Origin of the sequence: Amaricoccus sp. W119 (assembly GCF_047275745.1) — a bacterium.
In the GTDB taxonomy this organism is placed as follows: Bacteria; Pseudomonadota; Alphaproteobacteria; order Rhodobacterales; family Rhodobacteraceae; genus Amaricoccus.
Genome location: NZ_JBKQWU010000005.1, coordinates 1 through 110,379, shown reverse-complemented (window position 1 = coordinate 110,379; position 110,379 = coordinate 1). Strand labels below are relative to the sequence as shown.

Below are 110,379 nucleotides of genomic sequence, written 5' to 3'. Positions count from 1 at the left end.
ACCGCCGAGAATGCGGAGCAGCGTCGTCTTGCCGGAACCGGAGGGGCCGAGCAGCGAGACCAGCGCGCCCGAGGGGATCGACAGGCTGACGGGAAGCAGCGCGGTCGTGGCGCCGAATTCCTTGGCCAGTTCCTCGATTTCGATGTTCATGGGAACTCCTTTGGACCTGGGACTCAGTGGCGGTGGCTGGCGGCGAGCTGGTCCGCGAACCGCCATTCGAGGATCGATTTGGCCGTCAGGGTGACGAGGCCGAGCGTGGCGAGCAAGGCGGCCATGGTGAAGGCCGCGACGGTCATGTATTCGTTGTAGGACATCTCGATCATCAGGGGCATGGTGATGCTCTCGCCGCGCACCTTGCCGGAGATCACCGCGACGGCGCCGAATTCCCCCATTGCCCGCGCGTTGCAGAGCAGCACGCCATAGAGCAGCGCCCATTTGATGTTCGGCAGCGTCACCGTCCGGAACGCGCGCCAGCCCGAGGCGCCGAGGGTGAGGGCGGCTTCCTCCTCCGCGCGGCCCTGCTCCTGCATCACCGGGATGAGCTCGCGGGCGACGAAGGGGAAGGTCACGAACATCGTGGCGAGGATGATGCCCGGCACGGCGAAGACGACCTGCATCCCATGCGCGACCAGCCAGCCGCCGAACGCTGTGCCCGAGCCGAAGAGCAGCACGAAGCAGAGGCCGGCCACGACCGGGGAGACCGAGAACGGCAGGTCGATGAGCGTGATGAGGAAGGCTTTGCCGCGGAAATCGAACTTCGCGATCATCCAGGCGGCGGCGACGCCGAAGACGGCGTTCATCGGCACCGCCACGACCGCGGTCAGAAGCGTGAGATAGATCGCATGGCGCGCATCCGCGTTCTGGAGCGAGGCGATCGCCTCGGCGAAACCGTCGCCGAGCGCCTGCCGGAACACCTCGTAGAGCGGCAGGAACAGCAGCAGCGTCAGCATCCCGAGCACGCCGAGAACGAGTGCGACGCGGAACCATACGGGTTCGGTCGTCACCTCGCGGCTCCGGAGAGCGCGGCCGGTGGAGTTCGGGGACGCGCTGGCGAGGGCGGTGTCCGCGGGCATGGTGCCGGTCTCCTTGTTGTATCTGGTGGCTGTCAGGGGGTCAGGAGCGCGGCGGGCCGGCGCAGCCGCGCGGCGATCCGCACGAGCCTGGGCCGGAGCGGACGCGCCGCCTGGACCGCCGCGACACCGCCGAGCGTTACCGTTCCGGTCGCGGCATAGGCGCCGGCCGCGACGACGAGCCCGCCTCCGGCGAGCAGCGCGCCGCCGCCGCCGAGGATCGCGCCGCCGAGGCCGGAGGCCATCGCCGCGACGGCGATCTGCGACCCCTGGGCGCCGTGATGGGTTGAGGCGCGGTCATGTGTTGAGGAGTGATCAGGCATTGCCAAACCTCGCTCGGCTCAGAACCTGGATGAGATTGATGACGAGCAGCATGAAGAAGGAGATGCAGAGCATCGCGAGCGCGATGGCGATCGCACCGTCATAGTCGAATTCCTCGAGCCGGATCACGATCAGGAGCGGCGCGATCTCGGTCTGGTAGGGGAGATTGCCGGCGATGAAGATCACCGACCCGTATTCGCCGACCGCTCGCGCGAGGCCGAGCGCGAAGCCCGTCAGCAGCGCGGGCGTCAGCATCGGCAGGATCACGCGGCGGAAGGTGCGGAGGNCCCCCCCCCCCCCCCCCCCCCCCCCCCCCCCCCCCCCCCCCCCCCCCCCCCCCCCCCCCCCCCCCGAAGCCCGTCAGCAGCGCGGGCGTCAGCATCGGCAGGATCACGCGGCGGAAGGTGCGGAGGCGATAGGCGCCGAGCGTCGCCGAGGCCTCCTCGACCTCGCGGTCGATCTCCTCGATCACAGGCTGGACCGTGCGCACGACGAAGGGAAGGCTGACGAAGACGAGCGCGATCCAGATGCCGAGCCCGGTATAGGCCACCCTTATCCCGAGATCCTGCAGGAACCCGCCGAGCATCCCGTTCGGCGCGTAAAGCGTCGTGAGCGAGATGCCCGCGACCGCCGTCGGCAGCGCGAAGGGCAGGTCGACGGCCGCGTCGACGAGCCTGCGGCCGGGGAAGTCGTAGCGCACGAGCACCCAGGCGATCGCGAGACCGAGCACGAGGTTGAAGAGCGCCGCGAGGAAGGCGAGCCGGAAGGAGAGCCAGAGCGCGGAGAGGACGCGCTCCGTGCCGACGGTGGCGAGAATGTCCGCGAGCCCGATATCCGCCCCCCGCGCGATCAGGGCCGCGATCGGGATCAGCACGATCAGCGAGAGCATGGCGAAGGTGATCCCCGCCGACAGGCCGAAGCCCGGCATCGGCGAGGGGGAGCGAAGAGTGAGGCCGCGCATTCGGGTTCCTTACCTCGGCTTGTAGATCTGGTCGAAGGTACCGCCGTCGCCGAAGTGCTCCGGCTGCACCTTGCTCCAGCCACCGAAATCCTCGATCGAGACGAGGTCAACCTCGGGGAAGCGCTCGATGTCCGCCGCCTCGGCTTCCGAGGTGTCCCAGGCGCGGAAATAGTGCTTCAGCGCGATGGCCTGGGCCTCGGGGCTGTAGAGCCAGGAGAGATATTCCTCCGCCGCCTTGCCCTGTTCCTCGGAATGGATGTTGCCGGGGACGAGCGCGACCGAGGGCTCCGCGCGGATCGAGACCGAGGGCACGACGATGTCGAACTGATCCTCGCCGATCTCGTTCAGCGCGAGGAAGGCCTCGTTCTCCCAGGCGAGAAGCACGTCGCCGATCCCGCGCTGGGCGAAGGTCGTCGTCGCGCCGCGCGCGCCGGTGTCGAGCACGGGCACATGGGCGAAGAGCTCGCCCAGGTATTCGCGGATCTTCGTCTCGTCCTTGTCGAAGGCCCGGTCGGCATAGGCCCAGGCCGCGAGATAGTTCCAGCGCGCGCCGCCCGAGGTCTTCGGGTTCGGAGTGATGACTTCGACGCCGTCCTTCACGAGATCGTCCCAGTCATTGAGTTCCTTCGGATTGCCCTCTCGCACCAGGAAGACGATGGTCGAGGTATAGGGCGCCGAGTTGTGCGGCAGTTTCTCCTGCCAGTCCACGGGAATCTTGCCCGACTTCTCGGCGATCGCGCTGATGTCGGAGGCGAGCGCGAGCGTCACCACCTGCGCGTCGAGCCCGTCGATCACCGCGCGGGCCTGCGATCCCGAACCGCCGTGCGAGGCGGAGATCTCGATGGGCGCGTTGCCCGCTTCCTCCCAGTGCTTCTGGAAGGCGGCGTTGTACTCGCGATAAAGTTCCCGGGTCGGATCATAGGACACGTTGAGCAGCGACTGGGCATTCGCGGCGGCGGCGCCGACCAGCGCCGCGCCGGCCAGAAGCGTCGCGGTCAGCCCGGCGGCCCAGCGGGAGCGCGGTCGGCGGGTCGCGCCGTCCGCGCTCCGCGCTCCGGCCCTCCGTACATCGGCCCCCCGTACATCGGTCCACCGGGTGGACGCGTCGGTCGGATGCGCGAGGTGCAGCGTTCCATAGACATCGAAAAGCGCGACATAGGCTTCCGTCCCGGTCCATGCCGCGGGCTGCGAAGCGACGCGGTCGGCCGCGGGGTAAGAGCTGTGCATTCCTGCCTCCAGATCAATTCCCGGCAATCACGACAGGTTTCATCGTGATAATCAAGAATTAAAATCCAAGGCCCCGGGGGAAACCCGTGTCTCGTTAGATTTCAGGGGATTATGTCGAGTTCCGGAGTCGATTCCAGCAGCGAATCATCGCGCATCAGATCGGTCAAGGTCAGGGATTCGACCATCAGCAGATAGGCGGAATAGAGGTCGCCGAATACCTTGCGGATCCGGCAGGTCGCCTCGTCCTCGCAATCCTCGCAGCGTTGATAGGCCCGGCGCGAGAGGCAGGGCAGCGGCGCGATCGGCCCGTCGATCATGCGCAGAACCTCGCTGACCGAGATGCTCTCGGGCGCCTTGATCAGCATGTAGCCGCCGTCGCGGCCGCGGCGGCTGCCGATCACTCCAGCGTTACGGATGTCGATGAGGATGTGTTCGAGGAAGCGTTTCGGCGTGTTCGATCGGTTGGCGATTTCCTCGATCCGCAGCGATGATCCGCCCCGCGCCTGTTCCTCGGCGAGGGTGATGAGCGCCTTGATCGCGTATTTCGTCTTTTGCGAAATCATCGCAAGCACTTAGTCGATGCGGGATCGTCAATCAAGACGCGATGCGGGCGCGCGCCTCGGGTCGCGCCCCGGGGGGTAGTCACGAGGATGATCACGAGGATGATCACGCGGGCGATGACGGCGGTGGTGACGGGGCCAATCATGGGGCGACCTTTGTCTTGATCACGCGGAATCATCTTCAATCATGCGGAAACCACCCCATATTGTCGCCGGGGTGGATCGAATTGGCCATGTGCATGTCCGTGACGTAAGTTCGCGCGACATGAAGCCGGAGTCAGCGAGAGGCGATCAACGCCCGGCCGGACACGGGGACTAGGAGAGGCGAATGAGCAGCGACCTTGTGGCGAACGAGGCGGGGGCCGGTTCCGCGCCGAGGGGTCCGGCCGCCGCGCCGAAGCGGATCCTCACGAGCACGGAGGCCGGCGCGTTGACGGATGATGAGAAAACGGGCTTCGGCGGCGCGATGCGCACCGCCGCGGACGCGGTCGCGGGGCCGGTCGAACGCGCGGGCCGGACCTTGCGCGAGGCGGTGCGGCTCCTGCGCGAGGCGCGTCCGCCACTCTGGTCCGGTCTCGTCGGCGACGCGCCGTCGGATCTGGAGCCGGAGATCGCCGAGGGCGCGCGGTTCGAGAAGCGCGAGTTCAGTTCCGACGCGGGCGGGCGCGACTACCGGCTCTATGTGCCGAGCCCGGCCGCCGGGACGCCGCGCGCGCTGATCCTGATGCTGCACGGCTGCAAGCAGAATTCCGAGGATTTCGCCATCGGGACCGGCATGAACGACCAGGCGGAGGCCGAGGGGCTGGTCCTCGTCTATCCCCGCCAGCCATCGGCGCGGAACGCCTCCTCCTGCTGGAACTGGTTCCGCGCGTCGGATCAGGGGCGCGACGAGGGCGAGCCAGCGATCCTCGCCGGGATGACCCGCGCGGTGGCCGAGGAATTCGGCATTCCGCCGGAGCGGATCTTCGTCGCGGGGCTCTCCGCGGGGGGCTCGATGGCGGCGATCCTGGCGGAGACCTATCCCGATCTCTTCGCCGCCGCCGGCATCCATTCCGGCGTTCCGACCGGTGTCGCGAAGGATCTGTCCTCCGCGCTGGCCGCCATGCGTGGGAAGGCGTCGCCGGAGGCGGTTCCGGACGAGTCTTCCGATGGGTCCCCGGGCGGTTCCGCGGCCGAATCTCTGGCCGGAGCTTCGGGGCCGACCGGGCGGCGGATCGTCTTTCACGGGATCGAGGATGACGTCGTGCATTCCGCGAATGCCGGACGCCTGCTGCCCGCGGCGATCCGCGCCGCGCCGCGTCAGGTCGGCCGCACCGAGGGCGGCCGCGTCTATCACCGGCTCGCGCTCGAGAGTGGCGACGGGCGGCCGGAGTCCGAACTCTGGCTGATCGAGGGCGCCGGCCACGCCTGGTCCGGCGGGCGGAGCCCGGGGTCCTTCACCGATCCGGCGGGACCGGATGCCTCGGCGGAAATGGTCCGATTCTTCCTCGGACGGCCGTGAAGCAGGCTGAATTGCTGACCATCCGACGCGGGGTGATACGAGACTCGGCGCGGGCGGGGTACGCGATCGAGCCGCCCGCGTTTGAACTCTCGCGCGGGGAGGCCCGAGCCATGCGGCGAGGGGGGGCTCTCAGCCCTGCGTGCCGGTCGCGCGCGTGGCGAGCAGATCGGCCCGCGCGGCGCCGAGCCCCGCGATCACCAGGTCGGTCGGATCATGGCGCCTCGGCGACAGCCCGCAGCTCGCAAGTGCGCGCGCATAGCTGGTCGCGAGCTCGCTCTCGCCCACGAGCACGATGTCACGGCCGAGCCAGTAGGGCTTCGACCCGCTGATCTCGATCCCGACGAGCAACCCGGAGAGACGTGCCCGCGACTCGCCCGGGGAGAGATCCATGAGAAGCGCCTCGGCGCGGATGCCGAAGAGCTTGCGCGCGACCTGTTCCGGCATCGCGAGCGATTCCTCGACCGCCATGTCGAAGGCTGCGTCCGACCAGCCGCCCTCGTCCATCGTGTAATGCAGGACCGAGGAGGCCGACAGCAGCCCGAACAGTTCGCCGGTCATGAAGGTCGCGAAGCTCACGACCTCGCCGGCGCTGATATGCACCCATTTCGTATGCGTGCCGGGCAGGCAGACCACGCCATCGAACTTCGACTCGCGCGCGATGAGGCCCGCCATCAGCGTTTCCTCGCCGCGCATCACGTCGGGGGGCTTGTCCTGACGCATGCCGGGCAGGACGTGGACGCGGATGCCGTCATCGGCCACCGGCGCCTCGACGAGCGGCAGGCCGCCTCTCGGCGGGGCCGGGACGGTGGCGTAGGGCGTCTCGACCCAGCCCTGGCGCGCGCCGGCCATGCCGCAGACGAAAACATCGGTGACGCGCGTCAGATCGAGCCAGCCGAGCACGGTGTCGAGCAGCGCGGGCTCGAACCGGTCGGGTGTGAGCGTCGAGGTTCCCGCCTCGGATTCCGCCTCGGCCAGCACCTGGTTCTCAGGCCCGACCGCCCAGGCGCGCATATGCGTCGGTCCCCAGAAGACGGCGATCCAGTCCGCGGCCGTCCATTCGCTCGAAGGTGTCATGCGGCGACGCGGCTCCTGAACGCTGCGGTACAAGCGGCGAACGCGTACCACGAGGCTCGGCCGGAGGGCAACAAATGTCCTGACGATGACTCGCGGCGGACCGGTCAGCCTTTCCCGGATGGAGCGCGCCGGGCGTCATCCGCCCCTCGGGATCGGGCGTACTGCGCCGGGCAGCGTCGCCAGCCTCCGCCGGGGCGCTATCGCGGCAGCGGCACGGTTACCGAATTCGGGCTGCCGACCACGCGGAAGGCCCGCACGTCGCGGAGCGTCACGTTTTGGACGAAGAGCGCGGCGGTCAGCCTGCGGGTCTGGGGCGCCCCGGTCGCCTGCGGCGTCGTCGGCGACAGGGCGGTGAAGCGGACCGTCAGCGTCCCGCTCGCATCCGGCTCCGGCCCCGCCTCGCCGACGTCGAGCACCGCGGCGTAGTAGCCTTGGGTCGGTGTGATCGATTCCGCGCGCAGGATCACCCCGTGCAGCGCGCGTTCCGCGACCGCGGAACTTACGGGCACAGCGACCGGATCGTAGGCGCCCTCCGGAGCGTCGTCGCCGAGGGTGTAGGTGCCGGTCTGCGAGCCCTCCCGCCCGAGGAAGGACGGCATCTCGAAGGAGCAGCCGGAAAGCGCCGCGAGCGCGAGAAGACAGATTGGACCGCGCCGCATCGAAGCTCCGTCGGTAGAAAACCCGGTCAAAGGGATAGACGCCGCCGCCGGGGTTTGGAAGGGCAAATGCGGGGATGCCCATGCCAACGCCCGGCTGGCACTGGAACTCGGCGCGGTGGGCACGTAAATCTGGAGAGCGCATGCACGAAGGACCCCGTACGCCGTGGCCACCGACCGTTTCGAAGAGATCGCCGCCGACTTCTCCTTTCTCGACGAATGGGAGGACCGCTACCGCTATGTGATCGATCTCGGCAAGGCGATGCCACCGCTCGACGACGCGCTGCGCGTACCCGCGACCAGGGTCGAGGGCTGCGCCAGCCAGGTCTGGATCGCGCCACGCTTCGAGGGGGAGGGGCCGGGCGCCCGGTTCGACTTCCAGGGCGATTCCGATGCGATGATCGTTCACGGGCTGATCGCGGTGCTGCACGCGCTTTACGCCGGTCTGACGCCCCCCCAGATGCTCGAGGTCAACGCGCAGGCGGAGCTCGGGCGGCTCGGGCTCGATTCCCATCTCTCCTCGCAGCGGTCGAACGGGCTCCGTGCCATGGTGGCGCGAATCCGGGAGATCGCCGAGACGGCGGCGGCCTGACCGATGACGGGAGCGTTCCGCCAGCTTCTCGAAACCCGCGACTGGCTCCTCGCGGACGGGGCGGTCGGGACGAATCTCTTCCGGATGGGACTCGAGGCCGGTGAGGCGCCGGAGCTCTGGAACGTGACCGAACCCGGCCGGGTCCGCGCGCTGCACGAGGGCTGGGTCGGGGCGGGGTGCGATATCTTCCTCACCAACAGTTTCGGCGCCAATGCCAGCCGGCTCGCCCGGCACGACGCCGAGGGGAGGGTGTCCGAGCTCAACCGCACCGCCGCCGGGATCGCGCGCGAGGTTGCCGACGCCGCCGGCCGGCCGGTCGCCGTCGGCGGCTCGATCGGCCCGACCGGCGAGGTCGTGGGCCCCGGCGGCCCGCTCGATCCCTCGGCGGCTCAGGCGATGTTCGAGGAACAGGCGCGCGGGCTCCGGGAGGGTGGGGCGGATCTGCTCTGGATCGAGACCTTCTCGGCGCCGGCGGAATTCGAGGCGGCGGTTCGCGCGGCGGTCTCGGTCGGCCTGCCCTGGTGCGGCACGATGAGCTTCGACACCAACGAACGCACCATGGGCGGGCTCGATGTCGCGGGCTTCGCGGCGCTGGTCGCGGCACTGCCCGCGCCGCCCCTCGCCTTCGGCGCCAATTGCGGTGTCGGCGCCTCCGACCTGGTGCGGAGCCTCGTCGGTCTCGCCGGGGCGGCGCCGGGGGCCGCGCTCATCGCCAAGGCGAACGCCGGTGTGCCGAAATTCGTGTCCGGCCGCATCGTCTACGACGGCACGCCGGAACTCATGGCGCGCTACGCGGTGCTGGCCCGTGACGCCGGCGCCCGCGTGATCGGCGGATGCTGCGGCTCGACACCCGCGCATCTCGGCGCGATGCGCGTGGCACTCGAGAAACGGCCCAGGGGGCCGCGGCCCGATCTCGCGACGATCACCGGGGCGCTCGGGCCGCTGTCGCCGGCTGATACCGACCCCGGCGTCGGTTCTTGAGCCGGATCAATCCTCGGCTCGCGTGAGGATCGATCCTCCACCGCCGCTCAGAACAGCGACAACTGTTCCGGGCCGTCACGGGGCACCCGGAACAGATCCCGGCGCAGCGGAGGCCACGGCCGGTCGAGCCCGAGACGGCGGCTCGCCACCTTGAAGCGCCGGGCGATCAGCGCCGCGACCGGCCCTTCGCCCGTCATCCGCCGACCCCATTCGGGATCGTAGTCCCGGCCGCCGTGGATCTGTCGGACGAGGCCCATCACCTTGCGCGCGCGGTCCGGGAAGGCCTCCTCCAGCCAGTCGCGGAAGATCGGCCCGACTTCGCGCGGCAGCCGCAGTACGATATAGCCGGCCGAGCGCGCCCCGGCATCCTTCGCGGCGGCGAGCAGCCGTTCCATCTCCATGTCGTTGAGCCCGGGGATCACCGGCCCGAGCGAGACCCAGACCGGGCAACCGGCGGCGGCGAGCGTCCGGATCGCGCCGAGGCGCGTCGCGGGCGCGGCGGCCCGGGGTTCCATCGCGCGGGCGAGCGCGGGATCGAGCGTGGTCAGCGAGACCCCCGCCGTCGCGAGCCCCGCCGCGCCCATCTCGCCCAGGATGTCGGCGTCGCGGGTGATGAGCGCGCCCTTGGTCAGGATCGTGACCGGATGGTTGAAGTCGCGCAGCACGGTGAGGATCGCGCGGGTGATGCCGAGCTTCTTCTCCACCGGCTGATACGGATCGGTATTGGTGCCGATCGCGATCGGCGCGCAGCTGTAGCCCTTGCGCGACAGCTCGCGCGCAAGCTGTTCGGCGGCGTTCGGTTTCGCGGTCAACCGGGTCTCGAAATCGAGCCCGGGAGAGAGGCCGAGAAAGGCGTGGCTCGGTCTCGCGAAGCAATAGACGCAGCCATGTTCGCATCCGCGGTAGGGATTGATCGACCGGTCGAAGGCGAGATCGGGCGATGTGTTGCGCGTCAGGATCGAGCGCGCCCGCTCCATCGCGATCTCGGTCCGGATCGGTGGCAACGGGTCTTCCGCGATGTCCCAGCCGTCGTCGAATCGGACATGGGCGTAGCGCTCGAATCGGCCGTCGCGATTGCTCGCCGCGCCGCGTGCGCGGCGCTGGCCCTTTTCGATTCTGTCCGATTCGTCCCCGATCATGCACGATACTATGGAACAAAATAAGAACATTGAACAGTGTGTACGAAAATGTCCCGCAGGCGATCTCATTCGGAGGGCGAAGACAATTTAGTAACAATCTGAAATACAACTTGTTCGCATGGCCGCCGCGCCCGCCGGGCGAAAGGGTCGCGGTCCGGGGGCGGTTGACAGGCGTAATGCGCTTCGGGCTAATCGAAACACGAACAATGCGCGCGTCAAGCGCCGAGAGAAAAAGATGGCCAAGCCAATGGCTTCCGTCAAAAATCTTCCATAAATCCCGAGGCCGGGCAGGCGTCTCGGGGGTGTCTCCGGCTGTCCGGTGCGTCCCCATGAAATCAATATCAGGCTCCGGTCTCCGCGCGCGGCGGCCGGGCACAGAGAGGGACCATGGTCAGAGTTCTGATCTCCACCGATCTCGGCGGATACGACAACGACGACGCGCAATCGATGATTCATGCGCTGCTCTATGCCAACGACGTGGACTATCGCGGTTTCGTCATGACGCGCACGCTGGATGGCGGCTCGGTGGGGGGCAGGAGGACCAGCGGCGCGACGATGTTGCGCGAGATGCTGGACGCCTACGAGGATGACCTTCCCAACCTGCGCCAGCATGATTCGAGCTATCCCTCGGCCGCGTCGCTGCGCTCGAAGATCTTCGAGGGAAGCTATGACGGCGGTTGGCCGGGCACGCTGTCACGCGGCGCGCAGCACATCGTCTCGCAGGCGCGAGCGGCATCCGAGGGCGATCCGCTCTACATTCTCGCCTGGGGTCCGATCCACGATGTCGCGGCCGCGCTGCTCTCGGCGCCGGATATCGTGCCGAAGGTCCGGCTCTACTCGCTGGCCGCGTATGGACAGGATTCGGCCAACCCGGCCGCCTATAACGCGCTGGTGAACGCGGTCCGCAACAATCCCGACTACGACGATCTGTGGTGGATCAACGCCGAGTCGACGATGCGCGGCATCTATGTCGATCAGAACGGCGACCGGCATCGCGGGATCGCGAACAACCTGCCCTGGGTGCAGGAGAACATCGCCGGCCATGGCGAGCTGGGCAAGCTGTTTCGCGAGAAATACACCTACGATCTCTCGACGAGCCGGAGCGGAGCGTCCTCGCCGGACGGGTTGAAGATGGGCGACACCCCGTCGCTGCTTTACCTGCTCGACAATGCCAACAACAACGCGCCCACGACCGCCAACAGCTGGGGCGGCCGCTTCCGTGACTGGGACATCGGCGACAACACCTATACCGACCGGACGGAAGCCTCGCTCCGGATGGGCAACTGGGACGGTGCCCGCACGGTCTACAACAACCGGCCCGAGATCTACGACGACTTCGCCGAGCGCATGGACTGGGCGGCGGGCAATGGCGGCGGCGGCAACGGTGGCGGTGGTAACGGCGGCGGCACCGGTGGCGGCGATGACGGCGGCACTGGCGGCGGTACCGGCGGCGGAAACGGGAACCTCCCCGGCATCGGCACCGGCCGGACCGAGGCCGAGTCGCTCAGCCTGGACGGCTACCGCGTCGCCCCCTCCCGCCAGGGCTCGTCGCAGCTCGTGGAGACATATGCGAGCTCCGGCGGCGACGGCACGGCGGAGGGGACCTTCACCGGCGCGACCGGCAACTATCAGGTCTCGGTCCGCTACTTCGACGAGAACGACGGGCGGTCCACCTTCAATCTCTATGTGGACGGCCAGCGCGCCGCCTCCTGGCAGGCGGACGACAACGACAACGCCTTCCACACCGAGACCCGGACCGTCCGCATCGAGCGCGGCGACACGATCACGGTCGAGGGCAACCAGCACTCCGGCGAATGGGCGCGTTGGGATAACCTGACCATTCAGAGCGGGACGGGCCAGAGCGGTTCGGGCCAGAGCGGGACGGGCTCATCGAGCGGCGGAACCTCGGGCGGCGGAAGTTCGAGCGGCGGAAGCGGTTCGGGCGCGACCATCGGCATCGGCCGGACGCAGGCGGAGTCGCTGGATCTCGACGGCTACCGCGCCGTCACGCGCGGCTCCGTGGAGCTCGTGGAAACCTATCGCAGCGGCGGCGGCCAGGGGACGGCGGAAGGAACCTTCACCGGACCCACGGGCACCTACGCGGTCTCCGTGCGCTATTTCGACGAGAATGACGGCAACTCGACCTTCCGGCTCTTCGTGGATGACGAGCTTGTCTCGTCCTGGACCGCCTCGGGCAATCAGGACAGCTATGCGACCGCGACGGACACGGTGCGGATCGAGCAAGGAGACACGATCAGGATCGAAGGCAACCAGCATTCCGGCGAATGGGCCCGTTGGGACCACCTGACCGTGCAGAGTACGTCGGCGATGGCGGCCGCGGACACGTTCGACCTGATCTGACGGAGCCGGCGCGCGGGGCCAGCGGCCTCGCGCGCCAAGGCATCAGAGATAGTCGCCCCGGCTCAGACCGTATTTGGTCATCTTCTCATTGAGCGTGCGGCGGGGCAGGGCGAGTTCCGCCATCACCGCGCTGACCGAGCCGGTATTGCGCCTCAGCGCGTGATCGATCAGCATCTTCTCGAAAGCGTCGACATGTTCCTTCAGCGGCTTCTCGCCGTCGAGGGCGATCATCGGCGCCTGGAACCCGTCGTCGATCAGGAGCGCGGAGATGTTGTTGTCGCCGCGCCGCGCCTGCAGGACCGCGCGTTCCGCGAGGTTGATCAACTGGCGCACATTGCCGGGCCAGGGGGCCTGGACGAGATTGGCCGCGTCCCCGGCGTTCAGCGTCGGCGGCTCGCAGCCGTATTCCTCGGCGAACTGCACCGTGAAATGCGAGAACAGCGTCAGGATATCCTCGCCCCGCGAGCGTAGCGGTGGCGCTTCGAGAACGAGACCCGCGAGGCGGAAATAGAGATCGTCGCGCATGAGCTCGGCCGGCGGGGCACCCGCGCCGAGCCGGCTGGAGATCGCGACCACGCGGATGTTGTGGACCCGGCTCGCCGCGCTGCTCGGATCGGTCGCGCTCAGCGTCTCGATCAGCCGGGCCTGGGCATGGGGCGGCAGCGCCTCGATATCCTCGAGGCAGAGCGTGCCGCCCTCGGCCTGGTCGATCATCGGCTTCTCCGGCCGGTCGGGGGCGCCAAAGAGCATCGGCTCGACGGCCTCGGCGGGCACGCTGGCGCAGTTGAGCGTGATGAGCGGCTTGGTCGCGCGGGCGCCGCAGGCATGCAGCGCCATGGCAATGAGGCTCTTGCCCGTCCCGGTCTCGCCGACGACAAGCACATGGCCATCCGCCTGGCCGACGTCGAGGATCTGCTCGCGGAGCTTCTCCATCGCCGGACTCGCGCCCATGAGACGGCGCGTGAGCACGTTGCCGTCCGCGAGTTCGCGCCGGAGCGCCCGGGTCGCGAGCGTCTTCGCCCTGGCCTGCGACGCCTTGCGGACGAGTTCCGCGAGCCGTTCCGGATCGAAAGGCTTCTCCACGAAGTCGAAGGCGCCGATGCGCATCGCCTCGACCGCCATCGGCACGTCGCCGTGCCCGGTCATCAGGATGACCGGCAGGCCGGGATCGACCGACTGCAGCCGGCGCAGCAGTGCCATTCCGTCCATGCCCGGCATCTTGATGTCACTGACGACGATGCCCGGGAAATCGGGTCCGAGGTCCTTCAGCGCCAGCTCGGCGGTTTCGAAGGTGACCGGCTCGAATTCGGAGAGCTGCATCCATTGCGCGACCGACTCGCGGAGATCCGCCTCGTCATCCACGATCGCGACCGTCGTCGTCTTATCCGTCATTTCTCTACTCCGCGGCCTGGTTCTGCGCCCGGTCCCTCGGCAGGAGGAGTTCGAAGACAGCGCCGCCATCGGGAGCATTACGCGCGACGAGCCGTCCGCCGAGTTCATTGGCGAACCCGGCGGAGATGGCCAGACCAAGGCCGAGCCCCTCGCCGGGCTTCTTCGTTGTGTAGAAGGGCTCGAACAACTTGCCCGGGTCCTTCAGCCCGTCTCCGTTGTCCTCGACCGAGAGCAGGATCATTTCGCCCTGGACAAGGAAGACCTTGACCCTCTTGTCGTCGCGTCCCTTCACCGCGTCCAGAGCATTGCGCAGCAGGTTCACGATGATCTGTTCGATGCGGAGCGGGTCCGCGCGGACCATCACCGGCTCCGACGGTAGGGTCGTGGTGATGTTGACCGACATCTTGCCGAGCTGCGGCGCCATCATCGCGAGCGCGGCGCGGACGCTGGCGCGCAGATCGACCGGTTCGAGATCGTCCGAATCGCTCTTGCGCGCGTAGGATTTCAACTGCCGGGTAATCCCGCCCATCCGCTCGATCAGATCGTCGATGCGCTGGAAGGAGGTCAGCGCCTCGTCGGCGCGCTTGCGGGTCAGGAGCAGCCGGGCGCCCGCGAGATAGGTCTTCATCGCGGCGAGCGGCTGGTTCAGCTCGTGGCTGACGGCGGCCGACATCTGCCCCAGCGCGGCGAGTTTCGATGCCTGCTCAAGGCTTTGCTCGGCATCCTTGAGGTTTCTTTCCACCCTCTGGCGCGCCGCGATCTCCGCCGACAGGCGGCGGTTCAGCATCCTGAGATCATCGGACTCCCGCTTCACCCGAAGGTTCTCCGCGCGCGCCCGGCGGGACAGAAGATAGAAGGCGAGCGCGAGCAGAAGCGCCAGCACCATGATGATGAGCGCGAGGACGGAGTTCACCCGCGCCCGCACGCCCTCGATCCCGGCGAAATAGGTCAGGCGCCAGTTCCGGAAGCCGACAGGCACCTCGGCGCCGATATAGGGCGTGCCGGTGATGTAGACATAGTCCGGCGCGCCGAAACTCGCGCGCGCCTCGCGCAACGCCTGCGTCAGGCGCGAGGGGTGCGAGGCGGAGGCAAGCAGGTTCTCGAGCGCGTTCTTGCGCCAGTCCGGCTCGGAGGCGAGCAGGACGTTGCCCTCCGAATTCGTCACCGCCACCCTGACCCGCGAGCGCCGCCAGCCTTCCTCAAGCGCGCCGAGATCGACGGTCACGACGATGACGCCGAGCAGGCGGCCCTCGTCCTCCACCTTGCGGGCATAGTGGAAGCTGTAGGCGCCGTCGTCGTTCTCGATGATCGAGAAGATCGTGCCGGTATCGGCGGCGGCGAGCGTGAAATAGGCCTTGTCGCCATCGTATTGTTCGAGCGGCTGCCGGTCGCTCGCGGCGACGATGCGGCCGGTGGCGTCGAGCAGGAAGATCGAGCCGGCGCCGATCTCCTCGCGGAAATCCCGCAGCCGTGCCTCGGCCTCGCCAAATTCGTCGCTCCGCAGCGCCACCTGCAGGATCGGGTCGCGCGCGAGCAGAAGCGGCACGACCGAATGGCGCTGCATCGCGCTCTGGATCGAGCCGGCGTAGAGCGTGGCCCGCAGCGTCGCATCCGTCTCCTGGGGCACGGAGAAGCTGCGCGTCAGGTAGATCTGGCTGACCCAGATCACGAGGCCCATGACGAGGACAGAAATCATGAGCCCGGCGCGCATCCAGATGCGACCCGGATAGGCTGCCTTGCTCTCCCCCCTACTGCCCTGGTTCATGCTTCATCTAAACCCTGGCCGGCTTTCGCCTCAAGCGCGCACCGCTTCCCCGGTTAACGCCTCCGTGATACCGGCGAACATCCGCGCGCCATCCGTGCCGCCATGCGCCGGATCGACGGCGCGCTCGGGATGCGGCATCAGCCCGAGCACGCGGCGGTTCTCCGACAGGATACCGGCGATATCCGCGGCCGAGCCGTTCGGATTCTCCGCGTAACGCAGCGCGATCCGGTCCTGATCGGCGAGCGACGCGAGCGTGTCGGCATCGGCGAAGTAATTGCCGTCGTGATGCGCGATCGGAACCTCGATCCGCTCGCCCTTGCCATAGGCGGCGGTGAAGGCGCTGTCCGTCGTCGCGACTTCGAGACCGACCGGCGCGCAGATGAACCGCACGCCCGCGTTCCGCATCAGCGCGCCGGGCAGGAGCCCGGTCTCGATCAGCACCTGGAACCCGTTGCAGACGCCGATCGCATGACCGCCGCCGTGCACGAAATCGACCACGGCGCGCATGATCGGCGCCCGCGCGGCGATCGCGCCGCAGCGCAGATAGTCGCCGAAGGAGAAGCCGCCCGGGATGCCGACGAAATCGAGTCCCGCCGGCAGGTCGGTCTCCTTGTGCCAGACCATCGTGACATCGGCCCCGGCGCTTCTCAGCGCCACCGCGAGGTCACGGTCGCAGTTCGATCCGGGAAAGACGACGACGCCGGCCTTGAGGCTCATGCGATCTCCACCGCGTAGTTCTCGATCACCGTGTTGGCGAGCAGCTTCTCGCACATCTCGCGCACGCGCGCCTCGGCGGCGGCGCGGTCGGTCTCGGCGACTTCGAGCTCGATCACCTTGCCGATCCGGACCTCGCCCACGCCCGCGAAGCCGAGCGCGCCCAGCGAATGCCGGACCGCCTCGCCCTGGGGATCGAGCACGCCGGTCTTCAGCGTCACATGCACGCGAGCTTTCATGCGGGGGCCTTCATCGGTTCGAGCGTTTCAGTTGGGGCATCCAGGCCCAGGCGTTTCAGTTCACGAGCTTGGGGCCGGAATGCGTCCGGCTCTGCGACTTCGGCATGACGCCGAGGCGCCGGGCAACCTCGGTATAGGCGTCCGCGAGATCGCCGAGGTCGTGGCGGAACACGTCCTTGTCGAGCTTGCGGCCGGTCTCGATGTCCCAGAGCCGGCAGCTGTCGGGCGAGATCTCGTCGGCGACGATCAGGCGCTGGAAATCGCCGTCGTAGATCCGGCCGATCTCGATCTTGAAATCGACGAGGCGGATGCCGACACCGAGAAACATGCCCGAGAGGAAGTCGTTCACGCGGAGCGACAGCGCGATCATGTCGTCGATGTCCTGCTGGCTCGCCCAGTTGAAGGCGACGATATGCTCCTCGGTCACCAACGGATCGTGGAGCGCGTCGTCCTTGTAGTAGAATTCGATCACCGGGCGCGGCAGCTGCTGCCCCTCGGGAATGCCGAGGCGCTTCGAGAGCGATCCCGCGGCATAGTTGCGCACCACCACCTCGAGCGGGATCATCTCGACCATGCGGATCAGCTGCTCGCGCATGTTGATCCGGCGGATGAAATGGGTCGGCACGCCGATGGCGTTCAGACCGTTCATGAAATGCTCGGAGAGGCGGTTGTTCAGGACGCCCTTGCCCTCGATCGTCGCCTTCTTCGTGGCGTCGAAGGCGGTGGCGTCGTCCTTGAAGTACTGGATGAGCGTGTCGGGCTCGGGTCCTTCGTAGAGAATCTTCGCCTTGCCCTCGTAAATCATCCTGCGGCGGGCCATGAAAGTCTCCGAAAATACCAATGGGAAAGGGGGGCCGGACGCCCGCCTTTCCCGTCACCGCTCTCTATACCTTGCCCCGAAAAGGAGCAAGCGCGATTGCGGCGCGGTTGTATGGGCGCGTCTCGGATCACTTGTCGGATCGCGGCCGGAATGGTTATCTGCGCGCGACGCAGCAGCCCCCGGGAGGAGGACGTCTATGGACAACTTCAAGGAACGCGAAAGAGCCTTCGAGAACAAGTTCGCCCATGACGAGGAGATGGTGTTCAAGGCCTTCGCGCGGCGCAACCGGCTGGCCGGGCTCTGGGCGGCGGACCTGCTCGGCAAGAGCGGCGACGATGCGCAGGCCTATGCGATGGAGGTCATCCATGTCGATGTCGGAGAGGGCGGGCACGAGGATGTCTACCGCAAGCTCGCCGCCGATCTCGGCGACAAGGCCGACGAGCGGACGATCCGTGCCAAGCTCGACGAGCTCCTGACCCGGGCGAAGGCGCAGCTGATCGAGGAGTGACGGGTGGCGGCGGGCGCGTCGTCCGGCGCCGTCGCTGGTGACGGGTGATCCGGGCCGGTCAGTCGAGGTGGCGCCGGAGCACGTCCCAGCGGCGCGCCTTCTCGGCGAAGGGCATGGTATGCGCCGGGCTCGACGAGGGCAGGTCGATGAGATCCGGCGCCCCGCCCCCCATCCATGAGCCGGCGAGCCGCGCCCGGCCGTGGCGCGCCGCCGTCGCGCCGTTGAAGGCGATGGCGCGAAGGCGCGGCAGGGTCATGACGAGGCCCGCGAGATCGGCCAGTTCGGGATCGCGGATCGCCTGGTCGAGACTGCCCCGCCGCGTGGCCGAACCCACGACATCCCACAGCCCGATACCCGCCGCCTGCGCCGCCCGGAGACGGTCCGGATAGGGCAGGTCGGCCAGATCGACCCCGATCAGCCCTCCGGCGAGCCGCCAGAAGGCATTTCGCGGATGCGCGTAGTACTGCCCCGCCGACAGGGAGGCCAGGCCCGGCAGGCTGCCGAGGATCAGGACCCGCGTCCCGGGACCCGCGACGGGCGGGAAATGCCGCGCACGGGTCTCACCGGTCATGCGCTTCCGCCCCCCAGATTCCACCCCTCAAGTTCCGGCCCTCGGGTCCCGCCCCTCAGATCCCGCCCGTCATTCCCCGAAGACGCGGGCGAAGATCGTGTCGACGTGCCTGGTGTGATAGCCGAGGTCGAACTTCTCCTCGATCTCGGCCGGCGAGAGCGCGGCGGTCACTTCCGCGTCGCCCAGAAGCTCCGCCTTGAAATCCGCGCCCTGTTCCCAGACCTTCATCGCATTGCGCTGGACGAGGCGATAGGCGTCCTCGCGGCTGACGCCGGCCTGGGTGAGCGCGAGCAGCACGCGCTGCGACATGACGAGGCCCTTGAACTTGTTCATGTTCGCCAGCATGTTCGCGGGGTAGATCACCAGCTTCTCGATCACCCCCGCGAGGCGATTGAGCGCGAAATCGAGCGTGATCGTCGCATCCGGCCCGATCGCGCGCTCGACGGAGGAATGCGAGATGTCGCGCTCGTGCCAGAGCGCCACGTTCTCCATCGCCGGGATCACCGCCATGCGGACGAGACGCGCGAGACCGGTCAGGTTCTCGGTCAGGACCGGGTTGCGTTTGTGCGGCATCGCCGAGGAGCCCTTCTGGCCCGGCGAGAAGTATTCCTCCGCCTCCAGCACCTCGGTCCGCTGCATGTGGCGGAACTCGATCGCGATATTCTCCATCGAGGAGGCGATGACGCCGAGCGTGGCGAAGAACATCGCGTGCCGGTCGCGCGGGATCACCTGGGTCGAGATCGGCTCGGGTCGCAGCCCCATCTTCGCGCAGACATGCTCCTCCACCGCCGGATCGATATTGGCGAAGGTCCCGACCGCGCCCGAGATCGCGCCGGTCGCGACTTCCCAGCGCGCCTTTTCGAGCCGGTTCCGATTGCGGTCCATCTCGGCGTAGAACCGCGCGAAGGTGAGCCCCATCGTCGTCGGCTCCGCGTGGATGCCGTGGGAACGGCCGATCCGCACCGTGTCCTTGTGCTCGTAGGCGCGCGTCTTCAGGGCCGCCAGCACGCGATCGAGATCGGCGAGCAGGATGTCGGCGGCGCGGACCAGCTGGACGTTGAGCGTGGTGTCGAGCACATCCGAGGAGGTCATGCCCTGATGCACGAAGCGCGCGTCCTCGGCGCCGATATGCTCCGCGAGATGCGTGAGGAAGGCGATCACGTCGTGTTTCGTCACCGCCTCGATCTCGTCGATGCGCGCCACGTCGAACTCCACGTCCTTCGCCCGCCAGATGGCCTCCGCGTTCTCCGTCGGGATCACGCCGAGCTCGGCCTGGGCGTCGGAGGCATGGGCCTCGATCTCGTACCAGATCCGGAACCTGGTCTCGGGCGACCAGATGGCGACCATCTCGGGGCGGGAATAGCGCGGGATCATCGGTGGCGGCCTTTCGCGGGTTCAGGGAAACGCGGGCGTCTGATAGACCGGCCCCCGGATCGGCACAAGGTCGGCGCTCGGCCGGCCGGGGGTGGAGGACGGGGTGGAACTCGCGGACTTCGAGGGGCGATGGACGCTGACGCGGCGGATCGACGACGCGCGCGCGAATGCTCCGGGCCGTTTCGAGGGCGAGGCGCGGTTCACCGCCGCGCCGGGCGGGCTCGCCTATGTCGAGGAAGGCAGGCTCACGCTGGGCACGGCCCCCCCGATGACCGCGACCCGGCGCTATTTCTGGCGCGCGGTGCCGGGTGTCGTCCGGGGAGAGGGCGCGACCGGGGGCGTCATCGAGATCGACTTCGCCGACGGGAGGTTCTTCCACGCCTTCCCGACCGATGCCGCGCGGCCCGAGGCGGAACACGCCTGCGCGCCCGACCACTACAGGGTCCGCTATGACTTCACCGCCTGGCCCGCCTGGCGCGCGGAATGGCGGGTCCTCGGTCCGCGCAAGGACTACCGGATGGTCTCGGACTATCGACGTTGAGCCGGCGGTGCATTTCCGTCTCGGCCCTTGATGTGCCAGGTGGACGCGACGCGGTGGCCCGTCGCTTCCAGCAGGCTCCGTTTCGATGTCCAGGCGGCCGGACACACGATGAGGACCGCTTCATCGCCGCGCTCCGCCAGGGCTGCCTCGGCGGCCAGCAGAAGCTCGGCCGCCGCCTGGCCGCGCCGATCGGCCCCCGACGGGTTCTCGAATTCCCGATGGAAGAAATCATCGATGAAGCCCACGCGGGAAATGTCATGCGCCGGCGGGAAATGGAGCGCGGTCGCCGGCTGCGAGATCGCATAGCCCGCGATCTCGCCCTCGACCTCGGAAACCAGCATGTCGCGATCAGCCAGGGTCAGGCTGCGCTTCATCCAGTTCCCGAACCGCGGGCCTGCCTCGGTGTGCGGTCGCCAGAAGCCGTCGAGATCGGAGAGTATCCGCAGGTTGATCGCGCTCAGGCTCACAATGGACGCGATGTCGGTTTCAACGGCATGTCGCACGGATGGGAGCTGCGCGGTGGCCGGAAGATCGGACCGGGTGAAATAGAGCGTGAGGGGTGTGTAGCCCCGCGATGGAAGCGCCCGCTCCCAGGCACCGCGGATGATGGACGAGGCCAGCAGTACCCCGGCACCGGACTCGACGAGATCGGCTTCCGCCGCGTCCAGAAGGATTTCGGCGGTCCCGGGCGGCGCATCCTCGGCCAGCGCACCGTCGTCCATGATCAGCCCCGGGGCGCCGAACTCACCCGCGTAGATCGGCGGAACCGGGAGCCGGATCGTATGCGCCAGCCCGACGATCCGCTCGCCCGCCTCCGCGGCGAGCCATCGCTGACGAAAGGGAGGGGTTTCGATCCGCAGAGCATCGGTGATGGCCTCGGCGACCGCGCCCCGCGCGTCCCGCTTCGGTTTCCAGAGGCCCGGATCGGATTTCTGGCGTTTCCCGGCATCGAGGAGAAGGAGGTCGCGGACGCGATCCAGATCGGCGTTCGCGACCGGGCGAATGTTGAGTGACATCGGGGGTTCCGGTGTTCGCTTTGGAGGGTCAGCCCTGCTCCCGGATGAACTCCGTGAAGGCCTCCGCGTAGTCGGGGTGCCAGCGCGAGAGCGGCGGGCGGTTCTCGATGATGTCGCCAGCGGTCCAGGCGATGCGCTTCTCGTCGAGCGCGCGAGGCACGTCGTTGTCGGGGCAGAGGATGTAGAAATCCCCTCGGTCGAGCGAGTCCAGCATGAAATCGACTGTCTCCGCGGGGGTCCAGGCGGCGTCCGGCTTCTCGACCCGGCCGCCCGCGGCGAGCGGCGTGAAGACGAAGCCGGGGATCAGCAGATGCGCGCTGATCGCGCAATCCTCCCGCTCGCGCAACTCGTGCGCCAGCGCCTCGGCGAAGACCTTCACCCCGGCCTTCGACACGTTATAGGCCGGATCGCCCGGCGGGGTGGTGATGCCCTGTTTCGAGCCGGTGATGATGACGAGCCCGGGGCCCGCCTGCGCGAGCATGCCGGGCAGGAAGGCCTGCGCGCCCCGGACCACGCCCATGAGATTGACGGCGAGCACCCGGTCCCAGGCCTCGGCGGGGCCGAGCACGCCGCTTCCGGGCTGGATGCCGGCGTTCAGCATCAGCACGTCGACCGAGCCGAAGCGCGCGCGCGCCGCCGCTTCGAGCGCGGCGAGATCCTCGGGGCGCGACACATCGGTCTCCTTCGTGAAGACCTCGCCGCCGATCTCCGTCGCCGCGGCCTCGAGTCTCCCGGCGCCGAGATCGCCGAGGCAGACCCTGAGGCCCATCGCGGCGAACCTCTTCGCCGCCGCGAGGCCGATGCCGGAGGCGCCTCCGGTAATGACGGCGACGGCTCCGGGGACCAGGGCTGCGTGGGACATGGCTTCTCTCCTTCCGGGCCGCGTGGGCCCTCCCACCGCTGGCCGCTGACCTGACCCCGAAAGCTAGTCCGGTGGAGCAGGTCGGCCAGCGTGGGAGCATGAAGGAGAACGGGAAGCGCCCGATCGCTAAAGCCCGATCGTTCAGGCCGATCGTTCAGGCCCGATGGTCCCGGGTGATCCGCGTGTCCACGAGGTCGACCGGCTGGCCGTCGGCCGAATAGGTCCGCAGCCGGTCGGCGGCGCGGCGGGCGCGCGCGAGGGTCTCGGAGGCGGCGCGGATGCCGGCGATGCTCGCGAGCAGAAGGCGGCTGTTTCGTTCCGCCTTCGCCTTGACCGCGGCCAGGAAGGGCTCGCCCGGGGTTTCGCCCGCGAGGATCTCCGCGACCTCTGCCTCGCGCCGTGCGACGAGCGGCGCAAGATCGGCGAGCGGGCCGTTCAGGATCACGCCATGTTCCTCGTCGAGCAGCCGTAGGATCTTTTCCTGCCGCGAGCCGCCAAGCAGATTGCCGATCATGCGCCGGTCCCCCGCGCCTTCAGCGCCTCGAAGATCCGCTGTGACAGGCCAAGCTCGGCGCGTCCGGCGAGTTTCGCCGCGTACTGCTCGGTCAGGAAGCTCGAGAAGGCCTCCTCTCCCGCGCCGCCGCCGAAGGACGACGAGGCCTGATTGACGCCGCTCTCCTTCAGCATCTCGGCGAGAAAGCTCGTCTCGAATGCCTCCGCCGCCCTGAGCGCCGCGGCGTCGGCATCCGTTGCCGCATTCGTTGCCTTGTCCCGGGCGGGCGGAGAGGCGGCCGTCCGGGCCGCGAGCGGGGTTATGTCCATGGCCAGTCCTCGAAAAGGGGTTGGGGGTGCCGTCGGGCGACGATCGGGGGCGCGGCTTAACAATTCGTAAGGCGTGACGGGCGCAGAAACGCGGGCGAGACACTTCCGGAGACGCGCGCCCATGAATGCCCCCGACCTCGGCTTCCTCGGCCCCGCCCGCCAGGCGCGGACCGAGGCGGCCCGTGAGACCCGCCTCTCCGGGGAGGGAACGGCCCCCCCGGGGACCTCCGACTTCGCGGTGGCGATGGGAAATCCCGGAGCGCCTGCCAGGGCGGCGGAGAAGCCGCGGGCGGCGCGGGAAGCGGCTGGCGCCCCGCGCGAGGGGACGGCTTCGGCCGCGGATACGGTCGCGGATACGGTCGGGGAGGCGATGACCGGGCCGGGCGACCCGCCGCTCACGGCCGAGGCGCCTGAGGATGCCACGCTGACGGAGCAGGGGCTGGCGGACGGGGCGCTGGCGGACGCGGCGCCGACCGAGGCCATGCCGACGCCTGAGTTCCCGACGGGTTTGGTGCCGCGGCCCGACGCATCCGAACGGGCGCGGGCCTCCGACGCGGCGGCTCTTGCCGCGCCGGAAGGGATGAGCACGGCGGGAATGGGCGCGGTGGGGGCCAGCACGCCGGAGGTTCGCACGGCGGGGAACGGGCCCGGGCAAGCTCAACCGGAGGGGGCTCCGGGGGCTACACCGGGCGCGGCCGCGGCCAGATCCGGCGCGGGCGCCGTCGCCGAAGCTGTCATCGAAGGCGTGCCGGCCAACGCCGCTTCCGCGCCCGAGGCGCTCGGCGCGACCGCCGCGATCCAGCGGTCCGCCGTCCCCGCTCCCGGCACGGGGACCGGCAAGTCGGCGGCGGGCAGCGACACGCAGGCATCGCCGCTCTCCGCCCGGGACCCGTCAGCGGAAGGCACGGCGCCGACACTCGCGGCGGGCCCGGCTTCCCGCGGTACCGATCCCGCCATCCTCGACGCCGCCGCGGATGCCGCCGGTTTCGCGACCCGGACCGATCCGGCGGCCGTCGCCGACGCGGCATCATCGGGCCAGCCGTCGATCACACAGCTGACCATCTCGCCACTCTCGATGGGGAGCCCGGACGCGGCGGCGCGGCTCACGCAGGCGGCGCCCGCCGAGGCCCCGCCCGGCCAGACGCGCGCGGTCGTCGAACAGATCGCCGTCGCGGTGGCGGAAAGCGACGAGTCGCGGGTCGAGATCCGCCTCGATCCGGCGGAGCTCGGACGGGTGCATATCTCCCTCACCCGGACCGAGCATGGCGTCCACGCCATGGTGACGGCGGAGCGGCCGGAGACCCTGGAGCTTCTGCGCCGCAATGCCGAGACGCTGACGCGCGAGCTCGGGGCGGCGGGCTACGATTCGGTCTCGCTCGACATGTCGCAGGGCTCGCGAAACTTCGGCGGTGACGGGCCACCCGAACGCCCGGCGGAAATCTACGCGGTCGCGCGCGGCGCCCAGGGCGCGGCGGGGCCCGGCGCGGCGCCGATCTCCGACACGACCCGCGCGGGGGGCCGCGCGGGCGCGGCCGATGGCCCGCTCGACATCCGTCTCTGATCACCAAGGAGCCCGACCATGGACGTGACCTCCAGCTCGACCACCGGAAGCGGCGCGGCGGCCGCGGCGAAATCGAAGACCAGCACCGAGAGCGCCGCCGAGGGCGCGATGACGGCCGATTTCGACACCTTCCTGAAACTGCTCACCACGCAGCTCAAGTATCAGGACCCGCTGCAGCCGATGGAATCGACCGAGTTCGTCGCCCAGCTCGCGAGCTTCTCCGCCGTCGAACAGCAGATCGGCGCCAATACCCGGCTCGATTCGATCCTGTCCGCGCTGACCAATGGCGCGAGCGAGGGCTTCGCCGACTGGATCGGCAAGGAGGTCCGGGCGCCGACCAGCGCGGCCTTCACCGGGGCGCCGGTCGATGTCGGCGTGACGCCGGTCGAGGGCGCGGACAAGGCGGTGCTGGTTGTGAAGAACGACTTCGGCACCGAGGTCGCGCGTGTGAACGTCGATCCCGCGGCCGACAGCGTGACCTGGGACGGGACCGACAGCGCGGGCGGCACCCCCGCCTCCGGGAACTACAGCTTCGCGCTCGAAGGATATGCCGGCGACACCCTGCTCTCGACCACCGGGGGCAGTGTGTTCGCGAAGGTGACCGAGGTGCGGCGGACCGAGGCGGGCAATACGGAACTGGTCTTCGCGACCGGCGACACCGTGCTCGCGAGCCAGGTGACGGCGGTCCGCTAATCGGAGGGCGCCGATCCGCAGACCGCTGTCCGGGCTTGATCTGGCGCTCGGGCTCGATCAGGCAGGCACGGGTCCGGCGACGACGCCCGAATCCATCAGCGCGCCGATCTGCCCGGACCCGAGGCCGAGCAGTTCGGCCAGAACTTCCTCCGTGTGCTGGCCGAGCCCCGGCGCGGGTGTCGGGCGGTCGCGCGGTCCCGCGCCGAAGGTGACGGGCGAGGCCGGTACCGGGAAGCGGCCGATCCCCGGCTGGTCGAGCATGTGGAACATCGGATTGTCGGTCGAGAGGTCCGGGTCTTCGCGAACCGCCTCGGCGAAGCTGCGAAAGACCGACCAGGTCACGCCCGCCGCGTCGAAGGCTCCGGCGAAATCCGCGACGCTCCGCGCGGCGAACCAGGGACGCAGGATCGCGGTGATGGCGTCGCGCGCCTCGAAGCGCGCGCCCTCGCCGTCGAGATCGACCCCGAGCCGAGCGGCGAGCGCCGCGATCGGCGTCTCGGACCCGGTGACCTTCACGAGGTTCCGCCACTGCCGGACGGTCAGTCCGATCACCATGACCCGCCGCCCGTCGCCGCAGACGAAATCCTGCCCGTAGCCGCCGTAGAGGGCGTTGCCGTATTTCGGCCGGTCGACCCCGTTGACGACGACCTCGCCGATGATCCCGCAATGGCCGAGCACGGCGGCCGCCACGTCCTTCAGCGCGAGTTCGACGAGCTGCCCGCGTCCCCGGCAGAGCCGCTGCCGCTCGGCGGCGAGGAGCGCGCCGGTGATCATCTGGCCCGCGATCAGGTCGAAGGCGGGCAGGACATGGGAGACGGGGTCCGCCGATCCCTCGGGCCCGGTGGCCGTCGGAAAGCCGAGCGCGGGGTTGACGGAATAATCGACCGCCGGGGCGCCGTCGCGCGTGCCCTTGAGCGAGACCATGATCACATCCGCCCGCCGCTCCCGGAGGCTCGCGAAGCTCATTTCGCCCCGCGCGGGAAGGTTGGTGATGAAACATCCCGCGTCGGGGCCGGGGGCGCAGATCAGTTCGGCCGCGAGTTCGCGCCCACGCGGGTCGGAGAGATCGATCGAGACCGATCGCTTGCCCTTGTTCATCCCCGCCCAGAACAGGCTCCGGCCGCTCCGTGTGACAGGCCAGCGGCCGGAATCCATTCCGCCGCCCGGCATGTCGATGCGGATCACGTCGGCGCCCATCTGCGCCAGCGTCATCCCGGCCGAGGGGACCGCGACGAAGGCGGAACTCTCGACGACTCGCATCCCCTCCAGAACGCCCATGGAAGTCCCTCCACGTATTTCCTCTGTCTGACGAGAAGTCTGAGCGAAAAAGGTCTTTCGCGCCACGCGACATTGGTTGATGAGACTTCGGTTCTACTCGACGGTCCCCTTCGGTACCTTGGTATCTGCGACTTCGGTACATGCGACTTCGGTCGAAGAAGCGCCGCGCGGGCCAGCGGCCCGGGCGCCCGGCACTACTCCCACATGCCGCGCATCCGCGCCGCGAGGTCGCGCCGGGGGCCGGGCGCGGGTCGGACCTCCTCGGGCGGCGGCGGAGGCCAGGCGCGTTCCGCGAGCCGGGCGACGACCGCGTCGCTCAGGAACCTCGAGCGCGCCGCGTAGATGTGCCGATCGCCCCGCGCCGCCTGATTGTGGACGTAGAACCGCGCCGGAACAACGAGATGCAGCGCGTCCTTCGCCCGTGTCATCGCGACATGGAACAGCCGCCGTTCCTCCTCGACCCCGGCCCGCGAGCCGGTCGCGAGATCCGACGGCAGGCAGCCGTCGACGCAGTTGAGCACGAAGACCTGCTTCCATTCCTGGCCCTTGGCGGAATGGATCGTCGAGAGGATCATGTAATCCTCGTCCTTCATCGGCGGCCCCGCGAGGTCGCCCCCCGCGCCCGGCGGGTCGAGCGTGAGTTCGGTCAGGAAACGCGCGCGCGACGGATAGCCGGCGGCGATGCCCTCGAACTGCGCCAGATCGGCGATCCGCGGGGGGGCGTCCTCGTGGATGAGTTCCAGCCGCGGCTCGTACCAGGCGCGGACCGCCGTCAGATCGGCGGGCCAGCCATGCCCCGCGCGAAGCCCGGCGAACATCTCGACGAAACCGGCCCATTCCGCCGCCGCCCGCGCCGGCACCCGCGCGCCGCGCCACGCCGCGAGGTCTCCGGGCGCTCCGAGCAGGGCCACGAGCCGCTCGGCGCTCGCCGGGCCGATCCCGGGCACGAGGCGCAGGGCCCGGAAGCCGGAAACACGGTCGCGCGGGTTCTCGGCGAGACGGAGCAGCGCCATCACATCCTTGACATGCGCCGTGTCGAGGAACTTCAGCCCGCCGAATTTCACGAAGGGAATGTTGCGCCGCGTGAGTTCCACCTCCAGCGGGCCGCTGTGCGAGGCGGTGCGGAACAGCGCCGCCTGCGATCTGAGCGCCACGCCCGCCTCCCGCGCCTCCAGCACGCGCTCGCAGATGTAATCCGCCTGCGCCGCCTCGTCGGGCACGCGGATCATCAGGGGCGGCAGGCCGCCCGCGCGTTCGGCGACGAGTTCCTTCGGATAGCCCTCGCGCGCCTCCGCGATCACCGCGTTCGCCGCCGCGAGGATCGGCGCGGTCGATCGGTAGTTCCGCGTCAGCGTCACGATCCGCGCGGGCGGGCTGAAGCCTTGGGGGAAATCGAGGATGTTTCGCACCTCGGCGGCGCGGAAGGAATAGATCGACTGGGCGTCGTCGCCCACCACGGTCACGCCCCGACCATCGGGGCTGAGCCCCGCGAGGATCGCCGCCTGCGCGCGGTTGGTGTCCTGATATTCGTCGATCAGGATATGGTCGAACCGCGCGCCCAGCACCCGGGCGAGGTCAGGCTCCGCCGCCATCTCGGCCCAGTAGAGCAGGAGGTCGTCGTAATCGAGCACGCCCTGCGCCTGTTTCGCACCGACATAGGCGGCGAAAAGCGCCTTCAGTTCCGCCTCCCATTCCGCGCACCAGGGGTATTCGGCCAGCGCTTCCGAGAGCGCGGCGCGCGCGTTGACCGCGCGGGAATAGATCGCGAGGCAGGTGCCCTTGGTCGGAAACCGCTTCCTTGTGCGCGTGAGGCCGAGTTCGTGCCGGGCGAGGTTCATCAGATCGGCCGAATCCTCGCGGTCATGGATGGTGAAATCCGGGTCGAGCCCGATCTCGGGCGCGTGTTCGCGCAGAAGCCGCGCGCCGATCGCGTGGAAGGTGCCGGCCCAGGTCAGCCCCTCCGCCAGCGCCTCGGCCTTCTCGCCCATGACCTCCCGCGCGATCCGCCCGACGCGCCCGCGCATCTCCGCCGCCGCCCGGCGCGAGAACGTCATGAGCAGGATGCGCCGCGGATCGGCCCCACCGGCGATGAGATGCGCGACGCGATGCGCCAGCGTCATCGTCTTGCCCGACCCCGCGCCCGCGAGAACGAGGAGCGGCCCGTCGCCATGCAGCACCGCCTCCCGCTGCTCCGAATTCAGCCGGTCGAGATAGGCGGGCGTCGAAAGGGCGGCTTCCGTCATCCGCGCATCAAGCACTGTTTCCCATTTGTTCGCAAGCGGCCGCCATGGGCCTCGGGCGAGAAATTCCTTGATCGATCGCCCTTCGGGGGGCATACCGCCGCCATGACGCGCCCCTGTCCGATCACGACCGATCCCATTATCCGCTGAACCCAGAGTTCCGCGGCGCGCTTGTCATTTCCAACTCCGGTCCGATGTGATAGCCCGCCGCGGCACAGCCGCGAGCCCGCACCATGCCAGTGACCACGCCGACGACCACGCCGATCACGCTCTACAACACGCGGACCCGGACGAAGGAGCCCTTCGCTCCGATCGACCCGAAGAACGTTCGCATGTATGTCTGCGGGCCGACGGTCTACGACCGCGCCCATATCGGCAATGCGCGGCCCGTGGTGGTCTTCGACACGCTCTTCCGGCTGCTTCGCCATGTTTATGGCGAGAAGCACGTGACTTACGTCCGGAACTTCACGGACGTGGACGACAAGATCAACAAGCGCGCCGCCGAGACTTTGCGCGAGGGCGAGACCGAGCTCCAGGCGATCCGGCGCATCACCGAGGAGACTATCGGCTGGTACCACGCCGACATGGATGCGCTCGGCACGCTTCGCCCGACCAAGGAGCCGCGGGCGACCGAGTTCATCGGCGCGATGGTCGCGATGATCGAGACGCTGATCGCGCGCGGCCACGCCTATGCCGCCGAGGGGCATGTGCTCTTCTCGGTGTCGAGCTATCCCGACTACGGAACCTTCGCGAAACGCTCGCTCGACGAGATGCGCGCCGGCGCCCGCGTCGAGGTCGCGCCCTACAAGCGCGACCCGATGGATTTCGTGCTCTGGAAACCGTCGACGCCGGATCAGCCCGGCTGGGAAAGCCCGTGGGGCCGCGGCCGCCCCGGCTGGCACATCGAATGTTCGGCGATGAGCTATGAACTGCTCGGAGATAGCTTCGACATCCACGGCGGCGGCATCGACCTCGTCTTCCCGCACCACGAGAACGAGATCGCCCAGTTCTGCTGCGCCCATCCCGAGGGCCGGTTCGCCAATGTCTGGATGCACAACGGCTTCGTGAATGTCGAAGGCGAGAAGATGGCAAAAAGCGCGGGGAATTTCTTCACCGTGCGCGACCTGCTCGACAAGGGCGTGCCCGGACCTGCCATCCGCCTCGTTCTTCTGATGACCCACTATCGTCAGCCTATGGACTTCACGGACGAGAAAGTCGAGGAAGCGAAGGCCATGCTAAGAAAGTGGTGCGCCGTCGTGGAGACGGGTGGCTCGCCCGATCAAGGGGTTCTCCATGCCCTGCAAAACGACCTGAACACTTGGGAAGCGATCGTTCGGCTTGATGAGCTTCACTCCGAGGGCGCTTTTGCGTCTCTCGCGGCGTCCGCGCTGCTGTTGGGGTTCGATCTGCATTCCATCGCAGAAGCCGAGTGGGCGAAACGATATGAGTTTTCCGACGATCAAGATCTCCTAGATGATGCTCAAGAGATCCTGAATGAGGCCGCGCGGCGCTATCCGTCCGTTGGAGTGGTAGGTTGGGGGCCGATCCCCGCTGACGTGCGCAGAGCAGCCCTGAGAGTCGCGCGGCAGTGGATGATACTCCGTGGGGAGGAGCGGTGGAAAGAAGCAGACGAACTTCGCCAACGCAGCGCGAGTGCCAATGTCGAGCTCCGCGCGATGAGAAGCGCCGACGGACACTCGGTTGGCTCGGCAAGTCTCGGATCGAATATCGATCTGGACGCATTGGAGGCACTGCTATGACCCGCTCCCGCCTCACTCTCTACGACACCACCCTCCGCGACGGGCAGCAGGCGCAGGGCGTCGATTTCTCCGCCGATGACAAGACGCGGATCGCGCGGGCGCTGGATGAGCTTGGGCTCGACTATGTCGAGGGTGGCTGGCCGGGGGCGAACCCGACCGACAGCGCCTTCTTCGCGGCGGCGCCTCAACTCACCCGGGCGCGGCTCACCGCCTTCGGGATGACCAAGCGCGCGGGACGGTCGGCGGCGAATGACGAGACGCTGGCGGGGGTGATGAACGCCGGGACCGGGACGGTCTGCCTCGTCGGCAAGACGCATGACTTCCACGTCACCGCGGCGCTCGGCATCACGCTGGAAGAGAACATCGCCAATATCGCCGCCTCGGTCGCGCATGTGGTGGCCGAGGGGCGCGAGGCGCTCTTCGACGCCGAGCATTTCTTCGACGGCTACAAGGCGAACCCGGACTATGCGCTGGCCTGTCTCACCGCCGCGCTGGAGGGCGGCGCGCGCTGGATCGTGCTCTGCGACACCAATGGCGGAACGCTGCCGGGCGAGGTCGGGCGGATCGTCGCCGAGGTGATCGCCGCCGGCATCCCCGGCGACCGGCTGGGGATGCACGCGCATAACGACACCGAGAACGCGGTGGCCAATTCGCTCGCCGCCGTGGACGCGGGCGCGCGGCAGATCCAGGGCACGCTGAACGGCATCGGCGAGCGCTGCGGCAACGCCAATCTCGTCAGCCTGATCCCGACGCTGCTGTTGAAGGAGCCTTACGCGAGCGGTTTCGAGACCGGGATCGCGCGCTGCGACCTGCCGAAGCTCATGGGGCTGAGCCGGATGCTCGACGACATCCTGAACCGCGTGCCGAACCGGAGCGCGGCTTACGTCGGCTCCTCCGCCTTCACGCACAAGGCCGGGCTCCATGCCTCGGCGATCCTGAAGGACCCGACGACCTACGAACATGTGCCGCCGCAGGTCGTCGGCAATGCGCGCTATATCCCGATGTCGGCGCAGGCGGGGCAGTCGAACCTGCGCTCGCGGCTCGCCAAGGCCGGGATCGACGTGCGCGCGGACGATCCCCGGCTCGCGACGATCCTGACCGAGGTGAAGGCGCGCGAGGACCGGGGCTTCTCCTACGACACCGCGGGCGCCAGTTTCGAGATCCTCGCCCGCGAGTTGCTGGGTGAGATGCCGCGGTTCTTCGATGTCGAGCGCTACCGCGTCACCGTCGAGCGGCGGATGGGGCCGCGCGGCGAGCCGGTGACGGTCTCCGAGGCGGTGGTGGTCGCGCGTTTCGGCACCGAGCGGGTGATGAGCGTCTCGGAGAGCCAGGACCCGATGACCCATGCCGACCAGGGGCCGGTCAACGCGCTCTCCCGCGCGCTGGGCAAGGATCTCGGACCTTACCAGCCCTATATCGCCGACATGAAGCTGGTCGATTTCCGGGTCCGCATCACCAGCGGCGGCACCGAGGCGGTGACGCGCGTGCTGATCGACTCGGAAGATGGCGAGGGCAGGCGCTGGTCCACGGTGGGCGTCTCGGCGAACATAGTCGATGCGAGCTTCATGGCGCTGCGCGACGCGGTCGCCTGGAAGCTGCTCCGCGACGGCGCCCCGGTGGCAGGCGCGGCGATCCGCCCTGCGGCTCCGGTCGGCGTGTGAGCGAAACCGCGCCCGATCCGGTCGCGGCCGAGGTCGCCCGCGCCGATCCGGACCGGTTCCGCGCCGCGATGACCGCCCCGCCCGCCGCGCGGCCGGGGCTCTTCGCGCTCTACGCCTTCAATCTCGAGATCGCCCGCGCCCCCTTCGTGACGCAGGAGGCGATGATCGCGCAGATCCGCCTCCGCTGGTGGGCCGACGCGATCGCCGAGATCTACGCGGGCGAGACGCCGCGCCGGCATGAGGTGGTGGAGCCGCTCGCGGCGGCGATCCGCGCCCATGACCTGCCGCGCGGGCTTTTCGACGGCATGATCGAGGCGCGCGGGCTCGATATCGAGCCCGGGGCGGTTTCGAGCCCGGCGCTGCTCGATCGCTACATCGCTCATACCGCCGGCCACCTGATGGAACTCGCCGCCCGGCTGCTTGGCGCGCGCGGGGAGGCGCTGGCGGCGGTCCGCGACTTCGCGCAAGGGGCGGGGATCGCCGTCTGGCTGCGCGCGCTGCCGGAACTCGCGGCGCGCGGGCGCCCGGGTCCGCCCGGACTCGACCCGGCTGTCTTCGCCCGCGACGGCCTCGCGCTCATCGCGAGCGCCCGTGGCCGCCGCGCCGAGGTTCCGGCGGTCGCCGCGCCCGCGCTCCTCGCCGGCGCGCTCGCCGCCCCGCGCCTCGCTCGAGCCGCGCGGGGCGAGAGCATGGAACTCTCGGAATTCCGTGTCCGCTCGACGTTTCTCCTCCGCGGCCTGTCCGGCCGCTGGTAGGGCGGCCCGGTCTCGAGCGTCGAACTACGCCCGCGCCCGCGGCGACAGCACGAGCCAGATCAGCGCCCCGCCTGCGAGGGCGAGCATCGGGATCATCGCGAGATTGACCGCCTGCCAGCCCGCCACCGGATCAGTCGAGACGCAGTTCATGAGTCCGCCCGAGGCGAGCGAGGCGAAACCGACCAGCGCGAAGACCGCGAAATCGTTCATCCCCTGCGCTCGCCCGCGCTCCTCCGGGCGATAGGCCGCGGCGAGCATCGCCGTCGCGCCGATGAAGCCGAAGTTCCAGCCGATCCCGAGCAGGATCAGCGCGCCGAAGAAATGCGTGAGATCGACGCCGGCGAGCCCGACCGCGCCCGCGCCCGCGAGAAGTGCCAGGCCGGTCGCGACGATCCGCTCCGCCCCGAAACGCGCGATGAGCGCGCCGGTGAAGAACGACGGCACGAACATCGCCAGCACATGCGCGCTCACCACATCCGCCGCGTTCGCCGTGGTGAAGCCGCAGCCGACGATGGCGAGCGGCGTCGAGGTCATCACGAGGTTCATGAGCGCGTAGGAGACCATGGCGCAGATCATCGAGACGAGGATGCGCGAATCGCGCAGGAGCTCGCCGTAGGATCGGGCGCGCGGCGCGTCGGGCGCTGGCGGCGGGGGCCGCGGGCTGTCGAGCAGCCAGAAGACCCAGACGCCTGCGAGATTGAGGAAGATCGTCGCGACATAGGCGCCAGCGAAGGGCGTGGGCGCCAGCGCATCGGTGAAATGCCGCACGAGCTGCGGCCCGATGATCGCCGAGGCGAGCCCCGCCGCCATCGTCCAGGAGATCGCCTTCGGCCGGAACGCCTCGCTCGCTCCGTCCGCGGCGGCGAAGCGGAAGAAGCCCTGCGCCGACATGTAGACGCCGACGAGCGCCGAGCCGACGAGGAAGAGCGCGAAGGAGCCCAGAAGCAGCCCGAGCGCGCAGAGCGCGCCGCCGATGCCGCCCCCGACCGCGCCGAGCACGAAGCCGATGCGCCGGCCCCGCCGCTGCATCAGATTGGCGAGGAAGGGTGCTGCCAGCATCGAGCCGAAGACGGTGAGCGAGACCGGCAGCGTCGCGAGGCAACGGTTCGGCGAGAGCATCTGTCCTGCGAGGCCCGCGAGGATGAAATGCACCGGCATCTGGCTGCCGAGCACCACCTGCGCCGCCGCGAGCACCGCGACGTTGCGTTTGGCGCGGGAGTCGTCGATGCGGGGGGCGGGGGGGGCGGTGCTCATGCGCTTCTCGTACTCCGCCGCTCCGCGGTTTCCAAGTGGTGGCGACGGCCACCGCCCCGCGCGTGCGTTCTGTCACGGGAGCACGGCGGGAGCATGGCGCGGCGGGCCGCTTTTCGCTCTCGTCCGCGGCGACGGGCCCGGCTATCCTGCCCCAAAACGCCAACAGGAAAACGCCAACAAGGATGATCGGCCCGCGCCATGCAGGATCCATACGCCACCCTCGGCGTCGAGAAGACCGCTACCGACAAGGACATTCGCTCGGCCTTCAAGAAGCTGACGCGGAAGTACCACCCGGATCTCAACCCCGGCGACACATCGGCCGAGGAGCGGTTCAAGGAGATTTCCGCCGCGCACGACCTGCTCGGCGATGCCGAGAAGCGCCGCCGGTTCGACGCGGGCGAGATCGACGCGTCCGGCGCCGAGCGCCCCCGCGAGAATTTCTACCGTGATTTCGCCGATTTCGGTGGGGGTGGCAGCGGCGGCGGTGGCCGAAGCTGGCACCAGTCCTCGCACGCCGCTTCCGACGGCTTCGCCAGCGACGAGGATCTCGAGGACCTTCTCAACCGCGCCTTCGGCGGCGGGATGGGGGGCGGGGGAGCGGGCCGTGGCGGGAACCGGGGCGGCGGCGGCCGGGCCGAGTTCCGCGCGCGCGGCCAGGACATGAGCTACGCCCTGCCCGTGGACTTTCTCGACGCCGTGAACGGGGCGAAACGCACCGTCACGCTTCCCGATGGCAAGGTGCTGAGCGTGACCATTCCCGAGGGCGCGCAGGACCGGCAGATGCTGCGACTGCGCGGGCAGGGCGGCCCTGGCTTCAACGGCGGGCCGGACGGCGACGCCTATGTCGAGCTTCACATCGAACCGCATGCCTTCTTCCACCGCAAGGATACCGATATCCTGATCGAGGTCCCGGTCAGCCTGAAGGAGGCCGTGCTCGGCGGGAAGATCGAGGTGCCGACGATCTCGGGCCCGGTCGCGCTCACGATCCCGAGGAACTCGAACACCGGCCGCAAGCTGCGGCTGCGCGACAAGGGGGTGCTCGACCCGAAGAGCAAGGTCCGGGGCCATCAATACGTGACGCTGAAGGTCGTGCTGCCGAACGGGGAGGAGCCGGAGCTCGAAGCCTTCCTCAGGGACTGGACTCCGGCCCATGCCGACAATCCGCGCAAGGAGATGCTGTGATGATGCGCGCCACCGAACTGATCGCGGCCAACAGCCCGCTGAGCCGCGAGGATCTCGACGTCTGGGTTCGCGAGGAACTGATCGTCGCCACCCGCGAATCGGCCGAATTGGTCTTCACCGACCGCGAATGCGCCCGCGTCCGGCTCATCTGCACGTTGCGCTACCAGCTCGACGTGGAGCATGAGACGCTGCCCGTCGTCATGTCGCTGCTCGATCAGCTCTACGAGACCCGCGCGCGGCTCCGCGCGCTGGGCGCGGCGGTCGCGGCGGAGGACAGGGCGACGCGGGAAGCGATCCTCGCCCGGCTCGCGCCCGCGGAGAGCGATTGACGCGGGCGATCGACGCGGGCGATGGACGCGGGGGGCTGACGCGGGGCGACGGACGCGGGAGATTGGCGCGGGCGAATGATTGCGATACGATTCCCCCGGCTTGCAATTCCCGAGTGATTTCGTCAATATAGCGGCCGGCCACGCCACGCGCATGCGCGCCAGCCAGGCGGAACAGTCCCTCTTGTCTCTGGTCGGTGATGTCGCGCGAATTCCCCATGTCTTTCATTCGTGGTTCAGGGTCGGAGATCCGGTCATGAACCTTCCCGCGCCGCTTCGGCGCGGCATCGGCGCGCGGCCGGTCCTGACGCGCTGGCTTCTCGCCGGGCCGGGGGCGGTTCTCCTCGGGCTCGTCACCATGTGCGCGATGACGCTCTGGCTGCCGGCGGGTCCGGGCGGGGTCGACAATATCGCAATCCCGATCGTGCTCATGCCGCTGCTCTGGGCCGTTCCCTTCTTCTATGCGACGCTGGAGCCCGATCTGGAGCGCGCGACCGCCGTCATGCTCGGCGCCACGCTCGCGCAGGGTCTGGTGCTCGCTCTGGTGCTGGTGTGAGGGAGAGACGCCGATGATACCCCTGTCCCAGGCGCAGATGAAGCGGATGACGGCGATCCACGGCTGGTCCGCGGTCGTCCTCGGCCTCCTGCTCTACGCGGTGATCATCACCGGGGCGGTCGCCGTCTTCGCCCCGGAGATCGGCCGCTGGTCGGCCGGCGAGTCGCGCCGCCTGCCGCCGATCGAGGCGGGCGTGGACGCGCTCATCCGCGATCTCGCCGATCAGGTCGATCCCGAGTTCCGCGAGGACATCGCGATGTGGAGCGGCGAGGGCCGGAACCTGATCGTCACCTTCGCGACGCACCGGATGAACCCTGAGACCGGCGAGCTTGGCGACTACGGCTCGGTCTTCCGGGTCGACACCGAGACCGGAGAGGTGATCTCGCGTCAGGACGGGTTCATATGGGAGGAGCCGTCTGGCTGGGAGGACAGTGCGATCAGGAACTTCCTGATCGATCTTCATGTCCAGCTCTACCTGCCGAACCCCTGGGGGCTCATCCTGACCGGCATTCTCGGCCTCATGATGATGGCCGCCGTCGTCACCGGGTTCCTGATGCACAAGCACATGATCCGCGACCTGTTCGTGGCCGAACGGCCGGGAAAGCGTCTCGTCTCGGCGCGGGACCGCCATGTGCTGGCATCGAGCTGGAGCCTGCCCTTCGCCTTCATCCTGGCCTTCACCGGCTCCTTCTTCAGCTTCGCGGGCACGGTCGGCTTCCCGATGCTCGCCTATGTCGCCTATGGCGGCGATCAGGAGGCGATGTCGGAGGCGCTGTTCGAGCCGCCGGCGGCGGAGGACCCGCGGCCCGTTCCGACGGCGAGCCTCGACGCGATCATCGCCGATTCCTCGGCCCGTGCCGGCGGCGCCGTCGATTTCGTCGGCATCCATGATTTCGGCCGCGCGGATGCGAGGGTGACGGTCTGGCACCCGCCGATGAACGGCCGGATGCTCTGGACCGCGAACGAATACGACGGGCCCCGGCGGATATTCCTGGGCGAACGGCCGGTGGTCGGAACCGGACCCTCCGTCGGGGGGACACTCTACGGCTGGATGCGACCGCTGCATTTCGGCGATTTCGCAGGCGTGTTCTCGCAGCTTGTCTGGGGCGCGCTCGGCGTTGCGATGTGTTTCGTGATCCTTTCGGGCATGCGGCTCTGGCTCCGCAAGAAGCCCACGACGCCGCTCTGGCTCGGCTTCGGGCGGACGGTGCAGATCGTCGGCTACGGCCTGCCGATCGGCATGCTCGCCGCCGCGTACGCCTATCTTTTCGCGCTTCCGGCGGCCAATACCTTCTTCTGGACCCCGCCCGGCTTTGTCGTCGGGTCCGCGGTCGCCATCCTGATGGGGCTCGCGATCCGGGACATCGACCGGCTGGGACTGGCCTTCCAGCGGCTTCTCGCCGTGCTGTGCCTGCTCCTGCCGGTGGCACGCCTCGGGATTGGCGGCATGACCTGGGCGGAGGCGCTGATGCGCGGCCAGACCGATGTGCTCTCGGTCGATCTCACGCTTCTCGTCTCGGGCGCCGCCCTCTGGTTCTTCGCCCGGCGTCCCCGCGAACGCGGCGCACGGTATCCGGAGCCCGCCGAGTGAGCGCGCTCGCGACTCTGGGCGGGATCGGTCTCAGCCTCGCCGCCCTCGGGCGGATGGCGGTGATGGACCCGAAGCGCCGCCGCGCATTCCAGCTTCCCGCCGGGCCTGTCACCTCGCGCCGGACCGGCTGGGCGATCGCGCTCGCGCCGGGGCTGGTGGTGCCGTTCCTGAGCGGCGCGGCGGGGCTCGTTCTCTGGCTTGGCGCCGTGAGTGTCGCGGGCTGGGCGCTGATCTCGATCCCGCCCGGACGCGGCTGGCGGGTTCCGGGCACCCTCGCACGCGGCTGGAGCAGGCTCCGCGGCCGGGCCAGCGCGCTGTCGCGCCGCGCGCGCAGCGTCGGCGCCGCGATCGCTCCGGGGCGGTTGGGCCCCGGCTGGGGATCGGGCTGGAGCACGGGCTGGAGCACGGGCGGCGAGACGCGGGCCGGCCTCGTGGCCCGGGTCGCGCGGCTCGAGGGCCGGATCGTCGCGCTGGAGGCCGAGGTCGCGCGTCTGAACGACCAGACTGCCCGGCCGGTCGCGCGGGTCGCCGAGGGCCGGGAAACCCGGGTCGCCTGACCGGCCTTCGGAGGGCGGGGCGCCGTCGCGCGCCCGCGCTGGACTTGCAGGCCGCGATCCACTCGCATCACGATTATTTCCTGACGCTGTCCCGAGACGCCATGCGCGCTCGTACTGGGCCAGTGGATGATCGGAGCGCCCCTGACCAACGTGGGGGTGCGCCGGTCAATCGGCTTCCGCCTAGGATCGTGATCCAGCCCGCGCCAAGCGGGGGACAGACAACGGGAGAACAACAATGGCGAACGTCGCGACGGGCGTGTCGGAGCCGCGCCCCATGACGAGCGAGGAAAGGAAGGTGATCTTCGCCTCTTCGCTCGGGACGGTTTTCGAATGGTACGATTTCTATCTCTATGGATCGCTTTCCGCGATCATCGCCGCGCAGTTCTTCTCGGGCGTCAATCCGACAGCCGCCTTCATCTTCGCGCTCATGGCCTTCGCCGCCGGTTTCGCCGTGCGCCCCTTCGGCGCGCTGGTCTTCGGCCGGCTCGGCGACCTCGTCGGGCGGAAGTACACCTTCCTCGTCACCATCATGATCATGGGTGTCTCGACCTTCATCGTCGGCATCCTGCCCAATTACGAGACCATCGGCATCGCCGCCCCGGTCATCCTGATCTGCCTGCGGCTTCTGCAGGGTCTCGCGCTCGGCGGTGAATACGGCGGCGCCGCGACCTATGTCGCCGAACACGCGCCGAACGGGCGGCGGGGCGCCTATACCGCCTGGATCCAGACCACGGCGACGCTCGGCCTCTTCCTGTCGCTCCTGATCATCCTCGCCTGCCGCCTGTCGATGTCCGCGGAGGACTTCGCTTCCTGGGGCTGGCGTATCCCGTTCCTGATCTCGATCGTGCTGCTCGCGATCTCGGTCTGGATCCGGCTCATGCTGAACGAGAGCCCGGCCTTCCAGAAGATGAAGGAAGAAGGCACGCATTCGAAGGCGCCGCTGAAGGAATCCTTCGGGGAGTGGAAGAACCTCAAGGTCGTGCTGCTGGCACTCTTCGGCCTCGTCGCCGGTCAGGCGGTGGTCTGGTACACGGGCCAGTTCTACGCGCTCTTCTTCCTGACGCAGACGCTGAAGGTCGATCCGCAGACCGCGAACCTGATGATCGCCGCGGCGCTCGTCCTCGGCACGCCGCTCTTCGTGGTCTTCGGCACGCTCTCGGATCGGATCGGGCGCAAGCCGATCATCATGCTCGGCCTTCTGCTGGCCTGCCTGACCTACTTCCCGCTCTTCAAGGGGATCACGCATTTCGCCAATCCGGGCCTTGAGGAAGCGATCGCGACCTCGCCGGTCGTCGTCCACGCCGATCCGGCGGAATGCTCGTTCCAGTTCAACCCGGTCGGCACGTCGAAGTTCACCACCTCCTGCGACATCGCCAAGACGGCGCTGGTCTCGCGCGGCATTCCCTACGAGAACCAGGAGGTCGCGGCGGGCACCACGGCGACGATCACGGTCGGCGAGACGGTGATCCAGTCCTATACCGCGACGCCCGCGCCCTCTACCGAGGTCAATATCGGCCACGCGCCCGCCGCGCCGGCCGCGGGCGAGACCGCCGGGAGCGAGGCCGGAGCGCCGGCCGCGGCGACGCCGGCCGACACGTTCAAGGCCGAACTCGCCGCCGCGCTCGACGCCGCCCAGTATCCGGCGAGCGCCGATCCGGCGCGGATCAACCACTTCATGGTGGTGGTGCTGCTCTTCATCCTCGTCATCTACGTGACGATGGTCTACGGGCCGATCGCGGCGATGCTGGTGGAGATGTTCCCGACCCGGATCCGCTACACCTCGATGTCGCTGCCCTATCACATCGGCAACGGCTGGTTCGGCGGCTTCCTGCCCACGACCTCGTTTGCCATCGTGGCGGCGACCGGCAACATCTACTCCGGGCTCTGGTATCCGATCATCATCGCGGCGGCGACGCTGGTCATCGGGATGCTCTTCGTCCGCGAGACCAAGGACGTCGACATCTACGCCGATATCTGATCCGGGCACGCTCCGGCATGTCCCGGCGCCGGGCGGTGGCTGCCGCCCGCGCCGATCTTGGAGCTTGAGACATGATGACGCCCCCCGAGCGCAGCGGCGATCCCCTTGTCGAGGACGGCCCGGCCCCCGATACTGGGTCGGGTTCCAGCCTGATCGGATCGGAGATGCCGCAACACATCCTCATCGCGGACGATCATCCGCTGATGCGCTCCGCGCTTCGGCAGGCGGTCAGCCAGGCTTTCGCCGGCGTCGAGATCGGCGAGGCCGCGCGCTACGAGCAGCTTCGCCGGCTGCTCGCCGAGGAAGCCGAACCCGATCTGGTCCTGCTCGACCTGCATATGCCGGGAACCAGCGGCTTCATCGGCCTCATGATGCTGCGCTCGGAATATCCGGCGATCCCGGTCATCGTCGTCTCGGCCGCCGAGGACGCGGTCACGATCCGCCGGTCGATCGACTATGGCGCCTCCGGCTTCGTGCCGAAGTCCGCGCCGATCGGCCAGGTCGCGGAGGCGATCCGCGCGGTCCTCGGCGGGCAGATCTGGACCCCGGCCTCGCTCGACACCGCCGACGGGGCCGATACCGATCTCGCCGACCGGGTGGTGAGCCTGACGCCGCAGCAGTTGCGCGTGCTCGCCGGCATGGCCGAGGGCAAGCTCAACAAGCAGATCGCCTATGAACTGACGATCGCCGAGCAGACGGTGAAGGACCATGTGACGGTGATCCTGAGGAAGCTCGGCGCCGGGAACCGGACCCAGGCCGCGGTCATCGCGAGCCAACTCTCCCTGCGCCCGCCGCCGCCCCCGAAATAGACCCCGGGGAACACTTCCGGGACGATCATGCGCCGGAGGCACGGGGCTCTTCGCCGCTCCCATTGCCCTGCTGTGCCTCGGCGAGCATCCGCGTCAGGAGCGCGCGGAGCGCGCCCGGCCGCACCGGCTTGCTCAGCATGTGGCAGCCCGCCGCGTGGGCCGCGGGCCGGATCGCCGGGTCGCGGTCCGCGGTGATGATCGCCGCCGGGATGCCCGGTCCGAGTGCCTCGCGCAGCACCCCGAGGGCTTCGAGACCGGTCCGGCCATGGTCGAGATGGTAATCCGACAGGATCGCATCCGGCCGCCGCCCGCGGGGCAGCGCCTCGAGCGCCTGTTCCGCCGTCGCGGCCGTCACGACTTCGCAGCCCCAGCCGCCGAGCAGGTCGCGCATCGCCCCGGCGATCGACGGGTCGTTCTCGATCACGAGGAGCAGCGCGCCGCCGAAATCCCGCGCCGCGCGCCGGGGCGCCGGCGCCCGCTCCCGCGCCGCCGCCTCCGCGAGCGGCACGCGCACGGAGAAACAACTGCCCCGGCCGACCGTCGAGCGCACGCCGAGCTCGTGCCCGAGCAACCCCGCGAGACGTTCCACGATCGCGAGGCCGAGGCCGAGGCCCTCGTCGCTCGACGCCGACTCGGTGCCGAGACGATGGAATTCCACGAAGATCTCGCCGAACTTGTCGTTCGGAATGCCCGGCCCGCTGTCCCAGACGCAGACCTCCAGCGTGCGCCCCCGCCGGCGGCAGCCGAGCAGGACGCGGCCGGTGATCGTGTAGCGGACCGCGTTGGCGAGGAGGTTCTGCAGGATCCGGCGCAGCATCGCGGGATCGCTGCGCACCGAGGCAGAGGATTCCACGAGCCGGAAGCCGATGCCATGCCGCGCCGCCAGCACGCCGAATTCCGCGCCGAGCGGGCGCAGGACATCGGCCAGGCGGAAATCGGTGACGATCGGCTGGGTCACGCCGCTGTCGAGCTTCGAGACTTCCAGAAGCTCGCCCAGCAGATGTTCGACCGATTTCAGCGAGGTGTCGATCTGCGGGATGGCGGGGTCGCTCACCCGCTCCGAGAGCGCCGAGAGGAAGAGATGCGCGGCCTGGAGCGGCTGCAGCAGATCGTGGCCGGCGGCGGCGAGAAAGCGGGACTTGCCGAGATTGGCGCGCTCCGCCTCGACCTTGGCGGCTGAGAGCGCCTGGGTGCGCTCGGCGATGCGCTGCTCCAGCGTCTCGTTCGCCTCACGGAGCGCGGCGGCGGCGCGGTAGCGGTCACTGACATCAGTATAGACGGCGACGAAACCGCCGCTCGGCAACGGATTGGTCGCGATCTCAAGGACGGTCCCGTCGGGCCGCCGGCGCTCGTAGACATCGGGCCTGCCGCGCCGCCTCGGATCGAGCTGGCGCGCGAGAAGCGTTTCGGCCCGGTTTCCGGTCGCGCCGTACTCCCGCCGCGCCTCGTTGAAGCGGACGATCTCGTGCAGGGTCGTTCCGACCGCCATCCGATCGGCGGGGAAATCGATCAGTTCGAGGAAGCGGCGGTTCCAGAGCGTCGCGCGGAAACCCTCGTCGAAGACGCAGATGCCCTGCCGGATGTTCTGCAGCGTCTCGCGCAGCAGCTCGTGCCGGCTCATGATCGCGCGGGAAGCATCGTCGATCAGGCCGCGGGCGTCGGCGTTGGAGAAGCGGCGGTTCGCCAGCAGGCTCGCCACGACGACGCGGGCCGAGGCGGCGCCGACCGCGCCCGCGAGGAGCCGCTCCGTCACCTGCGCGGCTTCCGGATCGACGCGCCCGCGCAGCACCTCCTCTACCTCCGTCATCGGACCCTGGCGCATGGCGGCGAGCGCGTTGAACGTCTCCTCCGCGCGGGCCTCGCCCACGAACCGCGCTGCGAAATCGCGCAGATCGGCGAGCGAGGCGACCTTGCCGGAGGCGGCGGGTTCGGCACGGGCGGGCAGCGTGATGACGAAACGCTCCGCCTGCACCTTCTCGGCGGCGCCGGGTCTGGAGAGGAGCGAGACGACGAAGAAGAGCGCGAGGTTCGGCCCGAGGCTCCAGAGCATCCCGTGCACCAGCGGATCGACATGGAGCCCGAGAAGCGCCCGCGGATTGAGCGCCGCGAAGCCGGCGGGGCCATCGGTGAGCCACTCGGGCGGCAACCAGCCGGTCGCGCAGAAGGCGGGCACGACCACGGTGTAGACCCAGCCGATGAAACCCGCCGAGATCGCCGCGAAGGCGGCGGTGCGCGTCGCGCGGCGCCAGAAGAGCCCGCCGAAGAGCGAGGGCGCGAATTGCGCGACGGCGGCGAAGGACATCATGCCGATCGTCGCCAGCGGAAAGGCCGAGCCGATCAGGAGATAGCAGACGTAGCTCAGCGCGATCGTCCCGACGACGGCGGCCCGGCGTGCCTGCAGCACGATTGGCGCCGGGTCCGCGTGCCAGTTGCCCCCGAGCAGCCGTGTGGCCGTCAGCGCCGGCAGGACGACGTCGTTCGAGATCATCGTGCCGAGCGCGAGGGTCGAGACGATGATCATGCTCGTCGCCGCCGAGAGCCCGCCGAGGAAGGCCAGGAAGGCGAGCCAGTCCCAGCCGAGTTCGAGCGGGATCGCGAAGAGGAAGCTGTCGGCCTGCGCCGCGCCATCCGGGAACAGCGACAGCCCGACCTGGGCGACGGAGGCGACGAAGATGTTGATGAGCAGCAGATAGACCGGAAAGGCCCAGGCCGAGACCTTGATGTCGTCGAGATGCGTGTTTTCGACGATCGCCACATGGAACTGCCGGGGCAGGCAGAGAAAGGCGAGCGCCGAGAGCAGGACGGCCGCCCAGAAGGAGAGGTCGAGCGGGTCGAAGGCGGGGAGCGCCGCGCGCGGTATCTCTGGTGGACCCGCTCCGAGGGCGAAGAATGCGATCGCTCCTCCGACGATGAGCGCGGCGCCGAGTTTCACGAGGGATTCCGCGGCGATCGCGACCATGAGCCCCCGGTGGTGCTCGTTGGCGTTGATGCCCCGGACCCCGAACAGCACCGCGAAGACCGCGAGCGCGAGCGCGACGATGAGCGTGGTCCCGCCCGGCAGCAGTTCCTCGGCCCCGCTCCGCGTCAGGGCCTCGAAGCTGATGGTGATCGCCTTCAGTTGCAGCGCGAAATACGGCATGAGCCCGATCACCGCCGTCGCGGTGACGAGCGCGGCGAGCGACCGGCTCTTGCCATAGCGCGCCGAGATGAAATCGGAGATCGAGGTCAGGTTCTCGGCCTGCGCGATCCGCGCGATCCGCCGCACGAGCGGCCAGCCGAACAGCATGAGCAGCGTCGGGCCGATATAGATCGCGAGGAAATCCATGCCGTTGGCGGCCGCTTCTCCCACCGCGCCATAAAGCGTCCAGGAGCTGCAGTAGATCGCGATCGAGAGCGGATAGACGAAGCGCGCGCGCCGGGGCCCAGAGCCGTCGCCGGAACCGTCACCCGGACCGTCGCCCGCGCCGCCGCCTCGGGCCGGGGCACGGTCGCCCATCCAGGCGATCAGGAACAGGCTGAGCAGATAGGCGAGCGAAAGTGCCAGCACGGCCCAGTCGCGCATTCCTGTTCTCCCTCCAGGCGCGTGCCCCGCGCGTCGGCGCGAGGATGCGCGGAAGCGCGCCGTCTGTCCAGTTCGGGCGGGCCGAGGCGGTCGCGACGGATCGCGGCACCTCCGGGCGCATCGGACGGTGATGAGAGGGGCGGGTTCGGTCGGAGGTGGCCGTCGCGCGTCTAGCGATGCGCGTCGTAGCCGAGCAGGCTGGAGATTTCGGCGGAGAGCGTGTCCGGGGTGCGGGGCCCGCCCATCCGCGCGCCATCGAGTTGCGCGAGACGCGCCGCGGTCTCAGGGTTCAACGGGGGAGCGAAGCCGTTATCCCGCGTCGCGAGAACGAAGCACCAGATCCGGCCAACCAGGCGGATCTCGCCCAAGGTACAGAGCCGTCGGCCGGTCGCTTCCTCCACGACGCGCGCGTGGCGATCGGCATCGACGCGAACGCTGAGGAGCGGCCCCGCCAACAGATCTCCGTCGAGCAGATCCCCGTCGAGGAGCACCCCTCCGGCGCTATCCGGCTCCGGCATCGGACTGTCCCGGAGTTCTGGCGCGGCGGTCCATCGCTGGGCCGTCCGGGACCAGCTGGAACCCATCCGATCGGAGATCCAGCAGAGGTTGAGATCAGATGCGCGGGGAGTGTCGGCGGCGTCGCGGCGATCGGGGACCGCCTGCTTCGATGTGTCCACTTGCGTCCTCCCTTTCTCACCGATTCGCCGTACCCGGGCGCGAACGATAACACCCTTTCCGGTGAACGCTACGACGCAATGTTGCGCGCGCGGATTTTCGCGAGGTTTCGTATCTGAGCGGGAGCGTTCGCACGGCGGAGGTTCACGGTGCCGCCGGGCGCCGGAGCGCCGCCCGAGGCTCAGTTTTCCCGGCGCAGCATCGGCGCCCGGCCGACCGGCACCGGGCCGAGAAGCATCTCGCCGTTCTCGAATTCGAGCGGCGCCCGGAGCGTATCGCCGTCGCCCGAGAGCGCCGCGTAGAGACCGAGGGCGCCGCGCAAGGCCTCGGCGAGGCCGGAATCGATGGTGCCGGTATCCTCCGCGACATCGAGCATGCCGCGCCAGTTGTTCGCGACGAGGTCGAGCCGTCCCTCGGCGAAGCCGCGGGCGTCGCTCCGGAGCCTGCCCGAGCCGGTGAGATCGAGCTGCCCCCAGGTCAGGCGCGCCTCCGTCACGTCGAGCGCCACGAGCGCCGGCGGATCGCCCTCGATCCCGGGGCGATCCCAGGCCTTGTCGAAGGTGAGCGTCGCCGCGAGATGGCCGAGGTCGATCGTCTCGGGCAGGAGACCGCTCCGCCGGGCGTGGGATACCCAGGCCGCGGGCGGGTCCAGCCGCCGGGCGTTGAAGTCCATGTCGTAGGAATTGGGTGCGGCCTCCGGGGCGGGGCTCTTGCGCAGTGACAGGAGCCCTTCACCGAGCCCGGTCTGCCAGCCGGCTTCCCCCGCGAGCGCCAGATCGCTGAGTTCTATCGTCGCGCGATCGAGGCCGAGCCGGAGATTCGGCTCGAAGACCACCGAACCCACCATGCGCGCGCTCTGGACCGCGACCGTGTCGTAGGGCGTCGCGACAGTCTGGTGGTCGGGCCAGACCGCGATGACATGCAGTGGTTTCCAGGTCTGCGAGAGGATCTGGAATTCGGAGGCGGACCAGGACCAGCCCGCGTCGGGATTGGCGAGATCGAGGCCGCTCACGATGGAATCGACCCGGTTCGGGAACCCGGTGACGCGGACCTCGGCCTCGGCGATCCAGCCCGCCGCGCGCCGCGCCTCGAGCCAGCCGGTCAGGGCCTCGTCGCGCATCGACGCGTTCCAGTACCAGAACCCGCCCCAGCCGGCCGCCGCGAGCACCACGATTGCAAAGAGAACGCGCATGTTCTAACCCCCGCGCAGGAATAGCGCGTCGGCGCGGGCGGGAACAGTAGATTGCCGGTTGAAACCGAAACCGAAGCGGCGCCGGTCTGGATCTTCGCCTATGGTTCGCTGATCTGGAGGCCGGGCTTCGACTATGCCGAGCGTGTCCGGGCGGAGATCGTGGGCTTCCGCCGGGGCTTCTGCATGACCTCGATCCATTACCGCGGCACGCCGGAGGCGCCGGGTCTGGTGCTGGCGCTCGACGCCGATCCGGCCGGGCGGTGTTCCGGGGTGGCCTATCGGCTCGCGCCCGATGGCGCCGGCGCGGGGCTCGCCTATGTGCGCGGGCGCGAATTGGTGAGCCGGGCCTACGACGAGGCGCGCCTGCCGCTCCGGCTCGAGGACGGGCGCGAGGTCGAGGGCTACGTCTATGTCGTGAACCGCGACCATGCGCAGTACCGGGGCGGGCTGACGCCCGAGGAACAGGCCGAGGTGATCGCCCGGGCGGTGGGGCCGATGGGGACCAATGCCGAGTACTTGGCCAGCACCGTCGCGAGCCTGGCCGGACTGGGGCTCGAAGATCCCGAGCTTGTCGCGCTCGCAGCGATGGTGCGGGCCCGGCGCGGCGAGCCCTGAGGGCGGGCCCGGAACCGCGAGACCCGGAGCGAGACCGGAGCGGCGCATCCCGACGGGCAGATCCGGGCAGGTTCGGGGGCGGCCGAACCGGCGGCCCTGGCGGGAAGCATGGCCGGGCCGCGCTATTTCGTCGCCGGCAGTTCGATCGCGGCGACCTGATCGACGATATTCGTCCGGTCGCCCTGGCGCCGGTTGATCGTCGAGAGATCGGCTTCCGGCAAGAGGCTCCAGCGGCCTTCGTAGAAGATCTCGAGCGGGCGGTAGCGCGCCTTGTAATCCATCTTCGCGCTGCCGGGCACCCAGTAACCGAGATAGACGTAAGGCAGGCCCGCCTCGCGCGCGATCTCTACATGGTCGAGGATCACGAAGGCGCCGAGGCTGTCGCGCGTCATCGCCGGATCGAAGAAGGAATAGACCATCGAGACGCCGTCGGTCAGCAGATCCGTGAGGCAGACGGCGATGAGTTCGCGGCCACCCCCGGCGCGCGGCAGGTAGTATTCGATCACCCGGCTCCGCACCGGCGTTTCCTCGATCATCGCCGCGAACTCGTGCATGTCCATGTCGGCCATGCCGCCGGTCGCGTGGCGCGCATCGAGGTAACGGCGGAACAGCGCGTATTGCGGCTCGGTCGCCCAAGGGCTGGTCACGATCCGCTCGATCGCGGCGTTGCGCTTCATGATCCGGCGCTGGCCGCGGCTCGGCTCGAAGGTATCGACCACGATGCGGGCCGAGAGGCAGGCGGAGCAGCCCGCGCAGGAGGGGCGGTAGAGCACGTTCTGCGACCGCCGGAACCCCTGATGCGAGAGGACATCGTTCAGATGCGAGGCGCCATCGCCCTGCAGCGCGGTGAAAAGCTTGCGTTCGACCCGGCCACCAAGATAGGGGCACGGCTGAGGCGCCGTGACGTAGAACTGGTGCGACTGCGGCAAGCTGTGGCGCATGACGGACCCCTGAACTCCTGTCCCCAGGGAAGGAAGCTAACTACAGCCTCCGGCGGCGGGCAACAGGATTCTGGTACCCGCCCCGGCCCCGCGAAGCTTCAATCTATCGGGCGGTTAATGGCGGTTGTGCGCAGCACGATGTCGGACAGGCCCTGCCCATATCGCGTGCCGAGCATCATGACGCAACTCACCATCTGGACCAGCACGAACATCATCGACACCGTGTAGATCGCGACATGGCCGAGCGCGGTCGGGAAATCGAAGCGCCGGCCGTCGCCGCGACGGAACTCGATCCCCATGATCCGCATGCCCCAGGTCGCCGACCGGTCGGTGATCGTCCCGACACGATAGGCGAAGCCCACGGCCGGCACGATGAGCGGGAAGGCGATGAAACCGATGCCGAGCGTCAGCACCCCGAAGATGACCGCGATCGGCACGCCGACGCAGAGGATGATCGCGACGTCGATCAACCAGGACGCGAAACGACGCGCCGGAACACCGCGGTAGAACTGCGGATCGTGATCGGGGTCGGGCAGGCCCGCGAGCGAGAGACGAAAGGTTCCGGGATCAGCGAACATGAGCGTGGGGTCGGTCCTCTGCTGGGCGCCCGCGCGGGCGCGTTCGCGATTGAAATGGGCGCGGCGGCGCCGGAGCGCAAGGGGTGGCGCCCCGAACAGCGCCGAAGGCGCCGCGCCGGAACCGGCGGCCGTCCCGGTTCAGAGGCTCTTCCGGCGCAGGATCTCGGGCCCGCCGCAGATGAGCGGGTCGGGCGCGGAGGTGACCTTGCCGGGATAGTCGAGCCGCATGAGGATCGCGCGCATGGTCGCGATCCTCGCACGGCGCTTGTCCTCGGCCCAGGCGACCACCCAGGGCGCGATCGGCAGGTTGGTGCGGCCGAAGGTCTCCTCGATCGCGGCGGTGTAGTCGTCCCAGCGGGCCAGACCCTCGACGTCGGTCTCGCTGAGCTTCCATTGTTTCAACGGGTCGCGCTCGCGCTGCAGGAACTGGCGCAGCTGCTCGGCGCGGCCGATCGCGATCCAGACCTTGACGAGGATGATGCCGTCGCGCACCAGCATGTCCTCGAATTCCGGGACCTGCGCGAAGAACCTCTCGCGCTCCGCGGGCGTGCACCAGCCGAAGACATGCTCGACCACGGCGCGGTTGTACCAGGAGCGGTCGAACAGCACCATCTCGCCGCTCGTCGGCAGGTGCTCGATGTAGCGCTGGAAATACCACTGGCCGCGCTCGGTCTCGTCGGGCGCGGGCAGGGCGACGATCCGGGCCCGGCGCGGGTTGAGGTTCTCGGTGAGCGCCTTGATCGTGCCGCCCTTGCCGGCGGCGTCGCGGCCCTCGAAGACCAGCACGATGCGCTGGCCCGTCGCGCGGAGCCAGTCCTGCACCTTGACGAGTTCGAGCTGGCAGAGTTCCTCCTCCACGTCGTATTCCTCCGACGACATCCGCTCGGTGTAGGGATAGTCCGGGTCGAGGATCGACTTCTTGGAGGCGTCGCGCAGCGCCTTCCGGATCTCGGGCGGCGCGCCCTTCTCGGCGAACCGGCTGACGGCGCCGCCGAAGGGCAGGCTGGCTTCCGCCGGCTCCCCGGCCCTGGCGGCGTCCTTCCCGCCCGTCTTGCTCTGCTTCCCGCCGGACCCGTTCCTGCCGGACGCCTTCTTACCGGATTTGGCCATCTCGGCTCCCCTCGTTGACATCTGGGAACTATGGCGAAGCGCGGGGCATCGGGCAACGTCCCGGCCCGCGGCGTCTGGCGCGTGCCCGCGAGGTGCCGCCCCGGCGGCGCTATCCTGCCGCCACCAGCCTGGCCAGCGCGAATTCGACCTCCCGCGGCACCACATGGTGCGGCATGTGCCCCACGCCGGGCAGCGGCGTCAGCCGGGCGCCCGGCACCGCCGCGGCCAGGCGTTCCGCGTGAAACTCTATCGGCACGACCGCGTCCTCGGTCCCGTGCAGGATCTCGACGGGCATCCTGAGTCCCGGGTAGCGCGGGACCATCGCCAGCAACTGACGCTTCAGCGCCATCAGCTGCACGGCATTCGCGCGCAGCGTCTCCGGAGCGAAGATCTTGCGGGGCGAGACATGGGCGACCAGCCCGCTCGGCGGCCGCTGCGGCGCGAAAAGCTCCTCGATCCGGCGGTCGAGGATCGAGCGCGTCATCATCGCGGGCAGCGCCCATGAGAAATACGGCGCCGTCAGCGGATGGGCCAGCAGGTCGTTGCCCATCCCCATGCCGCCGTTCCACCCCTGGCTCGGCGCGCCGAGCAGGAGCAGGCCGGCGACGCTCGCGGGCATTTCGAGCGCCCAGGCGAGGGCCACCGCCCCGCCGTAGCTGTGACCGGCCACGATCGCGCGGTCGTGGCCGAGGCTCGAGAGCGCGGCGCGCAGCATCCGCGCCTGATGCGCCAGTTGCTCTCCGCCCCGCGCCGGCCAGCCGCTGCTGCCATGGCCCGGCCGGTCGAAGGCCACGACCGAATGGTGCCGTGCGAGCCGGGGCAGCAGATCGAAGCTCATGTCGCCGAGATTGGCGCTGGCGCCATGGATCAGCACGACCGCAGGACCGGTCCCGGCCCGCAGGTAATGGATCGGCGTCCCGTCGACGACGACGATGCCTTCCTCGGTGGCCGCGGCGTATTCGGTGCCTCTGTCGCGCCCGGCACCGGGCTCCGCTTCTTCGCGCATGACGGTCTCGCGTGGGTGGGAGGCGCCCTCAGGCGCCGATCATCTCGATATCGTAGGAGGTCGTCTGGTAGATCTGGTTGATCCAGTTCCCGTAGAGCAGGTGCCCGTGGGCGCGCCATCGGTTGGCCGGCGGGGCGGAGGGATCGTCCCCGGGGAAATAGTCGACGGGAAGCGGGATCGGCGCGCCCTTCGCCTCCGCGTCGCGGTCGTATTCTTCCTTCAGGGTCGTTGAATCGTATTCCAGGTGATTGAACATGTAGAGCGCGCGGTGGCCGGCGTCCTCGATCAGACACGGGCCGACCTCCTCGGAGGAGACGAGAAGTTCAAGCTCGGGATGCAGGTCCACGTCCTCGGAGCGGATCTCGGTCCAGCGGCTCACCGGCACGATGAACCGGTCAGCGAAGCCGCGCAGGAAGGGGGAGGCGGAGCGGGGCGCGGATTCGTGCTCGAAACAGCCGAAGGCCTTCGCGGGAAGGATGTGTTTCGGCACGCCGTGGAAGTGGTGCAGCATCGCCATGCCGCCCCAGCAGACGCCCATCGTGTGATGGACGTTGGTCTGGGTCCAGTCGAAGAGCTCGCGCAATTCGTCCCAGTAGGAGACATCCTCGAAATCGAGATGTTCGATCGGCGCGCCGGTAATGACGAGCCCGTCGAACTTCTCGGCCTTCGCGTCCTGGAAGGTGCGGTAGAAGGCTTCGAGATGCTCGGCCGAGGTATTCTTCGACTGATGCTCGGTCATGCGGATCAGCGTCAGGTCGATCTGGAGCGGCGTCGCACCGATCAGCCGGGCGAACTGCGTCTCGGTCTGCACCTTCTTCGGCATCAGGTTGACGAGCCCGATCCTGAGCGGCCGGATATCCTGCCTGAGCGCGGTTTCCTCGGACATGACCATGACGCCCTCGCGCCGGAGCACGTCATGGGCGGGCAGGTTCTGAGGAATCTTGATCGGCATCTCTGGGCGCTTTCGTGAACGAGAGCCGTCAGATAGCCTCTGCCGGCCCGCCCGGCAACCGCGTGGGCCCGGGGGGTGTCAATCGGGGTCGCTGACCGGTGCGTCATCCGGGACCTCGATCGGCGCCTCGGTCTCGATGTGAATCTCCACCGTCGCATGATCGACCGCGAAGCGCTCGGCAAGCCGGTGCTTGATCGCCTCGCGCGTCGCGGCCGGATCGGCGTCGGCGGCGACGACCGCCTCGAGCGTCGCCATGGGCCGCTCCTCGCTGATCGACCAGGCGTGGAGGTGACGCACGGCGACGAGGCCCGGGATCTCGCGCGTGAGATCGGCGGCCACCGTCTCGGGATCGAAGCCGCTCGGACTCGCCTCCAGCAGGATACGCGCGCTGTCGCGCACCACATGATAGGCCGAGCGCAGGATGAGCACCGAGACGAGCACCGAGAGGATCGGGTCGATCGGCGTCCATCCGGTCCAGAGGATGACGAGGGCGGCGATGATCGCGGCGAGCGAGCCGAGCAGGTCGCCCGCGACATGCAGCACGGCGGCGCGGATATTGAGGTTCGCGCTCTCGCCGCGCGTGAGTATCCAGAAGCCCGCGATATTCACGACGAGCCCCGCGACGGCCACCGCGAGCATGAGCCCGCCCAGCACGGGCGCGGGCTCCGTGAGCCGGTGCCAGGCCTCGTAGGTGATCCAGATCGCGATCAGGAAGAGGGCCAGCCCGTTGACGAAGGCCGCCAGCACCGACACCCGGTCGAAACCGTAGGTGCGCCGGGCATCGGCCGGACGGCGCGCGATCCGGACCGCGATCCAGGCCATGACGAGCGCGGCGAAATCGGTCAGCATGTGGCCCGCGTCGGCCAGCAGCGCGAGCGAGCCCGAGACGATCCCGCCGACCGCCTCGACCACCATGAACCCGCCGGTCAGCACGGCGACCGTTCCGAGCGCGCGGGCATTGGCCGCGTGATGGTGTCCGTGCGAATGGCCTCCCGGCCCGTGTCCGTGGCTGTGCCCGTCCTCGGCCCCGTCGCTCCGGTGCCCGTCCTCCGCGCGGGCGCGGCGGTTCGGCTCGCAGCGGAGGGCGGCGGCTTCCGCCTCGCCGTCATGGCCGGCGGGCGGGATCATCCGGATTTCCGCGCGATCGCCTCGGCGACCAGCGTCCTGAAATCGGCGGCGTCGCGCAACGCGGCGACATCGGCGGCCTCGACCGTGACGCCCCATTGCTCCGCCATCGCCGCGTAGCGCGGCAGCCGGTGATTGATGAGCGCGCGGAACCCGTGGCGGATGAAGGCGTCGGGATCGACCTCCCCGGGCGCGAGGCCGGTCTCGGCGCGATATTCGTCCCAGAGCCGAAGGAGGAATTCCTCCTGATAATACATCGGCTTCGGTGCCCGATCGAACCGCGCGACGAGACTCTCCACATCCGTCTCTGTGCCCCTGATCCAGATCAGCAGCAGATTTTCCGAAAGCTCGCGCAGCACGGGATCGGCGTGGTCGCGCGGATCGACCACCTCGCAGAGCGAACCGGAGCAGTCGCAGACGAAATGGCCGTAGCCGTAGATGTCGCGGGCCTTGTCGATGAAGGGCACGGCGTCGCGGGTCGCGGCGATCTCGGCCACGCGGTGCTGACGCTGGCGGCGGAGGTACTCCTCGAACGGGATGCCGCCCTTCGCCGGATCGCCCGGCTTGCCGAGATAGGTCGAGAGCGGAGTGAGGTTCTGGAAGGTGATGTTGGAGGCGATATAGATCGAATCCGAGCGCAGAAGCTCGCGCAGGAAGGGGTTGCGCATCGCCTCGCGCTTGAAGTTGTCGACGATGTGCTCGCCCATGTAGCGGGTGCCGATCCGGAAATCGACGGAATAGTGGAACCAGTCGCCCTCGTCGCGCAGCAGGCTTGCGATGCGTGTCTTGCCGAGGCCGGACATGCCGAAGAGCGAGACGCGGCGGTGCGTGGCGTCGGTCCAGTCCCGGGGCGTTTGGTAGATCATGCTTGGTAGATCATGCTGGGCCCTTGTCTTTCGCCAAGTGCTAACCGCGCGTCACCCCTCTGGCAATCCGTCTCGCTCTCCGGGGCGGCGGGTGCGTGGGCGCGCGGCGATGGTACGGGCCGGAACCGGGTGCTAGTCTGTCGCGCCGGCCGCCCGGATTCGTCGCGGCGTCCGGGTGGGTTGCACGGAGCCGGCGCGACGCATTTCAGGCGCCAGGTGGCCGGGTTTCGGTCGGAATCGAGAGGAACGAGAATGGCGGAGTATTTCGTCGATGCCTTGCGTAACGAGAATGGCGAGGACGAGGTCGTCCGTCCCTTCGCCAATGCGCGCGACGGCGCGCCGGCGCGCCTGACCTACGGGTTCATGACGAGCGCGCCCGACGACGCGATGGATGTCTATGGCGATCCGAGCGATTCGTTCGAGACCTACGGCGCGGCCGAACGCTCCGATGTCGCGAGCGCCCTGGCCCGGTACGAGGCGGTGGCGAATGTGCGGTTCACGGAAGTGAGCGGAACGGCGGATCTGAACTTCGGCCTGTTCGATATCGAGGGCGACTGGGCCGGCTATGCCTATATGCCCTTCTACGACAAGGTGGCGGGCGAACTCATGTCCGGCATGGAGGTCTGGCTCGACTCCGACGTCGGCATTACCTCGCCGATCTCGACCCAGCACGAGATCGGCCACACGCTCGGGCTGAAGCACCCGTTCGAGGGCGACTCGCGGTTGCCCGACTGGGAGGACCACGCGGAGAATACCGTCATGTCCTATACCCGCGACAGCGAGAACGGCGGGCTGGCGCTCTTCGACATCATCGCGCTGCAGAGCATCTACGGACCCGCCGCGTCGCGTCGGAACGACAACACCTATGCCTTCGGCGAGGACAAGCTGATCTGGGACGGCGGAGGCGAGGACCGGATCACCGCGCGCGACAGCGACGAGGGCGTGACGCTCGACCTGCGTGGCGGCACCTGGAACCACGAGGGGGCCAAGGGCAGGTCGCTGCTCTGGGACGATCAGGTGTTCCTCGGCTATTTCTCCGAGATCGAGAACGCGGACGGCGGCGACTTCGACGACCGCCTGTTTGGCAACGGTCTCGCCAACCGCCTGCTCGGCCGCGATGGCGACGATGCGCTGCGGGGACGCGACGGTCGTGACCGGCTGAGCGGCGGTGAGGGGGAGGACCTGCTCGACGGTGGCTCCGGCGCGGATCGCCTGCTGGGCGGCGCGGGCGCGGATACGCTCGAAGGCGGCTCCGGCGCCGATGTTCTGCGCGGCGGGGATGGCGGGGACCGTTTCGTCTTCGACGACCTGGCGCATTCAACGCTGCGCGGGCGCGATCTGGTGCTCGATTTCGCACGTGGCGAGGACGACCGGATCGACCTGAGCGGGATCGCGGGAGCGGCGGATCTGTCCTTCGTTGGCCGCTCCGCCTTTTCCGGCGGCGCCTCCGAGATCCGCTACGATCACCGCGCCGCCGAGGGCACGCGGCTCGTCATCGACTCCGATGGTGACGGGTCGGCGGATTTCGCGATCGCCTTCGAGGGCCGGATCACGCTGGGCGCGCACGATCTCATCGTCTGAGGGCCAGCGCCGGTTCGGTAATTCGGGCGCCCGCGCGGGGCGCCCGATCCGATCAGAAAGTGTGGGATCAGAAGCTGTAGCCGATCCGCAGCCCGGCGGCCCAGACCGAGCCGTCGTTGAAATCCGTCCCGAGCACGTTCGTCGTATCGCCGAGCGTGCCGTAGCTGACCCCGCCCGCGAAATTCGCCTTCCCGTAGTCGTAGCTGACCCCGACATTGGCCGTGGTCCGGCCGTCGGAGGGGCCGAGCGTCGTCAGCTCCCCACCGACCGATGGCTCCCAGGTCACGGAGAACGAAGCGGCCAGATCGTCGGTGAACTGATACGCGGCGCCGAGATTGTAGGTCCACCAGTCCTCGGAATAATCGACGAGATCGCGGCCGGTCAGCGCGGTATAGGTCGGCGGCGCGATCGAGAACTCCGACCAGTCCACCCAGCGGATCGACCCGAAGACGAGCGTGTTCGCCATGACACCGGTCTGGAATTCGAGCGCCACGGACTGCGGCGTGTCGATGTCGGTGGTCGTGCCGCCGTCCTGTACGCCCGGGATGGCGATGCTGTCGAATTCGCTCGTGTCGAGGGAATGGCCGATCTTCGAATGATAGGTGAGTGCCACGCGGAGCGCGATCTCGGGGATGTGGTACGCGGCGCCGAGGAGGTAGCCGTAGCCCCAGTCGGCATCGGCGTCGACCGTGTAACCGGGCAGGGTGGGCGGGCCGATGAAGGGGATCGCGGCGCTCGCGTCGAGCCGCTGCGCCCGCGCACCACCGAAGACCTTGATGTTCGGCGTGGCGTCATAGGCGACGATCGCGCTCAGCTGATAGGTGTTGAGATCGGCGTTGGTGCCGTCGTAGCTGAAGACCCCGGCGGGGAAGCTGCCCGCGCCGTACTGCGTGTCCGCGCCATAGGGCTGGTCGAAGGCCAGCACATAGGACCACCGGTCGGTGATCTGATCCTTGAACGCCGCCGAGTAGCTCCAGTGATCCTCGAAGAGATCTCCGGTATTGCCCGGGATGATCGCGTCCGGCCCGCCAAGCGCGGCGAGATTGGCGTCGCCGCCGCTCTGGTCGGGATCGGTGAAGCTCAGCCCCACCTCGGCGTAGCGGCCTTCCTCGAACAGGATGCGGCTCGGGGCGGGCACGGCCCGTTCGATCGCTCCGGCATGCGCCGCGCCGGGCGCGAGCGCCGCCCCAAGGGCGAACGTGGCGGCGAACGTGGCGGTGGTGGTTGCGAAAATTGGCGCGCGCGTGGCAATCCAGCGCGGCTGACGGTCCGTTCTGGCCATCGATCCTCCCAGAAACACAGCTTCGGCGTGTATTCTGGAAACTTCTCCGGGTAGCGGGCATTTCCGTCAAGGGGTGACGTCAGGTCGCATGCAATGTGACGCAGCGTCGCAACAGCCGGGCGCCGGCCCGCGTCATGGGCCGGCGCGCCGGAATCACTGCCTGGCCGGGGTCACTTCTTGACGGCCTCGAGCGAAGTCCGGAGGATCGACTCGGCTTCGTCCTTTTGGCCCCAGCCGATCACCTTCACCCACTTGCCTTCCTCGAGATCCTTGTAGTGCTCGAAGAAGTGCTTGATCCGGTCCCGGGTCTTCTGCGGGATGTCGTCGAGGTCCTTGATATGGGCCTGGAACGGATCGACCTTGGTGACGGGGACGGCGATCAGCTTGTCGTCCATGCCGCCATCGTCCTCCATCTTCAGCACGCCCACGGGACGGCAGCGGATGACGACGCCCGGCTGCAGCGGGAAGTCGCAGAGCACGAGCACGTCGGTCGGATCGCCGTCGGCGTGCAGCGTGTTCGGGACGAATCCGTAGTTGCAGGGGTAGAACATCGGGGTGTTGACGATCCGGTCCACGAAGACCGCGCCCGATTCCTTGTCGATCTCGTATTTCACCGGAGCGCCACCGGCGGCGCCGCCCGTGATCTCGATCACGACATTGATGTCCTCGGGCGGGTTCTTCCCCGCCGGGATCGCGTCGATTTTCATGTCCGTCTCCTCGTTCCTTCGGACTGGTCCAATCCGCGCGTCCGACTAGCACGCCACCGGCCGGGGAGAAAGGCCCGCCGCGGTTGAAGTGGGTCGGGCGGATGATAGGCGGGGCGAGCGGGCGTGTGCCGGGTAGGGGAAGGAGGCTCAGACGGGCCGCGGGCGGCGCGCGCTGTCGCGCAGGTTGACGACATTGGCGAGCACGATGATCGCCGCGCCGATTGCCACCATCGGGCTGAGCGTCTCGCCGTAGAGGAGCATGCCCACGACGGCGATGATCGGCAGGCGCGCGAAATCCATCGGCGCGACGATGGTCGCGGGAGCCCAGCGCAGCGCCGAGGTCAGCGCGAAATGCGCGCTGACGCCGGTGATGCCGACCACGAGGATATAGAGGAAGTCCCTCGCCGGCGGCACCGGAATGCCGCCCGGCAGCGACAGGACGAGGCTCGCGGCGCCCTGCATCAGCGTCATGTAGAAGATCACCGTCAGCACGTGATCGAAGCGCATGATCTGCTTGGTATAGATCGTGTTGAGCGCGTAGCAGAGCGCGGCGACCGCGACCGCCATCTGTCCCGGACCGATCTCCGCGCGGCCCGGCTGGGCGACGATGAGCACGCCGAGAAAGCCCAGGATCGCCGCGATGAGCCGGGCACGGGTCAGCCGTTCCCCGAGCAGGAACGGTGCCAGCACGGCGACCCAGATCGGGTTGGTGAACTCGATTGCCACCACCTGGCTCAGCGCGATGAGCGAGATCGCGTAGAACCACAGATTCTGGCCCGCGTAATGGATGACGTTGCGGAGCAGGTGCAGCCGGAGATGCTTGGTCCTGGCCAGCGAGAAGCCCGCCGGCCGCGTGGCCATGATCGCGCAGACGCAGGCGAAGCCGATCGCCGAGCGATAGAGCATCAGCTCGAACGTGTTCATCTCGACCAGCAGTTCGCGTCCCGCCACGGCCATGGCCGAGAACGAGAGGATCGCGACCGCCATCCAGAGGGCGGCCCGGACGAGATTCTGCTCTTGCATGGATGACTCTCCCTGTCCGCTCTCTACCGGCCGGCCCTGACCGCCACAAGGGATCTCGCGACACGCGTACCGCCCGCGCCGGCCGTGCCGGAGCGCGCGCGAATGTTCATCATGCGTTCCCGCGGGAGATTCGCTGTGGCATGTCCTGGGGGATGGGGGCAGGATCGCGCCGGTCTGCGAGGCTGACCCGGGGGAGGTGTGACATGGCGGGACGGATCCGCGTCGGCGTTGGCGGCTGGACCTTCGCACCCTGGCGGGGAAGGTTCTATCCAGCGGGGCTGGCCCAGAAACGGGAACTGGAATACGCCGGCGAGGCGCTCACCTCGATCGAGATCAACGGCACCTTCTACGGCTCCCAGAAGCCGGCGAGTTTCCGCAAGTGGCGGGACGAGACCCCGGACGGTTTCGTCTTCTCGGTCAAGGGACCGCGCTTCACCACGAATCGCCGTGTGCTCGCGGAGGCGGGCGAATCAATTGAACGCTTCTTCTCGAGCGGTGTCATGGAACTGGGCGACAAGCTCGGGCCCGTGAACTGGCAGTTGGCCGGGACCAAGAAGTTCGTCCCCGAGGATCTCGCCGCCTTCCTCGAACTCCTGCCCGCCGAGGTCGCGGGGCAGCCGATCGCCCATGTCATCGAGGCGCGGCATCCGAGCTTCGCCGTGCCCGAATACCTCGACCTGCTGCGAGCCCGCGGTGTGGCGCAGGTCGTCGCGGGCGACTCGCAGCATCCGCTGATCCCGGACGTGACGGCGCCCTTCGTCTACGCGCGAATCATGGGGACGCGCGAGGACGAGCCGAACGGCTATTCGGACGCGGAACTGGATCGCTGGGCCGACCGCGCCCGCGCCTGGGCCGAGGGGAGGGCGCCGGAGGGGCTGCCCGCGGTCGGCGGGGCTTCCGGGGGGCACTCCACCGGGGCCGACGGCGTGGCGCGCGACGTGTTCCTCTATGTGATCGGGGGGGCGAAGGCGGGGAATCCGGCCGCCGCCATGCGCCTCATCGAACGGCTTCGCTGAGGCGATCTCAATGCGTTAGGCGGACTGAAAGCTCGCGCAGCGCCTCGCGGTCCGCCGGGTCCAGTTTCGGCAGATCCGCCGTTTCCCGGTGCAGGCGCAGCAGCAGTTCCTCAAGTTCGTCCATCTCGAAATCGTCGTAGTCGCGGTCCGCGCGGGCGAAACTCGCGATCGTGCGGGTGCCATCACGCAGAATTGAAACGGTCACTCCGTTCATCAATCCGTAGTTTTTCGCCTCGTCGAGCACACCGGCGCTGTCGATCGCTTCCAGGTCGCTCCAGCGGATCCGGCCCAGATTCTGAACGCCCCAATGCACGGTGGGATCGTTTACGACCATGCCACGCTCCGAATAATGGTCCATCCAGCGCTTCGGATAGGTCTGGAACAGATAGGCGGGGGAGGTGAAGCGTATGTGGAGCGCGATCGCGAAACCCGCCGGGCTTCGCTGGTCGAACTCCCGCAGCAGTGTCGCGATGCTCGTCCGCTGAGCCATTTTCCCCTCTTGCTCGCGACATGGTTGCGAGGAGGCACCAATCCCCCTAATGTCACAGTCAGATGAAACTAGTGCCATGAAGGCGAAGGCGAAAGACCCGTTTCGCGTGTGCCTCGGCGAGTAGGTTGAACGACGTTGCAGGATTTTCAGGATCTCGCTCCGGCAGGCTACTACATCGCGCTGCGTGTCGGTTTTGCCTTTCCGATGGTCGAGCACAACCAGCTTCCAGAGCTGTGGGTGCGCGAATACACGATGAGCGGCCTGATCGTGCACGATCCCGCCATCGCCTGGTGCTACCACAACGACGGCGCGGCGCGTTGGACCGAGCTCGGAATACATGATCGGCTCGGCGTGCTCGAACTCGCCAAGGCCCATGGGCTCTTCTTCGGCGCGGCGGTAAGCTGTCGTGACGACGGAGGCGCCGGGCAGCGCAGCTTCGGCCTCTTCTGTCGCTCCGACCGCGATTTCGCCACCGAGGAACTCGAGCACCTGACGACGCTCCTGCGCGCTCAGCACGACGCCCACGAGCAGCCGCGCAACCTGACGGCGGCGGAGCTCGAGACGCTCGGCCTCGTCAAGAACGGCCTTCTGATGAAGGAGATCGCCTGCGCGCTGGGCGTTTCGGAGAGCGCGATCAAGCAGCGGTTGAAAAGCGCCCGGCTGAAACTCCGCGCGAAGACGGGCTCGCAGGCGGCGGCCAAGGCGACCATGCTGGGAATGATCTGAGTCTTTTCGCCGCTCTCGGCGATTATTGGCCGGTTCCGACCGCATGGGAGATTAACAGAGGGATCGCCGCGGGCTTAGCTTGACTCATCCAGAACGAGGATGAGTCATGCGCAATATCACATTCGATTTTCTCGGCCAGCACCGTCACGGCGCGGCTTTCCACGATTTCCTTCGCCTTCGGAAGACCTTCTTCGTCGATGGGCTCGGATGGGACATCCCCCACGACGACGAAGTGGAGATGGACCAGTACGACAATCCGCTCGCGCATTATTCGCTCGTGCTGCGCGGTGACAGGGTCATCGGCGGCGCGCGCTGCATGCCGACGACGGCGCGCTGGGGGACGCATACCTACATGCTCCGCGATGCGCTCCGGGGCGAGCTCAGCAGCATCCCGCCCGAGGTGATGCCCGCCGACATCGAGACGCCCGAGGTCTGGGAATGCACCCGCCTGGTGATGTCGGAGGAGGTCGCGGGTCACGCGGAGCGCGCGACCTGCCTGACGCTGATCGTCGACGGGCTGGTCCATACGGCGCGTTCGCGTGGGGCGGAGGCTCTGGTCTCGCTCTCGCCGCTGCCCCTGATGCGGGGGCTGCGCCAGCTCGGCTTCGACGCACACCGGCTCGGCGAGCCGTATACGAGCGAGAGTGACGGGCGGAAGTACGCGGTGCTGCAGATGTCCGCGATCCCGGCGCCCGAGCGTCTGATGGCGGCGGAATAGGCCCGGCCGCGCCGAAAACTCCCCCCTGCGCCTGTACAATAGGACAGGTTTCGCGAAGCCGCCCGGATCACGATTATGGTCAAGCGGCGGATGGGGCCGGACGTGAGAATCCCGACTCTCCCCCGATGGGGAGAGTCGACACGGCCGGGAGGGTGTCCGATCGCGGTCTCGCGACGGAGAACGAGCAGGGGGCGGCGTACCATGAACGAATTGACGGCCCTGGCCGACAAGACCAGTCTTGTCGACGCGCATGTCGGCCGACGCATGCGTCAGCGGCGTGAATACCTCGGGGTCAGCCAGAGCAGGCTGGGCCAGCAGCTGGGACTGACCTTCAGCCAGGTGCAGAAATACGAGAACGGATCGAACCGAATCGGTGCGGGACGGCTTTATCTGATGTCCCGCATCCTGCAGGTGCCCGTGCAATACTTCTACGAAGGGCTCGGGGCGCGGCCCGGCTTCGAGGAGATGGAGGGGTCGCCCAAGGAGGCCGAACTCTCGATGCTCGACGATGCCTTCCTGTCGATCCCGGACCCGGACACACGCGCATCCCTGATCGCGCTGGTCCGCTCGCTGGCCGATCCCGCCAACGCAGCATCCGAGTCACGCGGCGGCGCGCGGCGCTTGCGCCGGGTCGGCATGAGCTGATCGAGCGCCCAGCGCCACGCGGGGCGGATCGAGCGCGTCGTCGTGCCCGGTCCGGATCGCGGCGCGGGGCGTGGCTAGTTCTCGGAACCGCGGCCGACCGGTCCGACGTGTCTCGGGCGCGCGAGCGGTTCATCCGACCGGAGGCCGGTCATGCGTCCCGAATCTCATCTCGCCTGTCACGCCGCTGATCCCGATGCGGCGCGTGGCTTCCATGGCGGCGCTCCTGGCCGCTTCGACGGGTGGAGCGGCTGACCTCAGTAGGTCCGGATGAGGCCGACGAGCTTTCCCTGCACGCGGACCTGATGGTCCTGATAGAGCCGGGTCTCGTAAGAGGGATTGGCCGCTTCGAGCGCGATTGTGCCGCCGCGGCGGCGGAAGGTCTTGAGCGTCGCCTCCTCGCCCTCGATCAGCGCGACGACGATATCGCCATTGTCGGCGGTCGCGCGTTCCTGGATCACCACGACATCGCCGTTGTTGATCCCGGCGTTGATCATCGAATCACCCCGGACTTCGAGCGCGTAGTGCCGGCCCGCGCTCGCGAGCATCGCGGCCGGCACGGCGATGTTGCGCGACACCTGCTGAATCGCCTCGATCGGTGTACCGGCGGCGATCCGGCCCATCACGGGCAGCTCGTAGGAGGCGGCGGCCGTCGGCATCGGGATGACCGCGGCGCCCGCGTCCCCCGTTCCGCTGCCCGCCATCTCCCGCGCCCTGCCCGGCGACGGGCTCCCGCTCTCGAGGCTGTCGGGCAGGCGCAGGATCTCGATCGCCCTGGCCCGGTGGGCGAGGCGTCGGATGAAGCCGCGTTCTTCCAGCGCGGTGATCAGCCGATGGATGCCGGATTTCGAGCGGAGGTCCAGCGCCTCCTTCATCTCGTCGAAGGACGGGGGAACACCATCCCGGCTCAGGCGATCGTGGATGAAGTGCAGCAGGTCGTATTGCTTGCGCGTCAGCATCGCCGGGTTCCTTCGGATCAATTCCGTAGTGTTCTAGAAACGTTCATGTTTTGTGTCAAGAGATATTCCGAAAATACAAACTCAGGTTGATCAAATCCACATGAACTCAACCTGATCGCCCCGGGTCCGCGCCGGGTCATCCACCGGGCGGATCAGCAGAGCGTTCGCCTGCGACAAGACCGAGAGCAGCGAAGAATCCTGCCGCCCGAAGGCCTCGACCCGCCAGCCTCCCGCATCGGCCTCGGCGCGGGCCATCATATAATGCGCGCGCTCGCCGTTCCGCTCAAGCGAGGCCGAGAGGCGGGCGGAAACGCGCGCGGGGGGATCGGCCGGAAGGCCGAGCAGGCGGTGGACGGCCGGGACCACGAAAAGCAGGCCGCAGACCATCGCGGAGACCGGGTTGCCGGGGAGGCCGATCATCGGCGTGGTGCCGAGCCGGCCGGCCATCAGCGGTTTGCCCGGCCGCATGGCGATCTTGTAGAACGAGAGTTCGAGCCCGCGCTCCACCGCGGTCGAGCGCACGAGGTCATGGTCGCCGACCGAGGCGCCACCCAGCGTGACGATCAGATCCGCGCCGGCGGCGAGATCGAAGGCCGCCATGAGGCTCTCGGTCGTGTCCCGCGCGATCGGCAGCAGCCGTGCCTCGGCGCCGGCGGTCTCCAGCATGGCCTTGAGCCCGAAGCTGTTCGAGCAGAGGATCTGGTCGCTCGCCGGTTCTTCTCCCGGCATCGCAAGCTCATCGCCCGTCGCGATCAGGGCGACGATGGGGCGGCGCCGGACGACCGGCCGGCCGATGTTCATCGCCGCCATCAGCGCGAGATCGCCCGGTCCGAGCCGGCGGGGCGCGGCGATCCGTGCCCCCGGGCGGAAATCGCCTCCGGCGGGACGGATGTTGACGCCGCCCGGCGCGGCCTCGTTCAGGGTCACGGAATCGCCGGTCCGGGTGACATTCTCCTGGATCACCACCCGCTCCGCGCCTTCGGGCAAGGGCGCGCCGGTGAAGATCCGCACGGCGGTGCCCGGAGCGACGGCATCGCCGAACCGCGCGCCCGCGGCCGAGGTTCCGATCACCGAGAGAGCGCGGCCCGCCCGGTAGTCCGCCTCGCGGATCGCATAGCCGTCCATGGCCGAGGCGTCGAAGGGCGGTTGCGCGCGCGTCGCCACCGCGTCCTCCGCCAGCACCCGCCCACCGGCGGCGGCGAGCGCGACCTGCTCCGTACCAAGCGGCGCGACGAGGGCGAGGAGCCGCTCGCGTGCCTCGTCGACGCTGATGAGCCCGGTCATGGCCGGAGCCGTACGACAGGGCCCGTGCTGATCGGACCCGTGTTGTCCGGACCCGTCATGCGCGGAACTGTCTCGATCGGGATCGTCATGGCGCCTCGAATCGTCCGGAGGCGCCGCCGTCCTTCATGACCACGCGAATCTCGCCGATGACCATGCCGCGGTCGACGGCCTTCAGCATGTCGTAGACCGTCAGCGCGGCGACGGAGACGGCGGTCAGCGCCTCCATCTCGACACCGGTCGGGCCGGTCGTCTTCACCCGCGCCTCGATCACGACCTGGCCAGCCTCGGGCTCGGCCGTGAGATCGACCGCGACGCGCGAGAGCGCCAGCGGATGGCAGAGCGGGATGAGATCGGCGGTGCGTTTGGCGCCCATGATCCCGGCGAGACGTGCGACGCCCGCCACATCGCCCTTTTTCGCCGTTCCGGCCATGAAGAGCGCGAGGGTCTCGGGCGCCATGCGGATCGTGCCCCGGGCGACGGCCTCCCGCGCGGTGGCGGGCTTCTCGGAGACATCGACCATCGAGGCCGCGCCGCTGGCGTCGAAATGGGTGAGGCCGGACATCAGCCGGCTTCCGGCGTCCAGGGACTCCGCAGCAGCGCCCGGGTGGCGCCCTCCACGTTCTCCTCGCGCATCAGCGTCTCGCCGACCAGGAAGCAGCGCACACCGTAGCTCGCGAGCTTCGCGAGATCCTGCCGCGTCGCGATGCCGGATTCCGAGATGATCAGCCGGTCCGGTTCCACATCGCGCGCCAGCCGCCGGGTCACCGCGAGATCGGTCACGAAGGTGCGGAGGTCCCGGTTGTTGATGCCGACGAGGTTCGAGCGCAGCATCTTCGCGCGCGCGAGTTCCTCCTCGTCATGCGTCTCGATGAGCACGTCCATGCCCCATTCGATGGCCGCCGCCTCGAGCGCGGCCGCCTCCGAGTCGCTCACCGCGGCGAGGATGATCAGGATGCAGTCGGCGCCGAGCGCGCGGGATTCCACGACCTGCCAGGGATCGAAGAGGAAGTCCTTGCGGAGGACCGGCAGCGCGGTGGCATTGCGCGCGATCGCAAGAAAGTCGTCGTCGCCGCTGAAGCTCGGGCCGTCGGTCAGCACGGAGAGACAGGTGGCGCCGCCGGCCTCGTAGGCGCGGGCGAGGGCCTCGGGATCGAAATCCTCGCGGATCACCCCCTTGGACGGGCTCGCCTTCTTGATCTCGGCGATGAGCCCGTAGCCGCCCGACATCGAGGCGCGTTGCAGCGCCTTGCCGAACGGGCGGACCGGACCCGCGGCGCGGGCGAGTGTCTCGATCTCCGTGAGCGGGCGGGTAGCCTTTCGCTCGGCGATGTCGGCGAGCTTGTAGGCCTTGATTTCGTCCAGAATCGTCATCGTCCTCGTCCTTCCGCCTGCTGGGCGGCCTCGGCTGCGAGCCGCGTCAGCGTGGCGAGTCGTTCCGCCTTTTCGCGCGCGGCGCCGGAATCGATGCTGTCGCGCGCGAGATCGACGCCTTCGCCGAGGTCGCTGGCGCGTTCCGCGACGACGAGCGCGGCGGCGGTGTTCAGGAGAACGGCGTCGCGATAGGCCGAGGGCTCCCCATCGAGCAGACGGCGGAGCGCGACCGCGTTCTCCGCCGGCGTGCCGCCCCGGATCGCCTCGAACGGGTGGCTCGGCAGGCCGGCGTCGGCGGGGGTGATCTCGAATTCGCTGATCTTGCCGTCGCGAAGCTCCGCGACATGGGTGACGCCGGCGATCGAGACTTCATCGGTTCCGTCGCCGCCATGCACCAGCCAGGCGCGATCGGAGCCGAGCGCTGCCAGCGTTTCGGCCATCGGTCGGATCACCTTCGGCGAATAGGCGCCGGTCAGCTGGCGCCGCACCTTCGCGGGATTGGTGAGCGGGCCGAGGATGTTGAAGATCGTCCGCGTGCCGAGTTCGATCCGCGCGGGCATCACGTGGCGCATCGCCGGATGGTGCATCGGCGCCATCATGAAGCCTATGCCGATCTCCCGCAGCGCCCGCTCGACCACTTCGGGGCCGACCATGACCTGGATGCCGAGCTCGCCGAGCGCGTCGGCGGAGCCGGATTTCGACGACAGGTTGCGGTTGCCGTGCTTGGCGACGGGCACGCCGGCGCCCGCGACGACGAGCGCGGTCGCGGTCGAGATGTTGAGCGTGCCCTTGCCGTCGCCGCCGGTGCCGACGATGTCCATCGCCCCCTCGGGCGCATGGACGCGCACGCATTTCGCCCGCATCACGGCGGCGGCGGCGGCGAATTCCGTCACCGTCTCGCCGCGGGCGCGGAGCGTCATCAGGAAGCCGCCGATCTGGGCCGGGGTCGCCTCGCCCTCCATGATCGCGGAGAAGGCCCCCTCGGCCTGTTCCCGCGTCAGGGGGCCTTCGACGGCCTTGGCGATCAATGTCTTGAGACGGTCGCTCATGCTGCCACCCGCGCGAGATCGAGGAAGTTGCGGAGCAGCGCATGGCCGTGTTCGGAGGCGATCGACTCGGGGTGGAACTGCACCCCGTGGATCGGCAGGTCGCGATGCTGGAGACCCATGATGATCCCGTCCTCGAGTTCCGCCGTCACGTTGAGTTCCGCCGGCAGGCTCGCGCGCTCGACGATCAGGCTGTGGTAGCGGGTGGCGTGGAAGGGCGAGGGCAGGTCCGCGAAGACGCCGGCGCCGGTGTGCCGGATCGTGCCGAGCTTGCCATGGACGATCTCGCCCGCGCGTATGACCTTGCCCCCGAAGGCCTGGCCGATCGCCTGATGGCCGAGGCAGACGCCGATGAGCGGCGTCCTGGTCTCGGCGGCGGCGGCGATCAGCGCGAGGCAGATCCCGGCCTGATCGGGATCGCAGGGGCCGGGCGAAAGCAGGATCGCGGAGGGGCGCATCGCCATCGCCTGCTGGACGTCGATCTCGTCGTTGCGGCGCACCACCATCTCGGCTCCGAGCTGGCCGAGATAGTGATAGAGATTGTAGGTGAAGCTGTCGTAATTATCGATCAGCAGCAGCATTTCGCGGACTTTCCAAAGCTTTTCGGCTGGCACGGGCGGGCGCGCGCGTTATACATGGCCCCGCCGGTCAGACGGGGTCAAGGGCCAGCTGGGAAGGAACGGGGTTTTGCGGGTCCGGGCACGCCGCCGGAAGGGCGGTTTCTGGAAGGGGCTGGCGACGGGGCTCCTCGTCGCCTGCGTCGTGGCGCTCGCCCTCGCCTGGTTCTTCCCGCCGATCCGCTATTTCGCACCCGCGATCCCCGGCGGCGCGGGCGAGGCGCCCGAGGCGCCGAACCGTCCCGCGCTGGTCCCGAGCGGGCCCGTCGTCACCGAGGACGCCGCCGGTCCGCTCGTTCCTGGCGTGGGCCCGCCGCCCGCGGCGCCGAACGCCGCGCCCCCGGTCCGCGATACCGAGGGCAACACCCCCTCCCTCGTACCGCTGGAGTAGGGCGAACCCCGGTCCGTCACTCGCACACTCTTCGCCCAAACGTTCGCGAAGGCGACGGCCGGGAACCGGCGTGCTCAGTTCCCCGAACGCGCTCCGACGAAGAGATGGGCGTCGCGGGCGGCCTGCATCAGCGCCTTGGACTTGTTGACCGTCTCCTGCAGCTCCGCGCCTGGATCGCTGTCATAGACGACGCCGCCGCCGGCCTGCACGTAGAGCGTCCCGTCCTTCACCACCGCGGTGCGGAGCGCGATGCAGATGTCCATGTCGCCGCCGGCGGAGAAATAGCCGACGCCGCCGCCATAGACGCCGCGCTTCTCGGTTTCGAGTTCGTCGATGATCTGCATCGCCCGGACCTTCGGCGCGCCCGAGACCGTCCCGGCCGGAAGCCCCGCGAGCAGCGCGGAGAGCGCGTCGTGATCCTCGGAAAGCGCGCCGTTCACGTTCGAGACGATATGCATGACGTGGCTGTAGCGCTCGATGATGAACTGCTCGTTCGGATCGACGGTGCCGACCTTCGCCACGCGCCCGACATCGTTGCGGCCGAGGTCGAGCAGCATCAGATGCTCCGCCCGCTCCTTGGGATCGGCGAGGAGCTCGGTTTCGAGCGCCTGATCCTCCTCGGGCGTCGCGCCGCGCGGACGTGTGCCGGCGATCGGCCGGATCGTCACCGTGCCTTCCTTGACCCGGACGAGGATTTCCGGGCTGGCGCCGATCACCTGGAAGCCGCCGAAATTGAAGTAGAACATGTAGGGGCTGGGGTTGGTCCGGCGGAGCGCGCGATAGAGCGCGAAGGGCGGCAGGCCGAAGGGCACGGCCCAGCGCTGGCTCGGCACCACCTGGAAGATGTCGCCGGCGCGGATGTATTCCTTCGCCCGTTCGACGATCGCGAGATAGTCTTCCGGCGTCGTGTTCGATTTCGGCTCCGCCGGGCCGTTCGCCGCGTGTCCGAGGTCGCGGGCGATCGCCGGGATGCGGTCGATGTCGCGCACCGCGTCCATCACCCGCTCCGCCGCCTGGGCATAGGCCGCGCGCGCCGAAAGGCCGGAGGCGGCCCAGGCGGGCGAGACGATCGTGACCTCGCCCTTCACGCCATCGACGATGAGGATGACCGTGGGTCGGATCATCACGGCGTCGGGCAGGCCGAGCGGGTCGGGGTTTACATCCGGCAGATGTTCGACCAGCCGCACCATGTCGTAGCCGAGATAGCCGAAGAGCCCCGCCGCCATCTCCGGCAGGCCCGGGGGCAGGGCGATCCGGCTCTCGGCGATCAGCGCGCGCAGGCTCTCGAGCGGCGGTTTCTCCTCGGCCGCCCAGTCCTCCGGGTCGAACCGGGCCGAGCGGTTGATCCGCGCGGTCTCCCCCCGGCATTCCCAGATCAGGTCGGGCTTCATGCCCATGATCGAATAGCGGCCGCGGATCTCGCCGCCGGTGACGCTCTCGAGCAGGAAGCTGTCGCGGCCCGCCTCGGTCAGCTTCAGCATCAGGCTGACCGGCGTGTCGAGATCGGCGACGAGGCGGGTCCAGACGAGTTGATTCTCCCCGCGTTCGTAGGCTTCGGAAAAGGCTTCGAAGGCGGGAAGCAGCATGGGTCTCGACTTTACGGAATGCGGCTCAGCACCGCGTCGATCTGGGCCGGGCTGACCGAGACCCCGGCGGCGTCGCGGACCGCGTTGGTATAGAGGGTGAGCACGTCGTCCGCCACCTGGCCGCGAAGCTGGCTCTCGGCATTGGCGACGATGTCGCCGTTCGCCTCGGCGGTGAAGTCGAACGGGACGATCTCGGTGACGCTGCCGAGGAGAACGTCATCGCCATCGGGCGTCTCGAAGACGGCGTTGGCCTCCTCGGCGAATCCGGCGGCGAGGAAGGCGGGGCCGGCACCCGGCAACTGGGCCGAGCGCGCGACCGGACCGCCCGACTGGAGCGTCGCGCCGAGGCGTGTCGCCAGCGCATCGAGCGCGAGGCCGCCCCGGATTTCCTCGGCATAGCCACTGGCGAGCGCCTCGAGCCGCCGCGTGGTCTCCGCGGCGCGCCAGGCGGTGACGACCTGATCGCGCACTTCGTCGAGCGTCTGGAGCCGTGGAGGCTCGACCGCGTCGACCCTGATCGAGGCGATGCCGCCCGAGGCCAGCTGGACCAGATCGGTCTCGATTCCGGTTTCGCCCTGGAGCGCCGCGTCGCGGAACGCCTGATCCGCGGCCAGCCCTTCCGAGGAACTGGCCGTGACAGCGAGCTTGCCAAGCTCGAGATTGGTCTCCTCCGCGAGTTCCTCGAGCGTGGCGCCGCCGGCGATCAGATCCTCCAGATGCGCGGATTCATTCGCGATCTCGTCGGTCGCGAGCTTCAGCGCGCGCTCCCGGCGCAGATCCTGCCGCGCCTCCTCGAAGGGGGTGGTACTGCCCGACAGGATCGCGTTCACCCGGTAGATCGAGGGACCGAGCGGCGTGGGGACGGGGCCGACGAGACCGGGCTCGGCGAGGCCGAACACCGCCTCGCGCGCCTCGGGCGCGAGCCGCGAAGCGGGTACGGCGCCGAGGTCGATGTCCTGCGCCGAGAGCCCGCGTTCGGTCGCGAGCGCGTCGAAGCCGACCTCGCCCCCGTCGAGCCGCGCCATCGCGGCCGCCGCCTCCTCCTCGGTGCCGAAGCCGATCCGCTCGATGAGCCGGGTCTCTGGCGTGTTGAACCGCTCGGCCTCCGCCTCGTACATCGCCCGGAGGTCGCTCTCGGGCACCTCCAGCGTCTCCGCGAGTTCTTCCGGCGAGATCGCGGCATAGGTGAGCCGCCGCGTCTCGGGCACCGTATAGGCGTCGGGGTGGGCGTCGTATTCCGCCTGGATCGCGGCGTCGTCGGGCTCGGGCAACGGTTCGGTCAGGGCCTCGGGGCCGAGGCGCACCCAGGAGAAGGCGCGCTGTTCGCCGACATAGCCGAGCATCGCCCGCGCCGTCGCGGTCGGGGCCGCGACCGCCGACTGCACCGCGGAGGCGATCATGTCGCGCGAGACCTCGCCCCGAATCTGCTCCTCGAATTCCGCCGGTCGCAGGCCGACATTGCCGAGCGTGTTGACATAGGTCTCGCGGTTGAACCGGCCGTCGGGTCCCTGGAACGCCTGCACATCCATCACCTGGCGCGCGACGGTCTCGTCGCCGACCGAGATGCCGAGGCGTCCGGCTTCCTCGTCGAGCGCCGCGTCGTTGACGAGGCGCGAGAGCACCATGTTGTCGACGCCGTACTGGCGCGCCTCCGCCATGGTGAGGCCGCGGCCGAGCCGCTGGGTCAGCGCGCGCATCTCCTGCTGCATCGCGCGGGTATATTCGGTCTCCGAGATCTCGGTGTCGCCGACGCGCGCGATCTCGGTCGAGCGCAGGGCGCCGGATGAGGTGATGCCGAAGCCGGCGAGGCCGATCACCAGCAGGACCAGAAGCGCCCAGACGAGCATCCGGGAGTGTTTCGCGCGCAGGAAGTCGAGCATGGCCGGTCTCGTCCGATCGGTCGGGTCAGGCCGGGCTTTTAGGCGCTGGCCCCCCCGCTGGCAAGGGGAGAGCCCTCACGGTGCGTGAGCCGGGCGGTCACTTCCGCGAGCCGGTCGATCGCGCCGGAGAGGCCGGACGCGTCCATGTTGGCGAATGCGAGGCGCAACTGCCGCTGGCCGCTCGCGTCGGGCGAGAACATGGTTCCGGGCAGCGCGAGGATCGACTGCTCCTCGACCAGCAGCTGGCAGAGCGCGTCGGAGGGGATCGCGAACGGGTGTTCGACATAGGCGAAATAGGCGCCGGCCCCGAGAAGCCGCCAGCCCGGCAGGCGCGCGAGCCCCTGAGTGATCGCCTCGCGCCGGCGCAGCACCTCCTCCCGTTCCCCCGAAACCCAGTCGCCGAGGTGGCGCAGCCCCCAGAGCGCGGCCTTCTGGCCCAGCGTGGGCGCGCAGATCGCGACCGAGTCGAGGAACTTCTCCACCTCCACCAGCCGTTCGGGGCTCGTGATGATCGCGCCGGTCCTGTGGCCGGTCAGCCGGAAGGCCTTGGAGAAGGAATAGAGATGGATCAGCACGTCCCGCCAGCCCGGATCGGCGAAGAGATTGTGCGGCCGGCTCCCGCGCGAGTCGAAGTCGCGGTAGGTCTCGTCGAGGATCAGCACCGCGCCATGCGCGCGGGCGAGCGCGGCGAAGGCCGAGATGAGGCCGGCGGGATATTCCGCTCCGGTCGGGTTGTTCGGCGTGATCAGCACGATCGCCTTGACCCGCGAGGACATGAGCGGATGCGCCGCCTCGATGTCAGGGTTCATCCGCCCGTCGCAGGGCAGCGGGATCGCGTCGATGCCGACGGTGTCGCACCACATCTTGTGGTTGAAGTACCACGGGACCGGCAGGAGCACCGCGTCGCCCGGAATCGCCAGCGTGGCGAGCGCGGCGCAGAAGGCCATGTTGCATCCGGCGGTGATCGCCACGTCGGCCGCGTCGATCTCGCCGCCATAGGCCGCGCTCCAGCGCGTCGCGATCTCGGCCCGGAGCGCGGGCAGGCCGAGCACCGGGCCGTAGAGATGAGTGTCGGGTTCGCTCACCACCATCCGCGCCATCTGGGCGCGCAGCGCCTCGGGCGGCGGGTCGATCGGCGCCGCCTGGCTCAGGTTCATGAGCGGCCGATCCGCCGGGAAGCTCCGTCCCTGAATCCAGCGCCGCGCCTCCATGACGGGAGGCGGCGTCGTCGCGCGGATGAACGGGCTGAATGGTGACATCGCTGGGCGCCTTTGGCTCTGGGGACCGACGGGCGAGCCTAGCACCCGCGCCCGCCCGCGCAAGCCGGTGCGCGTTCCCGCGCGCCGCCCCGCCGACCGCCGGGGCCGCCGGAAGGCGCGGCCCCGGAGATTTCCGCGAGAGCGGCGTGGTCAGCGGAGCGCGTAGGTGATCGTGACCTCGGAGCGGACATCGACGGAGCCGCTCGCGATCGGCGCGGCACTTTCCATCCGGGCGTGCATCGGGATCGGTCCGCCGCCCGTACCCCGCGTCTCGTCGATCGTCAGCACTTCGCCGAGCTCGACCCCCGCGCTCCGGGCGAGCGTCTCGGCCTTCGCGCGCGCGTCGGCCACCGCCTCCTCCCGCGCCCTGGCGAGCTGCGCCCGGGGATCGGCCATGTCGAAACCGATGCCATGGATGCGGTTCGCCCCGCCCGATCCCATCGCATCGATCACGGCGCCGAGCTGGCCGGTCTGGCGCGCGATGATCGTCACCATGTTGCCGGCGCGGTAGCCCGTGACGCGGGGCACATCGCGATCTTCCGACTGGTCCCAGACCGGATCGAGGCTCAGCCGCGTGGTCTGGATATCGGCCTCGGCGATCCCGAGACCCGCGAGCGCGTCGAGGATCTGGCGCATCGCCTCGGAATTCTCGCGCAGCGCCTCGGCGGCGGTCGCGGCCTCGGTCTCGACCCCGCCCGAGATCGTCGCCACGTCCGGCGCGGCGGATACCTGCGCGGAGCCGGTGACGATGATCCGCCGCGCCGGGAGATCCTCGGCCAACGCGCGGGGCGCCGCGACGGGGGCCACGGCGGGCATAAGCAGGAAAGCGGCGAACAGCAGTTTGCGCATCGGCGTTGATCCTTCTGGTGACCCACTGCCCGCGATTGAGTGCCGATCCGCCAGAGGATTGGCAATTCAAAGGATTGGCAACTCAAAGTTAGGTTGCGCTGGCCTGGTCAGGGTTTTTTGGTTATCCTCCGAAGCATACGGGCAACACTCGGCAGAGATCGGGGCGAAATGAGCAGCAAATTGTCGCGGCGGCCGCTGTTCCGGCTGGTGCTGGGGTATCCGGTCCTGACGATCGCGGCCTCCCGGGACGTTCCCGGGGACGAGCCTGTCGGTGTCGGTGTCGGTGTCGGTGTCGGTGTCGGTGTCGGTGTCGGTGTCGGTGTCGGTGTCGGTGTCGGTGTCGGTGTCGGTGTCGGTGCCGGTGCTGGTGCCGTGCCGACCGAGATCGATCTTTCCAAACCGGGCTACGAGCGGCAGTTGCGCGCGCTCGGCGTTGCGATTCGGCGCGCCCGGGGGCGGCTTCGCGTCGTCCTGCCCGACTCCGAGGTCTGGCGCGGACTGGTGCCCGGCGCCGAACGCGACCGCGCGGCCGTTGCCCGGACACGCGCCGCGGCCGCGCTCGGCTGCGCGCCGGAGGCGCTGGTCCTGATCGCGGGCGAGGCGACGGCCACCGGCGAGGTCGCCTTCGCCGCCGCGTCGCGGGAGACGCTTGGCGAGGCGCGGGGTTTCCTGCGCCGGCACGGCCTGCGTCCCGCCGCCTTCCTGGGGGCGGGGGCTTTCACCGGCTTCGAGACGCCGCCGCGCTTCCCGGCCGGTGTCACGCCGACCCTGCCCGGCATCGCGGCGCTGGCCCGGGGCGCCCGGGCCCTGCGGCCCGCGCTGCCCGTGGCGGCCGATTTCCTGCCCGGCTGGCCGCCGAGCGGCGCCGTCCTCGCCGGCGGCGGTCTCGGTCTCGCCTGCGCCGCGGTGGCGCTCATCGCCGCGCTCGCGCCCGCGCCGGAAGCGCCCGCGCGGATGGCGGGGGCCGCGCTCCCGGCCCGCGCGGCGCCGATCGTGGCGCAAACGACCGCGCCGGCGGCTCAGCCGCCGACGCCCAATCTCCTGACCGCGGCCGCCGAGCCCGGGCCGGCCATCCCGCGCGTGTCGGCGGAGGCGCGACCGCGCCGGGCCGAACGCGATCTCAGGATCGCGATGAGCCCGCCCGCGCCGCCACGGCCGTCCGCGACGGGCGCGCGTGCCGCGCCGGAGCCGATCGTGACCATCGCGACGCGCAACATGCCCGAACTCGCCGGCGTGCGTCTCACCCGCCCCATGCCCGGCCCGCGCGTCGCCGAGCTCGTGGACGGCGTGGTATCGCGGTCCGACATGGCGCCGCCGCCGAGGCCCCGCCCGTCGATCGGGTCTTCATCCGCCACCGGTCTCCCCGGAGTCTCTCTCGATGCGAACGGTGCCATCCGGCGCCCGGAACCGCGCGCCCTCGACATCACCCCCGGCATCACTGGCGGCATGACCGGCATGGGCATCGGCGATCCGTCACGGCCGAAGCCGCGTTCGGGCGGGGACCCCACGCGGCCGCTGTCGCCCGCGATCACCGCGGCGGTGGGCGCCGCTTCGGCGCGGGTCGCCGCGCTCTCGGCACCGGGCGTGTTCGAGCGTCCGGAGCCGAGGCCGGGCCAACGACGCTCCGCCGCGCCGAGCCCGACATCAACCGCGGCCCCCTCTCTGGCCACGCGTGCGACGCCGGTCAGGGCCATGTCGGCCAGCGCGGCGCCGGTCCGCGCTGTCCCCGCCAGGGCCGTCGCGCCCCAGCCCGTTCGGGCCACCCCTCAGGGCAGCCTCCAGCGTCAGACGGCGCGGGAACCCCGGCGCGTCGCGGTCACGGCTCCGGCCACGCAGCAGCGCCGGCTGTTCGGGTCCGAGGGCGCGCGGCGCGCGGTCGAAAGCCGCGGCGTCAACCGGGGCGGCCTGTCGCTTCTCGGCGTCTTCGGCGCCAAGACGTCGCGCTACGCGCTCATCCGACTGCCCGATGGCGCGGTGCAACGGGTGCGGACGGGCGACCCGGTCGCGGGCGCGCGCGTCGCCGCGGTCGGCGGCGATTCCGTGCGGCTGACCGGCTCCGGCCGCGACGTGATCCTGAAGATCGAATAGCTGCTCGCGCCGCGGCCCGGGTCGGGCGCGCGCCGGTTCAGAACAGTCTGCCCTGCGCGGGAGGCTCCCCGTCCTCCGGAGGCTCGTTTCCTTCCGGCATGGTCAGCGGATCGGGCACAGGATCGGTCAGATCCTCGCCATCGTTCCTGACCGAATTGACCCGGGTCGAGACCGGCCACATCCGCATCGCGGCGGAAGGATAGGGCCGGAGCAGGTCGCGCGGATCGGGGGTGTCCGAGAGCCAGCGTTCGTAGTCCTCCGGGGCGATGATCACCGGCATGCGATCGTGGATCTCCGCCATCATCGCATTGGCCGGGCAGGTCAGCACGGCGAAGCTCCGGACCCGCGCGCCGAGCTTCGGATCGTGCCATTCCTCCCAGACCGCAGCGAGCGCGAAGGGCTCCCCCGAGGCCATCGCCACCGCGTAGGGCTGTTTCACCCCCCGGATCGCGCGCCACTCGAAGAAACCGTCGACCGGCATCAGCGCGCGGCGCTCCCGCCAGGCTTCGCGGAACATCGGCGCGGAGGCGACCGTCTCGGAGCGCGCGTTGATCGGCCGCCGGCCGCCGGCGGGGTCGCGCTGCCAGGCAGGCACGAAGCCCCAGTTCCCGGCGACGAAGACCGGCCCGCGCAAGTCCCGCTGCCAGACGATCAGCGGGTAGGTGAGGCGCGGCGCGCCGTTCCAGCTCGGCGGTTTCGCTGCGAGCCCTTCCTCCGGCGCCGGCGGGGCGACGCCCGCGAAGGCCTCGACGAGTCCCGCGATCGTGGTCTTCACGATGACGCGTCCACACATGCCAGCGCTCCCCCTCCGTCGAGGTTCCGTCGGGGCGGGAGTACCCCGCGGACTCCCGGCGATCAACCGGCCGCGAGACTGTTGTGAATATGCAACGCCGCGCGGGAAGGTCGGGGCGCCGGGGCCGTCAGGTCGTGAAACGGTGGCCGGTCGTCACATCTGACACTCCGGGAGCCGCGATGGCGGCGAAATCGACAAGGGGTGAATGCATCATGACGAACGGGTATCACTCTCGCCTGACCACCGTCCTGCTGGCTGGCGCGGCGAGCCTGACCGCTTTGAGCCTGACCGCTTTCAGTCTGACCGCGGCGCATGCGCAGGACGAGGGGCTGCCGCCCATCGAATGGACCGGCTCGAACGGGTCGACGCTGACGCTCTACGGCCAGCTCAACATGGGTGTCCTTTCCTACGACGACGGCGTGGACAGCGAGAGCTACGGCCTCGTCGACAACGCCAATTCGCAGTCGCGGATCGGCCTCACCTACACCCGCCGGTTCGGCGACTGGGAATTCGAGAACACCAACGAGATCGGCTACTCGCCCTTCTCGACCTCCAACGCCTCGATCACCAACGACTCGCCGAACGCCGACGATTTCGAGTTTTCGAACAGCAACATCCGCAAGCTCGACTTCGCCTTCTCCAATGACCGCGTCGGCAAGGTCTCGATCGGTCAGGGCAGCATGGCGACCGATGGCGTGCAGGAGATCGACCTCTCGGGCACCGATGTCGTCGCCTATTCGAGCGTGGGCGACTCCGCGGCGGGGCAGATCCTCCGCTTTTCCGGCGGCGGGCTCGGCTTCGACGAGAGCCTCAGCGACGTGACGATCGGCGACGCCTTCACCGACTACGACGGGCCGAGGCGGGTGCGGGTGCGCTACGACACGCCGAGCTTCTCGGGCGTGACCCTTGCGGCGGCCTTCGGGCGCGACCTGCTCGCCGACGACGACGATATCCGCGACCAGAACATCGCCGACGTCTCGCTGACCTATGAGAACGCCTTCGGCGATTTCGAGACCGAGGCGGGGCTCGGCTACTACTGGCAGGAGGACAGCCTCGACGCCTGGGGCGGTTCCGCGTCGGGCCTGCACACGCCGACCGGCGTCAACCTCACGCTCGGCTTCGGCGCGGGCTCGTCCGAGGACGGACCGGACGGCCAATGGTACTATGCCAAGCTCGGCCTCCTGCGCGAATACCTCGCCTGGGGCGATACCGCGCTTTCGGTCGACTACTACAAGGGCGACGATTTCTACGTGGCCGGCGATGCGACCAGTTCGGAAAGCAAGTCCTGGGGTGTGGCCGCCGTGCAGAACATCGACCGCGCGAATACCGAGGTCTACCTGACCTACCGGAGCTACGACTATTCCGACAACGTCGCGAGCTACGAGGATGGCGCGGCGATCTTCGGCGGCGCACGCTTCAAGTTCTGAGCGCGTCGCGGGCCTTGGACGCGAAATCCTGACACGGGAAGGCTTGCCGCGCCGCGGCAAGTCGCCTATGTGCAGGCGGGGCCGGTTGCGACCGGCCGCGCGGTGGCGCAATCGGGCATCCGGCCCATCACCGTTTCACCTGTTTTCGTCATGTGCGCCTGACGGGGGCGGCAACCGCCGCGGAAGATGCTTCCGCGCTGAAAGGACATGACGTTGACGAATACCAGCTTCGCGGCCTTCGGCCTCGCGGAACCTCTTGTTCACGGCCTCGAAAAGGCCGGTTTCACCACGCCCACGCCGATCCAGGCCCAGTCGATCGGGCCGCAGCTCGAAGGCCGCGACATCCTCGGGGTCGCCCAGACCGGCACCGGCAAGACGGCGGCCTTCGGCCTGCCGATGCTCCATCACCTGCTCGCGCTCAAGGGGCGCCCGGCGCCCCGGACCTGCCGCGCGCTCATCCTCGCGCCGACGCGCGAACTCGCGGTGCAGATCGAGCAGAGCCTGAGGGCCTTCGCCGCGGGGGCGCGGATCTCCACGCTGCTCGTTCTCGGCGGGCTTTCGCGCAACGGTCAGATCCGCTCGCTCTCGCGCGGCGTCGATATCGTCATCGCGACGCCGGGCCGGCTCACCGACCTGATGACCGAGGGCGCGATCGAGCTCGACCAGACGCGTTTCGTCGTGCTCGACGAGGCGGACCGGATGCTCGACATGGGCTTCATCCAGCCGGTGCGCCGGATCGTCGCCGCGCTGCACCCGCGCCGGCAGTCGGCGCTCTTCTCCGCGACGATGCCGACCGAGGTCCGCGCGCTCGCCGAGAGCTTCCTCAAGGACCCGGTCTCGGTCTCGGTCACGCCCGAATCGACCACGGTCGAGCGGATCGAGCAGAGCGTCGAACTGGTCGACGGGCCGCTGAAGCGCGCCCGTCTCGCGTCGATCGTCGCCGATCCCGCCGTCTCGCGCGTCATCGTCTTCGCGCGCACCAAGCGCGGCGCGGACCGCGTGGCGCAGAATCTCGGCAAGGATGGCATCCCGGCCGAGGCGATCCACGGCAACAAGGCGCAGAACGCGCGGCAGCGCGCGCTGACCGCCTTCCGCAACGGGACCGTGCGGGTGCTGGTGGCGACCGATATCGTCGCCCGCGGCATCGACGTTCCGGGCGTCAGCCATGTCGTGAACTTCGATCTGCCGGATGAGCCCGAGAGCTACGTCCACCGGATCGGCCGGACCGGCCGCAACGGCGCGGAAGGCATCGCGATCACGCTCTGCGCGCCCGACGAGATCAAGAAGCTCCGCGCGGTCGAGAAGGTCACGCGCACGCGACTTCTGCCAGGCTCCGTCGAGGAGGGTCCGTCGCGCAAGCAGCCGCGCCGAGGTCCGAAACCGAGCGCGGGACATGGACAAGGGCAGGGACGTCGCGGCCAGCCGGCGGCGCCGAAGCCCGCCCATCAGGAAGCACGCCGCGACTCCGCCCGGCCCGCGCGCGGCCCTCGGCGCCCGCGCCGCGCCGCCTGAGGGCGGAACCGCCCCGCGCGCGGCGACGGCCCGAGGCGGGGCGCATGGCCGGCCCGGTACCGGGCTTCGTCGTCGCCAGGTAATGTATACAAAAAGGGCCGCCGCTCATCATGAGCGGCGGCCCTTTCGTGTTACTCCCCGGCGATCATCTCACCGGCGCGCCGGATCACGGCACGAGGCGGGTCATCGAGCCGCTCTGGACCACCTGCACGCGCTGGCCGACGTTGAAGGCCGGCTGCGCCTGGATGACCGAGATGTTCTGGCCGTTGTCGAGTTCGACGAACCACTCGGTCGAGGCCTGCTGCGTCACGTTGCCGGCGACCCGATTGCCGACCGCGGCGCCCGCCGTGGCGCCGGCGCCGGTCGCGAGTACATTGCCGGTGCCCTTGCCGAATTCGTTGCCGAGCAACCCGCCCGCGATGCCGCCCGCGATGGTGCCGACCACTTCGCCGGTCCTGTTGCCGCCCTGCACGGTGATCGGACGGCTGCCCGTGATGGTGCCGAAGTTCACCGACTGCGCGACCTGCGACTGATTGGCCGTGACCATGTTGCCGCTATTGGGCGAGGCGCAGGCCGTCAGCGCGAGGGCCGCCATGGCCGACAGCGCGAGGCCGCGCAAGATGTTTGTCCGCATGTGTTCGTTATCCGTCTGTTCCAGGGTCTCGGGACCCCAATGAAGCATCTCGCGGTATAGAACCATCCCCTTGGCGATGGGATAACGATTTCGCAGTTCGCGATATTGTGTCCCGCGCGTCCTCGGTGGGGCCTATCCGCCCGTCTCCTCGCGCAATGCTTCGAGATGAAGCCATTCCTCCTCGGCCGCGTGCAGCGCCTTCTGCCGGGCGACGAGTGCGTCGGTGGCCTTCCGGAACTTCGCCGGTTCCCGGGAGAACAGCCCCGCGTCGGCGAGCAGGGATTCGAGCTTGCCGATCTCCGCCGCCAGCCGGTCCATCTCTCCCGGCAAGGCTTCGAGCCGATGGCTCTCGGTGAAGCTCAGCTTCGTGCGCGCTTTCGCCTCGGGCTTCGTGGAAGCCTGCGTCGGAGCCTTCGGCGCCGTTTGTTCCGGTTTCGGCTCGGGTCGGGCCGCGGGGATGTCGGGCGGGCGCTGCGCCTGATAATCGCTCCAGCCGCCGGCGTAGATCGTCGCGCGCCCGTCGCCCTCCATCGCCACGGTCGTCGTCGCGATCCGGTCCACGAAATCGCGGTCGTGGCTCACCAGAAGCACCGTGCCCTCGTAATCGTCGATCAGTTCCTGCAGGAGATCGAGCGTCTCGACATCAAGGTCGTTGGTCGGCTCGTCGAGGATCAGCAGGTTCGAATCCCGCGCCATCAGCTTCGCGAGCAGAAGCCGCGCCCGCTCGCCGCCCGAGAGCGCCGAGACCGGCCCGCGCGCCTGGATCTCGGGGAAGAGGAAATCCTTCAGATAGCCGACCACATGCCTCGGCCGGCCCCGCACCATCACCTGGTCGTTGCGCCCGGAGACCCCGAGCTCGGCGTCGCCGGTCAGCGTTTCCCAGAGCGAGACCGCGTCGTTCAGCTCGTCGCGGTTCTGATCGAAGAGCGCCGGTTCGAGATTGGTGCCGAGCCGGATGCGCCCGGTATCGGGCGCCAGCGTGCCCGTGAGGATGCCGAGAAGCGTGGTCTTGCCGACGCCGTTCGGCCCGACGAGTGCGATCCGTTCGCCGCGGTTCACCCGGATCGAGAAGTCCTTCAGGATCACCCGCTCGCCGTAGCTCTTGCCGACATGCTCGGCATCGACGACGAGCTTGCCCGAGCGGGTCGCGCTCTCGAATTCCATCCGCGCCGTGCCCTGCCGCGCGATCTGCGCCGAGCGTTCGGCGCGGAGGTCGGCGAGCCGGCGCACGCGGCCCTGGTTGCGCTTGCGCCGCGCGGAGATGCCCTCGACCGCCCAGCGGGCTTCGGCCTTGATGAGCCGGTTCAGCTTGTGGCGCTGCTGGTCCTCCTCGTCGTGAACCTTGTCGCGCCATTCCTCGAAATGGGCGAAGCCGCGGTCGAGCCGCCGGACCTCGCCGCGATCGACCCAGAGCACCCGGTCGGTCAGGTTGCGCAGGAAGGCGCGGTCGTGGCTGATCACGACGAAGGCCGTCCGCGTCTCCCTGAGCCAGCTTTCGAGCCAGGCGATGGCGGCGATGTCGAGATGGTTCGTCGGCTCGTCGAGCAGCATGAGGTCGGGCGCCTCGGCGAGAATCCTCGCCAGCGCCGCCCGCCGCCGTTCCCCGCCCGAGGCCGCGTCGGGCGCCAGCGCCGGATCGAGCTTGACCCCTTCCATCGCCATCTCGACCCGCCAGTGCTCGGCCGGGTCCACCCCCTCCGAAGCGAAATCCCCGAGCGTCGCGAAGCCGGAGAAATCGGGGTCCTGCGCCATGTAGCCGACGGTAAGCCCGGGCCTCAGGAACCGCGTCCCCGCGTCCGCCTGCGTGAGACCGGCCATGATCCGCATCAGCGTCGACTTGCCCGAGCCGTTCCTGCCGACCAGAGCCACGCGCTCGCCCGGGTGGATCGAGAGCGCGAGGTCGGAGAACAGCGGGTCGCCGCCGAAGGTCAGCGCGATATCGGCGAGGGTCAGGATCGGAGGTTCGGCCATCCCGTCCGCCTAAGCCCGGGCCGGGTGCGCGTCAAGCCGCGGGCGGGCGCCGGCGTGACGGACGCCACCCCGATGCCTGGCCGCGGGGCCGGAGCCACTCCGAGAGGTCGCCGCTCGAGACGATGCCGGGGTCAGGGCAAATCGCCGCCCCGTCCCGCCGCGCCCAAGCTTCGAATTGCTTTCCCCGGAGTGAAGTTGGTGTTATGTTTTCTTCACAATCATCAACCGATCACGTCCGCGTCTCTGGCGCCGATGCACGTTATTTCGTGCGGGAAGACGTGCTCGTGGCGATGACCAAGGGCGCGTCGCGCCCGGACTCCGCTGGTGCCGGAATCCGGGCGTGGAACGGCCAAGGGTGTCGTTCACGCGTCGGAATGAGCCGTCGCCGGCGAGGGCCGGCCGCGGTCCCGAAAGGGTTGTGAGAGGGGTTTATGAAATGAACATCACCGGTACTTCGGACAGCGACAGGCTGTTCGGCACGAATTTTCGTGACTTCATCAGGGGCTTGGGTGGCCACGACTTCATCGACGGGGGCGCCGCGGGCGACACGATCGAGGGCGGCTCCGGAAACGACACCATCGAGGGTGGCGCCGGCTACGATCTGATCCGCGGCGGCGGGGGTGACGACAGCCTCGATGGCGGCTCGGCCGGCGACACGCTCCTTGGTGGCGCTGGCGACGATTTCCTCTTCGGCGGCACGGGGACCGACTCGCTCGACGGCGGATCAGGCTTCGACATCGCGGTCTATGACGCCAACACGACGGCGCTCGACGCCGATCTGTCGCAGGACCGGATCAGCTTCCCCGGTCAGTCCTGGCCGTCCGAGACGCTGAGGTCGATCGAGGGCATCATCGGCGGCTCCGGGTCGGACCGCCTTTTTGGCGATGGTGGCGCGAACATGTTCGACGGCGGGGAGGGGAATGACTTCCTCGTCGGGCGGGGCGGAAACGATCTGCTCATCGGCGGCCGAGGTCTCGACACGCTGAACGGCGGCTCCGGCGACGACACGCTCGAAGGCGGCGGCCACAACGATCAGCTGAACGGCGGCGCGGGGCGCGACACGGCGGTCTATTCGGAGAACACGACTCAGGTCCATGTGAACCTCGCGACCGGCGTCGTCGGCTTCCCCGGACAGAGCTGGGCGAACGAAGATCTGGTCTCGATCGAGAACATCGTCACCGGATCGGGCGACGATACGGTGCTCGGAAGCAACGGCGCCAACGTGATCGAGGTCGGCGAGGGCTACAACACGGTCAACGGCCGCGGCGGGAACGACATCATCCACGGCGGCTGGGGCCTGATGGTCTGGGACGCCGAAGGGCATGACGATACCCTCGGCCTCGGCGATATCATCGAGGTCCTGAACGGCGGCGCGGGCGATGACGTGATCTATTCCGGCGGTTCGATGGTCCATTATTGGGAGTTCCGATGGCATTTGGAGGCCGCCACCGACGTGCTTTCGGGCGGACGAGGTAACGATCGGCTCGTGGCGGGCAATGGCAGGGTCAATGACGACTCGAACTCCGTCGCCGTCAGCGTCATCATGACTGGCGGCGCGGGGGCGGACAGATTTGAATTCGCGACGGAGGAATGGGAACGGGAAGCGTCCGGAGGCAATCGTGGGATCTTCGGACAGACGGGAACCATCACCGATTTCAACCGGTCTCAGGGCGACACGATCGCGATCAGATCCGAAGCGAATCGCGATCTCGATTTCGTGGGCGAGACGCCGGCTCCGGGCCTGAACGAGATAGGCTACTCCCGCGTCTGGGACGGAGCCGAGATGGATACGGTCATCGAGGTGCCGCTGCAGGAGAATAATGCGAACGGCCGCAATGTCCTCACGATCACGCTCGACGGCTACTCCGGTCCTCTGACGGCGGATGATTTCCTGCTGATCTGAGGCTCCTCCCAAGGGCGCCCCGTTAACCAAGTAACCACTCGGAGCACGGGGCGCCCGGGTTCTCGCGGCTGTGGGAATATCCATTGACTTTCAATGGATTGGTTCCGCTCGCCTCACGCCCGCTGAGACGTTGCAGCGTAACGCGGCGTTGTCGTTCGAACGAACTGCTTTCCCGAAAGTTGAGTCGGTGGTACCGTCTTAAGAAGCCATTAACCGAACGCTTTCGCTCCCATCCGGGGTGGCAGGTGCCATTCCTCGGATCGGGCATGCGCGCTCGCGTTGATGAGCGAGGCGCGAAGCGTCCGGGTTCCGCTGGTGCCGGAGTCCGGAACTGCCTCCCGAGGTCGCTTGCGCGCCGTTGAGCAAGCATGTCTGCGAGAGGGGTAGGCACAATGGATATCACGGGGACCCCGGCCAGCGAGGTGCTGACCGGCACAGAGACTTCAGACCGGATCGATGGGCTTGGCGGCGACGACACGCTCCGGGGACTTGGCGGCGACGACACTCTGAACGGCGACGCCTGGCTCGACGAAGCCGCCGGCGACGACTTGCTTGAAGGCGGGGCGGGCAATGACCGGCTTCATGGCTACGACGGCCATGATACGCTGGACGGCGGCGCGGATGATGACGTCGTCTTCGGCGACGCGGGTGATGACGAGGTCAACGGCGGCGACGGCGATGACTACCTCGACGGCCGCGAGGGCGATGACACGCTCGATGGTGGCGCCGGCGACGACAGCCTCTACGCCGGGCAGGGCCGCGATCTTCTGCATGGCGGCGATGGCGATGACTGGCTCTCCGGCGACGGCGCGAACGACACGCTCGACGGTGGCGCGGGGTTCGACATCGCGAGCTATCAGAGCAACGACACCGCCGTGGTGGTCGATCTCCCCAACGATCGCGTCAGCTTTCCCGGTCAGAGCTGGTCGCCGGAGACGATCATCTCGATCGAAGCGGCGGAAACGGGTAGCGGCGATGACCATCTCATCGGCGACGACGGCGCCAACGCGTTCCGTGCCGGCGCCGGGAACGATCTGATCGAAGGGCACGGCGGCAACGACGTGCTGGAGGGCGAAACGGGTAACGACAGCCTCGATGGCGGCGCCGGGAACGACTCGCTCTCCGGCGGGGAAGGCGACGATACGCTCTTCGGCGGCACGGGAACCGACACGCTGAACGGCGGATGGGGCGGTTTCGACATCGCGGTCTATGACGTGAACACGACCCCGCTCGTGGCCGATCTCGAAGCCGGCACGATCAGCTTCGCGGGGCAAAGCTGGTCGCCGGAGACCCTGACTCTGATCGACGGCATCATCGGCGGCTCGGCCTCCGACCGGCTCTCGGGCAACGGCGAGGCCAACCTGCTGGTCGGCGGCCAGGGCAGCGACACGCTGATCGGCGGCGGGGACGACGATACGCTGGAAGGCGGCGGCAACACCGATCAGATCGACGGCGGCGAAGGCAATGACACGGCGGTCTATGCGGAGAACACGACCGCGATCCGCGCCGATCTCCGTTCCGGGGTGGTGAGCTTCCCGGGCCAGAGCTGGCCGGCGGAGAACCTCGTCTCGATCGAGAGCCTCGTCACCGGATCGGGCGATGACACGGTCATCGGCACCGAGGGCGCGAACGGCATCGAAACCGGTGCCGGACGTGACCGCATCACCGCGCGCGGCGGGAATGATACGCTCGACGGCGGCGCCGGCGCCGATACGATGTCCGGCGGCTCCGGGAACGACACCTATGTCGTCGACAATTCCGGTGACCGGATCAACGAGGGTGGCGGGATCGACACCGTGCTGGCGAGCGTCGGCTACACGCTCGGCTCCCCGCTGGAGCATCTGACGCTGACCGGCGACGACGGGATCTCCGGGACCGGCAATGGCCGCGCGAATGTCCTGAGAGGCAACGAGGGCGACAATACGCTGTCGGGTCTCGACGGGGACGATACGGTCATCGGCGGCTTCGGGGACGACGATATCAGGGGCGGAAACGGCGATGATGTCCTTTCCGGGGGCTTCGACGGGCGCCTGATCGTCGCTGAGTATCTCGACGACCCCGACTGGCTGCCGCCCGACGATGGCGCCGACCGGATCGACGGTGGGGCCGGGACCGATACTCTCATCTATCCGCAATTCATCGGTTACACCGGCGGGGACAATACGACCCCCTATCTCGACCGGAACATCGACGTGGACCTCGCCGCGGGAACCGCGCGCGCCGAGGGGGTCTCGGGCACCGATACACTTATTTCGATCGAGAATGTCGAGACCGGGAATGGCGATGATACCATCACCGGCGACGCGGAGGCGAACGAGATCCGGGTCAACTACGGGCTCAACGTCGTCGACGGCGGCGGCGGAGACGATGTCATCCATGGCGGTCGCGGGCTGCACCTTCCCATCGACGTTTCCGAGGCCGAGGAGCCGCCCTATGGCCTCGGAGACACGCTCGAGGTGCTGAGCGGCGGTGCCGGCAACGACGTGATCTACTCCGGCGGCTCGATCATCTATTACGACCAGAACAACTTCGCGATGCTGTTCCGGGCGACCGACGTGCTCGAGGGCGGCGGTGGCGACGACAGGCTGGTCGCGGGTGACGGCACGTACCAGCGGGAAGGCTCCCTGAGGGGCGCCAGCGTCGAGATGACCGGCGGCGCGGGCGCGGACCGGTTCGAGTTCACGACCGAGATCTGGGAACATTCTGACATGAGAGAGGGTTTCATAACCGGAACCTATGGCCAACTCGGGACGGTCACCGATTTCGACAGGTCCGAGGGCGACCGGATCGCGATCCACACCGGGGGCCAGAGCCTGAGCTTCGGCGGAGAGGATGCGAGCCTGGAGGTCAACGAGATCACCTATCGCCACGTCACCAACGGCGGCACCACGGACACCGTCGTCGAAGTGCTTCTCACCGAATACGAGCTCGAGCCCTACGACGATCCCGTGCTGACGATCACGCTCGCCGGTTACGCGGGCGATCTGACGGAGGAGGATTTCCTGCTCATCTGAGCCGGAAGCGAAGGAGCCAGGGTGTCGCGCCCCCGGCTCCCGTCGCCTCAGCGCGTCGCGGCGGCCAGCGCCTGGTCGAGATCGCCGATGAGGTCCGCCGCGTCCTCGATCCCGATCGAGAGCCGCACCACGTCCGGACCCGCGCCCGCCGCCTCCTGCTGCTCGGGCGTCAGCTGGCGGTGGGTGGTGGAAGCGGAGTGGATGATGAGCGACCGCGTGTCACCGAGATTGGCGACATGGCTGAAGAGTTTCACGCTGTCGACGAGCCTCACGCAGGCGTCATAGCCGCCCTTGACCGCGAAGGTGAAGATCGCCCCCGCCCCCTTGGGGTAGAGCCGTTGCACCCGGTCGTGCCAGGGCGAGGAGGGGAGCCCCGCGTAGCTCACCGACGAGACGCGCGGATCGGCTTCGAGCCAGCTTGCGACCTTGACCGCGTTCTCGACGTGCCGCGCCATCCTGAGCGACAGCGTCTCGATTCCGAGGAGCGTCAGGAAGGCGTTCTGCGGCGATTGCGTCATGCCGAGATCGCGCAGGCCGATGGCGATGCCGTGGAAGGTATAGGCCATCGCGCCGAAGGTCTCCTGAAAGCGCAGCCCGTGATAGGCCGGCTCCGGCGCGGTCAGGCTCGGGAACTTGTCCGAGGCGCTCCAGTCGAAATTGCCCGAGTCGACGACGAGCCCGCCCATGGCCGTGCCATTGCCCGAGAGATATTTCGTCGTGGAATGGACGACGATATCCGCGCCCATCTCGATCGGGCGGCAGAGCCAGGGCGTGGCCGAGGTATTGTCGACGATGAGCGGCACGCCGAGCCGCTTCGCGACCTCGGCGACCGCCGGAATGTCCGTGACATAGCCGCCGGGGTTCGAGACGCTTTCGCAGAAGATCGCGCGGGTGTCGTCGCAGGCCGCCTCCTCGATCGCGGCGAGGTCGTCGAAATCGACGAAACGCGCGTCCCAGCCGAAGCGCTTCATGCTCTGCGAGAACTGCGTCACCGTGCCGCCGTAGAGCCGGGTCGAGGCGATGATGTCCTTGCCGGGCGACATCAGCGGGAAGAGCGCGAGGATCTGCGCCGCGTGGCCGGAGGAACAGGCGACCCCGCCGACCCCGCCTTCGAGCGCGGCGACGCGCTCCTGCAGCACCGAGACCGTGGGGTTGGTCAGGCGCGAGTAGATGTAGCCCACCTCTTCGAGGTTGAAGAGCTTCGCCGCGTGATCCGCGTCGCGAAAGACATAGGCGGTCGTCTGGTAGATCGGCGTCTGGCGCGCGCCGGTCGCGGGATCGGGTTTGGACCCGGCATGGATCTGCAGGGTGTCGAAGCCAGGCGTCGGTTCGGTCATGATCGTCCTCCGGATGCCGGTCCGCGCCGGCCTTGGCGCGAGGCTAGGCCGGGCCGGGGGAGGGGCGCAAGCCGGGGCTCACGAAAGCGCGAGCCCCGCGGCGACATGGAACGCTCACCGGGACGATCACAGGGACGCCGGCGAAGACCGCGCGACCGTCACTCCGGCTCGCCGGGCCAGTCGCGCATCGCCGCCATCGCCTCCTCCGCCGTCTCGACGAAGCGGAAGAGGTTCAGATCCTCGGGCGAGATCGTGCCCGACTCGGCCAGCGCGTCCCAGTCCACGATCCGCCGCCAGAACTCCTCGCCGAAGAGCAGGATCGGCAGTGGCGCCATCCGCTGGGTCTGCACGAGGGTCAGCGTCTCGAAAAGCTCGTCGAGCGTGCCGAAGCCGCCGGGGAAGACCGCGACGGCCCGCGCCCGCATCAGGAAGGTCATCTTCCGGATGCCGAAATAATGGAAGTTGAAGTTCAGGTCCGGCGTGCCGTAGAGGTTCGGCGCCTGTTCGTGCGGCAGCACGATGTTGAGGCTGATCGAGCAGCCGCCGGCCTCCGCCGCGCCGCGGTTCGCCGCCTCCATCACCCCCGGACCGCCGCCGCCGCAGATCACGTTCTCGGTGCAGCCGCTGTCGAGCGAGGCGAGTGTCACGAGACGCGCGAACTCCCGGGCCACCTCGTAGTAATGCGCCAGTCCGGCGAGACCCGGCGCGCGGGCATCGCCGGGCCGCTCCGGAATGCGCGCGCCGCCGAAGACGACGACGGTCGAGACGATTCCCCGGTCCTGCATCTCAAGCTCGGGCTTCAGCAGTTCGAGTTGCAGCCGGACGGGACGCAGTTCCTCCCGCTTCAGGAAATCGGGATCGAGGAAGGCGAGCCGATAGCTCGGCGAGAGCGTCTGCGGCGTGTCGCGCTGCCGCTCTACCTGCGCCTGATCCGCCGCGGCGTCCGGGAAGCGGTGCTGGGTTCCGCTCAGTTTGGCCATGGAATTCCTGCCTCGTTGGCGAATGGTCGTGGGCGAGTTCGGCGAGATTGCCACCCCGATGTTACGCAATTATAGCTTGCCGCCGAAGCCTGCCAGCCGGAACTGGAAAGACGGATGACCATGACCGACCTTGACACCGCGACGCTTGAGACCGCGATCGAATCCGCCTGGGAAGCGCGCGACACCATCACGCCCCAGACAGGCGGCGAGACGCGCGCGGCGATCGAAACCGTGCTCGAAGGGCTCGACAAGGGCCGCATCCGTGTCGCGGAGAAGGGCGGCGACGGCGTCTGGCAGGTGAACCAGTGGGCGAAGAAGGCGGTGCTGCTCGGCTTCCGTCTTCAGGACATGGCCCAGCAGTCGGGCGGACCGCAGGGCGGCGGCTGGTGGGACAAGGTCGATTCGAAGTTCCTCGGCTGGACCGAGCATGACTGGCGCGCCGCCGCCTTCCGGGCCGTGCCGAGCGCCGTCGTGCGCCGCTCGGCCTATATCGCGCCGGGCGTGGTGCTGATGCCTTCCTTCGTGAACCTCGGCGCCTATGTGGACGAGGGCACGATGGTCGATACCTGGGCCACGGTCGGCTCCTGCGCGCAGATCGGCAAGAACGTCCATCTCTCGGGCGGCGTCGGCATTGGCGGCGTGCTGGAGCCGATGCAGGCGGGGCCGACGATCATCGAGGACAACTGCTTCATCGGCGCGCGCTCGGAAGTGGTCGAGGGCTGTATCGTGCGCGAAGGCTCGGTGCTCGGCATGGGCGTCTTCATCGGCAAGTCGACCAAGATCGTGGACCGCGCGTCCGGCGACATCTTCTATGGCGAGGTACCGCCCTATTCGGTGGTGGTCGCGGGGAGCCTGCCCGGCAAGCCCTTCCCGGATGGCAGCCCCGGCCCGAGCCTCTACTGCGCCGTGATCGTCAAGCGGGTGGATGAGCGGACGCGTTCGAAGACCAGCATCAACGAGTTGCTCCGGGACTGACCGGGGCGATTGATCGGGCTGACTGACCGGGTGACGGGGCGGGCGCCGCGGCCGGGGACGAGGGGAACGATGGCCGAGGAGACAAAGCCGAAACGCGAGCAGCGCGTCTACACGCTCCTCGTCCAGGTCGGACGCAAGCCGGGCGACGGGCTGCCCGAGGGCTCGGGCGGCGCGGGCATCCTCTGCTATGCTTCCGGCGTCGACGAGGAGGAGGCGGTGCGGGAGACCGTGGCGCTCCTCAAGGCCGCCGATATGGCGCCGCTCGACGTGACCGGTTACGGGACGCTGGAAGACCGTCTCGAAGGCGGACACGAGGTGCCGGAGGAGGAGCGCGGGCTGATGGCGCGGGCGCTGGCCGAGAACGCGGTGATCGTCGCGGAGATCACGCCCTTTCCCGCCGAGGGCGGCGCGAAGGACTGATCCCGACGCCGCTCACGGCACTCCCGATCATCCGGAGATGTCGCCGGTGAGATAGACGAGCGGCGGTGGGGCTTCCGCGCCCTTGTCAGGGTCGAACTCGCGCAGGATGCGGGCGAGTTCCGGTTCGCGAACCTTGCCCGCCGCCTTGCGGGGGCGGAACCATTTCACCCGACGCTGCCCCGTTTCCGGATATTTCTTCAGCCGCTCGCGGGTTTCGAGCGGGTAGACGCGGACGACGCAGGGAAAGCTCTGCTCGCCGCGAATCCGCTTGGGGTAGGTGTAGAAGCCCACGCTGCGCTCGGAAATCTCGCCACGCAGGCCCGCTTCCTCATAGGCCTCGCGCGCGGCGGCGCTCGCCTCCGTGCGATTGCGCATCGGCCAGCCCTTGGGGATCACCCAGCGGCCGGTGTCGCGGCTGGTGATGAGCAGGATCCGCAGGCCCCTGGCCGTGCGCCGATAGCAGAGCGCGCCGACCTGGAGGGTCGGCGGATGCTTGCTCCGGGACCGGGCGACCATGACACGGCGGCTTGGCTTGAACTCTTGCGTTTTCGGCATCGGCGGGTGGTTGCTCGCAAGCGGCGGCGGGTAACGGGGCAGGTCTAGTGTAATCGGAGCTTAAGTAAACCCCCGGGGGCGGGGCCCGACCTGCGCGAAGGCGCCGCGCGCGCGTCGAAGCTCCGGGGTTGGAACCGCGCGCGGTCCGATGTTAACTCGGCGATCAAGCCGTAGCAGCAGCCGGAGAGGAAATTGGACCCGAACAATGCCCTGGAATGGCTGGAGCGCCGGCCGGAGATCACCAGCCTGCGCGCGGCGGTCTGCGACCTGAACGGAATTCTGCGCGGCAAGCGGGTTCCGGTCGCGCAGACCCGCAAGGTGCTCGAAGGCCAGATGCGCATGCCCTATTCCATCGCCTGCCTCGACATCTGGGGCGAGGACTGGGCGGGCAATCCGCTCGTCTACCAGATGGGCGATCTCGACGGGCTCTGCGTTCCGACCGGACGGGGCTTCCTGCCGATGAACTGGCTCGGGAGCCCGACCGCGCTCCTGCCGCTCTGGATGCTCTGCGAGGACGGGACGCCCTTCCTCGGTGATCCGAGGCGCGCGCTGGCCGCGGTCTACGAGCGGTTCGCGGCGCTGGGGCTGACGCCGGTGGTGGCGATGGAACTGGAGTTCTATCTCGTCGATACGACGGGGGAGGTGCCCTCGCCGCCGAGATCGCCGGTCACGCACAAACTGCTCGACGGCGACGGCGCGCTCTGCATCGACGACCTCGACCATTTCGAGGCCTTCTTCACCGATGTCTACGCCGCCTGCGACGCGCATGGCATCCCGGTGGACAGCGCGATCTCCGAGAACGGCGGCGGGCAGTTCGAGATCAACCTCCTCCATGTCCCCGACCCCCTGAAGGCGGCGGATGACGCGCTCTACTTCAAGCGTTTCGTGAAGGGGATCGCGCGCAAGTACGGCCTCGCGGCGAGCTTCATGGCCAAGCCGTTCCTCGACCGGGCGGGCAACGGGTTCCACGTGCATTTCAGCCTGCTCGACCGCGACGGGCGCAATGTCTTCGACGATGGCGGAAGCGAGGGATCGGAGCTCATGCGGCACGCGGTGGGCGGGCTTCTCGCCACGATGCGCGGGTCGAGCCTCATCTTCGCGCCGCATCTCAATTCCTACCGGCGGCTGCAGCCGAACGCGCATTCGCCCTCGGAGGTCTGCTGGGGCTACGAGACACGCTCCGCCGCCGTGCGTATCCCTGGCGGCCCGGGCGCCGCGCGGCGGATCGAGCATCGCGTGGCCGGCGCCGATGCCAATCCCTATCTGGTGCTGGCGGCGATCCTCGGGGGTGCGCTCGAAGGCATGGAGCGGCGCATCGCACCGCCCGATCCGCTGGTGAGCACCGAGGACGAAACCTCCGGCGCGACGCTTCCCGCCGACTGGAAGCTCGCAATCGAAGCCTTCGAACGCTCGAAGAGCAACAGCAGGATCTTCGCCCCGATCCTGCGCGAACAGTTCGCGGGCATGAAGCGGCAGGAGCTGCAGGTCTTCAGCCAGCAGATCAGCCCGTTCGAGCACGAGAGCTATCTGGAGACGGTCTGATGGCGGATGAGCCGCCCAAGCGGCCGCCCAAGGCGCCGGTGATCCCCGCGCGCGGGGCCGGGCGAACCGCGCGGCGGCCGCGATGACCCGGCACATCCATCTGCACGTCGGCCTCCCGAAGACCGCGACCACCGCGATCCAGCGCGGCTTCGCGCGCAACCACGCGGCAATCGAGGCGCTCGGCGTGCTCTATCCGACGCGCGGGCAGCCGCGCCAGCCGGTGACGCTCTACGGTCATCACAATCTCGCCTATGAATTGCACGCGCCCGGACAGTTCGACGCCCGCCGGGGCGGGTGGGTCGATGTCCGGGACGAGATCGAGGCGAGCGCCGCGCCGCGCGTCCTGATCTCCTCGGAGGCCTTCCGCGAATCCCTGGCGCCGGTCGTCGTCGCGAAGCTGCGCAAGCTCTTCCCGGAGGCGCGGAGGACGGTGGTGATCTACGCCCGGCCGCAGTGGGAATATGTCGAATCCGCCTATAACCAGTTCGCCCGTTTCGGCCGCGCCGATCAGCCGATCGCCGAGTTCTGGGAGACGATCGCGCGGCGGCGGACCGAGTACCGGCGCATCGTCGAGGCGTGGCAGGCCCGGTTCGGCGAAGAATGCGTGCGCTGCCTTCCCTTCGACGGCGGCGTGAAGCGGCTCGGCGCGGTCGAGCATTTCGCCCAGAAGGTCTTCGGGTTCGAGCCGGGCGCCGTGACCAACTTCGAGGAGGCGCGGCTCGCGGCGTTGGGCGACGGCGCCGCCGCGCCCGCGCTCGTCAATCCGAAGGCGGGCGTCCGGGCGATCGGCGCGGTGCGCTACGCGCGCGATTTCCTCCGCGACTCGACCGGGAATCCGGAGGCGGCGCTGCCCGCGGCGACGGCGAACCGCATCCTGCGCGAGTTGCGCGAAGCCGGGGACGATACCAGCCGGAGCTTCATGGTCGCGGATCTCGGGCGGCGGATCTTCGAAGAAGCGGCGGCGACGAACCGCTGGCTCGCGGAGCGGTTCCCCGGTTTCGACACGCCGGATTTCCTCGAGGAGCCGGACTGGACGCGGCTCCGCCCGGTCGGCGACCTGCCCGAGCCCGGCGCCGCGGACAAGGCGCTCTGCCGTCGTCTCGTGCGCAAGGCGCTCGGCCAGCCCGGCTGGAAAGGCCGATCCGGCGCGAAGAAGCACGTCGCGGCGAAGGCGGATGTGCCCGCCGCGCCGAAAACCGGGGCGGAAGCCGAGGCCATCCCGGCGAAAACCCCAGCTGGAGAAGACCGGATGGCCATGACCGACTACCCGCCCAGCTATTACGCGGCGAGCGCCAATCCCGCCCCTGAGCGGCGCGCTTTCCGGGGCGAGGCGGCGCCCGGGGTCTGTATCGTCGGCGCGGGATTCACCGGCCTCTCCGCCGGGATCGATCTGGCGGCGAAGGGTCACGAGGTGATGATCCTCGAAGCCGAACGGGTCGGCTGGGGTGCCTCGGGTCGCAACGGCGGCCAGATCGTCAACGGGCTGAACGCCGGGCTCGACACGATCGAACGCCGCTATGGCGCCGGAACGGCGGGTTTCGTCGCCTCGCTGGTGCAGGAGGGTGGCGAGATCATCCGCGAGCGGATCGCGAAATATGCGATCGATTGCGACCTGCGCGACGGCAATCTCTTCGCGGCGCTGACGCCGAGGCACATGGCCGAACTGGAGGCGAAACAGGCGCTCTGGCGCCGCCACGGGCTCGACAATTTCGAGATGCTGGACGCGACCGAGATCCGCCGCCATGTCGCCACCGATTTCTACGCGGGCGGCATGCTCGACCCGACCGGCGGCCACATGCATCCGCTCAATCTCGCGCTCGGCGAGGCGGCGGCCTTCGAGCGCGAGGGCGGCGTCATCCATGAGCGGAGCCGCGTCGAGCGGATCGAGGCGGTGGAGGGCAGGCCGGTGCTCCACCTCGCGGGCGGCGTGGTCCGGCCGAAGCTGCTGCTCCTCGCAGGCAACGCCTATCTCGGGCCGGTCGTGCCGGACCTCGACACGCGGGTCATGCCGTTCTCGACGCAGATCATCGCCACGGAACCGCTGGGAGAACGCGGCCCGGCGCTGCTCCCGACCGGGGTCTGCGTCGAGGATATCCGCTACATTCTCGACTACTACCGGCTGAGCGCGGACGGGCGGCTGCTCTTCGGCGGCGGCACCGTCTATGGCGGCACCGACCCCGCCGACATCAGGGCGAAGATCCAGCCCAATCTCGCGAAGGTCTTCCCCGATCTCGCCGGTGCGCGGATCGACTACGCCTGGTCGGGGAACTGCGCGATCTCCTTCAGCCGGGTGCCGCAGATGGGCCGGCTCGGGGCCAGCACCTATTTCGCCGCCGGCTACAGCGGCCACGGCGTCGTGGGCAGCCACCTCTTCGGCCGGATCATCGCGAGCGCGATCGACGGCGACGCCGGGCGCTTCGACACATTCGCCGCCGTGCCCTGGGTTCCCTTCCCGGGCGGACAACGTTTCCGAGTTCCCTATTCCATGCTCGGCTCATGGTGGTACGGTCTGCGCGATCGCCTCGGCGTCTGAATGTCCACTTTCCGCTGCTACAAGGATCTCCGATGCTCCGCAGTCTCAGCCTAGCTAGCCTTCTCCTCGCCGCGGCCGCCGTCCCGGCGCTGGCGCAGGAGAATGTCGTCCATGTCTACAACTGGTCGGACTATATCGCCGAGGATACCGTCGCGAAATTCGAAGCGGCGACGGGGATGAAGGTGGTCTACGACGTCTACGATTCGAACGAGACGCTGGAGGCGAAGTTGCTGGCCGGCCGTTCCGGTTACGATGTCGTGGTGCCGACGAGCCAGTTCCTGCAGCGGCAGATCGCCGCGGGCGTGTATCAGCCGCTCGACAAGTCGAAGCTGCCGAACCTCGCGAACATGGACCCCGAGCTCATGAAGCAGGCGGCGGCCTATGACCCCGAGAACGCGCATGGCGTCATCTACATGTGGGGCACCAACGGCATCGGCTACAATGCCGGAAAAGTCGCCGAGCGGCTGGGCGAGGATGCGCCGACGGACAGCTGGTCGCTGATCTTCGATCCGCAGTACGCGGAGAAGCTCGCCGATTGCGGCATCTCGCTGCTCGACTCCCCCTCCGAGGTCATCCCGAGCGTGCTCGCCTATCTCGGCCTCGATCCCCTGAGCAAGGAGACCGCGGATCTCGAGAAGGCCGCCGAGACGCTCCAGGCGATCCGGCCCTTCGTCCGCTATTTCCATTCCTCGCAGTACATATCCGACCTCGCGAACGGCGAGACCTGTCTCGCGCTCGGCTTCTCGGGTGATGTCTTCATCGCCGCCGCGCGGGCGGAGGAGGCGGGCAACGGCAACGAGATCGCCTATTCGGTGCCGAAGGAAGGCGCGCAGCAGTGGTTCGACATGATGGCGATCCCGGCCGACGCGCCCAATCCCGAAGGCGCGCTCGCCTGGATCAACTTCATCATGGACCCGCAGGTCACCGCCGACATCACCAACTATGTCTGGTACGCGAATGCCAATACCGCCGCGATGCCGCTGGTGGACGCGGAGGTCCGGGACGATCCGGCGATCTTCCCGACGCCGGACGTACTTGCGAAGCTGTTCCCGACCGAGGTCTATGACGCGCGGACCGACCGGGTGATCACCCGGCTCTGGACCACGGTGAAGACCGGCCAGTAAGTCGATCGCACACGGGCTTTTCTTCGCGATACGGGAGCCGGGTCCCGCGGGATCCGGCCTTCGCATGGCGAAACCCGGTTCTCCCCGGTCCCGCGGCGGCGCGACGCTTTACAGCCTCGGCGCGTCCCGCCTAAGCTCGGGCGAACCGGCGCGGAGGAGGGTCGCGCCGCTCGCACGCGGAGCTTGCATGAACAGCCCTGTTCTCCCTGTCACGTCAAAACCCTGGATCAGCGGCGCCGAGCCGCCCTTCGTGCGAATATCGAAGGTCACCAAGCGGTTCGGGGATTTCTACGCCGTCGATGACGTGAGCCTCGACATCTACAAGGGCGAGCTCTTCTGCCTGCTCGGCGGATCGGGGTGCGGGAAATCGACGCTGCTCCGGATGCTCGCGGGGTTCGAGACGCCGACCGAGGGGCGGATCGAGATCGACGGGCAGGACATGGCCGGCAAGGCGCCCTACGAGCGCCCGACCAACATGATGTTCCAGTCCTACGCGCTGTTCCCGCACATGACGGTGGAGAAGAATGTCGCCTATGGCCTGTTCCGCGACGGGGTGAGGAAGGCGGAGGCGATGGAGAAGGTCGCCGAGATGCTGAAGCTCGTGCAGCTCACGCCCTTCGCCGGCCGCAAGCCGCATCAGCTCTCGGGCGGCCAGCGGCAGCGGGTGGCGCTCGCGCGGAGCCTCGTGAAACGGCCGAAGCTCCTGCTCCTCGACGAGCCGCTCGGCGCGCTCGACAAGAAACTGCGCGAGGAGACGCAGTTCGAGCTCATCAAGATCCAGGAGACGCTCGGCGTCACCTTCATCGTCGTCACCCACGACCAGGAGGAGGCGATGACGCTGGCGAGCCGGATCGGCGTCATGAACGCGGGTCAGATCGTGCAGGTTGGCGAACCGCCCGAGATCTACGAACATCCCGATTCACGTTTCGTCGCCGATTTCATCGGTTCGGTGAACATGTTCGAGGGGCGGGTGAGCGAGGACGAGGTGGATTATGTCCGCCTCGATGTCCCCGAGCTCCAGGGCCCGGTCCATGTCGGGCACGGCGTCTCCTGCACGATCGACCAGAAGCTCTGGTACGCGATCCGCCCCGAGAAGATCCGGCTGACGCGGGAACGGCCCGAGGGGGTCCGCAATGCCTTTCCCGTCTATGTCGAGGAGGTCGCCTATATGGGTAATCTCTCGATCTATCGCCTGAAGCTCGCGAGCGGGAAATACGTCCATGCGACGCGCGCGAACCTGTCGCGCCACGAGGAGGACACGATCACCTGGCACGAGGATGTCTGGGCGTCCTGGGCGGACAACGCCGGCGTGGTGCTGACGCGATGAGCGATGTGATCGAGCGCATTCCGCCGCTGCGCTGGACCGCCGCGCTGCTCCGGCGGCTCGGCCTCGGCGGGCGCGGGCTCGTCGTCGCGGTGCCGATGCTCTGGCTTCTCGTCTTCTTCCTGATCCCGTTCCTCGTCGTTGCCAAGCTCTCCGTCAGCGAGCCGGCGATCGCGATGCCGCCCTATCTGCCGATCTGGGAATGGATCGAGAGCCAGCTCGTCGTCACGCTGAGTTTCGGGAACTACGCCTATCTCTTCGACGATCCGCTCTACATCACCGCCTATTTCTTCTCGATCCGGCTCGCCTTCATCTCGGCGGTGATCGCGCTCCTGATCGGCTATCCGATCGCCTATTACATCGCGCGCCAGCCCGAGGGCCCGCGGTCGATCCTGCTCATGCTGGTGATCCTGCCGTTTTGGACCTCGTTCCTCCTGCGCGTCTACGCGTGGCAGGGGTTCCTGCGCTCGAACGGGGTCATCAACAATTTCCTGATCTGGACCGGGATCATCGATCAGCCGCTGGTGCTCCTGCAGACGAATTTCGCCGTCTATCTCGGTGTCGTCTATACGTATCTGCCGTTCATGATCCTGCCGCTCTACGCCAATCTCGTGAAGCTCGACGAGGCGCTGCTGGAGGCCTCGGCCGATCTCGGCGCCCGGCCGCTGACGACCTTCCTGCATGTGACGCTGCCGCTCTCGATGCCGGGGATCATCGCGGGCTTCATGCTGGTCTTCGTGCCGGCGATCGGCGAATTCGTGATCCCGGAACTGCTGGGCGGGCCGGATACGCTGATGATCGGGCGCGTGCTCTGGAACGAATTCTTCTCGAACCGCGACTGGCCGACGGCGAGCGCGGTGGCGATCGCGATGCTGGTCGCCCTCGTGGTCCCGATCATGATCCTGCGCTCGGCGCAGCAGCGGACGGAGGACTGAGATGCGCAAGGGCATCCTGCTGCCGGCCATCGTGATCCTCGGCTTCGCCTTCCTTTACGCGCCGATCCTCTCGCTCGTCATCTTCAGCTTCAACGAGAGCAAGCTCGTCACCGTCTGGGGCGGATTCTCGACCAAGTGGTACGGCGAACTGTTCCGCGATCCGCAGATCCTCTCCGCTGCCTGGATCAGTCTCAAGGTCGCGATGTCCTCGGCGACGCTGGCGACCATTCTCGGCACGCTCGCGGCCTTCGTGCTGACGCGCTTCGGGCCGTTCCGGGGTAGGGCGATCCTGACCGGCATGTCGACCGCGCCGCTCGTCATGCCCGAGGTCATCACCGGGCTCTCGCTGCTCCTGCTCTTCGTCTCGATGGAGCAGCTGATCGGCTGGCCGGCGGGGCGGGGCATGACGACGATCATCATCGCGCATACGACCTTCTGCATGGCCTATGTCACCGTCGTGGCGCAAAGCCGGCTGGCGAGCCTCGACGAGAGCCTCGAGGAAGCGGCGATGGACCTCGGCGCGAGACCGGCGCGGGTGTTCTTCGACATCACGATCCCCGTCATCGCCCCCGCGCTCGTCGCCGGCTGGCTGCTGGCCTTCACGCTCTCGCTCGACGATCTCGTGGTGGCGAGCTTCGTCACCGGCCCCGGCGCCTCGACCCTGCCGATGGTGATCTTCTCCAAGGTCCGCCTCGGGGTCAGCCCCGACATCAACGCGCTCGCGACGATCATCATCGCCATCGTCGCGATCGGCGTCGGTATCGCCACCTGGCAGATGCGGCGCGGGACGAAGCGGGATGGCTGAGAAGGGCGATCAGGCGTTCCGGGCGCGCGACAACCGGGCGCGCTGGGCGGAGATGACCTATGGCGGCGCGCTCTCCTTCCTGCGCCGGCGGTATACGCGCGATCTCGACGGCGTGGACGTGGCGGTCTGGGGCGTGCCTTATGACGCCTCCGTCACCTACCGGCCCGGCTGCCGCCTCGGCCCCCGCGCGATCCGCGCGGCCTCGGTGCAACTCGCGGAACTCAGGGCCTTCCCCTTCGGCTTCGACCCTTTCGAGACGCTCGCGGTCATCGACCACGGCGACGCCTTCATCGATCCGCACCATCCCGAGACCGTCGCGCCCGATATCGAGGCGCAGGCGGCGGCTATCCTCGCGACGGGGACGAAGCTGCTGACGCTCGGTGGCGATCACTTCATCGCCTGGCCGCTTCTGCGCGCGCATGCCGCGGTCCACGGACCACTCGCGCTCGTGCAGGTCGACGCGCATGGCGACCTCTGGCCCGACGATCCGGGCCGGATCGACCACGGCACGATGATGGGCCGGGCGATCCGCGAGGGCATCGTCGATCCGGCGCGCTCGACGCAGGTCGGCATCCGCACCTTCCACGAGTCCGACGAAGGACTCCAGATCCTGAGCGCGCCCTGGGTCCATCGCGAGGGGATCGGCGCCGCGATCGCCGCCGTCCGGGAGCGGGCGGGCGGTGCGCCGGTCTATCTCTCCTTCGACATCGACGGGCTCGACCCGGCCTTCGCGCCGGGTACCGGAACGCCGGTTCCGGGCGGGCTCGCGAGCTGGCAGGCGCTCGAATTCGTCCGCGGCCTCGCCGGGCTCAACCTCGTCGGCATGGACCTCGTCGAGGTCTCGCCGCCCTTCGACCACGCCGAGATCACCGCGCTCGCCGCGGCGCATCTCGCCCATGACTGGCTGTGCCTGCTCGCGGAGGCGGCCGGCGCCGCGCGCGTGCCGGTCGGCAAACTCTGAGGACCCACATGCCCCCGCCTTCCCCCGCCGAATTCAACGCGAGGCTGCCGGAGACCTTCCGCGAATGGCTCGCCGGACGCCGCATCGAGGAGGTGGAATGCATCGTCCCCGACATCGCCGGCATGTCGCGCGGCAAGGCGATGCCGGCGGCGAAATTCGTCCGCGAGGACCGGATGTTCCTGCCGACCTCGATCTTCCATCAGACGATCTCGGGCGATTACGTCGACATGCACGACGTGATGCAATGGACCGAGAGCGACATGGTGCTGAAGCCCGACTACGCGACCGCCACGGCCGCGCCCTGGGCCGACGACATCACGCTGCAGGTCATCCACAACGTCGAGGATCTGAGCGGCAAGGCCGTCCCGGTCTCGCCCCGCAATGTGCTCAAGCGCGTCGTCGGGCTCTACGAGGCGCGCGGCTGGCGGCCGGTGGTAGCGCCGGAGATGGAGTTCTACCTGATCAAGCCGAACCTCAATCCGAACGAGCCGATCGAACCGCCGGTGGGCCGGACCGGCCGGCAGATGGTCTCGCGCCAGGCCTATTCGATGTCGGCGGTCGACGAATACGGCAAGGTCATCGACGACATCTACGAATTCGCCGAGGCGCAGGGGTTCGAGATCGACACGATCATCCAGGAAGGCGGCGCCGGCCAGGTGGAGATCAACCTGCTGCACGGCGATCCGGTGAAACTCGCCGATCAGGTGTTCTTCTTCAAGCGCACGATCCGCGAGGCCGCGCTCCGCAACAACTGCTTCGCGACCTTCATGGCCAAGCCGATGCAGGACGAGCCGGGCTCGGCGATGCATATCCATCAGTCGGTGGTCGACATAGCCACGGGCCGCAACATCTTCACCGGCGAGAACGGCGGGCCGACCGATGCCTTCCACGGCTTCGTCGCCGGGCTGCAGCGCTACGTGCCGATCGTGCTCGCCGTCTTCGCGCCCTATGTGAACAGCTACCGCCGCTTCGTTCCCGGCGGCGCCGCGCCGATCAACCTCGAATGGGGGCCGGACAACCGCACCACGGGCATCCGCGTGCCGATCAGCCATCCCGACGCCCGTCGGGTCGAGAACCGTGTCGTCGGCATGGACTGCAACCCCTATCTCGCGCTCGCGGCCTCGCTCGCCTGCGGCTATCTCGGGATCACTCAAGCCATGAAGCCGCGCGAGGCGGTGGCGGGAGAGGCCTATCACCGGCCCCGCGCGCTCGGCCGCGACCTGCTCGCCGCGCTCGATCATTTCGACGAGGCGCCGGAGATGACGCAAGTGCTGGGGCATGAGTTCTGCGCGCTCTATCAGGCGATCAAGCGCGACGAGGTCGAGACCTTCCTCCGCGTGATCAGCCCCTGGGAGCGGGATCATCTGCTGCTGAACGTCTGAGCCCGCCCTTGTCCCCTCTCAAGCTTCGGCCATGTCCCGCCTCGACCTCCTGACCGCGAACGACGCGCCCGGCGCCTATCCGGCGAGCTGGTACGCCGAGACCGCGATCGGCATCCGCGAAAGACCCGCGCTTCGGGGCGCGGAGGTGGCGGATGTCTGCGTGATCGGCGGCGGCTATACCGGGCTCTCGGCGGCGCTGCATCTCGCCGAACGGGGGTATCGCGTGGTGCTGCTCGAAGCGCAGCGGCTTGGCTGGGGCGCCTCGGGACGAAACGGGGGTCAGGTCGGGTCCGGACAGCGGCGCGACCAGGACTGGCTGGAGGCGAACGTGGGCCGCGACAAGGCGCGGCTGCTCTGGGATCTCGCCGAGGAGGCGAAGGCGACGGTCCGCGACCTGATCTCGCGCCATGCGATCGACTGCGACTATCGCCCCGGCATCGTCCACGCCGTTCACCGGGCAGGCGACGTGGCGACGGCGCACGCGGAGGTGGAGAAGCTCGCGCGCGACTACGGCTACGCGGACTGCGAGCCGCTCGACCGCGCCGGTATCGCGGCGGCGCTCGGCACCGAGGTCTATCACGGTGGCGCGCTCGACCGGGGAGCGGCGCATCTCCATCCGCTGAACTACGCCCTCGGCCTCGCCCGCGCGGCCGAGGCGGCGGGCGCCGGACTCCGCGAGTGGAGCCGCGTGGTCGCGGTCGAGCGGGGCAGGGTCCGGACAGCGGAGGGCGAGGTCCGGGCGGAGCATGTGCTCGTCTGCTGCAACGGCTATCTCGGTGATCTCATGCCCGAAATCGCGGCGCGAGCCATGCCGATCAACAATTTTCTCATCGCGACCGAACCCCTTGGCGCGGCGCGCGGCGCGCAGCTCATCCCCGAAGGCATGGCGGCGGCGGATTCGCGTTTCGTCGTGAACTACTGGCGGCTCAGCGCCGACGGGCGGATGCTCTTCGGCGGCGGCGAGAGCTACGGCTACCGCTTCCCCCGCGACATCTCCGGGCTCGTTCGGCCCCGGATGCTGAGCATCTATCCCGACCTGGCGGACCTGCGGATCACCCACGCCTGGGGCGGCACGCTCGCGATCACCATGAGCCGGATGCCGTCATTCCAGCGCCTCGGCCCCGGCCTCCTTTCCGCCGCCGGCTACTCCGGCCACGGCGTCGCCATCGCGACCCTCGCGGGCAAGCTCCTCGCCGAGGCGGTGGCGGGCAGCGCCGAACGCTTCGACCTCTTCGCCGGCCTGCCGTCGCCGCCATTCCCCGGCGGCCCCGCGCTCCGCTGGCCACTCCTCGTGCTCGCGATGAGCTGGTACGGCCTCCGCGACCGGCTCTGACCCCCCGAACGGCCGGCGGTTTCCCCGTCCGAGTCGGGCCCGAAAGTCTCCAGCTTTTGACGTTGCGCCGGCTTGACGCGGCCCAAGCCCCCCTATAGGAAGCGCGCCAGTGGCGGAGTAGCTCAGCCGGTTAGAGCAGCGGAATCATAATCCGCGTGTCGGGGGTTCAAGTCCCTCCTCCGCTACCAGATTTTTCTCGCAATTTCAGGCGCTTGTGACGAGTCCACTCGGCAGATAGCGCTTCCTCATGTTGCATCACCATCAGGTCAAAATCCACGCAACTCCGATCTGCGACCGATTGTGCCGGTAGATTCCCGCCCGCTCCGTGCGACATGGACGCGACATATCCCACCTTCGGTCCGATCGCCCATTTGGAGAGATCGATCGATTTCTGCGCGCTCTGGTTGCAAGCTGTCGGAAGCCAGCGGTAATTGTCATTGACGCGTCCACCTGGCGCGATCTGCTCGCCGCAGCGCTCCCGAAAAGGAACGCTGAATGCTGACCTCGACCACGATTTCCCGGCGTCGGTCGGAGATCCGCCAGTCGCTCGCCGAGCTGGCGGGCAAGCCTGGTCGGTGGCGGCAAGGAGGAATTCGTCTCGGGCACCGTTCGGTCCTCGCAAGCCCAGGCGATCGAGCTTCAGGATCCGCTTCAACTGCGCGAACAGCATCTCGACCTTCTTTCTTGCACATAGCGAGACGACGAAAGGCGTCGGTCTTGGCGATCGATCGCGCCAGGTCCCGTGCGCCCTCGTCGATCGAGCGCATGATCGCTCGGCCGGGTTCCTTCGGCGTGCAGTGCGGCTTCAGCGGGCAAGCATCGCAGTGGGTCTTGCTCGCGCGGTAGCGCATCATGGCGCCCTCGCCGACGCCGCTGAGTTTGGTGCGAAACGGTTGTAAATAGTGGTGGAGCCCCCTTGCTCTCCGGACAGCGATAGGCGTCCTTGCGAAGATCGCAGACGAAGTCGTCGCGGCTCAGGGCGTCGCCGCCGCGGCGCGCTTTGCCGATCACCGGGATGTGGGGCTCGATGCCCTGCTCGTGGACGAGCCGGGCCAGTGTCTCGGCCGAGCCGTAGGCGGTGTCGGCGACCAGGCGCTCGGGGTAGAGGCCGAAGCGGTCGAGGGTGAGCGCGATCATGTCGCGCGCGGCCCTGTTCTTGGCTTGCCGGATCGGCGCGGTCGCCTCGACGTCGACGATCACGGCGTTCGCGAGGTCGACGAGGTAGTTGGCAGAATAGAGGAAGTGTGCCTCGCCGCGATCCGCGGCGGACCAGCGCGCGGCGGGATCGACCGACGAGACGTAGTTCGGCTGCACCGGCGTCGCCGGGCTCCAGCGGCTCCGGATATTCCGTGGCGGCGCGGCTGGCCTGCTCCTCCCGCGACCAGCGCTCGGGCTCGATCCAGTCCTCGCGGTTGGCGTCCGCGCTGATCAGCGAGGCGTCGAGCGACGGTCGCCGCATCATCGCGTCGCTCCACCCGTCCCGAGACAAGTGAATCGGTGCAAAGAACCGGCCATCGAAATCGTCCGAGCCGTCATGCAGGCCGCCGAAGCGCATCTGATGCAGAGGGCGATAGTGGACATCGCGTGGATCTGGCAGCGCGGTGGAGAGCACACATTGAACTTGAGGTATTGCTCGGCCCTTCAGTTCGCGGCTTTGTCCACCGCTTCACGACGTGAGGCCGTCGCAATCCGCGGACGGGGTCGTCCCGCGAGCTCTCGCGCACCTTCGACGCCCATGCCGGTCATGCAGAGGAGGATGACGACGGTCTCGTCGAGGGTGTCCGACGGCAGCGTGCCGGTTGTCACGGCGAGGCTGACGCCGATGATGGCATGGGTCGCGAGACGCCAGACCAGCGCCGGGTCGTCGAGGCGGAAGCGGCCGGCGTCGATGGCGAGGCGGAGGTCGCGGGTCGCGAAGGGGCCCATGACACGAAAGATCGTATCGGCGATCACTTCCGAGCGGTTGAGGAGCTGGCGCCAGCGCTCGTCGCTGGTGGCGGTCTCTAGTACGGCGCGCAGACCGAACGCATAGACCTCGGCGGGGTCGTCGAAACCCTTCGTCGCCTGTTTGATGCGCAGCGCGAGGTCGTGCATCAGCGTCTCGAGAACGGCGATGGCGAGGTCGTCCTTCGACTTGAAGTAGTTGTAGACCGTGCCTGCCCCGACATCGGCGCGCTCGGCGATCTCGAGCATGGTGGCGCCGTCGACGCCCTTCTCGGTCATCACCACCTGCGCCGCGCGGATCAGCGCTTCGCGATTGCGGCGCTGGCGGCGGGCCACGCGGCCTTCGCGTTGCTCCGGATCGGTGCTGTCCATCGGGCATCTCCTCCGGGTCGAGTTCTAGCCGGTCCCGACGACGCTCGCAAACGAATCATGTTCAGCTTCGAACAATGGAGTGCATGGCACGCCCGCGTTCCGATACGCGCTTCAATCTGACCGCCAACCTATTGGCATCTGGCGCAAAATCCATGATATGACAGATCGTCATATCAGCCATGTATCCTAAATTGACGAACATTCATTTTTGACGTATGGTCACTTCATTGGCCGGCGACCCTGAGGCGACGGCGCGAGAACTGGGCCAAGGCAGCCCCGATCCGGGAGGACCAAGATGACCGAAGCGACGCATATTCATGCCGAGTCGACACATTACGACGCGGATGTCGCCATCGTCGGCGGCGGACCCGTCGGCACGATGCTGGCGATCCTGCTCGGAAGGCAGGGCAGGAAGGTGACGCTGATCGAGCGCTGGAAGGAGGCCTATGACCGGCCCCGCGCGGTGACCTACGACCACGAGATCGCGCGCATTCTCGCGACGCTCGGCATCGACTCGGAGAACGATCCGGCGATCAACTACCACGACGAGCTCTACTACTGGCGCGATGCCCAGGGCGAGAACCTGCAGATCGTCGACTGGCAGAGCACCTCGGCCTCGGGCTGGCGCGTGCGTTACTGGTTCAACCAGCCCGACCTCGAGCGCCGTCTGACGAAGATCACCGACGACCTGCCGAGTGTCAGCCACATCCGCGGCTGGGCGGCGGTCAATCTCGCCGAGGACGCGGATGGCGTGACGCTCTGGCTGCGTCCGAACGCCAGGGAAGGTAACGGTCCGCGGGTGCGCGTGCGGGCGAAATACGTGGTGGGCGCCGATGGCGCGAACAGCTTCGTGCGCGAGGCCCTGGGAATTGAGAATGTCGACAAAGGCTATTTCTTCGACTGGCTGATCCTCGACATGATCCCGCATGGCGAATACGTGACCGAGCCCTCGCAGTGGCAGCTCTGCGACCCGAAGCGACCGACCACGATCGTGCCGGGCGGTCCGGGACGGCGGCGCTGGGAATACATGGTGCTGCCGGGCGAGTCGGCGCAGGAGATCGCCAGCGAGGAAAGCGCCTGGCGACTTCTCGCTCCCTGGGGGCTGACGCGCGAGAACGCGACGCTGGAGCGGAGCGCCGTCTATCGCTTCCAGGCCCGCTGGGCGAAGACCTGGAACAAGGGCCGCTGCGCCATCGCCGGGGACGCCGCCCATCTGATGCCGCCCTTCGCCGGCGAGGGGATGTGCGCCGGCCTCCGCGACGCGGTAGCACTCGGCTGGCGGCTGAACGGCATCCTCGAGGGGCGCTTCGGCGGCGAGATTCTCGACAGCTACACCAGCGAGCGGCTGGCGCATGCCAAGCACTACATCGACTTCAGCCAGGAGCTCGGCAAGATCATCTGCATCTCCGATCCGGAGGAGGCGGCGAAACGCGATGCGCGGATGAAGGCCGACCTCGCGGCGCGCGGCAACACGCCGGTCCCGACCGATGTCTGCCATCTCGGCGCCGGGGTCTGGTGCGACGAGACCGCCCATGCCGGCGAGTTGTCGGTGCAGGGCGTGGTCGAGGCGAACGGAAAACGCGACCGGTTTGACCAAGCGGTCGGCCAGGGCTGGATGTTGATCGGCCTCGACGTCGATCCGGCCGAGGCGCTCACCGCCGACCAGCGCGCGGTGCTAGCAGCGCTCGGGGGCCGGACGGTCAGAATCGGCGCGCCGGGCACCGATTGCGACGCGGTGGATGTCGAGAGAACCTATGCCCGCTGGCTCGACGCGATCGACGCGCGCTACGTTCTGCTGCGCCCCGATTTCTACGTCGCGGCTACGGCCCGCACGCCGGAGGCGCTGCGCCATCGCTTCGACGAGGTCGTTGCCCGGCTGCATATGGCCGGCGAACCCGCGGCCGCGGCCGCGTGAGGAGGATTCCAATGCTCGATACCGCCCGGACCGCCCGCCCCGGCTTCACCCATGTCACCAACCCCGCCCGGATCGTCTTCGGGCCGGGCACCCTCTCCCGGGTCGCGGAGGAAGTCGCCGGTCAGGGCGGAACCCGCGCCCTCGTCCTCTCGACGCCGCACCAGAAGGCGGATGCCGAGGCGCTCGCCGCCGCGCTCGGCGAACTCGCGGCGGGTGTCTTCGCCGAAGCCGCGATGCACACGCCGGTCGAGGTGACGGTGAAGGCGATGGCGGCCTTTACTGCGACTGGCGCCGACTGCGTCGTGGCCTTCGGCGGCGGCTCGACGATCGGGCTCGGCAAGGCCATCGCGTATCGCAACGGTGCGCCGCAGATCGTCGTCGCCACCACCTACGCCGGTTCAGAGGTGACGCCGATCCTCGGCCAGACCGAGGACGGGGTGAAGACCACGGTCCGCGACGCCTCGATCCTGCCGGAGGTGGTGATCTACGACCCCGACCTGACGCTTGGCCTGCCGGTGCCGATGAGCGTGACCAGCGGGTTCAACGCCATCGCGCACGCCGTCGAAGGTCTCTACGCACAGGACCGCAACCCGGTCGCCTCGCTGATGGCGCTCGAAGGCATCCGCGCACTCAAGGAGGCGCTGCCGCGAATCGTCGCCGGCCCCCGTGACCCCGAGGCCCGTGGCGGTGCGCTATACGGCTCCTGGCTCTGTGGCACGGTGCTCGGTACCGTCGGCATGGCGCTGCACCACAAGCTCTGCCACACACTCGGCGGCAGCTTCGACCTGCCGCACGCAGAAACGCACACGATCATCCTGCCGCATTCGGCCGCCTATAATGCCGGGGCCGCCGCCGACGCCCTCGCCCCGGCCGCGGCGCTTTTTGGCGGTGACCTCGGCGGCGGGCTCTGGGATCTGGCGGGAGAACTCGGGGCGCCGCGCGCGCTGAAGGATTTCGGCCTGAAGGAGGCCGACCTCGATCGCGCCGCCGACCTGGCGGTCAAGAACCCGTACTGGAATCCGCGTCCCGTCGAGCGGGACGCGATCCGCGCGCTGCTGCGCCGCGCCTGGGCTGGCCAGCGACCGGAATAGCCATCATCAGGCGCCGCCGACCAACGGAGCGCGAGAGGAGGAAAACCATGCATGCCTATTTCACCGAGGAAGGTTCCGTCGAGGCCGTCAACGCCCGTATGGGCCAAAATGTCAGCCCGCGTCTCGCTACTGTCATGGCGAGCCTCGTCAAGCACCTGCACGCCTTCGCCAAGGAGGTCGAACTCACCCAAGCCGAGTGGGACTACGGCATCGACTTCCTGACCCGCACCGGTCAGATCTGCTCGGGCGAGCGGCAGGAATTCATCCTGCTCTCCGACACGCTCGGGCTTTCGATGCTGGTCGATGCGATCAACAACCGCCGCCCGACCGGCGCCACCGAGAACACCGTATTCGGCCCGTTTCACGTCGAGGACGCGCCGATCCGCGAACATGGCGCGACGATCTCGCTCGACGGCAAGGGCGAGAGCTGCCTCTTCGAGGGCCGGGTCACCGACCTCGACGGCCAGCCGATCGAGGGCGCCACAGTCGATGTCTGGTCGGACAACGCCGACGGCTTCTACGACGTGCAGCAGCCTGGCATCCAGCCGAAGTGGAACAACCGCGGCCGCTTCGTCACCGGGCCGGACGGCAGGTACAGCTTCGTCGGCATCAAGCCGGTCAGCTATCCGATCCCCGACGACGGCCCGGTCGGCCAGATGCTCGGCCACCTCGGCCGGCACCCGTACCGTCCGGCGCACATGCACTATCTCGTCACCGCGCCGGGCTTTCAGAAGATCGTCACCCACACCTTCGTCGGCGAGGACCCCTACCTCGAATCCGACACCGTCTTCGGCGTGAAGCAGACCCTCGTCGCCCCCTTCGAGCACATCAGCGGCGCGACCGAATGGCGCTCCCCCTTCGACTTCGTGATGGTTCCGGACGCCACCGAGGACCATCGGCTGGCCGACAGTATCGAGCACGCGGCAAGCTGAGGCTCGCCGCCGATCCCCGACAAGAAACCAAGGAGGAACCCCGCACGCCTTCCAGAGTCCTGCGCGCGATCGCGTTTTCGGCGGCGCTCGCCGCGTCGTTCTACTCCGCGCTTCCCGCCTCCGCCGCGGAGAGCGATTTCCGGGTGACCCTACTCGGCACCGGAAGTCCGATCCCGATTCCGAACCGCTTCAGCCAGTCGATGCTGGTGCGGACCGGCGGCTACAACCTGCTTTTCGACTTCGGGCGGGGCGCTTCGATGCGCCTTTCCCAGCTCGGGGTGCCGATCGGATCGATCGACGCGAGCTTCCTCACGCACATGTACTCCGACCACCTCAACGGCCTCACCGACCTCTGGGGCCGGCTGGCTCCCGACCGCGTTCGGAGGGCGGGAGGCGCCCATGGTGATCTACGGCCTGAAGGGCACGGTCGCGATGACTGCGAGCCTGACTGAAGCCTTCGCCGACGACATCCGCATCCGGATCGCCGACGAACTGCCGCCCCGGAGGGAATTGCCTTAGATGCCCACGATATCGAGCAGGGGGTGGTCTGGGAAAAGGACGGGGTGACGGTCTCCGCGTTCGAAGTCGATCACGGCGATCTCATCAAGCCGTCGTTCGGGTACAGGATCGAGTACGCAGGCCGGAGCGTGCTCATCTCCGGCGATACGAAATATAACGAGCGCATCATCGACCAGGCGCGCGGGCGCCGACCTCCTGATCCTCCGCCCACCACACCACGCCGGAGGAGGCGGGAAGGATCTTCTCGGAAACGACGCCAAAGCTCGCTGTCTATTCGCATATCGTCGAGTCCCTGCCTTAGGAAGGGGCTCGGCGACGACATCGACGCGGACGCGCTCATCGCGGCGACCCGCGCAACCTACGGCGGGCCGCTCGTCGTCGGAACCGACCTTATGTCCTTCTCTCTCGGAGAGAGCGTCGCGATCGAGGATCTCTCGGGCAGTTGACGCGTCGACCCGATGGCGCCCCGTCGATCTTGGGCGGGGCCCGAGGGTCACTGACCCCGCGCCATCCGCGTCGCGAGCACGCGGCTCGCCGCCGCGGATGCCCGACAGGTCTCGCAGACCGACGGAGACCGGACCGCGCGTTTCGCCCCGCCGGCTTGGTCCTTTTGATGAGGAGAAAGTCTGCTCTGCCCCCTGAGAACTGGGCCGTCCATTCCTGGAAAATTCGGGTACGGTTTGTCTGGCCGGGATAGGAGGCGATGGCATGAAGGCATCGAAGTTCACGGACGCTCAGAAG

100 protein-coding genes, 1 tRNA gene and 4 pseudogenes (1 of these 105 only partly in view) are annotated in these 110,379 nt (G+C 68.7%); 48 read left to right on the top strand and 57 right to left on the bottom strand.

The features are described 5' to 3' along the window. From ACLJK8_RS05310 to ACLJK8_RS05280, 7 genes and pseudogenes are all read right to left on the bottom strand, one after another. On the bottom strand, positions 1-150 hold the 5' end (the start) of the coding sequence (locus tag ACLJK8_RS05310; RefSeq protein WP_413149063.1) for a sulfate/molybdate ABC transporter ATP-binding protein. Its footprint begins 570 nt before the window's first position; only the first 150 of its 720 coding nucleotides appear in the window; its start codon is at positions 148-150; the stop codon falls past the left edge of the window. Between the two features lie 23 nt (positions 151-173). Further along, entirely contained in the window at positions 174-1,073 is a 900-nt protein-coding gene (gene cysW / locus ACLJK8_RS05305; protein WP_413149062.1) for a sulfate ABC transporter permease subunit CysW, read from the bottom strand. Between the two features lie 32 nt (positions 1,074-1,105). Further along, positions 1,106-1,393, bottom strand: a complete 288-nt coding sequence (locus ACLJK8_RS05300; RefSeq protein ID WP_413149061.1) for a hypothetical protein — start codon at positions 1,391-1,393, stop codon at positions 1,106-1,108. Then, positions 1,386-1,661, bottom strand: a pseudogene (locus tag ACLJK8_RS05295) (sulfate ABC transporter permease subunit CysT); the annotation flags it as partial. The pseudogene ACLJK8_RS05295 and the gene ACLJK8_RS05300, both read right to left, overlap by 8 nt. 94 nt (positions 1,662-1,755) lie before the next feature. Next, positions 1,756-2,352: pseudogene (cysT, locus tag ACLJK8_RS05290) on the bottom strand (sulfate ABC transporter permease subunit CysT); the annotation flags it as partial. Positions 2,353-2,361: 9 nt separating this feature from the next. Continuing rightward, positions 2,362-3,579, bottom strand: coding sequence for a sulfate ABC transporter substrate-binding protein (locus tag ACLJK8_RS05285; RefSeq protein ID WP_413149060.1), 1,218 nt, complete (start codon positions 3,577-3,579; stop codon positions 2,362-2,364). Positions 3,580-3,680: 101 nt separating this feature from the next. Next, complete coding sequence (locus ACLJK8_RS05280; protein ID WP_413149059.1) at positions 3,681-4,142, bottom strand: RrF2 family transcriptional regulator; 462 nt, start codon at positions 4,140-4,142, stop codon at positions 3,681-3,683. A 325-nt stretch (positions 4,143-4,467) separates the two neighbouring features. Between ACLJK8_RS05280 and ACLJK8_RS05275 the strand changes: the two genes are divergently transcribed. After that, positions 4,468-5,640, top strand: a complete 1,173-nt coding sequence (locus ACLJK8_RS05275) for an alpha/beta hydrolase family esterase (RefSeq protein ID WP_413149058.1) — start codon at positions 4,468-4,470, stop codon at positions 5,638-5,640. A 129-nt stretch (positions 5,641-5,769) separates the two neighbouring features. Here ACLJK8_RS05275 and ACLJK8_RS05270 read toward each other — a convergent pair whose 3' ends face one another. Both ACLJK8_RS05270 and ACLJK8_RS05265 read right to left on the bottom strand, forming a co-directional pair. Next, positions 5,770-6,714, bottom strand: a complete 945-nt coding sequence (locus tag ACLJK8_RS05270) for a 2-dehydro-3-deoxygalactonokinase (RefSeq protein WP_413149057.1) — start codon at positions 6,712-6,714, stop codon at positions 5,770-5,772. Positions 6,715-6,911: 197 nt separating this feature from the next. Continuing rightward, on the bottom strand, positions 6,912-7,373 hold the full coding sequence (locus tag ACLJK8_RS05265; RefSeq protein WP_413149056.1) for a hypothetical protein: 462 nt from the start codon (positions 7,371-7,373) through the stop codon (positions 6,912-6,914). A 163-nt stretch (positions 7,374-7,536) separates the two neighbouring features. Between ACLJK8_RS05265 and ACLJK8_RS05260 the strand changes: the two genes are divergently transcribed. Next, a complete protein-coding gene (locus tag ACLJK8_RS05260; protein ID WP_413149055.1) occupies positions 7,537-7,962 on the top strand; it encodes a SufE family protein in 426 nt (141 codons plus the stop codon). Positions 7,963-7,965: 3 nt separating this feature from the next. Beyond that, positions 7,966-8,943: a betaine--homocysteine S-methyltransferase gene (gene bmt, locus ACLJK8_RS05255; protein WP_413149054.1), complete on the top strand. Its 978-nt coding sequence runs from the start codon at positions 7,966-7,968 to the stop codon at positions 8,941-8,943. A gap of 47 nt (positions 8,944-8,990) precedes the next feature. On the opposite strand, the gene ACLJK8_RS05250 is transcribed toward bmt, so the two are convergent. Then, on the bottom strand, positions 8,991-10,082 hold the full coding sequence (locus ACLJK8_RS05250) for a PA0069 family radical SAM protein (RefSeq protein ID WP_413149053.1): 1,092 nt from the start codon (positions 10,080-10,082) through the stop codon (positions 8,991-8,993). 387 nt (positions 10,083-10,469) lie between these two features. Here ACLJK8_RS05250 and ACLJK8_RS05245 point away from each other — a divergent pair, with 387 nt between their 5' ends. Then, positions 10,470-12,443, top strand: a complete 1,974-nt coding sequence (locus ACLJK8_RS05245) for a nucleoside hydrolase-like domain-containing protein (protein ID WP_413149052.1) — start codon at positions 10,470-10,472, stop codon at positions 12,441-12,443. Positions 12,444-12,485: 42 nt separating this feature from the next. Here the strand turns inward: ACLJK8_RS05245 and ACLJK8_RS05240 are convergent, their stop codons facing one another. From ACLJK8_RS05240 to purC, 5 genes are read right to left on the bottom strand one after another with little or no spacing between them, the layout of a single operon-like run. Next, complete coding sequence (locus tag ACLJK8_RS05240; RefSeq protein ID WP_413149051.1) at positions 12,486-13,835, bottom strand: sigma-54-dependent transcriptional regulator; 1,350 nt, start codon at positions 13,833-13,835, stop codon at positions 12,486-12,488. A gap of 4 nt (positions 13,836-13,839) precedes the next feature. After that, on the bottom strand, positions 13,840-15,600 hold the full coding sequence (locus ACLJK8_RS05235) for a sensor histidine kinase (RefSeq protein ID WP_413149050.1): 1,761 nt from the start codon (positions 15,598-15,600) through the stop codon (positions 13,840-13,842). Positions 15,601-15,630: 30 nt separating this feature from the next. Continuing rightward, positions 15,631-16,317 (bottom strand): phosphoribosylformylglycinamidine synthase subunit PurQ, encoded by a 687-nt coding sequence (gene purQ, locus ACLJK8_RS05230; RefSeq protein ID WP_413149049.1) that lies wholly within the window; start codon positions 16,315-16,317, stop codon positions 15,631-15,633. After that, positions 16,314-16,553 carry a phosphoribosylformylglycinamidine synthase subunit PurS gene (gene purS / locus ACLJK8_RS05225; protein ID WP_413149048.1) on the bottom strand — a complete coding sequence of 80 codons (240 nt, stop codon included), beginning with the start codon at positions 16,551-16,553 and terminating at the stop codon, positions 16,314-16,316. Before purS ends, purQ begins: the two co-directional genes overlap by 4 nt. Before the next feature lie 55 nt (positions 16,554-16,608). Continuing rightward, on the bottom strand, positions 16,609-17,373 hold the full coding sequence (purC, locus tag ACLJK8_RS05220; protein ID WP_413149047.1) for a phosphoribosylaminoimidazolesuccinocarboxamide synthase: 765 nt from the start codon (positions 17,371-17,373) through the stop codon (positions 16,609-16,611). A gap of 196 nt (positions 17,374-17,569) precedes the next feature. Here purC and ACLJK8_RS05215 point away from each other — a divergent pair, with 196 nt between their 5' ends. Then, the gene (locus ACLJK8_RS05215; protein WP_413149046.1) at positions 17,570-17,881 is read left to right on the top strand and encodes a DUF1476 domain-containing protein; all 312 of its coding nucleotides are present in this window, start codon (positions 17,570-17,572) and stop codon (positions 17,879-17,881) included. A 58-nt stretch (positions 17,882-17,939) separates the two neighbouring features. Here the strand turns inward: ACLJK8_RS05215 and ACLJK8_RS05210 are convergent, their stop codons facing one another. Together ACLJK8_RS05210 and purB are read right to left on the bottom strand one after the other, a co-directional pair. Beyond that, on the bottom strand, positions 17,940-18,452 hold the full coding sequence (locus ACLJK8_RS05210) for a DNA-deoxyinosine glycosylase (protein ID WP_413149045.1): 513 nt from the start codon (positions 18,450-18,452) through the stop codon (positions 17,940-17,942). A gap of 69 nt (positions 18,453-18,521) precedes the next feature. Beyond that, positions 18,522-19,826, bottom strand: coding sequence for an adenylosuccinate lyase (purB, locus tag ACLJK8_RS05205; protein WP_413149044.1), 1,305 nt, complete (start codon positions 19,824-19,826; stop codon positions 18,522-18,524). A gap of 103 nt (positions 19,827-19,929) precedes the next feature. On the opposite strand from purB, the gene ACLJK8_RS05200 reads away from it, so the two are divergent. Next, entirely contained in the window at positions 19,930-20,367 is a 438-nt protein-coding gene (locus tag ACLJK8_RS05200; protein WP_413149043.1) for a DUF6314 family protein, read from the top strand. On the opposite strand, the gene ACLJK8_RS05195 is transcribed toward ACLJK8_RS05200, so the two are convergent. Beyond that, positions 20,355-21,089 carry a hypothetical protein gene (locus ACLJK8_RS05195; protein WP_413149042.1) on the bottom strand — a complete coding sequence of 245 codons (735 nt, stop codon included), beginning with the start codon at positions 21,087-21,089 and terminating at the stop codon, positions 20,355-20,357. The two genes, ACLJK8_RS05200 and ACLJK8_RS05195, sit on opposite strands and share 13 nt — an antisense overlap. A gap of 60 nt (positions 21,090-21,149) precedes the next feature. On the opposite strand from ACLJK8_RS05195, the gene ACLJK8_RS05190 reads away from it, so the two are divergent. Beyond that, a complete protein-coding gene (locus ACLJK8_RS05190) occupies positions 21,150-21,380 on the top strand; it encodes a hypothetical protein (protein ID WP_413149041.1) in 231 nt (76 codons plus the stop codon). 31 nt (positions 21,381-21,411) lie between these two features. Here the strand turns inward: ACLJK8_RS05190 and ACLJK8_RS05185 are convergent, their stop codons facing one another. The 3 genes from ACLJK8_RS05185 to ACLJK8_RS05175 form a co-directional block, all read right to left on the bottom strand. Then, positions 21,412-22,245, bottom strand: a complete 834-nt coding sequence (locus ACLJK8_RS05185) for an SDR family oxidoreductase (RefSeq protein ID WP_413149040.1) — start codon at positions 22,243-22,245, stop codon at positions 21,412-21,414. Between the two features lie 154 nt (positions 22,246-22,399). Continuing rightward, the gene (locus tag ACLJK8_RS05180; protein WP_413149039.1) at positions 22,400-22,759 is read right to left on the bottom strand and encodes a hypothetical protein; all 360 of its coding nucleotides are present in this window, start codon (positions 22,757-22,759) and stop codon (positions 22,400-22,402) included. Beyond that, a complete protein-coding gene (locus ACLJK8_RS05175) occupies positions 22,756-23,067 on the bottom strand; it encodes a rod-binding protein (RefSeq protein WP_413149038.1) in 312 nt (103 codons plus the stop codon). Before ACLJK8_RS05175 ends, ACLJK8_RS05180 begins: the two co-directional genes overlap by 4 nt. Positions 23,068-23,188: 121 nt before the next feature. On the opposite strand from ACLJK8_RS05175, the gene ACLJK8_RS05170 reads away from it, so the two are divergent. Continuing rightward, positions 23,189-24,628: a flagellar hook-length control protein FliK gene (locus tag ACLJK8_RS05170; protein WP_413149037.1), complete on the top strand. Its 1,440-nt coding sequence runs from the start codon at positions 23,189-23,191 to the stop codon at positions 24,626-24,628. A gap of 18 nt (positions 24,629-24,646) precedes the next feature. Continuing rightward, positions 24,647-25,321, top strand: coding sequence for a flagellar hook capping FlgD N-terminal domain-containing protein (locus ACLJK8_RS05165; protein ID WP_413149036.1), 675 nt, complete (start codon positions 24,647-24,649; stop codon positions 25,319-25,321). A gap of 57 nt (positions 25,322-25,378) precedes the next feature. On the opposite strand, the gene ACLJK8_RS05160 is transcribed toward ACLJK8_RS05165, so the two are convergent. Continuing rightward, a complete protein-coding gene (locus ACLJK8_RS05160) occupies positions 25,379-26,599 on the bottom strand; it encodes a CoA transferase (protein ID WP_413149035.1) in 1,221 nt (406 codons plus the stop codon). A 194-nt stretch (positions 26,600-26,793) separates the two neighbouring features. After that, a complete protein-coding gene (locus tag ACLJK8_RS05155) occupies positions 26,794-28,842 on the bottom strand; it encodes an ATP-dependent helicase (protein WP_413149034.1) in 2,049 nt (682 codons plus the stop codon). 230 nt (positions 28,843-29,072) lie between these two features. Here ACLJK8_RS05155 and cysS point away from each other — a divergent pair, with 230 nt between their 5' ends. From cysS to ACLJK8_RS05140, 3 genes are read left to right on the top strand one after another with little or no spacing between them, the layout of a single operon-like run. Continuing rightward, entirely contained in the window at positions 29,073-30,599 is a 1,527-nt protein-coding gene (cysS, locus tag ACLJK8_RS05150) for a cysteine--tRNA ligase (protein ID WP_413149033.1), read from the top strand. Continuing rightward, complete coding sequence (cimA, locus tag ACLJK8_RS05145; protein WP_413149032.1) at positions 30,596-32,260, top strand: citramalate synthase; 1,665 nt, start codon at positions 30,596-30,598, stop codon at positions 32,258-32,260. Before cysS ends, cimA begins: the two co-directional genes overlap by 4 nt. Next, the gene (locus ACLJK8_RS05140; RefSeq protein ID WP_413149031.1) at positions 32,257-33,015 is read left to right on the top strand and encodes a phytoene/squalene synthase family protein; all 759 of its coding nucleotides are present in this window, start codon (positions 32,257-32,259) and stop codon (positions 33,013-33,015) included. The genes cimA and ACLJK8_RS05140 overlap by 4 nt, the downstream gene beginning before the upstream one ends. 24 nt (positions 33,016-33,039) lie before the next feature. Here ACLJK8_RS05140 and ACLJK8_RS05135 read toward each other — a convergent pair whose 3' ends face one another. After that, positions 33,040-34,269, bottom strand: coding sequence for an MFS transporter (locus ACLJK8_RS05135; protein ID WP_413149030.1), 1,230 nt, complete (start codon positions 34,267-34,269; stop codon positions 33,040-33,042). A 198-nt stretch (positions 34,270-34,467) separates the two neighbouring features. Here ACLJK8_RS05135 and ACLJK8_RS05130 point away from each other — a divergent pair, with 198 nt between their 5' ends. The 7 genes from ACLJK8_RS05130 (at position 34,468) to ACLJK8_RS05100 (ending at position 41,268) form a co-directional block, all read left to right on the top strand. Beyond that, a complete protein-coding gene (locus ACLJK8_RS05130) occupies positions 34,468-35,451 on the top strand; it encodes a DnaJ C-terminal domain-containing protein (protein WP_413149029.1) in 984 nt (327 codons plus the stop codon). Further along, positions 35,451-35,780: a hypothetical protein gene (locus ACLJK8_RS05125; protein ID WP_413149028.1), complete on the top strand. Its 330-nt coding sequence runs from the start codon at positions 35,451-35,453 to the stop codon at positions 35,778-35,780. Before ACLJK8_RS05130 ends, ACLJK8_RS05125 begins: the two co-directional genes overlap by 1 nt. 253 nt (positions 35,781-36,033) lie before the next feature. Then, positions 36,034-36,333 (top strand): hypothetical protein, encoded by a 300-nt coding sequence (locus tag ACLJK8_RS05120; protein ID WP_413149027.1) that lies wholly within the window; start codon positions 36,034-36,036, stop codon positions 36,331-36,333. Positions 36,334-36,346: 13 nt separating this feature from the next. Continuing rightward, on the top strand, positions 36,347-37,924 hold the full coding sequence (locus ACLJK8_RS05115; protein ID WP_413149026.1) for a PepSY-associated TM helix domain-containing protein: 1,578 nt from the start codon (positions 36,347-36,349) through the stop codon (positions 37,922-37,924). After that, complete coding sequence (locus tag ACLJK8_RS05110) at positions 37,921-38,481, top strand: hypothetical protein (protein WP_413149025.1); 561 nt, start codon at positions 37,921-37,923, stop codon at positions 38,479-38,481. The genes ACLJK8_RS05115 and ACLJK8_RS05110 overlap by 4 nt, the downstream gene beginning before the upstream one ends. Positions 38,482-38,716: 235 nt before the next feature. Further along, on the top strand, positions 38,717-40,459 hold the full coding sequence (locus ACLJK8_RS05105; protein WP_413149024.1) for an MFS transporter: 1,743 nt from the start codon (positions 38,717-38,719) through the stop codon (positions 40,457-40,459). 71 nt (positions 40,460-40,530) lie between these two features. Further along, the gene (locus ACLJK8_RS05100) at positions 40,531-41,268 is read left to right on the top strand and encodes a response regulator (RefSeq protein WP_413149023.1); all 738 of its coding nucleotides are present in this window, start codon (positions 40,531-40,533) and stop codon (positions 41,266-41,268) included. A gap of 25 nt (positions 41,269-41,293) precedes the next feature. Here ACLJK8_RS05100 and ACLJK8_RS05095 read toward each other — a convergent pair whose 3' ends face one another. The 3 genes from ACLJK8_RS05095 to ACLJK8_RS05085 form a co-directional block, all read right to left on the bottom strand. Then, positions 41,294-44,830, bottom strand: coding sequence for a NahK/ErcS family hybrid sensor histidine kinase/response regulator (locus tag ACLJK8_RS05095; RefSeq protein WP_413149022.1), 3,537 nt, complete (start codon positions 44,828-44,830; stop codon positions 41,294-41,296). A 170-nt stretch (positions 44,831-45,000) separates the two neighbouring features. Continuing rightward, positions 45,001-45,348 (bottom strand): hypothetical protein, encoded by a 348-nt coding sequence (locus ACLJK8_RS05090; protein ID WP_413149021.1) that lies wholly within the window; start codon positions 45,346-45,348, stop codon positions 45,001-45,003. Between the two features lie 338 nt (positions 45,349-45,686). Then, complete coding sequence (locus ACLJK8_RS05085) at positions 45,687-46,697, bottom strand: DUF2125 domain-containing protein (protein ID WP_413149020.1); 1,011 nt, start codon at positions 46,695-46,697, stop codon at positions 45,687-45,689. Positions 46,698-46,748: 51 nt separating this feature from the next. On the opposite strand from ACLJK8_RS05085, the gene ACLJK8_RS05080 reads away from it, so the two are divergent. Then, the gene (locus tag ACLJK8_RS05080; protein WP_413149019.1) at positions 46,749-47,312 is read left to right on the top strand and encodes a gamma-glutamylcyclotransferase; all 564 of its coding nucleotides are present in this window, start codon (positions 46,749-46,751) and stop codon (positions 47,310-47,312) included. A gap of 122 nt (positions 47,313-47,434) precedes the next feature. Here ACLJK8_RS05080 and ACLJK8_RS05075 read toward each other — a convergent pair whose 3' ends face one another. The 7 genes from ACLJK8_RS05075 to ACLJK8_RS05045 form a co-directional block, all read right to left on the bottom strand. Beyond that, entirely contained in the window at positions 47,435-48,253 is an 819-nt protein-coding gene (locus tag ACLJK8_RS05075; RefSeq protein ID WP_413149018.1) for an arginyltransferase, read from the bottom strand. Between the two features lie 98 nt (positions 48,254-48,351). Next, complete coding sequence (locus tag ACLJK8_RS05070) at positions 48,352-48,831, bottom strand: RDD family protein (RefSeq protein ID WP_413149017.1); 480 nt, start codon at positions 48,829-48,831, stop codon at positions 48,352-48,354. 138 nt (positions 48,832-48,969) lie between these two features. Continuing rightward, positions 48,970-49,941: a polyphosphate kinase 2 gene (gene ppk2 / locus ACLJK8_RS05065; RefSeq protein ID WP_413149016.1), complete on the bottom strand. Its 972-nt coding sequence runs from the start codon at positions 49,939-49,941 to the stop codon at positions 48,970-48,972. Positions 49,942-50,050: 109 nt separating this feature from the next. Beyond that, positions 50,051-50,947 (bottom strand): alpha/beta fold hydrolase, encoded by an 897-nt coding sequence (locus tag ACLJK8_RS05060; RefSeq protein ID WP_413149015.1) that lies wholly within the window; start codon positions 50,945-50,947, stop codon positions 50,051-50,053. A 28-nt stretch (positions 50,948-50,975) separates the two neighbouring features. Further along, complete coding sequence (metA, locus tag ACLJK8_RS05055) at positions 50,976-51,899, bottom strand: homoserine O-acetyltransferase MetA (RefSeq protein ID WP_413149014.1); 924 nt, start codon at positions 51,897-51,899, stop codon at positions 50,976-50,978. A gap of 78 nt (positions 51,900-51,977) precedes the next feature. Then, positions 51,978-53,027 (bottom strand): cation diffusion facilitator family transporter, encoded by a 1,050-nt coding sequence (locus tag ACLJK8_RS05050; RefSeq protein ID WP_413149013.1) that lies wholly within the window; start codon positions 53,025-53,027, stop codon positions 51,978-51,980. Next, positions 53,024-53,890: an ATPase gene (locus ACLJK8_RS05045; protein ID WP_413149012.1), complete on the bottom strand. Its 867-nt coding sequence runs from the start codon at positions 53,888-53,890 to the stop codon at positions 53,024-53,026. The genes ACLJK8_RS05050 and ACLJK8_RS05045 overlap by 4 nt, the downstream gene beginning before the upstream one ends. A 252-nt stretch (positions 53,891-54,142) precedes the next feature. Here ACLJK8_RS05045 and ACLJK8_RS05040 point away from each other — a divergent pair, with 252 nt between their 5' ends. Beyond that, complete coding sequence (locus tag ACLJK8_RS05040) at positions 54,143-55,471, top strand: M10 family metallopeptidase C-terminal domain-containing protein (protein WP_413149011.1); 1,329 nt, start codon at positions 54,143-54,145, stop codon at positions 55,469-55,471. 67 nt (positions 55,472-55,538) lie between these two features. On the opposite strand, the gene ACLJK8_RS05035 is transcribed toward ACLJK8_RS05040, so the two are convergent. The 3 genes from ACLJK8_RS05035 to ACLJK8_RS05025 form a co-directional block, all read right to left on the bottom strand. Then, positions 55,539-56,753 carry an OmpP1/FadL family transporter gene (locus ACLJK8_RS05035; RefSeq protein ID WP_413149010.1) on the bottom strand — a complete coding sequence of 405 codons (1,215 nt, stop codon included), beginning with the start codon at positions 56,751-56,753 and terminating at the stop codon, positions 55,539-55,541. A gap of 170 nt (positions 56,754-56,923) precedes the next feature. Further along, positions 56,924-57,460: an inorganic diphosphatase gene (gene ppa / locus ACLJK8_RS05030; protein WP_413149009.1), complete on the bottom strand. Its 537-nt coding sequence runs from the start codon at positions 57,458-57,460 to the stop codon at positions 56,924-56,926. A gap of 147 nt (positions 57,461-57,607) precedes the next feature. Beyond that, the gene (locus ACLJK8_RS05025; protein WP_413149008.1) at positions 57,608-58,483 is read right to left on the bottom strand and encodes a DMT family transporter; all 876 of its coding nucleotides are present in this window, start codon (positions 58,481-58,483) and stop codon (positions 57,608-57,610) included. A gap of 203 nt (positions 58,484-58,686) precedes the next feature. On the opposite strand from ACLJK8_RS05025, the gene ACLJK8_RS05020 reads away from it, so the two are divergent. Continuing rightward, the gene (locus tag ACLJK8_RS05020; RefSeq protein WP_413149007.1) at positions 58,687-59,499 is read left to right on the top strand and encodes a DUF72 domain-containing protein; all 813 of its coding nucleotides are present in this window, start codon (positions 58,687-58,689) and stop codon (positions 59,497-59,499) included. 7 nt (positions 59,500-59,506) lie between these two features. On the opposite strand, the gene ACLJK8_RS05015 is transcribed toward ACLJK8_RS05020, so the two are convergent. Further along, a complete protein-coding gene (locus tag ACLJK8_RS05015; protein WP_413149006.1) occupies positions 59,507-59,989 on the bottom strand; it encodes an autoinducer binding domain-containing protein in 483 nt (160 codons plus the stop codon). A 135-nt stretch (positions 59,990-60,124) separates the two neighbouring features. Between ACLJK8_RS05015 and ACLJK8_RS05010 the strand changes: the two genes are divergently transcribed. The 3 genes from ACLJK8_RS05010 to ACLJK8_RS05000 all read left to right on the top strand — a co-directional run bounded on the left by ACLJK8_RS05010 (position 60,125) and on the right by ACLJK8_RS05000 (position 62,078). Further along, positions 60,125-60,715, top strand: a complete 591-nt coding sequence (locus ACLJK8_RS05010) for a helix-turn-helix transcriptional regulator (protein WP_413149005.1) — start codon at positions 60,125-60,127, stop codon at positions 60,713-60,715. 106 nt (positions 60,716-60,821) lie between these two features. Beyond that, complete coding sequence (locus tag ACLJK8_RS05005; RefSeq protein WP_413149004.1) at positions 60,822-61,433, top strand: acyl-homoserine-lactone synthase; 612 nt, start codon at positions 60,822-60,824, stop codon at positions 61,431-61,433. 201 nt (positions 61,434-61,634) lie between these two features. Next, complete coding sequence (locus ACLJK8_RS05000) at positions 61,635-62,078, top strand: helix-turn-helix domain-containing protein (protein WP_413149003.1); 444 nt, start codon at positions 61,635-61,637, stop codon at positions 62,076-62,078. 254 nt (positions 62,079-62,332) lie between these two features. On the opposite strand, the gene lexA is transcribed toward ACLJK8_RS05000, so the two are convergent. From lexA to ACLJK8_RS04970, 6 genes are all read right to left on the bottom strand, one after another. After that, complete coding sequence (lexA, locus tag ACLJK8_RS04995; RefSeq protein WP_413149002.1) at positions 62,333-63,034, bottom strand: transcriptional repressor LexA; 702 nt, start codon at positions 63,032-63,034, stop codon at positions 62,333-62,335. Between the two features lie 90 nt (positions 63,035-63,124). Next, positions 63,125-64,318 carry a gephyrin-like molybdotransferase Glp gene (glp, locus tag ACLJK8_RS04990; RefSeq protein WP_413149001.1) on the bottom strand — a complete coding sequence of 398 codons (1,194 nt, stop codon included), beginning with the start codon at positions 64,316-64,318 and terminating at the stop codon, positions 63,125-63,127. An 85-nt stretch (positions 64,319-64,403) separates the two neighbouring features. Next, the gene (gene moaC, locus ACLJK8_RS04985; RefSeq protein WP_413149000.1) at positions 64,404-64,880 is read right to left on the bottom strand and encodes a cyclic pyranopterin monophosphate synthase MoaC; all 477 of its coding nucleotides are present in this window, start codon (positions 64,878-64,880) and stop codon (positions 64,404-64,406) included. Continuing rightward, complete coding sequence (gene trpC, locus ACLJK8_RS04980; RefSeq protein WP_413148999.1) at positions 64,880-65,689, bottom strand: indole-3-glycerol phosphate synthase TrpC; 810 nt, start codon at positions 65,687-65,689, stop codon at positions 64,880-64,882. The genes moaC and trpC overlap by 1 nt, the downstream gene beginning before the upstream one ends. Next, entirely contained in the window at positions 65,686-66,738 is a 1,053-nt protein-coding gene (gene trpD, locus ACLJK8_RS04975; RefSeq protein ID WP_413148998.1) for an anthranilate phosphoribosyltransferase, read from the bottom strand. Before trpD ends, trpC begins: the two co-directional genes overlap by 4 nt. After that, the gene (locus ACLJK8_RS04970) at positions 66,735-67,316 is read right to left on the bottom strand and encodes an anthranilate synthase component II (RefSeq protein WP_413148997.1); all 582 of its coding nucleotides are present in this window, start codon (positions 67,314-67,316) and stop codon (positions 66,735-66,737) included. The genes trpD and ACLJK8_RS04970 overlap by 4 nt, the downstream gene beginning before the upstream one ends. 106 nt (positions 67,317-67,422) lie before the next feature. On the opposite strand from ACLJK8_RS04970, the gene ACLJK8_RS04965 reads away from it, so the two are divergent. Beyond that, a complete protein-coding gene (locus ACLJK8_RS04965) occupies positions 67,423-67,743 on the top strand; it encodes a hypothetical protein (RefSeq protein ID WP_413148996.1) in 321 nt (106 codons plus the stop codon). Positions 67,744-67,817: 74 nt separating this feature from the next. Here the strand turns inward: ACLJK8_RS04965 and trpE are convergent, their stop codons facing one another. From trpE to ACLJK8_RS04945, 4 genes are all read right to left on the bottom strand, one after another. Next, on the bottom strand, positions 67,818-69,329 hold the full coding sequence (trpE, locus tag ACLJK8_RS04960) for an anthranilate synthase component I (RefSeq protein ID WP_413148995.1): 1,512 nt from the start codon (positions 69,327-69,329) through the stop codon (positions 67,818-67,820). 11 nt (positions 69,330-69,340) lie between these two features. Next, positions 69,341-71,209 (bottom strand): SurA N-terminal domain-containing protein, encoded by a 1,869-nt coding sequence (locus tag ACLJK8_RS04955; protein WP_413148994.1) that lies wholly within the window; start codon positions 71,207-71,209, stop codon positions 69,341-69,343. Between the two features lie 38 nt (positions 71,210-71,247). Beyond that, positions 71,248-72,468 carry an aminotransferase gene (locus ACLJK8_RS04950; protein WP_413148993.1) on the bottom strand — a complete coding sequence of 407 codons (1,221 nt, stop codon included), beginning with the start codon at positions 72,466-72,468 and terminating at the stop codon, positions 71,248-71,250. Between the two features lie 150 nt (positions 72,469-72,618). Next, a complete protein-coding gene (locus ACLJK8_RS04945; RefSeq protein WP_413148992.1) occupies positions 72,619-73,317 on the bottom strand; it encodes an SIMPL domain-containing protein in 699 nt (232 codons plus the stop codon). Between the two features lie 168 nt (positions 73,318-73,485). On the opposite strand from ACLJK8_RS04945, the gene ACLJK8_RS04940 reads away from it, so the two are divergent. Next, positions 73,486-75,405 carry a hypothetical protein gene (locus ACLJK8_RS04940; RefSeq protein WP_413148991.1) on the top strand — a complete coding sequence of 640 codons (1,920 nt, stop codon included), beginning with the start codon at positions 73,486-73,488 and terminating at the stop codon, positions 75,403-75,405. A 37-nt stretch (positions 75,406-75,442) separates the two neighbouring features. Here the strand turns inward: ACLJK8_RS04940 and ACLJK8_RS04935 are convergent, their stop codons facing one another. Beyond that, positions 75,443-76,198 carry an SOS response-associated peptidase gene (locus tag ACLJK8_RS04935; protein ID WP_413148990.1) on the bottom strand — a complete coding sequence of 252 codons (756 nt, stop codon included), beginning with the start codon at positions 76,196-76,198 and terminating at the stop codon, positions 75,443-75,445. Positions 76,199-76,410: 212 nt separating this feature from the next. Between ACLJK8_RS04935 and ACLJK8_RS04930 the strand changes: the two genes are divergently transcribed. Both ACLJK8_RS04930 and ACLJK8_RS04925 read left to right on the top strand, forming a co-directional pair. Next, entirely contained in the window at positions 76,411-77,625 is a 1,215-nt protein-coding gene (locus tag ACLJK8_RS04930; protein ID WP_413148989.1) for a porin, read from the top strand. 213 nt (positions 77,626-77,838) lie between these two features. Continuing rightward, the gene (locus ACLJK8_RS04925; RefSeq protein WP_413148988.1) at positions 77,839-79,137 is read left to right on the top strand and encodes a DEAD/DEAH box helicase; all 1,299 of its coding nucleotides are present in this window, start codon (positions 77,839-77,841) and stop codon (positions 79,135-79,137) included. Positions 79,138-79,303: 166 nt separating this feature from the next. Here the strand turns inward: ACLJK8_RS04925 and ACLJK8_RS04920 are convergent, their stop codons facing one another. Together ACLJK8_RS04920 and ACLJK8_RS04915 are read right to left on the bottom strand one after the other, a co-directional pair. Next, a complete protein-coding gene (locus ACLJK8_RS04920) occupies positions 79,304-79,771 on the bottom strand; it encodes a glycine zipper 2TM domain-containing protein (protein ID WP_413148987.1) in 468 nt (155 codons plus the stop codon). 132 nt (positions 79,772-79,903) lie between these two features. Then, complete coding sequence (locus tag ACLJK8_RS04915) at positions 79,904-81,742, bottom strand: ABC-F family ATP-binding cassette domain-containing protein (RefSeq protein ID WP_413148986.1); 1,839 nt, start codon at positions 81,740-81,742, stop codon at positions 79,904-79,906. Between the two features lie 436 nt (positions 81,743-82,178). Here ACLJK8_RS04915 and ACLJK8_RS04910 point away from each other — a divergent pair, with 436 nt between their 5' ends. Together ACLJK8_RS04910 and ACLJK8_RS04905 are read left to right on the top strand one after the other, a co-directional pair. Continuing rightward, complete coding sequence (locus tag ACLJK8_RS04910; RefSeq protein ID WP_413148985.1) at positions 82,179-83,645, top strand: calcium-binding protein; 1,467 nt, start codon at positions 82,179-82,181, stop codon at positions 83,643-83,645. Between the two features lie 392 nt (positions 83,646-84,037). After that, entirely contained in the window at positions 84,038-86,659 is a 2,622-nt protein-coding gene (locus tag ACLJK8_RS04905) for a calcium-binding protein (RefSeq protein ID WP_413148984.1), read from the top strand. Between the two features lie 47 nt (positions 86,660-86,706). On the opposite strand, the gene ACLJK8_RS04900 is transcribed toward ACLJK8_RS04905, so the two are convergent. After that, on the bottom strand, positions 86,707-87,996 hold the full coding sequence (locus tag ACLJK8_RS04900; protein ID WP_413148983.1) for an O-acetylhomoserine aminocarboxypropyltransferase/cysteine synthase family protein: 1,290 nt from the start codon (positions 87,994-87,996) through the stop codon (positions 86,707-86,709). 158 nt (positions 87,997-88,154) lie between these two features. Further along, the gene (locus ACLJK8_RS04895; protein ID WP_413148982.1) at positions 88,155-88,976 is read right to left on the bottom strand and encodes a TIGR00730 family Rossman fold protein; all 822 of its coding nucleotides are present in this window, start codon (positions 88,974-88,976) and stop codon (positions 88,155-88,157) included. A gap of 120 nt (positions 88,977-89,096) precedes the next feature. Here ACLJK8_RS04895 and dapD point away from each other — a divergent pair, with 120 nt between their 5' ends. Both dapD and ACLJK8_RS04885 read left to right on the top strand, forming a co-directional pair. Next, positions 89,097-89,951 carry a 2,3,4,5-tetrahydropyridine-2,6-dicarboxylate N-succinyltransferase gene (dapD, locus tag ACLJK8_RS04890; RefSeq protein ID WP_413149097.1) on the top strand — a complete coding sequence of 285 codons (855 nt, stop codon included), beginning with the start codon at positions 89,097-89,099 and terminating at the stop codon, positions 89,949-89,951. A 69-nt stretch (positions 89,952-90,020) separates the two neighbouring features. After that, on the top strand, positions 90,021-90,371 hold the full coding sequence (locus tag ACLJK8_RS04885; RefSeq protein ID WP_413148981.1) for a hypothetical protein: 351 nt from the start codon (positions 90,021-90,023) through the stop codon (positions 90,369-90,371). Between the two features lie 27 nt (positions 90,372-90,398). On the opposite strand, the gene ACLJK8_RS04880 is transcribed toward ACLJK8_RS04885, so the two are convergent. After that, entirely contained in the window at positions 90,399-90,926 is a 528-nt protein-coding gene (locus tag ACLJK8_RS04880; protein ID WP_413148980.1) for an NUDIX hydrolase, read from the bottom strand. A 192-nt stretch (positions 90,927-91,118) separates the two neighbouring features. Here ACLJK8_RS04880 and ACLJK8_RS04875 point away from each other — a divergent pair, with 192 nt between their 5' ends. The 10 genes from ACLJK8_RS04875 to ACLJK8_RS04830 all read left to right on the top strand — a co-directional run bounded on the left by ACLJK8_RS04875 (position 91,119) and on the right by ACLJK8_RS04830 (position 103,053). Continuing rightward, positions 91,119-92,468: a glutamine synthetase family protein gene (locus ACLJK8_RS04875; RefSeq protein WP_413148979.1), complete on the top strand. Its 1,350-nt coding sequence runs from the start codon at positions 91,119-91,121 to the stop codon at positions 92,466-92,468. Positions 92,469-92,550: 82 nt separating this feature from the next. Then, positions 92,551-95,001 carry an FAD-dependent oxidoreductase gene (locus tag ACLJK8_RS04870; RefSeq protein ID WP_413148978.1) on the top strand — a complete coding sequence of 817 codons (2,451 nt, stop codon included), beginning with the start codon at positions 92,551-92,553 and terminating at the stop codon, positions 94,999-95,001. Between the two features lie 32 nt (positions 95,002-95,033). Beyond that, complete coding sequence (locus ACLJK8_RS04865; RefSeq protein ID WP_413148977.1) at positions 95,034-96,125, top strand: polyamine ABC transporter substrate-binding protein; 1,092 nt, start codon at positions 95,034-95,036, stop codon at positions 96,123-96,125. Between the two features lie 187 nt (positions 96,126-96,312). After that, positions 96,313-97,452: an ABC transporter ATP-binding protein gene (locus ACLJK8_RS04860; protein WP_413148976.1), complete on the top strand. Its 1,140-nt coding sequence runs from the start codon at positions 96,313-96,315 to the stop codon at positions 97,450-97,452. Beyond that, on the top strand, positions 97,449-98,384 hold the full coding sequence (locus tag ACLJK8_RS04855) for an ABC transporter permease subunit (protein WP_413148975.1): 936 nt from the start codon (positions 97,449-97,451) through the stop codon (positions 98,382-98,384). Before ACLJK8_RS04860 ends, ACLJK8_RS04855 begins: the two co-directional genes overlap by 4 nt. Position 98,385: 1 nt before the next feature. After that, positions 98,386-99,189, top strand: coding sequence for an ABC transporter permease subunit (locus ACLJK8_RS04850; protein WP_413148974.1), 804 nt, complete (start codon positions 98,386-98,388; stop codon positions 99,187-99,189). Beyond that, positions 99,182-100,150, top strand: coding sequence for an agmatinase (speB, locus tag ACLJK8_RS04845; protein WP_413148973.1), 969 nt, complete (start codon positions 99,182-99,184; stop codon positions 100,148-100,150). The genes ACLJK8_RS04850 and speB overlap by 8 nt, the downstream gene beginning before the upstream one ends. 8 nt (positions 100,151-100,158) lie before the next feature. Next, on the top strand, positions 100,159-101,532 hold the full coding sequence (locus ACLJK8_RS04840; RefSeq protein ID WP_413148972.1) for a glutamine synthetase family protein: 1,374 nt from the start codon (positions 100,159-100,161) through the stop codon (positions 101,530-101,532). A gap of 31 nt (positions 101,533-101,563) precedes the next feature. Next, on the top strand, positions 101,564-102,865 hold the full coding sequence (locus ACLJK8_RS04835; protein WP_413148971.1) for an NAD(P)/FAD-dependent oxidoreductase: 1,302 nt from the start codon (positions 101,564-101,566) through the stop codon (positions 102,863-102,865). 111 nt (positions 102,866-102,976) lie between these two features. Beyond that, positions 102,977-103,053: transfer RNA gene (locus ACLJK8_RS04830), tRNA-Met, on the top strand. A gap of 380 nt (positions 103,054-103,433) precedes the next feature. On the opposite strand, the pseudogene ACLJK8_RS04825 reads toward ACLJK8_RS04830, so the two are convergent. From ACLJK8_RS04825 to ACLJK8_RS04815, 3 genes and pseudogenes are all read right to left on the bottom strand, one after another. After that, positions 103,434-103,770: pseudogene (locus tag ACLJK8_RS04825) on the bottom strand (transposase); the annotation flags it as partial. Positions 103,771-103,822: 52 nt separating this feature from the next. Beyond that, positions 103,823-104,179: pseudogene (locus ACLJK8_RS04820) on the bottom strand (transposase); the annotation flags it as partial. A gap of 327 nt (positions 104,180-104,506) precedes the next feature. Further along, positions 104,507-105,181 carry a TetR/AcrR family transcriptional regulator gene (locus tag ACLJK8_RS04815; protein WP_413148970.1) on the bottom strand — a complete coding sequence of 225 codons (675 nt, stop codon included), beginning with the start codon at positions 105,179-105,181 and terminating at the stop codon, positions 104,507-104,509. A gap of 295 nt (positions 105,182-105,476) precedes the next feature. Between ACLJK8_RS04815 and ACLJK8_RS04810 the strand changes: the two genes are divergently transcribed. The 5 genes from ACLJK8_RS04810 (at position 105,477) to ACLJK8_RS04790 (ending at position 110,084) form a co-directional block, all read left to right on the top strand. Then, a complete protein-coding gene (locus tag ACLJK8_RS04810) occupies positions 105,477-107,096 on the top strand; it encodes a bifunctional 3-(3-hydroxy-phenyl)propionate/3-hydroxycinnamic acid hydroxylase (RefSeq protein WP_413148969.1) in 1,620 nt (539 codons plus the stop codon). Positions 107,097-107,107: 11 nt separating this feature from the next. After that, entirely contained in the window at positions 107,108-108,187 is a 1,080-nt protein-coding gene (locus tag ACLJK8_RS04805) for a maleylacetate reductase (protein ID WP_413148968.1), read from the top strand. A 47-nt stretch (positions 108,188-108,234) separates the two neighbouring features. Next, a complete protein-coding gene (locus ACLJK8_RS04800; protein WP_413148967.1) occupies positions 108,235-109,119 on the top strand; it encodes an intradiol ring-cleavage dioxygenase in 885 nt (294 codons plus the stop codon). Then, positions 109,032-109,571 carry an MBL fold metallo-hydrolase gene (locus ACLJK8_RS04795; protein WP_413148966.1) on the top strand — a complete coding sequence of 180 codons (540 nt, stop codon included), beginning with the start codon at positions 109,032-109,034 and terminating at the stop codon, positions 109,569-109,571. The genes ACLJK8_RS04800 and ACLJK8_RS04795 overlap by 88 nt, the downstream gene beginning before the upstream one ends. A gap of 90 nt (positions 109,572-109,661) precedes the next feature. Then, entirely contained in the window at positions 109,662-110,084 is a 423-nt protein-coding gene (locus tag ACLJK8_RS04790) for a hypothetical protein (protein WP_413148965.1), read from the top strand. The last annotated feature ends 295 nt before the right edge of the window (positions 110,085-110,379 follow it).

What these genes read in the sequence shown, in the direction of transcription:
- cysW (WP_413149062.1), bottom strand. Translation starts at nt 1,073, where the DNA reads ATGCCCGCGGACACCGCCCTCGCCAGCGCGTCCCCGAACTCCACCGGC.
- ACLJK8_RS05300 (WP_413149061.1), bottom strand. Translation starts at nt 1,393, where the DNA reads ATGCCTGATCACTCCTCAACACATGACCGCGCCTCAACCCATCACGGC.
- ACLJK8_RS05285 (WP_413149060.1), bottom strand. Translation starts at nt 3,579, where the DNA reads ATGCACAGCTCTTACCCCGCGGCCGACCGCGTCGCTTCGCAGCCCGCG.
- ACLJK8_RS05280 (WP_413149059.1), bottom strand. Translation starts at nt 4,142, where the DNA reads ATGATTTCGCAAAAGACGAAATACGCGATCAAGGCGCTCATCACCCTC.
- ACLJK8_RS05275 (WP_413149058.1), top strand. Translation starts at nt 4,468, where the DNA reads ATGAGCAGCGACCTTGTGGCGAACGAGGCGGGGGCCGGTTCCGCGCCG.
- ACLJK8_RS05270 (WP_413149057.1), bottom strand. Translation starts at nt 6,714, where the DNA reads ATGACACCTTCGAGCGAATGGACGGCCGCGGACTGGATCGCCGTCTTC.
- ACLJK8_RS05265 (WP_413149056.1), bottom strand. Translation starts at nt 7,373, where the DNA reads ATGCGGCGCGGTCCAATCTGTCTTCTCGCGCTCGCGGCGCTTTCCGGC.
- bmt (WP_413149054.1), top strand. Translation starts at nt 7,966, where the DNA reads ATGACGGGAGCGTTCCGCCAGCTTCTCGAAACCCGCGACTGGCTCCTC.
- ACLJK8_RS05250 (WP_413149053.1), bottom strand. Translation starts at nt 10,082, where the DNA reads ATGATCGGGGACGAATCGGACAGAATCGAAAAGGGCCAGCGCCGCGCA.
- ACLJK8_RS05245 (WP_413149052.1), top strand. Translation starts at nt 10,470, where the DNA reads ATGGTCAGAGTTCTGATCTCCACCGATCTCGGCGGATACGACAACGAC.
- ACLJK8_RS05240 (WP_413149051.1), bottom strand. Translation starts at nt 13,835, where the DNA reads ATGACGGATAAGACGACGACGGTCGCGATCGTGGATGACGAGGCGGAT.
- ACLJK8_RS05235 (WP_413149050.1), bottom strand. Translation starts at nt 15,600, where the DNA reads ATGAACCAGGGCAGTAGGGGGGAGAGCAAGGCAGCCTATCCGGGTCGC.
- purQ (WP_413149049.1), bottom strand. Translation starts at nt 16,317, where the DNA reads ATGAGCCTCAAGGCCGGCGTCGTCGTCTTTCCCGGATCGAACTGCGAC.
- purS (WP_413149048.1), bottom strand. Translation starts at nt 16,553, where the DNA reads ATGAAAGCTCGCGTGCATGTGACGCTGAAGACCGGCGTGCTCGATCCC.
- purC (WP_413149047.1), bottom strand. Translation starts at nt 17,373, where the DNA reads ATGGCCCGCCGCAGGATGATTTACGAGGGCAAGGCGAAGATTCTCTAC.
- ACLJK8_RS05215 (WP_413149046.1), top strand. Translation starts at nt 17,570, where the DNA reads ATGGACAACTTCAAGGAACGCGAAAGAGCCTTCGAGAACAAGTTCGCC.
- ACLJK8_RS05210 (WP_413149045.1), bottom strand. Translation starts at nt 18,452, where the DNA reads ATGACCGGTGAGACCCGTGCGCGGCATTTCCCGCCCGTCGCGGGTCCC.
- purB (WP_413149044.1), bottom strand. Translation starts at nt 19,826, where the DNA reads ATGATCCCGCGCTATTCCCGCCCCGAGATGGTCGCCATCTGGTCGCCC.
- ACLJK8_RS05195 (WP_413149042.1), bottom strand. Translation starts at nt 21,089, where the DNA reads ATGGACGACGGTGCGCTGGCCGAGGATGCGCCGCCCGGGACCGCCGAA.
- ACLJK8_RS05190 (WP_413149041.1), top strand. Translation starts at nt 21,150, where the DNA reads ATGCGCCAGCCCGACGATCCGCTCGCCCGCCTCCGCGGCGAGCCATCG.
- ACLJK8_RS05185 (WP_413149040.1), bottom strand. Translation starts at nt 22,245, where the DNA reads ATGTCCCACGCAGCCCTGGTCCCCGGAGCCGTCGCCGTCATTACCGGA.
- ACLJK8_RS05180 (WP_413149039.1), bottom strand. Translation starts at nt 22,759, where the DNA reads ATGATCGGCAATCTGCTTGGCGGCTCGCGGCAGGAAAAGATCCTACGG.
- ACLJK8_RS05175 (WP_413149038.1), bottom strand. Translation starts at nt 23,067, where the DNA reads ATGGACATAACCCCGCTCGCGGCCCGGACGGCCGCCTCTCCGCCCGCC.
- ACLJK8_RS05170 (WP_413149037.1), top strand. Translation starts at nt 23,189, where the DNA reads ATGAATGCCCCCGACCTCGGCTTCCTCGGCCCCGCCCGCCAGGCGCGG.
- ACLJK8_RS05165 (WP_413149036.1), top strand. Translation starts at nt 24,647, where the DNA reads ATGGACGTGACCTCCAGCTCGACCACCGGAAGCGGCGCGGCGGCCGCG.
- ACLJK8_RS05160 (WP_413149035.1), bottom strand. Translation starts at nt 26,599, where the DNA reads ATGGGCGTTCTGGAGGGGATGCGAGTCGTCGAGAGTTCCGCCTTCGTC.
- ACLJK8_RS05155 (WP_413149034.1), bottom strand. Translation starts at nt 28,842, where the DNA reads ATGACGGAAGCCGCCCTTTCGACGCCCGCCTATCTCGACCGGCTGAAT.
- cysS (WP_413149033.1), top strand. Translation starts at nt 29,073, where the DNA reads ATGCCAGTGACCACGCCGACGACCACGCCGATCACGCTCTACAACACG.
- cimA (WP_413149032.1), top strand. Translation starts at nt 30,596, where the DNA reads ATGACCCGCTCCCGCCTCACTCTCTACGACACCACCCTCCGCGACGGG.
- ACLJK8_RS05135 (WP_413149030.1), bottom strand. Translation starts at nt 34,269, where the DNA reads ATGAGCACCGCCCCCCCCGCCCCCCGCATCGACGACTCCCGCGCCAAA.
- ACLJK8_RS05130 (WP_413149029.1), top strand. Translation starts at nt 34,468, where the DNA reads ATGCAGGATCCATACGCCACCCTCGGCGTCGAGAAGACCGCTACCGAC.
- ACLJK8_RS05125 (WP_413149028.1), top strand. Translation starts at nt 35,451, where the DNA reads ATGATGCGCGCCACCGAACTGATCGCGGCCAACAGCCCGCTGAGCCGC.
- ACLJK8_RS05120 (WP_413149027.1), top strand. Translation starts at nt 36,034, where the DNA reads ATGAACCTTCCCGCGCCGCTTCGGCGCGGCATCGGCGCGCGGCCGGTC.
- ACLJK8_RS05115 (WP_413149026.1), top strand. Translation starts at nt 36,347, where the DNA reads ATGATACCCCTGTCCCAGGCGCAGATGAAGCGGATGACGGCGATCCAC.
- ACLJK8_RS05105 (WP_413149024.1), top strand. Translation starts at nt 38,717, where the DNA reads ATGGCGAACGTCGCGACGGGCGTGTCGGAGCCGCGCCCCATGACGAGC.
- ACLJK8_RS05100 (WP_413149023.1), top strand. Translation starts at nt 40,531, where the DNA reads ATGATGACGCCCCCCGAGCGCAGCGGCGATCCCCTTGTCGAGGACGGC.
- ACLJK8_RS05095 (WP_413149022.1), bottom strand. Translation starts at nt 44,830, where the DNA reads ATGCGCGACTGGGCCGTGCTGGCACTTTCGCTCGCCTATCTGCTCAGC.
- ACLJK8_RS05090 (WP_413149021.1), bottom strand. Translation starts at nt 45,348, where the DNA reads ATGCCGGAGCCGGATAGCGCCGGAGGGGTGCTCCTCGACGGGGATCTG.
- ACLJK8_RS05085 (WP_413149020.1), bottom strand. Translation starts at nt 46,697, where the DNA reads ATGCGCGTTCTCTTTGCAATCGTGGTGCTCGCGGCGGCCGGCTGGGGC.
- ACLJK8_RS05075 (WP_413149018.1), bottom strand. Translation starts at nt 48,253, where the DNA reads ATGCGCCACAGCTTGCCGCAGTCGCACCAGTTCTACGTCACGGCGCCT.
- ACLJK8_RS05070 (WP_413149017.1), bottom strand. Translation starts at nt 48,831, where the DNA reads ATGTTCGCTGATCCCGGAACCTTTCGTCTCTCGCTCGCGGGCCTGCCC.
- ppk2 (WP_413149016.1), bottom strand. Translation starts at nt 49,941, where the DNA reads ATGGCCAAATCCGGTAAGAAGGCGTCCGGCAGGAACGGGTCCGGCGGG.
- ACLJK8_RS05060 (WP_413149015.1), bottom strand. Translation starts at nt 50,947, where the DNA reads ATGCGCGAAGAAGCGGAGCCCGGTGCCGGGCGCGACAGAGGCACCGAA.
- metA (WP_413149014.1), bottom strand. Translation starts at nt 51,899, where the DNA reads ATGCCGATCAAGATTCCTCAGAACCTGCCCGCCCATGACGTGCTCCGG.
- ACLJK8_RS05050 (WP_413149013.1), bottom strand. Translation starts at nt 53,027, where the DNA reads ATGATCCCGCCCGCCGGCCATGACGGCGAGGCGGAAGCCGCCGCCCTC.
- ACLJK8_RS05045 (WP_413149012.1), bottom strand. Translation starts at nt 53,890, where the DNA reads ATGATCTACCAAACGCCCCGGGACTGGACCGACGCCACGCACCGCCGC.
- ACLJK8_RS05040 (WP_413149011.1), top strand. Translation starts at nt 54,143, where the DNA reads ATGGCGGAGTATTTCGTCGATGCCTTGCGTAACGAGAATGGCGAGGAC.
- ACLJK8_RS05035 (WP_413149010.1), bottom strand. Translation starts at nt 56,753, where the DNA reads ATGGCCAGAACGGACCGTCAGCCGCGCTGGATTGCCACGCGCGCGCCA.
- ppa (WP_413149009.1), bottom strand. Translation starts at nt 57,460, where the DNA reads ATGAAAATCGACGCGATCCCGGCGGGGAAGAACCCGCCCGAGGACATC.
- ACLJK8_RS05025 (WP_413149008.1), bottom strand. Translation starts at nt 58,483, where the DNA reads ATGCAAGAGCAGAATCTCGTCCGGGCCGCCCTCTGGATGGCGGTCGCG.
- ACLJK8_RS05020 (WP_413149007.1), top strand. Translation starts at nt 58,687, where the DNA reads ATGGCGGGACGGATCCGCGTCGGCGTTGGCGGCTGGACCTTCGCACCC.
- ACLJK8_RS05015 (WP_413149006.1), bottom strand. Translation starts at nt 59,989, where the DNA reads ATGGCTCAGCGGACGAGCATCGCGACACTGCTGCGGGAGTTCGACCAG.
- ACLJK8_RS05005 (WP_413149004.1), top strand. Translation starts at nt 60,822, where the DNA reads ATGCGCAATATCACATTCGATTTTCTCGGCCAGCACCGTCACGGCGCG.
- ACLJK8_RS05000 (WP_413149003.1), top strand. Translation starts at nt 61,635, where the DNA reads ATGAACGAATTGACGGCCCTGGCCGACAAGACCAGTCTTGTCGACGCG.
- lexA (WP_413149002.1), bottom strand. Translation starts at nt 63,034, where the DNA reads ATGCTGACGCGCAAGCAATACGACCTGCTGCACTTCATCCACGATCGC.
- glp (WP_413149001.1), bottom strand. Translation starts at nt 64,318, where the DNA reads ATGACCGGGCTCATCAGCGTCGACGAGGCACGCGAGCGGCTCCTCGCC.
- moaC (WP_413149000.1), bottom strand. Translation starts at nt 64,880, where the DNA reads ATGTCCGGCCTCACCCATTTCGACGCCAGCGGCGCGGCCTCGATGGTC.
- trpC (WP_413148999.1), bottom strand. Translation starts at nt 65,689, where the DNA reads ATGACGATTCTGGACGAAATCAAGGCCTACAAGCTCGCCGACATCGCC.
- trpD (WP_413148998.1), bottom strand. Translation starts at nt 66,738, where the DNA reads ATGAGCGACCGTCTCAAGACATTGATCGCCAAGGCCGTCGAAGGCCCC.
- ACLJK8_RS04970 (WP_413148997.1), bottom strand. Translation starts at nt 67,316, where the DNA reads ATGCTGCTGCTGATCGATAATTACGACAGCTTCACCTACAATCTCTAT.
- trpE (WP_413148995.1), bottom strand. Translation starts at nt 69,329, where the DNA reads ATGCTGCTTCCCGCCTTCGAAGCCTTTTCCGAAGCCTACGAACGCGGG.
- ACLJK8_RS04955 (WP_413148994.1), bottom strand. Translation starts at nt 71,209, where the DNA reads ATGCTCGACTTCCTGCGCGCGAAACACTCCCGGATGCTCGTCTGGGCG.
- ACLJK8_RS04950 (WP_413148993.1), bottom strand. Translation starts at nt 72,468, where the DNA reads ATGTCACCATTCAGCCCGTTCATCCGCGCGACGACGCCGCCTCCCGTC.
- ACLJK8_RS04945 (WP_413148992.1), bottom strand. Translation starts at nt 73,317, where the DNA reads ATGCGCAAACTGCTGTTCGCCGCTTTCCTGCTTATGCCCGCCGTGGCC.
- ACLJK8_RS04940 (WP_413148991.1), top strand. Translation starts at nt 73,486, where the DNA reads ATGAGCAGCAAATTGTCGCGGCGGCCGCTGTTCCGGCTGGTGCTGGGG.
- ACLJK8_RS04935 (WP_413148990.1), bottom strand. Translation starts at nt 76,198, where the DNA reads ATGTGTGGACGCGTCATCGTGAAGACCACGATCGCGGGACTCGTCGAG.
- ACLJK8_RS04930 (WP_413148989.1), top strand. Translation starts at nt 76,411, where the DNA reads ATGACGAACGGGTATCACTCTCGCCTGACCACCGTCCTGCTGGCTGGC.
- ACLJK8_RS04920 (WP_413148987.1), bottom strand. Translation starts at nt 79,771, where the DNA reads ATGCGGACAAACATCTTGCGCGGCCTCGCGCTGTCGGCCATGGCGGCC.
- ACLJK8_RS04915 (WP_413148986.1), bottom strand. Translation starts at nt 81,742, where the DNA reads ATGGCCGAACCTCCGATCCTGACCCTCGCCGATATCGCGCTGACCTTC.
- ACLJK8_RS04910 (WP_413148985.1), top strand. Translation starts at nt 82,179, where the DNA reads ATGAACATCACCGGTACTTCGGACAGCGACAGGCTGTTCGGCACGAAT.
- ACLJK8_RS04905 (WP_413148984.1), top strand. Translation starts at nt 84,038, where the DNA reads ATGGATATCACGGGGACCCCGGCCAGCGAGGTGCTGACCGGCACAGAG.
- ACLJK8_RS04900 (WP_413148983.1), bottom strand. Translation starts at nt 87,996, where the DNA reads ATGACCGAACCGACGCCTGGCTTCGACACCCTGCAGATCCATGCCGGG.
- ACLJK8_RS04895 (WP_413148982.1), bottom strand. Translation starts at nt 88,976, where the DNA reads ATGGCCAAACTGAGCGGAACCCAGCACCGCTTCCCGGACGCCGCGGCG.
- dapD (WP_413149097.1), top strand. Translation starts at nt 89,097, where the DNA reads ATGACCGACCTTGACACCGCGACGCTTGAGACCGCGATCGAATCCGCC.
- ACLJK8_RS04885 (WP_413148981.1), top strand. Translation starts at nt 90,021, where the DNA reads ATGGCCGAGGAGACAAAGCCGAAACGCGAGCAGCGCGTCTACACGCTC.
- ACLJK8_RS04880 (WP_413148980.1), bottom strand. Translation starts at nt 90,926, where the DNA reads ATGCCGAAAACGCAAGAGTTCAAGCCAAGCCGCCGTGTCATGGTCGCC.
- ACLJK8_RS04870 (WP_413148978.1), top strand. Translation starts at nt 92,551, where the DNA reads ATGACCCGGCACATCCATCTGCACGTCGGCCTCCCGAAGACCGCGACC.
- ACLJK8_RS04865 (WP_413148977.1), top strand. Translation starts at nt 95,034, where the DNA reads ATGCTCCGCAGTCTCAGCCTAGCTAGCCTTCTCCTCGCCGCGGCCGCC.
- ACLJK8_RS04860 (WP_413148976.1), top strand. Translation starts at nt 96,313, where the DNA reads ATGAACAGCCCTGTTCTCCCTGTCACGTCAAAACCCTGGATCAGCGGC.
- ACLJK8_RS04855 (WP_413148975.1), top strand. Translation starts at nt 97,449, where the DNA reads ATGAGCGATGTGATCGAGCGCATTCCGCCGCTGCGCTGGACCGCCGCG.
- ACLJK8_RS04850 (WP_413148974.1), top strand. Translation starts at nt 98,386, where the DNA reads ATGCGCAAGGGCATCCTGCTGCCGGCCATCGTGATCCTCGGCTTCGCC.
- speB (WP_413148973.1), top strand. Translation starts at nt 99,182, where the DNA reads ATGGCTGAGAAGGGCGATCAGGCGTTCCGGGCGCGCGACAACCGGGCG.
- ACLJK8_RS04840 (WP_413148972.1), top strand. Translation starts at nt 100,159, where the DNA reads ATGCCCCCGCCTTCCCCCGCCGAATTCAACGCGAGGCTGCCGGAGACC.
- ACLJK8_RS04835 (WP_413148971.1), top strand. Translation starts at nt 101,564, where the DNA reads ATGTCCCGCCTCGACCTCCTGACCGCGAACGACGCGCCCGGCGCCTAT.
- ACLJK8_RS04815 (WP_413148970.1), bottom strand. Translation starts at nt 105,181, where the DNA reads ATGGACAGCACCGATCCGGAGCAACGCGAAGGCCGCGTGGCCCGCCGC.
- ACLJK8_RS04810 (WP_413148969.1), top strand. Translation starts at nt 105,477, where the DNA reads ATGACCGAAGCGACGCATATTCATGCCGAGTCGACACATTACGACGCG.
- ACLJK8_RS04805 (WP_413148968.1), top strand. Translation starts at nt 107,108, where the DNA reads ATGCTCGATACCGCCCGGACCGCCCGCCCCGGCTTCACCCATGTCACC.
- ACLJK8_RS04800 (WP_413148967.1), top strand. Translation starts at nt 108,235, where the DNA reads ATGCATGCCTATTTCACCGAGGAAGGTTCCGTCGAGGCCGTCAACGCC.
- ACLJK8_RS04795 (WP_413148966.1), top strand. Translation starts at nt 109,032, where the DNA reads ATGGCGCTCCCCCTTCGACTTCGTGATGGTTCCGGACGCCACCGAGGA.